Source organism: Stenotrophomonas sp. IS26 (assembly GCF_054188265.1).
Window position 1 is genome coordinate 1 of record NZ_JBSZJV010000004.1, and the last position, 113,708, is coordinate 113,708.

Genomic DNA, 113,708 nt, shown 5'->3' on the forward strand with positions numbered 1-113,708 from the left:
GGGCTCGGTGATCATCGCCATGCACCACGAGCAGGACATGCGCAAGATGGGCGGCCTGCGCAAGTACATGCCGATCACCTTCGTCACCATGTGGATCGGTACGCTGGCCCTGGTCGGTACCCCGTTCTTCTCCGGCTTCTACTCCAAGGACACCATCATCGAGGCCGCGCAGCACCACGCGCATGTGTCCTCGAGCTGGGTGGCAACCTACGGGTACTGGGCGGTGCTGGGTGGCGTGGTCGTGACCAGCTTCTACAGCTTCCGCCTGCTGTTCCTGACCTTCCATGGCAAGGAACGCTTCCGCGACGCGCACGACGATCACGGCCACGGCCATGACGATCACCACGCCGCCGACGCGCATGCAGCCGACGCCCACCACGGCGACGCGCATCATGACGATCATGGCCACGGCCATGGCGCGCATGAGCCGCACGAAACCCCGTGGGTGGTGACGCTGCCGCTGATCCTGCTGGCGATCCCCTCGATGGTCATCGGTTTCTTCAGCATCGGTCCGATGCTGTATGGCACCGACTGGGCCGGCGACCACGCCGACGCCGCCATCCCGGGCCAGGTGCATTCGTTCTTCACCGGCATCGTTGATTTCTACGACCCGGCGCGCAACACCATCGGTGCGCTGGCCGAAGAGTTCCACGGCCCGGTGGCCTTCGCGATCCACGGCATGATGGCCCCGGCCTTCATCCTGACGGTGGTCGGCTTCCTGCTGGCGGCGCTGTTCTACCTGTGGAAGCCGGAACTGGCCGGCAAGGCCCGCAAGACCTTCGCGCCGATCGTGTCGGTGCTGGAGAACAAGTACGGCTTCGACAAGCTCTGGATCGGCGGTTTCGCCGGCGGCGGTATCAAGCTCGGCAAGGTTTCGCGCGCGATCGACACGAATGTGGTCGATGGTGTGGTGGTCAACGGTTCGGCGCGCCTGATCGATCTGGCGGCCAACCTGCTGCGTCGCACCCAATCCGGTTTCCTCTATCACTACGCCTTCGCGATGATCATCGGCCTGATTGCCCTTCTGGGCGTCCTGATGCATTACCTGCGTTGATGACCTGTACGGAATAAGAAGACGTGTCGAACTGGCCCCTACTTAGTGTTCTCATCTGGCTGCCGATCATCGGCGGTGCCTTGATCCTTGCCATCCGTGATGCCCAAACCGCCCGGTGGGCGTCCCTGGGCGTCGCGGTGCTGACCTTCGTGGCCAGCCTGTCGCTGCTCAGCGGCTATGACACGGGAATCGACGCGCTGCAGTTCGTCGAGTCCCGCGCCTGGATTCCCGCCTACGACATCGGCTACAACCTCGGCGTCGACGGCATCGCGATCGCGCTGATCCTGCTGACCACGCTGGTCTCGGTGCTGGCCCTTATCGGTGCCTGGAGCGCGATCGACAAGCGCGTGAACCAGTACGTGGCCGCCTTCCTGATCCTGGAAGGTGTCACCGTCGGTATCTTCTCGGCGACGGACGCGATGCTGTTCTACGTGTTCTTCGAAGCGATGCTGATCCCGATGTTCCTGATCATCGGTGTCTGGGGCGGCCCGCGCCGCATCTATGCCGCGCTGAAGTTCTTCCTGTACACCTTCCTCGGCTCGGTGCTGATGCTGGTGGCCCTGATCTACCTGTACCTGAAGGGCGGCAGCTTCCAGCTGGCCGACCTGTACCAGCTGCAGCTGTCGGGCAAGGAACAGACCTGGATCTTCTTCGCCTTCCTGATCGCCTTCGCGGTCAAGGTGCCGATGTTCCCGGTCCACACCTGGCTGCCGGACGCCCACGTGGAAGCGCCGACCGCCGGCTCGGTGATCCTGGCCGCCATCGCCCTGAAGATCGGTGGCTACGGCTTCCTGCGCTTCAACCTGCCGATCGTGCCGGACGCCTCGCATGAATGGGCCTGGCTGGTGATCGCGCTGTCGCTCATTGCGGTGATCTACGTCGGCCTGGTCGCCCTGGTGCAGGACGACATGAAGAAGCTGATCGCCTATTCGTCGATCGCGCACATGGGCTTCGTCACCCTGGGCACCTTCATCGCCCTGTGGCTGGTGCGTGACGCCGGTAACCCGGACGCAGCCCGCCTGGGCCTGCAGGGCGCGATGGTGCAGATGGTCTCGCACGGTTTCGTGTCCGGCGCGATGTTCTCCTGCGTGGGTGTGCTGTACGACCGCATGCACAGCCGCCGCATCGCCGATTACGGCGGCGTGGTCAACGTGATGCCCTGGTTCGCCACCTTCGCCATGCTGTTCTTCATGGCCAATGCCGGCCTGCCGGGTACCAGCGGTTTCGTCGGTGAATTCATGATCATCATGGCCAGCTTCCAGCGCAATCCGTGGCTGGCACTCGGCGCGGCGAGCACCCTGGTGATCACCGCGGCGTATACGCTGTGGCTGTACAAGCGCGTGTTCTTCGGTGAAGTGGCCAACGCCCATGTCGCTGAACTGAAGGACATCAACGGTCGCGAGTGGCTGGTGTTGGGTGTATTCGCCGTGGGCACCCTTGCCCTGGGCCTGTACCCCAAGCCGCTGACCTACCTGATGGAGCCCTCGATCGCGAAGCTGGCGATGCAGATCGCATCCAGCAAGCTGCTGTAATCGGGCCGTCGAGAGTATTGATTCCAGGATTTGATGATGACCACCTCGCCGCTGTTGCCACTGACCGCCGCTGACCTCCCGCCGCTCGCTCCCGAGCTGGTGCTGGTTGGCAGTGCGTTCGCCCTGTTGATGCTTGATCTTTTCATCAGTGAGAAGAACAAGATCTGGACCCACCTGTTCTCGATCGCTGCGCTGGCGGTCGTGTTCTTCATGCTCGCCACCGGAGTGGGCGGGCAGGGCGAGGTCTTCCACGGCATGTTCGTCCGCGACAACGCGGCCGACGTGATGAAGACCGTGATCGTGCTGTGCAGCGGCCTGACCCTGATCTACGGTTGGAGCTACCTGCGCGAGCGCAAGCTCTACCAGGGCGAGATCCCGGTGCTGATCCTGTTCGCCACCGCGGGCATGATGATCCTGGTCTCGGCCGGCAGCCTGCTGATGGTCTATCTGGGCCTGGAACTGCTGGCGCTGTGCTCTTACGCCCTGGTCGCCAGCAACCGTGAAAACGGCCTGGCCTCGGAAGCGGCGATGAAGTACATCGTGCTCGGCTCGCTGGCGTCGGGCCTGCTGCTGTACGGCATGTCGCTGATCTACGGCGCCACCGGCTCGCTGCACCTGGATGCCATCAACGCGGCCATTCCGCATACCGAAGAGAAGATGCTGCTGCTGACCGGCGCGGTGTTCATGATCGCCGGCGTGGCCTTCAAGCTGGGTGCCGCCCCGTTCCACATGTGGCTGCCCGACGTCTACCAGGGTGCCCCGGCACCGGTCGCGCTGTTCATCAGCTCGGCCCCGAAGCTGGCGGCGTTCGGCATGGCCTACCGCCTGCTGGAAATGGGCGTGGGTCCGCTGGCCGACGAGTGGAAGTACCTGATCGGTGGTCTGGCCGCACTGTCGCTGGTGATCGGCAATCTGATGGCGATCGCGCAGACCAACCTCAAGCGCATGCTCGCGTTCTCGACCGTCTCGCACATCGGCTTCCTGCTGATGGGCATGGCCGGTGGTGGCGAGCGGGGTTACTCGGCGGCGCTGTTCTACGCCCTGAGCTACGCGATCATGTCCACTGCTGCGTTCGGCGCGATCATCGCCTTGTCGCGCAATGGCTTTGAAGCCGATAAGATCGAAGACTTCAAGGGTCTGAATGCCCGCAACCCGTGGATGGCCGGCCTGGTGCTGTGCATCATGGCGTCGCTGGCAGGCATCCCGCCGTTCCTGGGCTTCTGGACCAAACTGGCCGTGCTCGGTGCCGCGATCCAGGGCGACATGCTGTGGCTGGCCATGGTCGGCGTGATCTGCGCCGTGATCGGCTGCTTCTACTACCTGCGCGTGATCAAGGTCATGTACTTCGATGAGCCGGTGGGTGAGCCGCTGCCGGCCAACAACGACCGCGTGCTGGGCGTGGTGCTGGGCGTGAATGCCCTGGCGCTGCTGGCCCTGGGTGTGGCGTGGAACCCGATCATGGTGTGGTGCCAGCAGGCATTTGCACATATTTCGTAAAAAACGATACAAACGTGCGCAACTCGTGTAATATTCATCTCCTGAGTTGTTGATGCAGCGGTTTCGCCAGAACATCGTTGCTAGGAAGCCCCCGGGTCTTCCGCACTCATCCGCTTCTGCTGCGGGGTGGAGCAGTCTGGCAGCTCGTCGGGCTCATAACCCGAAGGTCGCAGGTTCAAATCCTGCCCCCGCTACCATATAGCTCCGGTGCAAACCGGAGGCAGTGGACGAATCAAGCGATACCGGAAACGGTGTCGCTTTTTTCGTTCCTGGGTCTGGCTCGCCTTTCACAGCCGATGTTTCAAAGGGGTTGCACGGGAACTCAAACTCCCTTACAATTCCGCTTCTGCTGCGGGGTGGAGCAGTCTGGCAGCTCGTCGGGCTCATAACCCGAAGGTCGCAGGTTCAAATCCTGCCCCCGCTACCACAGAAAATCTGCAGTGCAGATGCAGTAGACGAAAAGGCGATCTCGGCAACGAGGTCGCTTTTTTCGTTATGGCATCGGCATCGAAGCGCACCCAAGATCAATGACGAGTAGTGGTTGGCGGGACCATTGGGCGACATGGATGTCGCCCATGAGCCCCCATGGGTGAGGGCGCATTGCCTGCGAGGCACTGCCTCGCATGCGTTCGAACGCACAGCCGCCAGCGGCTGGGCCGGGCCGCGGAGCGGGGTTCACGGCGCGTCCCGCGGACCTGCCTGCACCGATGCCCTGGACGAAAGCCGAAACAGCCCGCTTTGGCTGTTCAGCTTTCCGAATAGAGACACCACAAACCACCCCAGCCATTGCACCAGCGCGGTGCAACGGCTATCATCAGTGGCTTAGCGGACTGTCTACTCATCTCCTGTCAACGGAAATGAACAGGCCCCGCAACCGGCTTCCAGGAACGGCAACCTGTACCCAGGCCGCCGTGACCCCCGGAACGCTGGGCTCGCAGGAACGCACCACGTGCGCATCTGCACCGGAATCCAGCATGACCGGAGTTGTACCGGACAGGGGCCCAACGGGCCCTTTGTTGTTTCCGGAAGGTGGTCCATGCAACGGACCAGACCCGTATTTCTTTTCAACGAATCAAGGCCGACTGTGAGCGACAAGGCAACCGAAATCGCGAATCTGCTCGCCCCCACCGTTCAGTCGCTGGGTCTCGAGCTGCTGGGCGTGGAATATCTGACCGCCCCGGGTGGTGCCACGCTGCGCCTGTACATCGACGTGCCGCTGGCCGAACAGCCCGAGCGCATCGTCAACATCGACGACTGCGAACGCGTCAGCCGCGAAGTGTCCGCCCAGCTGGACGTCGAGGACCCGATCACGGCGAACTACACGCTGGAAGTGTCTTCGCCGGGCGTGGACCGCCCGCTGTTCACCGGCGACCAGTTCGAGCGCGCCATCGGCGAATCCGCCAAGGTGACGCTGAGCCTGCCGCAGGACGGCCGCCGCCGTCTGCAGGGCGAGATCCTCGCCGTGGATATCGAACAAGGCACGGTCACCTTCAAGGTCGACAATGCCCCGTTTACCGCCGACATCGACAACATCGACAAGGCGCGCATCATGCCGGACTGGGCCGCCCTCGGCCTGGCTCCGACCAAACCGACTGGCCCGGCACCCAAACAGGGTGGCAAGGCGAACAAGAAACCATCCAACGAGCCGGCGGCCAAAAAGCCGCGCGCGGAGTGAGCCAATGAGCAAGGAACTTTTGCTGGTAGTGGATGCGGTCGCCAACGAAAAAGGCGTCCCGCGCGAAGTCATCTTCGATGCCATCGAGGCAGCGTTGGCTTCGGCTGCCAAAAAGCGTTACCCGGAAGAAGAAGTGCTGGCCCGTGTGTCGATCGACCACAAGGACGGCAACTACGAAACCTTCCGCCGCTGGGAAGTGGTGGCCGATGACGTGGTCATGGAGTCCCCGGACCGCCAGATCCGTCTGATGGACGCCATCGATGAAGCTGACGGCGTGGAAGTCGGCGACTACATCGAAGAGCAGATCGAAAACCCGGACTTCGGCCGTATCGCCGCACAGGCCGCCAAGCAGGTGATCGTCCAGCGCGTGCGCGAGGCCGAGCGTCAGCAGGTGGTCGATGCGTGGAAGGATCGCGTCGGCGAACTGGTCACCGGTGTGGTCAAGCGCGCCGAGCGCGGCAACATCTATGTGGACCTGGGCGGCAACGCCGAGGCCTTCATTCCGAAGGACAAGGGCATTCCGCGCGACGTACTGCGCGCTGGCGACCGCGTGCGCGGTTACCTGGCCGAAGTTCGCTCCGAACCGCGTGGCCCGCAGCTGTTCATCAGCCGCGCCGCCCCGGAATTCATGATCGAACTGTTCAAGCTCGAAGTGCCGGAAGTCGGCCAGGGCCTGGTCGAGATCAAGGCCTGTGCACGTGATCCGGGCGACCGCGCCAAGATCGCCGTGCTGGCCCACGATTCGCGTACCGATCCGATCGGTGCCTGCATCGGCATGCGCGGTTCGCGCGTGCAGGCCGTGTCCAACGAGCTCAATGGCGAGCGCGTGGACATCGTGCTGTGGAACGAGAACCCCGCCAACTTCGTCATCAACGCGATGGCGCCGGCGGAAGTGCAGTCGATCATCGTCGATGAAGAAAAGCACTCGATGGACCTGGCCGTGGCGGAAGAGCGCCTGGCCCAGGCGATCGGCAAGGGCGGCCAGAACGTCCGTCTTGCGAGCCGCCTGACCGGTTGGCAGCTCAATGTGATGACCCAGGACCAGGTGACCGCCAAGTCCGAGGCAGAGCAGGGTGTTGCCCGCCAGCTGTTCATGGACAAGCTGGAAGTGGATGAAGAAATCGCCGCCATCCTGGTGACCGAAGGCTTCAACACCGTGGAAGAAATCGCCTACGTCCCGGTCGGCGAACTGCTGGCCGTGGAAGGCTTCGACGAAGACATCGTCGAAGAGCTGCGTGCCCGTGCCCGCGATGCGCTGCTCAACGAAGCGCTCGCGGTGGAAGAAGGTCTGGAAGACGGCTCGCCGTCGGAAGACCTGCTCGCCCTGGAAGGCATGGACGAGGCAACTGCCTACGCCCTGGCCGGTCACGGCGTGCGTACCAGTGAGGACCTGTCGGACCTGGCCGCCGACGAGATCCTCGAGTTCGGCATCGAGGACATGGACCAGGAGCGCGCCGCCGCCCTGATCCTTGCCGCCCGAGCCGAGGAGATCGCCCGCCTGGAGCGCGGCGAATGAGCCAGCGATGAACAGTGCCCTGACCCGCTCAGGGCTTAGACTCCGCGCTGCCTTCGCACGTTTCGAGGGAGCGCCAACCAGATCATAGGATCCGAATGTCGCAGCAAACCACCATCCGCAAGCTTGCCGAACTGGTCAACACCCCGGTCGATAAACTGCTCGTACAACTTGCCGAAGCCGGCATGAAGTTCAGCGGTCCCGACCAGGTCGTGACCAGTACCGAAAAGGTGAAGCTCCTGGGCTTCCTTCGTCGCTCGCACGGCAAGACCGAGCAGCCCGTCGAGAGCACCGACGAAGCCGCCAAGAAGATCACCCTGAACCGTCGCAAGTTGCAGGAAGTGACCGTCAGTGCCGGCCGCAGCAAGACGACCGTCAACGTGGAAGTGCGCCAGAAGCGTACCTACATGAAGGACGCCAGCGGCAAGCCGATGACCGCGGATGAGGAGCGCGCCGACATCCTGCGCAAGCTGGAGGAATCCCGCCAGCGCAATCTGGACGAGCAGCGCGCACTGGCCGAGAAGGACCGTGCGCGCGACGAAGAAATCGCCCGCAAGCGTCAGGAAGAAATCGACGCCAAGGAACGTGCCGAAGCCGAGCGCAAGGCGGCCGAAGCCGCTGCTGAAGCGGCCAAGAACGCACCGCCGGCCCCGGCCCCGGCTGCGGCCAAGCCGGCTGCTGCCGATGCACCGGCCCGCAACGCGCGCCCGGCTGCACCGTCGGCTGCCCGTCCGGCACCGCGTTCGGACGATCGCAACTCGAACAACAACAACCGTCCGGGCGCCAAGCGCGACGACGATGGTGGCAACCGCTTCGCCGGTCAGCTGCATCTGTCGGCCGCCGATCGTGCCCGCCGCGGCAACAACAGCAACTCGCGCGGTCGTCCGACCGGGCGCGTGCAGCACGGCAGCCGCCGTGACAGCAACCAGTCGCGCAGCGGCGGTGGTGCCCATGGGTTCGAACGTCCGGTCGCGCCGATCGTGCGTGACGTCACCATCGGCGACACCATCACCGTCGCCGATCTGGCCCAGAAGCTGGCCGTCAAGGGCGGCGATGTGGTCAAGGCGCTGTTCAAGATGGGCGTCATGGCGACCATCACCCAGACCATCGACCATGACACCGCCGCGCTGGTGACCGAAGAACTCGGCCACAACGTGATCCGTGCCAACACCAACGACGCCGAAGACGCGCTGCTGGCGCTGGCTGGTGGCAACCAGGGCGAGCCGGTGGCACGTCCGCCGGTGGTCACCATCATGGGCCACGTCGACCACGGCAAGACCTCGCTGCTGGATTACATCCGCCGCACCAAGGTCGCCACGGGCGAAGCCGGTGGCATCACCCAGCACATCGGTGCGTACCACGTTGAAACGCCGAAGGGCGTGATCAGCTTCCTGGATACCCCGGGCCACGCGGCGTTTACGTCCATGCGTGCCCGCGGTGCCAAGCTGACCGACATCGTGGTGCTGGTGGTGGCGGCCGATGACGGCGTCATGCCGCAGACCAAGGAAGCCATCCAGCACGCCCGTTCGGCGGGTGTGCCGCTGATCGTGGCGATCAACAAGATCGACAAGTCCGGTGCCGATCCGATGCGCGTCAAGAACGAGCTGCTCACCGAGCAGGTCGTCTCCGAAGATTTCGGTGGTGACGTGCAGATGGTCGAGATCTCGGCCAAGGCCGGTCTGGGCATCGACGACCTGCTGGACGCGATCTCGATCCAGGCTGAACTGCTCGAACTGAAGGCCGTGGCCGACGGTCGCGCCACCGGCGTGGTCATCGAGTCCTCGCTGGACAAGGGCCGTGGCCCGATCGCCACCGTGCTTGTGCAGCAGGGTTCGCTGAAGAAGGGCGATTACCTGGTGTGCGGTATCCAGTACGGCCGTGTGCGCGCCCTGTTCGACGAAACCGGCGCACAGCCTGACCAGGCGGGCCCGTCGATTCCGGTGCAGGTGCTGGGTCTGTCCGGCGTGCCGGATGCCGGTGATGACTTCGTCGTGGTCGAAGACGAGCGTCTGGCCAAGGACGTTGCGCAGCAGCGCGAAACCAAGCGCCGTGAATCGCGCCTGGTGCAGTCCGCCGGCAGCCGCATGGAAGACATCATGGCGACCCTGGGCAAGGGCGATGGCCAGCAGGTGCTGAACCTGGTGATCAAGGCCGATGTGCAGGGTTCGGTGCAGGCGCTGAGCCAGGCACTGGTCGCGCTGTCCAACGACGACATCCGCATCAACGTGATCCACTCCGGCGTGGGCGGCATCACCGAATCGGACGCCAACTCGGCGGTTGCCTCCAAGGCCACCGTGATCGGCTTCAACGTGCGTGCCGACGCCTCCGCGCGTCGCATCATCGAGTCCAACGGTGTGGACCTGCGTTACTTCTCGATCATCTATGACGTGATCGATCAGGTGAAGCAGGTGGCTTCCGGTCTGCTCGGCGTGGAAATCCGCGAAGAGATCATCGGTATCGCCCAGGTCCGCGATGTGTTCCGCAGCTCGAAGTTCGGTGCGGTCGCAGGCTGCATGATCATCGAAGGCACGGTGAAGCGCAGCAAGCCGATCCGCGTCCTGCGCGACAGCGTCGTGGTCTTCGAAGGCGAGCTGGAATCGCTGCGTCGCTTCAAGGAGAACGTCGAAGAAGTCCGCAACGGTACCGAATGCGGTATCGGCGTGAAGGCTTACAACGACGTCAAGCCGGGTGATCAGATCGAGTGCTTCGAGCGTATCGAAGTGCCGCGCACCCTGTAATGTTCCAGGCCGGACCGCATCGCGCGGTCCGGCTTTTTCGCTTACGCATCACCCTTCAAGACGAGTCCGCCTACCGTGCCAAAGACCTTCCATCGAACCGACCGTGTTTCCGCCCAGATCCGCCGCGAACTGGGGACGCTCGTGCACAACGCCGTGCGTGTACACGGCCTGCCTTCGGTGAGCGTCTCCGACGTGGAAATCACCCGTGACATGGCGCATGCCAAGATCTTCGTCACCGCGCTGATGCCCGAACGTTCGGTGGAGGCCATGAAAGGCCTGAAGGAATTGGCCTGGGAGCTGCGGATGGAGCTGGCGCGGGCGATGAAGCTGCGCCATGTGCCCGAGCTGCACTTCCACTACGATGATTCGGTGGATCGCGGCGAGCGCATCGACAACATCCTGCGCGATCTGCCCGATACGTTGGCGGCAGAGAAGAGCCGGCAGGGTGATGATGGCGGCGAAGACGACGAAGGCGAAGACGCCGACGAAGGCGAAAAGAAAGCCTGATGGACCAACAGCCCGAAAGGGCTGTTGTCTTATGGGGCGGGGCCTGTCGCAGTGCGACCGCTCCGCCGGAGGCCGGATTGACCGGCAGCGCCACACGGCGCCGTTTTGAATTGAATGCATGGCACCCCGAATTTCATTCCGCCGCCTGGATGGCATCCTGCTGCTCGACAAGCCGACCGGCATGAGCTCCAACGCGGCCCTGCAGGTGGCCCGCCGCCTGTACCGCGCCGAGAAGGGCGGCCACACCGGCAGCCTGGATCCGCTGGCCACCGGTCTGCTGCCACTGTGCTTCGGCGAAGCGACCAAGATCGCGGGCCTGCTGCTCGGCTCGGCCAAGGCCTATGACGCCGAGGTGGTGCTGGGCCAGACCACCGATACCGACGATTCCGATGGCACCGTGCTGCGCGAGCGCCCGGTCCCGGCCATCAGTGCGGCCGAACTGGAGGCGGCGCTGGCACCGCTGCGCGGTCGCATCCGCCAGCGCGCCCCGATCTACTCCGCGCTCAAGCAGGGGGGCGAGCCGCTGTACCTGAAGGCCCGCCGTGGCGAGGCGATCGAAGCGCCGGAGCGCGATGTGGAGGTCCACGCCCTGGAGGTGCTGGCGCAGCAACCGACCCGGCTGTCGCTGCGGGTGACCTGCGGTTCAGGCACCTACATCCGCAGCCTGGCCCGCGATCTTGGCGAGACGCTGGGCTGCGGCGCCCATATCGCCGGCCTGCGCCGGCTCTGGGTGGATCCCTTCCGTGAGGCACCGATGGTCACCCTGGAGACCCTGCGCGCCTTAGCCGAGCAGGGCGATGAAGCCGGCATGGAGGCCCTGCTGCTGCCGCTGGACGCGGGTCTGGCCCATTACGCCCGGGTCACGCTGGACGACGAGCAGACCCGTCGCTTCCGCGTCGGGCAGCGGATCCGGGACGCCAGCTGGCCGCAGGGTGGGGTGGTGGTCTTCGGCCCGGCGGAGGCAATCCAGGGCCTGGGCCAGGTCGACGAGACCGGTCTGCTGGCCCCGCAGCGCCTGTTCAACCTCTGAGCGAGCCGCCCGGGCACCACCCCGGTCCTTGTTCCGGACGCCCGCGGACGTTACAATTCCGCGGCCTTTTCAGGCTTCCCGCGTTCTGCGGGTTCATCCTTTCGTTAACGGCGAGTCGCGCGGTACGTCAATGGGACGTTTCTGCGGGCCACGCATCCAAGAGAAAACAGATATGTCGATCGACACCCAGAAAGTCATTGAAGACAACAAGCGCAGCGCGGCTGACACCGGCTCCCCGGAAGTCCAGGTCGCTCTGCTGACCGCCCGCATCGAACTGCTGACCGGCCACTTCAAGACCCACAAGAAGGATCACCACAGCCGTCGTGGTCTGCTGCAGATGGTCAACCGCCGCCGCAGCCTGCTCGACTACCTGAAGAAGAAAGACGCTCCGCGTTACAAGGCCCTGATCGAAAAGCTCGGCCTGCGTCGCTAAGCACGAACCCCCACCGCGGCGCAGGAATGCGCCGCGGTTTTGTTTTGGCAGTACCGCATCAAACGTATGGGCCGGACAACCGGTCACCCGTCGGCGGCAAGGGTCGCCCGCGGTCCATTGAAGAAAGCATCATCCAAGGAAACCCCCGTGGCAAAAATCACCAAAACCTTCCAGTACGGCAAGCACACCGTCACGCTTGAAACCGGCGAAATCGCCCGTCAGGCCGGCGGTGCCGTCATCGTCAAGTTCGACGACACCGTGCTGCTGGTCTCCGCCGTTGCCGCCAAGAGCGCGCGTGAGGGCCAGGACTTCTTCCCCCTGACCTGCGACTATCAGGAGAAGTTCTACGCAGGTGGCCGTATCCCGGGCGGTTTCTTCAAGCGCGAAGGCCGCGCGACCGAAAAAGAGACGCTGATTTCGCGCCTGATCGATCGCCCGATCCGTCCGCTGTTCCCGGAAGACTACAAGAACGAAGTTCAGATCATCGCCACGGTGATGTCGCTGAACCCGGACATCGATGGCGACATCGCTGCCCTGATCGGCGCCTCGGCTGCGCTGTCGCTGGCCGGCACCCCGTTCAAGGGTCCGATCGCCGCCGCCAAGGTGGGTTACAAGAACGGTGAGTACATCCTCAACCCGACCGTGACCGAACTGAAGGATTCGGAGCTGGAGCTGGTTGTCGCCGGTACCGCCAACGCCGTGCTGATGGTGGAATCCGAAGCCGCGCTGCTGTCCGAAGACGTGATGCTGGGCGCTGTGACCTTCGGTCACCGCGAAATGCAGAAGGTCATCAACGCGATCAACGAGCTGACCGTGGAAGCCGGCACCAAGCCGTCGACCTGGGAAGCCCCGGCCAAGAACGACGTGCTGATCAGCGCCCTGCAGGAAGCCATCGGCCCGCGCCTGGGCGAAGCCTTCCAGGTGCGCGACAAGCTGCAGCGCCGTGACGCCATCTCGGCGATCAAGAAGGACGTGGTCGAGTCGCTGGCTGGCCGTGTGGCCGCCGAAGGCTGGAACCCGGCCGAGCTGTCGAAGGAATTCGGCGAGCTGGAATACAGCACCATGCGCAACTCGGTGCTCGACACCAAGGTCCGCATCGACGGCCGTGCGCTGGACACCGTCCGCCCGATCTCGGTCAAGACCGGCATCCTGCCGCGTACCCACGGCTCCTCGCTGTTCACCCGCGGTGAAACGCAGGCCATCGTGACCATCACCCTGGGCACCGCCCGTGATGGCCAGGTCATCGATGCCGTCGCCGGCGAGTACAAGGAAAACTTCCTCTTCCATTACAACTTCCCCCCCTACTCGGTGGGCGAGACCGGCCGCATGATGGGCCCGAAGCGTCGCGAAATCGGCCACGGCCGTCTCGCCAAGCGCGGCGTGCTGGCAGTGATGCCGTCGCTGGAAGCCTTCCCGTACACCATCCGCGTGGTCTCGGAAATCACCGAATCCAACGGCTCCTCGTCGATGGCCTCGGTCTGCGGTTCCTCGCTGGCCCTGATGGACGCCGGCGTGCCGGTGAAGTCGCCGGTGGCCGGTATCGCCATGGGTCTGGTCAAGGAAGGCGAGCGCTTCGTCGTCCTGTCCGACATCCTGGGTGATGAAGATCACCTGGGCGACATGGACTTCAAGGTCGCCGGTACCGCTGAGGGCATCTCCGCCCTGCAGATGGACATCAAGATCGAAGGCATCACCGAAGAGATCATGAAGCAGGCACTGCAGCAGGCCAAGGCTGGCCGTCTGCACATCCTGGGTGAAATGGCCCACGGCCTGACCGCCCCGCGCGAAGAGCTGTCGGACTACGCGCCGCGCCTGCTGACCATCAAGATCCACCCGGACAAGATCCGCGAAGTGATCGGCAAGGGTGGTTCCACCATCCAGGCCATCACCAAGGAAACCGGCACCCAGATCGACATCCAGGATGACGGCACCATCGTCATCGCATCGGTCAATGCCATCGCTGCGCAGGCTGCCAAGGCCCGCATCGAGCAGATCACCTCGGACGTCGAGCCGGGCCGCATCTACGAAGGCAAGGTCGCCAAGATCATGGACTTCGGTGCGTTCGTCACGATCCTGCCGGGCAAGGACGGTCTGGTCCACGTGTCGCAGATCTCCAGCGACCGCGTCGAGAAGGTCGGCGATGTGCTGAAGGAAGGCGATGTGGTCAAGGTCAAGGTGCTGGAAGTCGACAAGCAGGGCCGTATCCGCCTGTCGATGAAGGCCGTCGAAGAAGGCGAGGGCGCCCCGGCCGCCGAGTAATCGGCCCACGCCGATCTCGCGGTAGGTGAGGGCCGTCGGTCCTCACGCCTACGCAGACAAGAAAAAAGCGGGCTTCGGCCCGCTTTTTTTGTGCCCGCGTTCTGCGCAGCGGGGCGTGCGGGACAGGTTGCGTGTTCATGCGCCGCAGTCGACGCCCTCGGGTGACATGTCTGTGGCGCTTACCCGCTCGCGCTGCGCGGCCTGCAGACCGTCGCCAGGCCCGCGCGGGTCAGCCGTGCGTGTCCGCCGGACGGATTCGCAGGACATCACCGCGTAAAGCGCCCACACACCACATCGCGCTGCTAACGTGGCCTCGCCTTCGATCCGGGAGATCCCATGTTCCGTTCTACTGTCGCTGTCCTCGCCGTCCTGATCGCCAGCGTCATGCCGCAGGCCGCTTCCGCCGCCGAGCCGTTGCCCAAGGTGATCGGTGCGTATTACCCCGGCGGCTCCGCCGAGCGCTATCCGGTGGAGAACATTCCGGCCGATACGCTGACCCATCTGTTCTACGCGTTCGCCACCATCGATCAAGGGCAATGCGTGGTCGCGCCGGAGGCGGATGCGCACTTCAAGGCGCTGGCCACGCTCAAGCGCGCGCATCCCAAGCTGCACACGTTGATCTCGATCGGCGGCTGGAACGCCGGGGGCTTCTCCGATGCAGCACTGACCGCCCAAAGCCGCCAGCGCTTCGTGTCTTCCTGCGTGGCGATGTTCTTCGAGCGTCATCGCGGCAGCTTTGACGGCGTGGACATCGACTGGGAGTTCCCCGTGTATGGCGGCCCGGCCGAGATCACCGACCGCCCGGAGGATCGCCGCAACATGACCCTGCTGGTGCGCGAGTTCCGCCGCCAGCTGGATGCGCTGGACAAGGCCGACGGCCAGCACCGGCTGGTCACCGCCGCACTGCCGGCCGGCCGCGTGCAGACCGATGGGCCGTATGATCCGGCACGGAGCTATGAGCTCAAGGCGCTCGGCCGCACGCTCGATTTCATCAACCTGATGAGCTACGACATGGGCACCGGCTTTTCAGCGGTGTCCACCTTCAACGCGCCGCTGCACGAGGTGCCCGAAGATCCGCTGGCACCCGGGCTGAAGCGCTGGAACAGCGTGGCCGGCGCGGTGGCCTACTACGAGCAGCAGGGCGTGCCGAAGGAGAAGCTGGTGCTGGGGGTGCCGTTCTACGGCCGCGGCTTCAAGCTTGAAGGCGACGCCAATCATGGCCTCTACCAGCCCTACAGCGTGCCGCATCCGGCCGGCGACTGGCGGCAGATCCAGGCCAGCATGCTCGGCCAACCCGGCTGGCAGCGGCACTGGCACCGGGTTGCGCAGAGCCCGTGGTTGTACAACCCCACCGAGAAGGTCTTCGTCAGCTTCGAGGATCCCACCTCGATCGGCCTGCGCGCGAATTTCGCCAAGGACAGCGGCCTGCGCGGTGTCTTCATGTGGGAGCTGACCGGCGACGATGCGCAGGGCAGCCTGCTCAAGGCGATGGTGGCGCCGTTCCAGGGCCCTGCGAAGTAAGCCCCGCGGGAAGGGGCACCGCGACGCAGGCACGTGCCCTATGCTTGCCGGCATGGAGACCGTCCGCCTGCTGGATCTGCACATCGACCGCACCGCACAGCAAGTGCGGCGCGGGGATGAGGTGTTGCCGGTCAACGGGCTGAGTTGGCGGCTGTTGGAGTGTCTGCTGGCGCATGGCGACGCCGTCGTCGATTTCGACACGCTGGCCGAGCAGGTGTGGGCACCGGCGGTGGTCGGCGAGGATGCGATCAGCCAGCGGGTGAAGTTGCTCAGGCAGGCCTTGGGCGATGACAGCCGACGGCCACGGTATCTGCGCTCGGTGCGCGGCCGTGGCTACCAGCTGTGCACACCGCCGCAGCCGGCGATGCACGACACCGTTGCCACCGTCACCGCTGGGGGTGCCCGCGCGACACGCAGGCACGGACGTACACACTGGGTCTGGATGGCAGCGGGAATGACAGCGGCCGCAGCGGTTGCCGCGTTGATCGCGATCCGCTCCGGCACCGCGCCGGCGTCGCCTGCCGATCCGGTGCTGCAGCGTGCTGCGTATTACGCGGGCATCGGCCAGGCCAGCAACAACGAGCGCGCGATGGCGTTGTACCGCCAGGCGCTGCAGATCGACCCCGAATCGTTGGCGGCGCGGCGCGGGCTCGCGCGGGCGCTGGCTGCGGATGCCTGCCTGTTCAATGGCGCCCGCGAGCGCGCGCAGGAGGCATTGGTGCTGGCCGGCCAGGGGGTCCGCATGGCGCCGGACGATGCGGCCGGATGGGCGGCGCGGGGCTACGCCTACGATTGCCTCGGCGCGATGCCGCAGGCCATGGCCGACTACCAGCAGGCCCTGCACCGCGACCCGGATGACGAGCGCACCCGCGCCTCGCTGGCCTATCTGCATCAGGAACGCGGGTACCTTGCGCAGGCGCTGCAGGACAACCTGTCGCTGCGCGCGCCCGAGCGGGTTCGCTTCCGCGACGTGCAGGTCGCGCGCGAACTGGAGCTGCTCGGTTTCACCGATGCCGCCGCGCGCCGCCATGCACACAACTTCCAGCTCTATCCCGACAATGTGTTCGCCAACATCGCCTGGCCGCACAGCCTGCTGGCGATGGGCGAGCCGGGCAAGGCGCAGCAGGCGCTCGATCAGGCGCTGGCCCGCGGCACGCCGCATCCGCAACTGCTGCGCCTGCAAGGCGAACTGCTGCTGTTGAAGGGGGACCGGCAGGGCGCTGCAGAGGCCTTCGAGCGTAGCCGTGCCCTGCGTCCGCAGCAGTCGATGGGGCAGACCCTGGCCGGGCTGTATGGCGATGAGGCCGCCACGCCGGCGTGGGTCGCCACGCGCCTGCATGCGCTGGAGGGCCAGGCGGACGATGGTTGGTCGGATACCGCGCTGGAACGCGCGTTGTTGCTGCAGGCGCGGGGCGACGCCGCCGCAGCGCTGGCGGCCCTGCATCACGCGGTGAACGCCGGCTTCCGCGATGCGGCGTGGTTGCGCGCCACCCCCTTGTTTGCGCCGCTGCACGGTGCGGCCGGCTGGCAGGGACTGCTCGACACGATCGAGGCGGACGTATCTGCCCAGCGTGCCCAGGTGTTGGCCGCCCCGTGGCGGCCAACAGACCTCCAGGGCCTCAGCGCAGCGCGGGCAGCAGGAACTCGGTAAGGATGCGGCGCGACTGCGGGTGGGCGTAGCTGCGGTTGTAGGCCTGGCTGGTGATCACCGCCACCAGCTTTTTCTCCGGCATCACGAACACGTAGTTGCCACCGTTGCCGGACATCGTCCACACGGTGCTGCCGTGCCCATCGACCGGAAGCTTCAGCCCCCACCACTGATAGCCGTAGTCGCTGCCATCACCGGCGGTGGCCTGCGCGCTGAGCATCGCCCGCACATAGCCGGCGGGGATCAGCTGCTTGCCCTGCCAACGGCCCTCGGCCAGCACCAGTTCGCCCAACCGTGCCAGGTCCCGGCTGCGGTAACGCGTCCCACCGCCGCCCATGCCGATGCCCTCCGGTGAGCGGTTCCATCTGCTCGTGGTGATGCCCAGCGGGCGCTCCAGTACCTGCGCGGCGTAGTCGGCCAAGGGTCGCTTCGTGGCCTGTTCCAGTACCGCGCCGAGCACGAAGGAATTGACCGTGCAGTAGGCATGCGCGCGGCCGTGCGGGCTGTCTTCCGGTCGCGTCATCCACGGTGCGAAGCCTTTGACCGGCAGCGACAGCGCGAAGTCCAGCCAGTGCTCGGTCACGTACATGCGCTCTTCGTTGCCGGCCGAGAATGCATTCTCGTCATCGCACTCCCACAGCGTGCTCATGGTGAGCAGGTCTTCCACCGTCATCGCGCGCAGCCGGGGATCGACGGGATGGCCAGCGGTGAACGCGGGAAAGTAGTCGTAAACACGGGCCTGTACGCCGGGCAGGGACCCGTCGCCGATGGCCGCGCCGACCAGCATCGCGGTCACGCTCTTGCTGGCCGAGCGCACGTCATTGAGGGTCTCCGCCGTGCCGCCGTTGAAGTAGCCCTCGTACGCCACCTGGCCGTCCACCAGCAGCAGCACGCTGGTGACCTGTTTGATGTCCTGGCTGGCGATCGCCGATTCCAGTGCGGTGATCCGGGCGCTGTCCAGCGCCGCGGGTGCGGCGGGAGCGGTGAGTGGCAGGGCGGCCGCCAGGGCGAAGACCAGGGCGGCAAGTCGGTGTTGGTGGTGGTGCATGGGCAAGGCTCCTCGAGATGAGGGCCGACTACGCCATGACGCGGTCTGAAGTGCTGGAAAGGCGCCTGAAGAATTCTGAAAGCCCGCCGCAGCAGGCCTCCAGGCTAATCAGCGCGGTGCACTCCAGACGCTGTTCGGGTCGCCATGCCGCGCGCGGCGCAGGCTCGCACGGGCCAGCGTGGCAAACCCGAACGCCAGTGCGAGTGCCACGGCATCCACCCAGAACAGCGGCCAGTAGCCACGTGCCGCGCTCGCCCACGGCCAGTAGCCGGTCAGACCGCCGTGCGCCACCGCCACCAGTGCGGTGCTGATGGCGGCCGCCCACAGCAGCTCGCGGGCGGCCTGGTCGGGGCGACGCAGTGCCGCCCACAGCGCACACGCGGCCCAGGTGGCGAAACAGATCCAGCGGATGCCGTGATCCACTGCCTGCGGCGCGATCTGCTCCAGGATCTGCGCGCCCACGAAGCTCGCCGAGACTGCCACGCACAGCCCGATGCAGACCCCCACCGTGGCCCGGGCCATGTTGATCTGCGCGCGCCCCTGTTCCACCTGGCGCCGCTTGCGCCGCGATTCGATCCACAGCAGGTTGCCCGAGTAGAACAGGAAGGCGCCGCCCAGGCCGAGCAGGAAGTACAACCACACCACCACGCCATTGCCGAACTCGCCGAAGTGCAGCGCGTAGGCCGCACTGAGGGTGGCATGGTTGGCATCGCGCTGGCCGGGCAACTGGCTGCTCAGCAGGCGGCCTGTGGCCGCATCCAGGCCGACCGCGCCGAGCGGCCCCAGGGTGCCGCCGGATTCGCCGGTGATCTCGATCGTCGCGTTGGCATCGCCGGCATGGGCGAGCTTCAGGAAGGCTGGTTCGAAATCGGCCACGCCCTGCGCGCGCGCTACCTCGATGGCGCGTGCGTGCAGCATGCGCAGGTGGGTGTCATCGCCGGGCTGGCCGCTGGGCTCGCGTACCGGGGCGGTGTCCATCGCCGCCGGCACCGCCTGCAGCAGCTTGCCGTCGAAGATCAGCGGATTCAGCGCCGCCATCTGCAGGAAGATCAGGCAGAGCAGCGCGCCGGTGACCGCGAACAACAGGTGGAAGGGCAGGCTGAGCACGCCGATCACATTGTGCGCGTCCTGCCACATCTGCTTGAGGTTGCGGCCCGGGCGCAGCGCGAACAGATCGCCCAGCAGTCTGGGCAGGTGGATGACCAGGCCACTGAGCAGGGCCACGCCATACAGTAGGCTGACGATGCCCATCAGGTAGGTGCCCGCGACCGGCAGGCCCAGGCTGTAATGCAGCTCGTTGACCAGCTCGGCCAGCCCGGTCTGTGGCGGGTTCACGCTGCCGTCGTAATGGTCCAGCCAGGCGTACAGCCACGTGCCCTTGGCATCCTGCCAATACGCGATCGGCTGCGGATGATCCGCCCCCGGGAAGGTCATGCCCACGTGGGCGCGTGCGGCCGGGTGGCGCTCAAGTACGCCTTCGAGCAGGCGCTGCGCGTCGTCCAGGCTCGCGGCCGGGGTGTCCACCGCATGCGGGGTCTGCCACAGCGGCAGGTCGTGGTGGAACAGGGTCAGCGCACCGGCGTAGAACGCCACGAACAGCGCGAAACCGGCCACCAGGCCGACCCACGTATGCAGCGTGGTGAAGGTACGCAGGGTCTGGGAACTGAACTTCATCGTATCGCTCTCATTGCACCGCGCCGGTCAGGCGCAGCAGCCACAACAGGCCAAATCCGGCCAGGGCGGTCGCGCTCATCACGGCCCACGCCCGCATCCCGGTGCGGAAGCTGAAGGCCCAGATCGCCGCCAGCATCCACAGCGGAATGAAGGCGATCAGGCTGGGTACCAGTGCGCTCTGCCACGGCCCCGGCGGCAGCCAGGCGACCAGGCCGGTGGCCGCGGCCGCGACGAAGAACCCCGCCAGGAGGCCGGCGCCCGCGCGGGCCCACATCAGCGCATCACCTGTGCCGGGCGGTGCCAGGCAGCAAGCAGCGGCAGCAGAACCGCCACCAGCATCCAGCTGCACAGCATCACCACCACGCCGGTGGCGATGCCCAGATTGGCGATCCACAGCCACAGTGCCGCCACCGCAGCCACCAGACTGATCTGCCGGCCCAGCCGGCCGGCACGGCGCAGGCGCGGCCAGCGGCAGTGCGGTGAGGCGGCATACAGCGCCAGCGCCGAGAACGCCGAGCCGGCCAGCGCCAGGCTGCAGAAGCCAAGCGAGGTCAGGGCGACGGTGATCATCGGGCGGCCGCCGGCACGGGCGGCAGGGCGCGGCAGGCCGGGAAGGAAGCGGGGCAGGGCATGGGGGAATCCAATCGGCAAACCTGTCCTGGGCAGGACAGTAATCCGCGCATGGTAATCATTGCGGTTTGTGTGCGCCACACGGGCGCATTCAGGCGGTCCGGTCCCTCGGTCGCAGCGGCAGCGGCGCATTCATCGGCGGATTGGTTTAAGATCAGGGCATCTCTATCGAGGCAACAAGGTGGCCCGCGCCCTGCGCCGGTCTAGCGTGTGACATGAGCACTACCACCGCCCACCGCTGAACGCCCCCGACGGCCCCTGACGCAGGCGCCTTCGTGGCGCTTTTTTATTGCCTCGCCCCCGGATTCTCCAGGCCCCCTTGCGGGCCACCAGACCAAAGCACTCTCATGATCGCGATCACGCTCCCCGACGGCAGCCGCCGTGAATTCGAAAACCCCGTCAGTGTCATGGACGTCGCCCAGTCCATCGGCGCCGGCCTGGCCAAGGCCACCATCGCCGGCTCGGTCGATGGCGTGCTGGTCGATGCCAGTGACGTCATCGACCACGATGCCAGCCTGCGCATCATCACCGCCAAGGACGAGGAGGGCGTGGAGATCATCCGCCACTCCGCCGCCCATCTGGTCGGCCATGCGGTCAAGCAGCTGTACCCGGACGTCAAGATGGTGATCGGCCCGGTCATCGCCGAAGGCTTCTACTACGACATCTACTCCGAGCGCCCGTTCACGCCCGACGACATGGCCGCCATCGAAAAGCGCATGGCCGAGCTGATCGCGCAGGACTACGACGTCATCAAGAAGGTCACCCCGCGTGCGGAGGTCATCGAGATCTTCAAGGCGCGTGGCGAAGACTACAAGCTGCGCCTGATCGACGACATGTCGCCGGAGATCCAGGCCATGGGCATGTACTACCACCAGGAATACGTGGACATGTGCCGCGGCCCGCACGTGCCCAACACGCGCTTCCTGAAGGCCTTCAAGCTGACCCGCATTTCCGGTGCCTACTGGCGCGGCGATGCCAAGAACGAGCAGCTGCAGCGCATCTACGGCACCGCCTGGGCCGACAAGAAGCAGCTCGAGGCCTACATCAAGCGCATCGAAGAAGCCGAAATGCGCGACCACCGCCGCATCGGCAAGCAGCAGGAGCTGTTCCACCTGCAGGAAGAGGCGCCGGGCCTGGTGTTCTGGCACCCCAAGGGCTGGGCGCTGTGGCAGGTGGTCGAGCAGCACATGCGCCGTGTGTACCGCGACAGCGGCTACGGCGAAGTGCGCTGCCCGCAGATCCTGGATGTGTCGCTGTGGCAGAAGTCGGGCCACTGGGACAACTACCAGGAAAACATGTTCTTCACCGAATCGGAGAAGCGCACCTACGCGGTCAAGCCGATGAACTGCCCGGGCCACATCCAGGTGTTCAACCAGGGCCTGCACAGCTACCGCGATCTGCCGATCCGCTACGGTGAGTTCGGCTCGTGCCACCGCAACGAGCCCTCCGGTGCGCTGCACGGCATCCTGCGCGTGCGTGGTTTCACCCAGGACGACGGCCACGTGTTCTGCACCGAGTCGCAGATCGAAGCTGAAGTGACGGCGTTCCACCAGCAGGCGCTGGCGGTCTACACGACCTTCGGTTTCGACGAGATCCAGATCAAGATCGCGCTGCGCCCGGAAAAGCGCCTTGGCGATGACGCCACCTGGGACAAGGCCGAAGCCGCGCTGCGTTCGGCCCTGGGCAACTGTGGGGTCGAGTGGCAGGAGCTGCCGGGCGAGGGCGCCTTCTACGGCCCGAAGATCGAGTACCACCTCAAGGACGCCATCGGCCGTACCTGGCAGCTGGGCACGATGCAGGTCGATTTCATGATGCCCGGCCGCCTCGGCGCCGAGTACGTGGACGAAAACAGCCAGAAGAAGCACCCGGTCATGCTGCACCGGGCGATCGTCGGCTCGATGGAGCGGTTCATCGGCATCCTGATCGAGCACCACGCCGGTTCCTTCCCGTCCTGGCTGGCTCCGACCCAGGTGGTGGTGGCCAATATCACCGATGCGCAGGCTGAATACGTCAGCGAAGTGCGGAAAACCCTTGCAGATCAAGGCTTCCGCGTGAACGCCGATTTGCGCAACGAGAAGATCGGATATAAGATTCGCGAGCATACGCTGCAGCGGGTCCCGTACCTGCTGGTGGTTGGCGACCGTGAGAAGGAAAATGGCGCCGTGGCCGTGCGTACGCGCTCTGGCGAAGATCTGGGCAGCATGTCCGTCCAGGCCTTCATCGAGCGGTTGCAGGCAGAACAGTCCGTGTAAGAAAGTCCCGGCCCTGCGGATGCTCCGCGATGGGCCGGTTTGATTCCTCTGGGAGATTGCAATATCAGTACCCCTGACAACAAACAGAACCGCAAGAATCAGGAAATCCGGGTGCCGCGCGTCCGCGTGATCGGCAGCGACGGAGAGATGATTGGTGTGTTGACGCGTGACGAAGCGCTGTCGATGGCCGAAGACGAAGGTCTGGACCTGGTCGAGATTCAGCCGCAGGCTGATCCGCCGGTGTGCAAGATCATGGACTTCGGCAAGTTCAAGTTCGAAGCGCAGAAGAAGGCCAACGAGGCCAAGAAGAAGACCAAGCAGGTCGAGATCAAGGAAGTGAAGTTCCGCCCGGTCACCGATGAGGGTGATTACCAGATCAAGCTGCGCAAGATGCGCGGTTTCCTGGAAGAGGGCGACAAGATCAAGGTCAACATCCGCTTCCGTGGCCGTGAAATGAGCCATCAGGAACTGGGTCGCGAGATGGCCAGCCGGATCGAAGGTGATCTGGGCGAGGACATCGTGATCGAGTCCCGTCCGCGCCTTGAAGGCCGGCAGATGGTGATGATGATCGCGCCGAAGAAGAAGTAACCGGCCATCGGCCCCAGCCCGGACGGGCGGGGCGTAGCGCCGGGCCATGCCCGGCTGCCGGCGCCGCCGGCGTCGAGTGCTTCAGATTCGCGTTACAAGGCACGGGCGCCTTTTCAGGCGCCTGCTGCCGTTTGCCCTGGCCGCAGCCTCTGCGGCCCGTTCGGTGGGCGTTCCACGCCTGCCGGCACCGGTAAACACCCGCCCAATCAAGCGTTTGCAACTGCCTGGATTCACGGGCATAATGGGCGGCCCCGTTTTGCGGGGGTGCTGTTTTGAACGGTTTCCCGCCCCATAAAGGCACGCTGTTTCAACGGCAAACAGGACCGGCCTGGTTCCCATAGGGGATCCCGGGCTTACAAGCAGGCAAGGGCACGGACGGAAAGTGTGGCAATGCCACCGCCCTGGTCAGTGACAAAACATCATCAAGGACATAGCAATGCCCAAGATCAAGACCAACCGGGCGGCGGCCAAGCGCTTCCGCAAGACCGCGTCCGGCAAGTTCAAGGCTGGCCACGCCAACCGTAGCCACATCCTCACGAAGAAGTCGACCAAGCGGAAGCGCAATCTGCGTCAGACGAACCATGTTCGTGCAGAAGACGCAGGCCGTTTGAACCGTATGCTTCCCTACCTCTGAGGACTGACCCATGGCACGAGTAAAGCGTGGCGTACAGGCGCGTCGCCGCCACAAGAAAATTCTGACCCTGGCGAAGGGTTACTACAACGCTCGCCGCAAGGTCTTCCGCGTTGCCAAGCAGGCCGTGATCAAGGCACAGCAGTACGCCTACATCGGTCGTAAGCAGAAGAAGCGCAACTTCCGTTCGCTGTGGATCACCCGCATCAACGCGGCTGCCCGCATCAACGGCCTGAGCTACAGCCGTTTCATGAACGGCCTGCTCAAGTCCGGCATCACCCTGGACCGTAAGGTTCTGGCTGACATCGCCGTGCACGACGCAGCTGGTTTTGCTGCACTGGCCGAAAAGGCCAAGGGCGCACTGGCGGCATAAGTCCATTCCCCTGCCGTTGCCGTTCACGCGCAACGGCTGTGGGTAAGGCAAATGCATGGGGAAGGGCGCAAGTCCTTCCCCATTCTTTTTTGTGTTGGCGGTGGCCCTCCCGGTGCCATCGATCGACAGCGGTGGCGACGGGGGTCGGCCCGACGCGCATCGCGATGGCATACCGACGCGAGGCTCCGGCTATCCATGAGTGACATCCAATCCCTGACCACGCAGGCACTGGCCGACGTGGCCGCTGCCCAGAGCCCCGATGCGCTGGAAGCCCTGCGCGTGGCCCTGCTGGGCAAGAACGGCAGCATCACCGCCCAGCTCAAGCAGCTCGGTGGCCTGCCGGCCGATGAGCGCAAAGCCGCCGGCGAAGCCATCAACCGTGCCCGTGACGCGCTGACCAGCGCGCTGGGTGATCGCAAGACCGTGCTGGAAGACGCTGCGCTGGACGCGCGCCTGGCCGCCGAAGCGATCGATATCACCCTGCCGGGCCGTCGCGAAGAGCGCGGTGGCCTGCACCCGGTGACCCGTACCCTCGAGCGCATCACCGAGATCTTCGGCCGCCTCGGTTACGAGCTCTCCGAAGGCCCGGAAATCGAAGACGACTGGCACAACTTCGAAGCGCTGAACTTCCCGCCGCACCACCCGGCGCGCGCGATGCACGACACCTTCTATTTCGGCGATGGCCGCCTGCTGCGCACGCATACCTCCGGTGTGCAGGTGCGCTACATGGGCGAGCACGCACCGCCGCTGCGCATGATCGCGGCCGGCAAGGTGTATCGCAGCGACAGCGACCAGACCCATTCGCCGATGTTCCACCAGGTGGAAGGTCTGCTGGTCGATGAGCACTCCACGTTTGCCGATCTCAAGGGCACGCTGTCCGAGTTCGTGCGCGCGTTCTTCGAGCGCGATTTCGAGATGCGTTTCCGTCCCAGCTACTTCCCCTTCGTGGAACCCGGCGCGGAAGTGGACATTGCCTGGCAGCAGCCGGATGGCAGCACCCGCTGGCTGGAAGTGCTCGGCTGCGGCATGGTCCACCCCAACGTGCTGCGCAGCGTCGGCATCGATCCGGAGCGCTATACCGGCTTCGCCTTCGGCCTGGGCGTGGAGCGCTTTGCGATGCTGCGTTACGGCGTCAACGACCTGCGCGCGTTCTTCGAAAACGACGTGCGGTTCCTGAAGCAGTTTGCGTAACAGCGGAACCGCCGGGCCGACCCCGGCGCGACGTCGCACCACCATTCATCACGGCCCAGGCGCCTGCGCCGGCCCACCAGGGTGACACCATGAAATTCTCTGAAAACTGGCTGCGCAGCCACGTCCCGACCACCGTCTCGCGCGATGAACTCAGCGCGGTGCTGACCGCCATCGGTCTGGAAGTGGAAGCGGTCGATGCGCTGGGCGATGGCCTGCAGCATGTGGTCGTGGCGAAGATCATTTCCGCCGAACGCCACCCCGAAGCCGACCGCCTGCAGATCTGCCAGGTCGATGCGGGGCAGGGCGAGCACCTGCAGATCGTCTGTGGCGCGCCGAACGCGCGCCCGGGTCTGGTCGCGCCGCTGGCGATGGTCGGCGCGCAGATCGGCGATCTGAAGATCAAGCCGGCCAAGCTGCGTGGTGTGGACTCCAACGGCATGCTGTGCTCGGCCAAGGAACTGGGCCTGGACACCGATGCCTCCGGGCTGTTCGAACTGCCGGACGATGCGCCGGTCGGCCAGACGCTGGTGGAGTACCTCGGCCTGCCCGACGCCAGCATCGAGATCAAGCTGACCCCCAACCGCGCCGACTGCTTCAGCATCCGCGGCATCGCCTTCGACGTGGCCGCCGCGTGCGCCAGTGAAGTGGTGCCGTTCGATGCCGCGCCGGTCGCCGCCGTGGGCACGCGTGAGCTGACGATCCAGCTGGACGCCGGCGCCGAAGCCCCGCGGTACGTCGGCCGCGTGATCGAAGGCGTCAACGCCCGCGCCGCGACCCCGCTGTGGATGGCCGAGCGCCTGCGCCGCAGTGGCGTGCGCCCGGTCTCGCTGCTGGTGGACGTCACCCAGTACGTCATGCTGGAACTCGGCCAGCCGATGCATGCCTTCGATCTGGGCACCCTGCAGGGCAGCATCGGCGTGCGCCGTTCGCGCGCGGGTGAAACCCTGAAGCTGCTCGACGGCCGCGATGCCGCGCTGGACGACAGCTTCCTGCTGGTCACTGATGCCGACCGCCCGATCGCGCTGGCCGGCCTGATGGGCGGCTTCGATACGCGCGTCACCGACGACACCACCAACGTATTCCTGGAGGCCGCGCACTTCGCGCCCGCCGCGATCATGGGCCGTGGCCGCAAGCTGGGCCTGCACACCGATGCCGGCCACCGCTTCGAACGCGGCGTCGACCCGGTGCTGCCGCGCGCGGCGATCGAGTACGCCACCCGCCTGATTCTGGACCTGGCCGGCGGCACGCCCGCGCCGGTCACCGAGGCCGTGCGCGAAGCCGACCTGCCGGCGACCGCCACCATCGGTCTGCGCCGCGCCCGTATCGCGCGCGTGCTGGGCATCCAGATCGCCGATGCTGATGTGGAGCGCATCCTGCGCGCGCTGGGCATGGAGGTGGCCGCGACCGCCGATGGCTGGCAGGTCACCGCGCCGAGCCGTCGCTTCGATATCGCCATCGAAGAAGACCTGATTGAAGAGCTGGCCCGTATCCACGGCTACGAGCAGATCCCGACCACGCTCCCGGGCGGTGCCTCGCGCGTGGCGATGCCGACCGAGACCCGCCTGGACGACCTGAGCGTCCGGCGCCAGCTGGTCGCCCGCGATCTGCAGGAAACCATCAACTACGCCTTCGTCGATGCCGCGCTGCTTGCGCAGTGGCAGCTGGGCGAGGGCCTGGTCGCGCTGGCCAACCCGCTGTCGGCCGAACTGGCGGTGATGCGTCCGTCGCTGCTGCCGGGCCTGGTCGCCACCCTGGGCCGCAATGCCGCCCGCCAGCTGGGCCGCGTGCGCCTGTTCGAACTGGGCCGCGTATTCCATCAGCAGGCCGGCGAAGGCCAGCCCGCGCCGCTGGAAACCCCGCGCGTGGCCGCCGCGATCTGTGGCGATGCCGACACCCAGCAATGGGGTCTGCCGACCCGCAAGGTCGATTTCCACGACCTCAAGGGCGACCTGGAATCGCTGGCCGCCGCCAGTGGCGCCGAGCTGGCGTTCACGCCATCGCAGCGTCCGTATGGCCACCCGGCACGGTCGGCCGAGGTTTCCCGTGACGGCGTCAGCCTGGGCTGGATCGGCCAGATCCACCCGCGCCTGGCCAAGGCCATGGAGATCGACGTGGACGTGTTCGCCTTCGAGTTGGACCTGGCGCCGTTGGCCGCCCGCGCGCTGCCGCGCGCGACCGAGCTGTCGCGCTTCCCGTCGATGCGCCGCGATCTGGCCTTCCTGGTGCCCGAGGCCGCGGCCTGGGCCGACCTGGAAGCCACCCTGCGCCGCGCCGTCGGGCCGCTCCTGCGGGAGGTCACCCTGTTCGACCGGTACGTCGGCCAGGGGGTCGAGCCGGGGTTCAAGAGTCTCGCTATGGGCTTGATTTTGCAGGACAAGTCGCGCACTCTGACGGACCGCGACGTGGATGCGGTGGTGGCCGAGGCGGTCTCTGCCATGGAGCGTGAACATCACGCCCGGATCCGCGGTTGAGCGGGAAGCATGGGGGATAGCAGGCAATGGCATTGACCAAGGCGGAGATGGCCGAAAAGCTGTTCGACGAAGTCGGTCTGAACAAGCGCGAAGCCAAGGAATTTGTCGACGCGTTCTTCGATGTGCTGCGTGAAGCATTGGAACAGGGACGTCAGGTGAAGCTGTCCGGCTTCGGGAATTTCGACCTGCGGCGCAAGAACCAGCGCCCGGGTCGCAACCCCAAGACCGGTGAGGAAATTCCGATTTCCGCCCGTACGGTGGTCACCTTCCGTCCGGGCCAGAAGCTCAAGGAAAGGGTAGAGGCATATGCTGGATCCGGGCAGTAACCGAGAACTTCCGCCGATACCGGCCAAGCGCTACTTCACCATCGGTGAGGTCAGCGAACTGTGCGACGTCAAGCCGCACGTGCTGCGTTACTGGGAAACCGAGTTCCCCAGTCTCGAGCCGGCCAAGCGCCGCGGCAACCGCCGCTACTACCAGCGCCACGACGTGCTGATGGTGCGCCAGATCCGCGGCCTGCTCTATGAGCAGGGCTACACCATCGGCGGCGCGCGCCTGCGCCTGGAAGGTGCCGATGCGCGCGAGGAATCGGCGCTGAGCAACCAGATCATCAAGCAGACGCGGATGGAACTGGAAGAAGTGCTGCAATTGCTGCGCCGCTGAACCATTTTTCACGCAAACCCGTTATACTCGTCGGCCCGCTGAGAGGCGGGGACATTGCCAGCATCATCGGGGCGTAGCGCAGCCTGGTAGCGCATCTGCCTGGGGGGCAGAGGGTCGTCGGTTCAAATCCGGCCGTCCCGACCAATGTTGGTGATTCGATCAAAGGCTTGTGCAGCGATGCGCAGGCCTTTTTTCTGTTTGGGCTGCTGTCGGTTGCCGGTCATACCGCAGCCCGATCAACGTGGCGATCGCCTTGGCGTTGTCCGGTTGTGCGGGTGCCGTCGGTGCGTAGTACGCCGGTCGCACATTTCTTCCGGCGGGTCATTCGCCGTTGGATGCAGGCCGCGATTTGAGGGTATAACGCCGTTGCCTCAATGCCCGTGCAACGGCAGCGGCCGGTCGATCACCACGTCCTTCATCACCAGGGTGGAGGTGAGCCGTTGCACGCCGGGCAGGGCAGAGAGGTGTTCGTCGTACAGCTGACGGAACGCGGCCAGGTCGCGGGTGATGACGTGCAGCAGGTAGTCCGGATCGCCGAACAGACGCTGCGCCTGAAGGACCTGCGGCACCTCGGCCACCGCGTGTTCGAAGGCGTCCACCGCGCGGCGGTCGCCGTCGCGCAGGGTGATGAACACCAGGGCCGAGAACTTCAGGCCCAGGGTGGCGGGATCCAGCTCGGCGCGGTAGCCGCGGATCGCGCCGGACTGCTCCAAGGCACGTACCCGGCGGTGACAGGGCGAGACGCTCAGCCCGATGCGCTCGGCCAGTTCGGTCACGGTGAGGCGCCCGTCTTTCTGCAGCTCGGCAAGAATCCGCTGGTCGGTGATGTCCATGCGCAAGAGTTTCCTCCTGATGCGAGTTGCAGGGCAAGTATTTGGAAGCACATTCCAGAGTCGTGGGAATATTCTTCCGTCTGGCACGCAGATCGCGGCAAGACCGCCCTTTGGACCCCATGCAACCCAGCGTCATCGTCGCCTTCTGGGCGGTCTCGATCCTCTTCGTGCTCACCCCCGGTGCGGATTGGGCGCACGCGATCGCCGCCGGCCTGCGTGGTCGCGCGGTGGTGCCAGCGGTGGCCGGGCTGTTGTCTGGCCATCTGCTGGCGATCGCGCTGGTCGCTGCGGGCGTCGGCGCGATGTTCGCCCAGGCGCCGGTCGCGCTGCACGTACTGACCGTGCTTGGCGCGCTGTATCTGCTGTGGCTGGGCATCGGGCTGCTGCGCCATCCGCCGGTGGCCGCAGCGGACGATGCGGGAGCGGTGACGGGGTGGCGCCACTGGGCGGTCAAGGGCGTCTGTGTCAGCGGGCTCAATCCCAAGGTGCTGTTGTTGTTTCTGGCGCTGCTGCCCCAGTTCATTTCCGCCAGCGCGGCATGGGCGATGCCTGTGCAGATCATCGCGCTGGGCATGGTGCACCTGGTCAGCTGCGCGGCGGTGTATCTGGCCGTCGGGTATGGCGCCGGTGCCGTGCTGCGCACGCGCCCGCGTGCATCACGCGTGGTCGGCCGCGTCTCGGGCGCCGCGATGATCCTGATCGCTGTGCTGTTGCTGAGCGGAACCGGCACACTCTGACCCCCACGTTGTCCCCACGAGGATCCTGGCATGACCGAACAGCTCCATCCCTACGCGACGCCGGGCAGCGCCCCGGTCCCTGCACCGCGCGTGCGCATTCCGCATCTGCAGCAGATGAAGGAGCGCGGCGAAAAGTGGGCCATGCTCACCGCCTACGACATGTACACCGCGGCGATCTTCGAAGACGCCGGCATTCCGGTGCTGCTGATCGGCGATTCGGCCTCCAACAACGTGTTCGGCAACGACTCGCTGTTGCCGGTCACGGTTGATGAGCTGATGCCGCTGGTGCGCGCGGTGAGCCGCTGCACGCGGCGGCCGCTGGTGATCGCCGATCTGCCGTTCGGTTCCTATCAGGCCTCGCCGGAGCAGTGCTTCCACACGGCGGTGCGCTTCATGAAGGAAGGCGGGGCGCATGCGGTCAAGCTGGAAGGCGGCATCGAGATGGTGCCGCAGGTGCGCAAGCTGGTCAGCTGCGGCATCCCGGTGATGGCGCACATCGGCTTCACCCCGCAATCGGAGCATCAGCTGGGTGGCTTCCGCGTGCAGGGGCGGGGCGAGGATGGCGCACGGCTGATCGAGGAAGCGCGCGCGCTGGAGGCCGCAGGTGCCTTCGCGGTGCTGATGGAGATGGTGCCCGGCGCAGTCGCTGCACAGATCACCGCCGCGCTGAAAATTCCCACGGTGGGTATCGGGGCGGGCAGCGACTGCGATGCGCAGGTGCTGGTCTGGCAGGACATGGCGGGGCTGCGCACCGGCAAGCTGCCGCGCTTCGTGAAGCAGTACGCGGATATGCACGGCTTGCTGCAGAAGGCCGCGCGTGAGTTCGCGGAAGAGGTGGGGGCAGGCACGTTCCCCGGCCCGGAACACACGTTCTGATCGACGCACGTATCGCCTGAGGCGCGTGTCCACGGTATCGCCGCGCGGCGGTACCGTGTCGCCTGCGTCATCGAATCGTCATGTGGGCCACGTACCTTCGCCGCACCTGGGGGCGAGGTGGGATCGTGGCCGAACACGCAAAACGGCGTTTGGCGCGCATGTTTCAGGAACAGGGGCCGGTGCTGAGGGGATTCTTCACCCGCCGCGGTGCGCGTCAGGATGCCGAGGACATGGTGCAGGAAACCTATCTGCGCCTGCTGCGCGCACATGAGGATCAAGGCGAGGCGATCGCCAATCCGGAGGCCTACCTGTTCACCGTCGCGCAGAATCTCGCACGCGAGCAGGCCGCGCGCCGGCGCTGGTCGATGCTGCCCATCGATGATCTTGAGAACCTCACCACGCTGTTGACCGGCGAGGAAACCGTGGAGGACGCCGCCGAGCGTGAACAGCGCCGCACGCACCTGCAGACGCTGCTGGGCACCTTGCCCGAGCACACCCGCGCCGTGCTGGTGATGCAGTATCGCGATGGGCTCAGCTACAGGGAGATCGCCGAGCGGCTCGGCGTGTCCTCGCATATGGTCAAGAAGCATGTGGTGCGCGGGCTGTCCGTGTGTCGCCGTGCGTTGGCCGCGCATGCGGAGGCGTGGTGAGCGAGATGCCCGCGTCACGCCCGTCCCTCGCCAACGAGGCCGCGCACTGGCATGCGCTGCAGCGCCAGGGCGGGCTGACCGCCGAACAACAACGCCAGTTCATGAAATGGCTGGTGACCTCACCGGCGCACCTGCGCGAGTACATCACGGTCAGCCGCGTCGCCAGCGAACTCAGCGATGCGCTGCGGGGCATGGCAGTGGATCTGGATGCGCTGATCGCCGCCGGGCCGCCGCCCGCCGACGACAACGTGGTGGCCTTGCCGGTGCGGCGACGCCCTCCACCGCCCGCGGCCTCCCGTGCGCCGCGCCGGCACCTGCCGGGTATCGCCGCAGCGGCCGCGTTGCTGCTGGGTGTCGTGTTCGTGGGGCACATGGCGTGGCCACAGACCCGGCACTATGTGGCGGAACACGGCGCACCACAGCGATTTACGCTGCCGGACCACACCGTCGTGCATCTGAACGCGGAAAGTGAACTGTCGATCCGCTTCACCTTGTTGAGCCGCCGCGTGGAGCTCTCGCGCGGGCAGGCCAGCTTTGTGGTGGCCGAGGAGCGCCGTCCCTTCGCGGTGCACGCGGCCGGGCTGGAGGTGCGCGACATCGGCACCATCTTTGATGTATCGCTGCGCCGCGAGCAGGCGCGCATCGAGGTAGCCGAAGGCAGCGTGCAGGTGCGCGGCGACTCGGGCCAGGGCCGGCTGCTCGCCGATCTTCGCGCAGGCCAGAGTGCCCACATCGACTACCGCGATCAGACCGTCAGCCTCCGCCAGCAGCACACCGACACCATGACCGCCTGGTGGCGTCGCCGCGTGGTGTTCCAGGATGAGCCGCTGCGCGAGGTGGCCGAGCAGTTCAATCGCCTCAACCGCGTGCGCCTGCAGGTGGACGACGATGTCGCCGGGGCACTGCGACTGACCGGCAACCTGCGTGGCGACGATCTTGCATCACTTCGTACCTTCCTCGATCAGCAGCCATCGCTGCGCACGCGCGTGGTCGACAAACAGATCCACGTGAGCAGCCGAGCAGCGGCGGAAAACAGCGCGAAACAACAGTAATTGCGCTATCCGCGCGTCATCGCGGGGCACACGCCGAGCGGCTGTCAAAAAAAGTTCATCGAAATACCGGTGCCCGATCCTCGCCCTGCGCCCTCGTAGTCCAGGCAAGCGCGAACGATTCCGTCTCGCGACGCTCATACCACCCCACTGGACTTCTACGATGCGCCGCATTCTTTTCCTTTCGATCGCTCTTGCCCTGCAGAGCGCCGCCGTCACCGCCACCGCGCAGGAGACCCGCGTGGCCAGCGAGGCGATTCCCGCCCAACCGCTGGACCGTGCACTCAACGATCTCTCGCGCCAGACCGGCCTGCAGTTCGTCTACAACGCGCAGCAGGCGGGCAACCCGCGCACCCGCGCGATGCCGGCGGGGCTGGCCCCGCAGCAGGCACTGGAGCAGCTGCTGGACGGCACCGGCCTTCGCTATCGGTATCTCAACGACACCACGGTGACCATCGAAGCACGCAGTGATACCGCACCGTCGGGCACATCCGCCGTGCCCGTCGCCACATCGGCCCTGGCATTTGAAGCGGCCCCCGCAGCGGAAGGCGCCGGCCTGCAGCAGCTGGAGCGCATCGACGTGGTGGGCAGCTACAGCCGCAGCCTGGAGCAGGCGGTGGACATCAAACGCGCCACGATCGGCTTCTCCGACTCGATCGTGGCCACCGACGTGGCCGACTTTCCCGAGCAGAACCTGGCCGAAGCCCTGCAGCGCATGCCGGGCGTGACCATCGAGCGTGACAAGGGGCTGGGCAGCCGCGTCAACGTGCGTGGCCTGCCGTCGGAGTACACGCATGTCTCGATCAACAACCTGGCCACGGCATCCGGCAGCGGTGGTCGTGATATCGAGTTCGACATCTTCGCCTCGGAGATCATCCAGCAGGTCACGGTGCTGAAGTCGCCGACTGCGGCGGATGAGGAGGGCGGCATCGCCGGCTCCGTGCAGATCTCCACCGCACGCCCGTTCGACTACACCGGCCGCAAGCTGGTGGCGTCGGTGGAAGGGGCGCACAACTCGATTTCCGAAGAGGTGGACCCGAAATTCTCTTTCCTGGCCAGTGACACCTGGGGCGACTGGGGTGGCCTGGTGTCCTTCGCCACGGCCAAGCGCAGCAACCGCACGGACGCGACGTCGGGCATCAACTTCCGCCCCATGTCGCGCTTCCTTGGTGCCTCGGGCACGCGCGGCACGCAGGCCGCCGCGGTGCTGGCACGCGATGCCGGCGTGGTGGTCAAGAACCGCAACAACACCGATGAAAGCAACCTGATCGTGTTCCAGGACAAAGTGGGCGACCGCGTGTTCGTCAACGACCAGGACAAGTGGGGTGCCACCGCATCGCTGCAGTACAAGCCGAGCAGCCGCTTCAGCCTGACTTTCGATGCGATGCGCGGCGGCTACGACACCACCGAAGACGAGTACGACGCGGCGGCATATTCGGCGTCCAGCCGAAGCACGCTGGAGACCATCCATGATTACGACGCCAGCACGCTGTCGCAGTACGGCATCGTGGTGCTGCGCGATGTGTCCTACACCGCCACCCAGCACGAGATGCTGAGCAAGGAGCGGATCAACAAGACCGATTTCAGCCAGTACAGCGTGGCAATGGATTGGCAGGGCGACACCTGGGGCGTGGATGCGATGGTCGGTTACTCCGGCGCCGACAAGACGTTGGATGCCAGCAACCTCAAGCATGTGGCCTACGCGCCCTCGCGGACCCGCTGGACCGGCAAGAGCGGGGAGACGATTCCCAGCGCCAACCCGGCCAGCATCGACATGTACAACGCCTCGGACAAGTACCTGTTCGAAGCGTATGAGACGACGCTGGAGAAGGTCAGCGATGACAAGTATGCCGCCCAGGTGGATGTGACCAAGGCGCTGGAACTGGCCTTCCTGCCGGCGCTGCGCAGCGTGCAGTTCGGCGCGCGCTACACCGACAAGTCCAAGCAGCGCGAGTATGGCGAAGCCAAGATCTACGGGCCGGGGGCGGGTGACAACAGCTGGGTGAACAAGCGCACCCTGGCCGACAGTCCGCTGCAGTCGATCGGCGATATCGTGCCGGGCGGTGGCTATTCGGTGAAAGACCTGGACTGGAAGATGGTCTCCAACGACTACGCACGCAGTGCGTTCCGCTATCCGGGCTTCGCAACGCCGTTTGATCCGGGCCAGTACTACCGGGTCGACGAGAACGTGACCAGTCTGTACGCGATGACCGACATCGGCTTCGATGTGGGCCGCGTGCCGGTCTCGATCAACGCCGGCGTGCGCTATGTGGATACCTCGGTGCAGTCCTCCGGCTTCCACCCGATCCAGCGGGCAGATGGCACCACCGGCTATACCGACACGCCCGTCTCGCGCAAAGGCAGCTACAACGATCTGCTGCCGAGCCTGAATGCCACTGCCGAACTGGCCGAGGGCCTGGTGCTGCGGGGCGCCGCCTCCAAGACGTTCATCCGCCCGGCGTTGACCGACATCGCCTACAAGCGCACCGCCAGCTGGAGTTCGTTCCGCTTCACCGATGGCAACCCGGATCTGCAGCCCACCTATGCCAAGCAATGGGAGCTGGGTCTGGAGAAGTACCTGGACAACGGCGGGCTGCTGGCGGCCTCGTACTTCCACAAGAAGATCGACGGCGTGGTGATCAATGCGCTGACCGGCGTGGTGCCGGATGTGGCGGTCTACAACGCCAACGGCTCGCTCAACGGCACCTATGATTTCGACGTGTACCAGCCGATCAATGCCGACGGCACCTATGTGGTGAAAGGCGTCGAGCTGATCGCGCAGCTGCCGCTGAGCATGCTGCACCGTTCGCTGGAAGGCTTCGGCATCAATGCCAACTACACGATGCTGGACAGCTCGCTGGCCGGCGAATCCGATCTGGGCGTGAGCACGCCGATGCCGGGGCTCTCGGAGAAGTCATACAACATGACCGTCTACTATGAGAACGACCGCTTCGACGCGCGCGCGTCGTACAACCACAAGGGAGAGTACGTCGAATCGATCGGCTACAACATGTACCCGATCTGGCGCGATGACTACGGCCAGGTGGATGTGTCGATCGGCTACCGCCTGACCGACAGCATCAAGCTCAGCCTGAAGGGCATCAACCTGACCAACCAGGCGACCACCGGCTACACGATGGATCCCGCGTTCCCGACGATGTACGAGCGCTCCGGCCGCCGGATCAGCCTCGGCCTGCGCGCGGACTTCTGAGCCACCTTCGCGGTGCATCCGGAGGCACGTGCGCGTGCCCCGGATGCGGCTGCCCGTTTGTGAGGAACATACGATGCGACATGTTTTCTTCCTGCCGCTTGTGGCGGTGCTGGCGTGGCCGGCGGTCTCGCAGGCTGCCGATGACGATGCCGGCCGCAGCTGGCAGGCTGGCGACCACCATGTCCACAGCGAGTGGAGCGTGGATTGGGATCGCAGCACCACGCCGCCCACGCCGATCCGTGGTGGCGACTCGTCCTACACCCGCACCCATAACGCTCAGCAGGCGCTCGCCAATGGGCTGAGCTGGATGGTGCATACCGATCATGGCGGGCCGGGGCATTCGGCGGTCACCCGGGACCATGCGTGGCCGGCGCTGCTGGAGGCCCGGCGCGAGGTGCCCGGACTGATCCAGTTCAATGGCATGGAATTCGACGTGCCGGCCGGCGAGCACGCCTCGCTGATCATCGCCCCAGGCCCGGATGAGCGAGAGCAGCTGGTCGCGATCGAACGCGATTACGGCCGCAGCGAGCCGCTGCAGGGAAGCCGCGACGACGGGCAGACGATGCTCGATGCACTGGCCCACATGCGTTCGCTGCCGGCACCGCCGTTGATGTTCATCAATCACCCCGCGCGCACTGCCACCGCCATGGGACGGTGGGGCGACGTCGAGCCCGATGAGCTGCGTGCCTGGCATGCGGCTGCACCGCAGGTGCTGGTTGGTATGGAAGGCGCGCCGGGCCATCAGGCCACCCGTGTCCATCGCGGCCTGTATCGCAACGCGGATGCACCGACCCTGGGAGGATTCGACCAGATGACGGCAACCGTCGGCGGGATCTGGGACACGCTGTTGTCCCAGGGGCATCGCTTTTGGATCACGGCCAGCTCCGATTCGCACGTCAACCAGCGTGATGGCGGCAATGACTTCGATCCGGGCCAGTACAGCAAGACCCATGTCTGGGCGCGGCGGGACGCCGAGGACATCCTTGATGGCCTTCGTCACGGTCGGATGTTCGCGGTGACCGGCGATCTGATCGATGCACTGGAGCTGCGGGTGACTGCGAACGACGACGAGGCACGTAGCGTCACGATGGGCGGCACGCTGTCGATGTCGCCTGACGCCTCCATGCGCGTGGAACTGCGGGTGCGTGTGCCGGCGTCAGTCAATCACGCTGGCCAGCCCCCGGTGCTGGATCACGTCGAGCTGATAGTGGGCAGCCCTGGAAAAAGCGATGCTCCTGTTATGCAGACGCGTGTATTCCGCGCCAGTGACTGGCAAGTGGACGGCGCATGGCGAACGGTATCCTGGGTGTTGCCGGCGCCTGCACAGGGCGGATTCGTTCGTGTACGCGGCAGCAGCACCCCTGAAGTGGCGCCGTTGCCCGATGTGCCAGGCGAAGATCCCTGGCAGGACCTGTGGTTCTATTCCAATCCCGTGTTTGTCGAGGTCGCGCGCTGAGTTGGCGTCGATCCGGTGGTGAGTCGTGCGCGGCTGCAGATCATCGAGGTAGAGTGATCGCTTACCTCATGGACGCGGAAGGAAATGCATATGGCGGTACGAGCGTTGTTGGCAGCCGATCTCGAACAGGCCAGCCGTGTGTGCATGGCCGCCTTCATGGGGGCGGTGGCGGAATCACTGCCCCCCCTTGGGATCGAGACCTTTGCCCGTATCGCCTCGGTGGAGGGGTTCCGCGCGCGCATGGTGCAGGACAATGTGATGCTGGCCTACGCGCAGGAGGATCGGCTCATCGGTATCGCCGAGCTCAAGGAAGGCCGTCACGTGGCCATGCTGTTTGTCGACCCGGCGGCCCAGCAGCAGGGGGTCGGCAAGGCCCTGATGGCGGCCATGATCGAGCAGGCGCGTGTGGAGGTGCTGACCGTGAGCGCGTCGCTCTCGTCGGTACCCGCCTATGAGCGCTATGGCTTTACCTGCACAGGGGAGGCAGCGGAATCTTCCGGGCTGCGCTACCAGCCGATGGAAATGCGCGTGGCGCCGGGCGCCTGATTTCACGCCGTTCAGTCGGCGCGTTCACGAAGGTGAGACAGTCGGCTGGCTACCGTGGAGTCCTGTCATTCGACCCGATTCGGGGAAAGGATCATCATGATCAAGTGGGCCATCATTTTTGCTGTCATCGGCCTGATCGCCGGCGCTCTCGGTTTCGCGGGCATCGGTGGCGCCGCGATCGGCATCGCCAAGTTCCTGTTCTGGGCGGGCATCATCATCGCTGTGGTGCTGTTCGTGCTGGGCATGACCATCGCCAAGAAGGTGACCTGACCCGCCGCGCCAAGACGTTGCGGTTCCAGACAAAGGCCTGCGCGGTTTCGTGCAGGCCTTTTCGTTGGCGATGCAGCAGGGTGCCCCGCAAACCTCACTCGAAATACACCGACACCCCAAGGCCAGCCTGCGTGTCCGGGCTGTCGTCATCCAGCCCCACATCGAATGAGGCATCCAACTGGACCGTCGGGGTCACCATCCAGGTGATGCCTGCGCCGGCAATCCCGGTCGAGGGCTCGCCGTGGGTGTCGGTGAAGCCGGCCTCCAGATAGGTGCTGACGGTATCGGTGGCGGAGAAGCTCAGGCTCGGCGCCCAGGTGACGCTGTCCTCGCTGGCACCGCGGGTCACATTGGCGTACAGCGCGCCTGTCCAGCGATCATCGAAGCTGTACTCATAGCTCGCACCCAGCACGTACTGCGTGGCGCCCTCGCTGAAGTCGCGCGAGCCGGTGGCGAACGTGGTGCTGGCCAGCAGCGCCACGGCGTGCTTTTCCGAGGACAAGGGCAGGGCGAACTTCAGGCCGAGGCCCAGGTCTCCAGCACCGCGGCTGCGCTCGGCCGGTGCATCGCGCGGCGCCACCCGCAGGTGGTTCCAGGGCGAGGTGAAGGCCTGCAGTTCGAGATGCTCGACCAAGCCGATCCGGAGATTGATGTCGGCGCTGTACTGCGTGCTCAGCACGCCCGCGCCGTCGCGGTCGCGGCTGAAGCTGGGCAATCCCGCCTCCAGCGCGACGCCACCGCGGGGCAGTGTCGAGGCGGCGAAGCCGATGCCGGGGCGGTCGAAGGCGAGGTCCGGCGGCGCGTCCTGTTGGGCGTGCACGGCATCGCAGAACAGCAGGGACAGCAGCAGGGCCGAACACCGCATGGGCACGCTCCGGGCCGGCCGGTACCGGCATCAAGAAGCAGTCAGCCTGCCTCTTGGCCGGAATGTAGCACGGTGATTCCGGCGGTTATGTGCACGTGTCGGTGGCGTTTCGTCACTCAGTGCGTCGGCCGGGTCATGGCGATGAGGGCATCGCGCACGCGCTCGGTCGCGGCTTCCGGCGTGGCGTCACAGGCGAGCACGCAGGCGCGGAGCAGGAACCCATCGGCGGCGTGCCGTGCAGCGATCAGCTGCGCATCGCGACGGTCCAGCGGATGCTCGCGCAGCACCGTATCCAGCCACGACCGTCGCGCAGTGATCCATTCACTGTCGACCTGGTGCGGGCGACACGCGGGACTGATGGTGCGCCCGATGTCGAACAGCTCGGCGATGTAAGCCCGTGAGAACCGGCCGTGGGCCTGGCTGTCGCGGTCCATGCGGTGCAGGATCGCGCGGTGGAGATTGGCCACGATCGCGTGCGCGGCGAGGTCATCGTTGGCTGCTTGCAGCAGCGGGGTATCGGTTGCGTTGTGCATTCGCGCCTCCAGGACACCGGTAGGGGAAAAACGAGAAATCAGCCGCGCGGCAGGACCGGATCACCCTGCCGCAGCAGGGTGTCCAGCAGCGCGACGACGCGTTCACCCTGGCCCTCACAGGCCAGTTCGAACGTGGTCTGCCCGTCGAGCGCGGGCAGTGGGGAATGCAGAATCCATTCAATAACGGCGGCGCGGTCCGGTTCGATCTGCAAGGCCAGATCCGCGACACGACGTACGATTCCCTGACGCATGATCAGAATCCGTAACTGAGGGAGAGCGCGGCGGTATCCATGTGGTCGCCACGGGTCATCGGGCTGTCGCGCACGGCATCGGCCAGCGAGGTGCGGCGGATCGACGCGGTCGCGGTCCAGCGCGGCCCCAGCGGCATCACGGCGGCAATGTCCATGTAGGGCGACACACCGCTGCCGGACGAGTAGCGCGCCAAGCCGCTGCGTGCCGCTTCGCGCTCACTGACGCCGAAGTAGTAGTCGTTGAGATCGGCGCTGGTGTAGGTCACGCCCACCGCGGGCATGAAGGTCACGCGGCCGGCCGGGATCGGGTAGGCGTACCGGGCATCGGCCGAGAAGCCGCCGCCGTGTCCGGTGACTTCCGCCTGCGCATTGGCCTGCAGTACGCCCCATTCGGCCTGGTGCCGCCAGGAGACGCCCAGCATGCCGGACAGGCTGCGGTTGTCGAGCTGGCGCAGTTGCGGGTCGTGGCTGTCGCGGCGCTTGAAGCGCATCACGTACGGCGAGGCGGTCAGGGCAAGCTCGGACTGCGCGGTCTGGTGCAGGCGATAGCCCACGCTGCCACCGCGGAAGAAGAACGAACGGCCTTCCCAGCTGACGATCGGGGCGGCCAGACGATCGGTGTCATAGCCGGCGTAGGGGGCCTTGAGCGCCACGACGGCGATGCCGATGCTGCTTTTCCTGGCGCCCTCGGGCGCATCAGCCGCCTGCGCACTGGCGGCGGTGAATGCACTGGCCAGGGCCAGGCCAAACAGGGGAAGGGAAGGGCGCGGGGAACGAAAACGGACGTGCATGGACCTGCCGAGGGGGAACAACCGGAGTGTCATGGTGGGCGCCCTACATTGTCGGAACGTTACGTCCGGCTGCGCGGTACCATCGCCTCCTTCGTACCCCGCAAGGCACCGCCCCATGCGCCTTCTTCTCCTGGAAGATGATCCGGAAATGGCCAGCGCGATCCAGGTCAGCCTGGCGCGCCACGGCATGGTGATCGACGTGGTCGGCACGATGGCGCAGGCCGATGAAGCCCTCAAGGCCGGCGTCCACCAGATCCTGCTGCTGGACCGGCAGCTGCCCGACGGCGACGGTGCCAGCTTTGTCCGGATCGCGCGTGAGCGCGTGCCGAACCTGCCGGTGATCATGCTGACCGCGCGCGATTCGGTGGCCGATCGGGTCACCGGCCTGGACGTGGGCGCGGATGATTACCTGACCAAGCCGTTCGCGGTCGAAGAGCTGCTTGCGCGCATCCGCGCGATCTCGCGGCGGCCCTCGCAGATCACCCTGCCGGTGTTGTCGCTGGGCCGGCTGCAGTTCGATTTCGTGGCGCGCGAAGCCCGCGTGTCAGAGCTGCTGCTCGCGCTGCCGCGGCGGCAGCTGCTGGTGCTCGAAGCACTGGCACTGCGGCAAGGGCGCACGGTGGGCCGCGCCTCGTTGCTGGAAGCCGTGTACGGCTTTGACGATGCCATCCAATCCAATGCGCTGGATGCGCATGTCTCCAAGCTGCGCAAAGCGCTGCTGGAAGCCGACGCGGGCGTGGAGATCCACGTCATGCGCGGCATCGGGTATCTGCTCAAGGACACGCCGTGAGATTGCTCAAACCCGATTCGCTGGCGTTCAACCTGGTGTGGAAGGTCTGCCTGATCCAGGCGGCCACGATCGCCCTGGCGTTGAGCGCGATGGTGTTGACCTACGGCGACCGCCGTTCGGCCTATATCGACTGGAAGACCAGCGACCAGATCGCATCGGCCATCACCTTCGGTGCCCAGGGACTGGAGGCGGATCTGCCGAAGGTGGCGCTGGCCGTGCCACGGCCGCCGGCGATGTTCTGGTTCGCCGCGGCCGATGAGCGTGGCCGACGCCTGGTGCATGGCGATGTTCCCGTGCAGTACCGTCAGTTGGTGGCACGGCTGGATCAGATCGAGCAGACCGACATCCGTACCCGCATCAATGCCGATGCGCTTGCCGTGCGCGTGGTGGTCGTTGTTCGGCCGGAAGGGCGGTTGCACGTGGCGGTAGGCGGCATTCCCGAACGCAGCATCGTGCGGCAGCTGCTGTTGATCTTCCGCTACCTGGGCGGCTGGATCGCGTTGCCGGTGCTGGTGATCACGCTGGTGGTGGCGCCATGGGTGATCCATCGCGCGCTGCGCGGGGTCAACCGCGTGGCGGCGCAGGCCGCAGCGATCCAGGTCAACGAGCGCGGCAGCGGCCTGGATACGCGTGCCGTGCCGCTGGAGATCTATCCGCTGGTGGACGCCTTCAACGCGGCCGTGCGCCGCATCGGTGAAAGCTACGATGCGCAGGATCGCTTCCTCGCCGGTGCCGCGCATGAGCTGCGCATGCCGATCGCGATCCTCGCCACGCGCCTGGCCGATCTGCCGCCCGGCGATGCGCGTTCGCGCCTGCAGCTGGACCTGAGCCGGCTGAGCAACATCGCCGAGCAGCTGCTGGATCTGCAGCGGCTGGACCGGCATGGCAGCCAGTCCCAGCGTATCGACCTGTCCGCGTTGACCCGCGACGTGGCCGCCGATGTCGCACCACTGGTGGTGGATGCCGGCTACGGTTTTTCGGTGGATGCTCCGGATCAGCCGATCTGGGTCCGCGGGGATCCCCATGCGCTGCACCGGGTCATCGCCAGCCTGCTGCAGAACGCCATCGCCCACGGTGGCGGCCGCGGCATGATCGCCGTGGCGCTGCATGACGATGGGGGCCTGTCGGTCAGTGATGAAGGCCCCGGCGTGCCGGAGGCGGAGCGCTTGTCCGTGTTCGAGCCGTTCCACCGGTTGCGGCCCAGCGGCAGTGGCAGTGGGTTGGGCCTGCACCTGGCGCGCGAAATCGTGCTGCGTCACGCCGGCACCATCGCCGTGGACAGCGCCCCCGGTGGTGGCGCGCGGTTCCTGGTGGTCCTGCCAGTGGACGCGCGGCCGTTTCCGGGCGCGTCCCCGGCATGACGCCCTGTCCGGCCTGTCCTGTTGCGCCGCCTATGAGGAGATGAGCGTGCTATGACGAGATCAGCGTGGCGCCGGCGCGGCGCAGTAGGCGGTGATGGCCTCGGCGGTGTTCTCCAACCCGTTTGCATTGGCCAACTCCCACGGACGTTCGCACTGCTGTGTGCGTTCGCACCAACGGTAGCCTGCCGAGCCGATGCACCTATGCGCATCGCGGTCCGCACCGGGTACGCCTGCCGTGGGCGAGGAGGGTGACGGCGCAGGATGGGCGCAGGCGGTGAGGGCGGCGAGCAGGGGAAGCAGGGTGGCTCGAATGGGCATGCAGGCTCCGTAGGCGCTTGAGGTCGCGGGCAGTCTCGCGCCGGGTCCGTCGATGTCACGTGCAGGATGCAGGGTTCACTCCTCCATCACCGGGCGTGGGCTGATATGACGCTGGAGGATTCCGCCGATGCTGCGTTGTAGTCCGTGACGAGCACCGCGGAGCGCGATGATGCGTTGAAGCAGGATGCGTGCGACCCGCCTGTGTGGACATCGCCGGTATCAGGTTTGACGCCAGGTTGTCAGCGCCACTGCCAGGAGGCACGTCATGAAAACACTGTTTTCGATCCGTCACATCGCATTCGCTGCGGCGCTCACCTGCGTCTCCGCCCGGGCCGATGCCTGCACCCGCGTGGTGTATCTGGGCGACAACCAGGATGTGATCACGGCCCGCTCGATGGATTGGAAGAGCGATGTGGCCACCAACCTGTGGGTGCTGCCCAAAGGCATCGACCGCGATGGCCAGGCCGGCCCGCGCTCGATCCGCTGGACCTCACGCTACGGCAGCGTGGTCGCCACCGGGTATGACATCTCCACCACCGATGGACTCAACGAAGCGGGGTTGTCAGCCAATCTGTTGTGGCTGGCAGAATCGCAGTACCCGCAGCAACGTGGCAGCAAACCGGGATTGGCGATCTCGTTGTGGGCGCAATACGTGCTCGACAACTTCGCCACCGTTGCCGAGGCCGTCGCCGCGCTGGAGCGCGAGCCGTTTTCGATCGTGACGGACAAGGTGCCGGGCGAGTCCCGGCTGGCCACGCTGCACCTGTCATTGTCCGATGCCAGCGGTGACAGCGCCATCGTGGAATACATCAACGGCAAGCAGGTGATCCATCACGATCGCGCCTATCAGGTGATGACCAACTCGCCGGTGTTCGATCAGCAACTGGCGCTCAACGCGTACTGGCAGGAGATCGGTGGCACCGTGATGCTGCCCGGCACCAACCGCTCGGCCGATCGCTTCGCCCGCGCGAAGTTCTACATCAACGCCATTCCCAAAAGCGAGGATCCCGTGGTCGCATTGGCCAGTGTGTTCAGTGTGATCCGCAATGTGTCCGTGCCGTATGGCATCACCACGCCGGGTGAGCCGAACATCTCCTCCACCCGCTGGCGGACCGTGGCCGACCACAAGCGCAAGCTGTATTTCTTTGAATCGGCGATGACGCCCAATACCTTCTGGGTAGACCTCAACAAGGCCGATTTCTCGCGCGGTGCCCCGGTGTTGAAACTGGACCTGGGGCCGGACCAGCGCAACGTGTTCGCGGGCGACGCGCTGCCCCGGTTCCAGCCGGCCGAGCCGTTCCGGTTCCTGGGCACCGACGGCTGAGCAAAATCAGACTAATCCGATAACAACGGGCTTCAACCTGCTCTATCGTTCCTGCTGAGGGATGGATCCCTCACGTCGTGAGCTTTTCGCCCAGGCATGCCGCAAAGGAACGATCCGCATGGTGATCAAACTGCAACACATCGAACGCCGCTGGCACGTCGTGCACCCGGCCAAATCCGCACCGATTGCGTTCCGCAGCGGGGCCACCGCCTTCGATTTCGCCGATGCCCTGGCACGCGAGTACCATGCCGAGACCGGCGACAGCAGCGCCGTCCGGGTGCAGGTGCTGGAGACCTACGTGGACGCCGTCCGCTACGGCTGAGCCGGCCATCCAAGGCTGTTCGTGCGGATGTGACCGCCGGCCGCCCGCCCAGTCAGCCACGCGTCGGGTACCTAAATAGGGGATGAAATCAGCGACTTCTGGCCTATGTCGCGGCGCCGGACGATCACCGATCCTGTGCGCCTCCCCCAACACGCAACGAGGATCCCATGTCGAACACCAGCCCTTCCCAGGCCGCCAGACGATTGCGCTGGGCCGTGGTGCCGGCGCTGATGGCGCTGGCCGGCGCTGCCCAGGCGCAGAACTACGACCGCTATGACGACGGTTACAACGGCGGTCCGGTGCGCTGCGAATCGATCAAGAACCGCACGCAGCAGTGCGCCTTGCCAGGGCGTGCACGCCTGGTGCGGCAGATCTCCGGCTCGCCCTGCGTTGAAGGCCAGACCTGGGGCCAGGCACGCAACGGCGTGTGGGTGACGCAGGGCTGCCGGGCCGAGTTCATTGCCGAGGGCGGCCGCGGCGGCCGCTGGAATGGCGGTGGGGGCGGCTGGGGCCACAACGGCGGCGGCAACAACGGCCGGGGCCAGATCCTGACCTGCGATTCCAACGACCATCGCCGTCAGCGCTGCGTGGCCAATGTCCGCCGCGAGGCGCGGCTGATCCGCCAGACTTCGCGTAATGCCTGCATCGAAGGGCGGACCTGGGGCTGGGACCGCACCGGCGTCTGGGTGGATGGCGGCTGCCGCGCCCAGTTCCAGATCTACTGATGGCTGGTGCACAGCGCTTGAGCGCCCCCTGAGTGCTCAAACGAACGAGGCCGCGTCGATTGGACGCGGCCTCGCTGCTTTTTGCGGAGCACTCGCCCAAGGGCGGTGGGCAGCGTGTCAGCCTGCCGCGCTGAGCGTCTGGCCGCTCTTGACCAGCATCGGCCAACGCTTGAGCACGGCCTGGCGGATGCCATCGGCATCGATGCCGGCTTCGGCCAGCAGGTCTTCACGGCTGGCATGGTGCTGGAAGCTGTCCGGCAGGCCCAGGTGCAGGAACGGCTTGAGCACGTTCTCGGCATTGAGCAGCTCGGCCACGCCGGAGCCGGCACCGCCGGCGACCACGTTGTCTTCGATGGTGACGAACCCTTCGTGGCGCTGCGCAAGTTCCAGCAGCAGGGCCCGGTCCAGCGGCTTGATGAAACGCATGTTGACCACGGTCAGGCCCAGTTCGCGGCCGACCTGTTCGGCGGCCGTCACGGTGCTGCCGAACGCGAGCAGGGCGATCCGGCTGCCCTGCAGGCGCAGATCGGCCTTGCCGATCTCCAGCGTGGCCAGATCCGTGCCGGCGGCGATGCCGGTCCCGCTGCCACGCGGGTAGCGCACCGCGGCCGGGCCGGCATAGCGCAGCCCGGTGGTCAGCATCTGGCGGCACTCGGCCTCATCGGACGGCGCCATCACCACCATGTGCGGCACGCAGCGCAGGAAGCTCAAATCCAGGTTGCCGGCATGGGTCGCGCCATCCGGGCCGACCACGCCGGCGCGGTCGATCGCGAACAGCACGTCCAGCTCCTGAACGGCCACATCGTGCACCAGCTGGTCGTAGGCGCGCTGCAGGAAGGTCGAGTAGATCGCCACCACCGGCTTGGCGCCCTGGGTGGCCATGCCGGCCGCCAGGGTCACCGCGTGCTGCTCGGCGATGGCCACATCGAAGTAGCGCTCCGGATATTCCTTGCTGAAGCGCACCAGGCCCGAGCCTTCGCGCATCGCCGGGGTGATGCCCATCAGCTTCGGCTCGGCCGCGGCGGCATCGCACAGCCAGTCACTGAAGACGTCGGTATAGGTCGGCTTCTTGGCCCCGCCCTTGGAGACCAGGCCCTTGTCCGGATCGAACGGGCCGACCGCGTGGTAACCGATCTGATCACCTTCGGCGCGCTCGTAGCCCTTGCCCTTGGTGGTCATCACGTGCAGCAGCTTCAGGCCCTTCAGGCTCTTGAGCGTCTTCAGCGTGGCGACCAGCGCCGGCACGTCGTGGCCGTCGATCGGCCCGGTGTAATGGAAGCCCATTTCCTCGAAGAACGTGGACGGCACGAACATGCCCTTCCAGTGCTCTTCCCAGCGCTTGACGAAGCGCGCGGTCGGGTTGTGCTTCTTGTCGCCGAGGATCTTCTTGCCGCCTTCGCGCAGCGCATTGAGCGTGCGGCTGCCGGTGGCGCGGCCGAGCATCTTGGTCAGCCCGCCCACGGCTTCGGAGATCGACATGTTGTTGTCGTTGAGGATCACCAGCAGGTTCGGTTCCTGCTCCATGCCGCCGGCGTGGTTGAGCGCCTCGTAAGCCATGCCGGCGGTCATCGCGCCATCACCAATCACGGCCACGACCTTGCGGTCATCGCCTTCGGCCTGGCGTGCGATCGCCATGCCAAGCGCCGCCGAGATGGAGGTGGAGGAATGGCCGACGCCAAAGGTGTCGTACTCGCTTTCCTCGCGCTTGGGGAACGGCGCGACGCCGTCCTTCTGCTTGACCGTGTGGATCTCGTCGCGGCGGCCGGTCAGGATCTTGTGCGGGTAGGTCTGATGACCCACATCCCACACCAGCTGATCGACGGGCGTCTGATAGAGGTAGTGCAGTGCGACGGTCAGTTCGATCACGCCCAGGCCGGCGCCGAAATGGCCGCCGCTCTTGCCGACCGATTCAATCAGGTAGGCACGCAGTTCATCCGCGATCGCGGGCAGTTCGGATTCTTCGAACCTGCGCAGGTCATCCGGTGACTGGATGCGCGCAAGGCGGGGATAGCGGGCGGAATCGATCATGTTTATCGCGCTTCTTCTGAGCGCCTATTTTCCCCCCCAAATGAGGGTGGGGCAAGCAAACCGCCTTTTCAGTGAGTAAACGGTGACGGAGGCTGCGACAGAACGTCGCAGCGCGCTCAGGCGCAGAGCTTGGAACGCTTGGGCAACTGCGCCTTCAGGAAGGCCATCTGATCGGCCAGGATGTTGCGGTTGGACAGGATCATGTGTTCGATCCAGCTCGGCCGATAGGGCACGGCGAGCAGCGGCATGCTGGCCTGCTGCGGGGTCCGGTTGCTCTTGCGCGAGTTGCAGTGGAAGCAGGCGCTGACCACGTTCTCCCACACGTCCAGGCCCCCCTTGGACAGCGGCATGACGTGGTCGCGGGTCAGCTGCGGGCGGTTGAACTGTTGCCCGCAGTAAAGGCACAGGTGCGAATCGCGCGCGAACAGCGCGGGATTGGACAGATTCGGGGTGGGGTCGATCGCGCGGGAGCGCGCATGCCCGCGGGCGGCGATGATCGGGTGCAGGTCCAGGCCGCTCTGCAGGCCGGTGGTGCGGCAGATGCCGCCGTGGATGTGCAGGCAGGGGTCGCCCAGGGTCCAGGCTACCGCGCCACGCGCGTAGAGGCAGGAGGCGTCCTGCCAATTGATCCAGTCGAGTACGCGCCCGTGGGCGTCCAGGGCCAATAACCGCACCGATCCGGGCCGATGCAGCGTAACGATCGGCGACACCTCGGCGACCGGGGCGGACGAGGCTCCGGTATCGATCAGACCCAAGCGTGTAGTGTCTGTCTCCATCGGGAAAACAGCTTATACCCGAATCGTTACGAATTGGGTATAGGGGCTTGCGCCCCTACCCGATTCGTAACGATTCGGACAGGCATTCCACCTTGACCCCCCGCCTTCGGCGCGCCCCCTTGAACATCAAGGGGGCTTTTCTCCAGAAGGTGTATCCGGGGTGCCGACCAACGGTCGGCACCTGCCGACGATCAGGCATCGGTGTTCCGACTGCCGGTCGGCACCTGCGGGGCAATCAGATAGCCACCGACCGTTGGTCGGTGGTCTGGCGACCGATCAACCTTCGCCGAAGTGCGCGTCGGTCATGGCCATCAACGGTTCGGCGCCGGACTGGATCGCGGCGGCGTGGCTGAGCGTGCGCGGCAGCACGCGGGCGAAGTAGAAGCGGGCCGTCTCGCGCTTGGCCTGCTTGAACGCGTCGCTCTGCGCCGAAGCATCGGCGGCGGCGACGCTGCGGGCCCACCAGTAGGCCAGCACCACATAGCCCGAGTAGAACAGGTAATCGAAGCTGGCTGCGCCGAGTTCGTCCGGGTTGGTGGCCGCGCGCTGCAGGGTCGCCATGGTCAGCGTGGCCCATTCGTCGGCCTTGGCGCGCAGCGGGGCAATGAACTCGGCCAGCGCTTCGTTGCCTTCATTGGCCTTGGCGAAGGCCTCGATCTCGGCCAGCATCAGCTTCAGCCCCGCGCCCTGGCTGGAAGCGGTCTTGCGGCCGATCAGGTCCAGCGCCTGGATGCCGGTGGTGCCTTCGTACAGCGTGGTGATGCGCGCATCGCGGGCCAGCTGCTCCATGCCGTGCTCGCGGATGTAGCCATGGCCACCGAAGCACTGCAGCGCGTTGTAGGTGTTCTCGATGCCCCATTCGGTCTGGCAGGCCTTGGAGATCGGGGTCAGGAAGCTCACCAGCGTGTCCGCGCGTTCGCGCTCGCCGGCATCCTCGGCGTGGTGGGCGACGTCGATCAGGGTCGCCGCGTGCAGGGCCAGCAGGCGGCTGCCTTCGACCAGCGATTTGATGGTCAGCAGCATGCGCCGCACATCCGGGTGGACCAGAATCGGGTCGGCCGGCTTCTCCGGATTCTTCGCACCGCTCAACGAACGCGACTGCAGGCGGTCGCGGCTGTACTTCAGCGCGTTCTGGTAGGCCCGCTCGGAAAGGCCGATGCCCTGCAGGCCGACGCCCAGGCGCGCGGTGTTCATCATGGTGAACATTGCCTGCAGGCCCTTGTGCGGTTGCCCGACCAGATACCCTTCGGCACCGTCGAAGTTCATCACGCAGGTGACCGAGCCCTTGATGCCCATCTTGTGTTCGATCGAGCCGCAGCGCAGCGCATTGCGCTCGCCCACCTTGCCCTCGCGATCGACCTTGAACTTCGGGGTGACGAACAGCGAAATGCCCTTGGCCCCGGCCGGTGCATCCGGCAGCTTGGCCAGCACCAGGTGCACGATGTTCTCGGTGAGGTCGTGCTCGCCGGCGGTGATGAAGATCTTGGTGCCGGTGATCGCGTAGCTGCCATCCGCGTTCGGCTCGGCCTTGGTCTTGAGCAGGCCAAGATCAGTGCCGCAATGCGGTTCGGTCAGGCACATGGTGCCGGTCCAGCGGCCTTCGATCAGCGGCTTGAGGAAGGCGTCCTGCTGCCAGGCCTCGCCATGCTGCTTGAGCGCTTCGATCGCACCGTGCGAGAGCAGCGGGAAGTTGCCCCACGCCAGGTTGGCGGCGTTGATCATTTCGTTGAGCGGCACGCCCAGCGTATGCGGCAGGCCCTGGCCGCCCAGTTCCGGTGCCGCGGTCAGACCGGTCCAGCCGCCGTCCACGAACTGGGCGTAGGCCTGCTTGAAGCCCGGCGGGGTGGTGACCTCGCCGGTGGCCTGGTCGAGGACGCAGCCGATCTCATCGCCTACGCTGTTCAACGGCGCCAGCACGCTGGCGCTGAAACGGCCGGCTTCTTCCAGCACGGCATCCACCACATCGGCGGTGGCATCGGTCAGGCCAAGGCGCGCGAACAGCGGCTCGACCTTGAGCACGTCATGCAGGGCGAAACGGATATCGGAAAGCGGGGCGGTGTAGCTGCTCATCGGGGACAGTCTCGATCAGTGGCGAAGGGTGGCGGAAAGCCCGCCGGTCAGCGCAGGACGCCGGGCAGGCCGGGAGCCTGGTTGAGCGTGCTGCGGCTATCAATCTCGAACGTGCGTTGCTTCTTTTCCTGCGGGGTGGCGCTTACCGTGCCCTTGAGCGAATAGCCCAGGGTGCGGTTGCCGGCCAGTGCATCGGCCATCACCAGGCGGGCGCCCGAGCTCGGTTTGATGTCCACGTTGACCACATCGGCCGAGACCCCGCCAATGGACAGTGCGGGCTTCAGCTGCAGCTGCCCGGCATCCTCATCGCTCACCTTCAACTGCAGCGCGACGTTGTCGAAGGTCATGGGCATCGAACTGAAGTTCTGCAGGCGCAGCGCAACCGTCCAGCTGCCATCGGCACGCACCGTCAACTCCTGCACGCTGGCGGCCGGCTCGGAAACGCGTTTGACCGTCTTGTTGCAGGCGGTCAGGGCCAGCGAGGCGACGACGATGAGGGCAAGGGCGAGGCGGGGACGGAAGCGGTGGGACATGGCGCAATCCTCAGGCGGGTGTTGCATGGGTACGAGCATACTACGGCGTATGGTGTTCGCGCTGCCTGTGGCAGCGAGACGCAAGGGTAGGGCACCGGGATGACCGGGCCACGTGCTTTTAGTCGTGGGGAGGGCCGGGCCGGCCCGGGCGTGGCGTGAGGCCGGGCCGGGTCAGTCCAGCGGCGCCATCACCCGCAGCGGGGCGAGGTCATAGCCCATCGCCTCGGCGCGGGCCTTGAGCTGCTCGAACAGGGCGGTATCCATGCTCGGCGACCGCGACAGGATCCACAGGTACTTGCGGTCCGGTTCACCGACCACCGCCCATTGGTACTCCGGGTCCAGTGCGATCACCCAGTAGTCGGCCCAGACCAGCGGCACCCAGGACAGCCAGTCCGGCACGAAGCGCACCTGCAACCGGCCCGGTTGACCCTCGACCGGGCGTGCCACGCCATCGGCGGCGACGCGGTCGCCATCGGCTTCGCGGCAGGCGTTGTGCACGCTGATCCGTCCATCGGCACGCAGGCTGTAGGTGGCGGTGATGTCGCCCACGCATTTCTTCTGGAACGAGACCGGCAGGTGCGCGATCTCATGCCATTGGCCGGCATAGCGGTCCATGTCCAGCGTCTCCACCGAGGTCACCGGCGCGGCGGCCCAGGCCGACCCGGAGGCGGCGAGGGCGAGCAGGGCACTGATCAGATAGCGGCTGCGCATTGTCGACACTCCACACAAGACGCAGCGAGCTTAGGCACAGGCTGAGCGAAATTTGTGAATATTCCGTCATGCAGCGGCCGTCGCAAACCGCTGACGCGCGCGTGGCAGCGTCCGGCATCCGCGCTACTGGCGGTCAGCGGAGAGTTCCCGCGTCGCGTTGCCGTGCTCGTCCAGGAAGCGCACCTTGGCATCCCCCGCGGGCGTGACCACCAGTTCCAGTCGTGGCTTTCCCTGGCTATCGCGCAGGGTCAGCATGGCATCGCGTGCATCCGATTTGCCAAGGAACACGCGCTCGGTGATGGCAGGGATGCCGTCGCGATGAAGTGATTCGTCCCGCTCGGAGAAGAACGGACGGTCCAGGCCATCGGCAACATCATTGAAGGTCAGCCCGGCGTAGTGTGTGCCCGCGTCGTCCACGCCCAGCAGCTGCATCTGCTGGTCCTGCTGATAGCGATCGAAGGTCAGGCTCATGCCGCTGGAGGACTTGCCGTTCTTGTCGAGCGAACCGTTGTAGATCAGCCCGCCGTTTTCCGTGCCTTCATCGTTGAAGAACAGCATGCCTGCCATCGGGCGCGGATGAGGTTGTTCCTTGTTGTGAATGACCACGCCAGGAAACAGCGTGCGATTGGAGATCGCCAGCCGCAACGTTCCGTCAGGTTCCTTGATGTTGATGCGCTGCGCATCAATGACGTCAAAGCTGGCGCTGCGCTGTGACGTCGCACCCATCATCAATGCGGCCATGGTGAGCAGGCCGGCCGCTGCGCAGCCCAGCGTCAGTCGCCGTTGGTTTCGCTGCAGATGCGCGATCTGCGCCCGCAGCACTTCGATGCCTTCGGACATTCACCTCTCCCTGTGTGTGCGGCCATGGGGACGAACAAGCGCGGCCGCAGACGATCCTGTCCGCCGGGTGAGCATGCCAGCGCGTGGCGATGGACGGCAAGGCGCGCAACGGCCTGCCCGCGGAAATCATCCCTGAGCGGTGTGCCCGCTTTGCAGCGCGCGATGGATCTCCGCCTCGATCATCGCTTCATCGTCGCGTGCGGCCCAGCGGCTGATCGTGACGATCACCAGCACCGCGCCGGCCATGAAGTAGGCAGCAGGCACCACCGCCAGACTGGCCAACAGCGCAGGCGCGAGGTCGTGTGTGTGTTGCCAGTGCTTCACCACCGCCACCAACGGAACGATGAGCAGGCTGACGAACATGCCGATCATCAGGGTGCGGATGAAGGGATGCATCTGGAACGCACCTTCAAGCCGCGTGCCGCGTTCGGTGGGGATGCACTGACCGATGAAATACGGCTTGAAAGAATTGGACACGAACGGGCGCGTCCAGCACAGGCGGATCCGTTGAGCGGAGGCCGTCCCGCGCATTCCGGCGACAGAGAGACGCGGGCCATGCTGGATCGACTGCTTGAGGCGCAGCACGGTCACATCGATCGGGGATGTGCTGTGGAAGGTAACGGGACGTTTGCCGAACAGCGCGGCGAACAAAGCACGAACCATGTGCGGAACCTCCTTCCTTGAACGCTGCGCGATGTGGCGACGCCGCACAACAGACAAAAAAAATGACCTGCATTTCTGCAGGTCATCTGAAATTGTGGTGGCCGGGGACGGAATCGAACCGCCGACACGGGGATTTTCAATCCCCTGCTCTACCAACTGAGCTACCCGGCCACTTCATCGCTGCGTTGCCGCTGGCGAGGACGCGAATAATACGGAGGTATGAGGGGTTCGGCAAGCGTTTCGCGAAAAAAATTTCACATTTGTTTCCAAACCCGTGTCCGCCCACATCCAAGTGCTTGATCCAGCGGGCCCGAGCACATCACACAAGCGCATGAACGTCGGTTCAGGCGGATGCTTTCCGCCGGTGCAGTTGATCAGCCCGTGGTGGATCGTGGGTCGTCGGGAATGCACCACAACAGCACGAAGCCGATCACCATCATGATCGCCGCCAGCACCAATGCGCCCTGGTAGCTGCCGCTGTCGCGCGCCAGCGTGCCGGCGATCGCGGGGGCGATGATCTGGGCGACGCCATAACTCAGCGTCAGCGTCGCCATCGCCTTGGCAGGATTGTGCGGGTAGTGGCGACCGACCACGGTCAGGGTCAGGCTGACGATGCCGGCGAAGGTCAGGCCGAACAGCACGGCGCTGGCCGCGCCGGCCCACAGCCCGCCATCCAGCAAGGGCAATACGAAGGACGTAGCCTGCAACGCATAGGCGAGCATCAATGCACGGATCAGTCCAAGCCGGTTCGAGAGCCGATCCCAGGCAAACGTCGAGGGGATGGCGGTGAGGCCGACCAGGACCCACACCCAACTGCCGTGGCCGGCGAAGGCAGGGGTCTGCACCAGGATGGCGACGATGAAGGTCGCGCTGACCACGAAGCCGACCCCCGCGCAGAAGTACGAGGCGATCAGCGGCCAGCGCCAGCGCCGCCCGGGTGGCGGGGGAGCATTGGCCCCAGTGGCACTGGAGATCGCTGCCGGCGGCGGCATCCATGCCCAAGCCGGGATCAGGAACACCACCGCGAGGGTGCCCAGCGCGATCCACTGCCGGGAGGACGCCAGTTGATCGGCCATCGCCGCAGCCGCCAGGCCCGAGACCGCGATCCCCACCCCGAGGCCGGCGAAGTGCAGGCCGAGCTGTGGGCGGCGCTGATGGGCGAGCAGCCAGTTGAGCACCAGCCCGGAGGCGAGCAGCAGGCCGGCGGTGCTGGACAGGCCGGCCACGAAGCGCAGCACGCCCCAGGTGGCCATGTCCGTGGTGGTGCCCATCAGGCCGGTGGATACCACTGCCAGGACCAGTCCGATGCGGTAGAAGCGGAATTTCAGCTGCATGTCGCCGACCCGGGCGACCAGCACAGTGCCGGCCAGGTAGCCCAGATAGTTGAACGTTGCCAGCCAGCCGCCGCCGGCTGCCGTGAGCCCTGCGTCGAGTCGCATCACCGGCAGCAGCGGGGTGTAGGCAAAGCGCGCCAGGCCAACCGTGAGTACCAGCGCGCAGATGCCGGCCGTGATGACCTGCCAGGCGTGGCGGGGAGGCGGGATCAAGAGTGACATGGGTGGGGAGGGCAGCGGGGAGGGCCCATGGTCCGTGGACAGAGGTGACCGCGTCTTTCGATAGAATGACCCATCCTGTCGATGAGGCGTCACATGGCCACGGCGGAACCCACTGCTCCGGGTTGGCGCGAAGTCCTGGTGCCGCCGCTGCGGCGTCTGCCGTGGCCGGTGGTGGCGCGCAGCCAGCGGCTGGAGGCGGGCGAGCGCTTCCCGCCGCACGTGGACAGCTGGAACCAGCTGGTCCACGCCAGCACGGGTGTGCTGCAGGCCAGCGCGGGGCAGGCCCGTCACGTGATCACCCCGCATCAGGCGCTGTGGGTGCCGACGGGCACGCTGCATCACACCGGCGCGTTGAGCACTTCGGCATTCCGCAATCTGTACGTGGATGATGCCCCGGATCTGGGCATGCCCACGCGCTGCGTGGTCCTGGAAGTGTTACCGCTGCTGCGCGAACTGATCATCGAACTCGACCGCATCGTGCCCGATCACGACCGCACCTACTACACCACCTTGTGCACGCTGATCACCGCGCAGTTGCCGCGCCAGCCGCAACACACCCGGCACCTGCCATGGCCGCAGGACGCGCGCCTGCAGCGCTGGTGCCAGGCACTCTACGAGCAGCCGGCCGATACCCGCAGCGTGGAGGACTGGGCACCGTTGCTGGGGGCATCGGCACGGACTCTGGCACGCCATTTCGAACGCGAGACCGGCATGCGCCTGCGCGACTGGCGGTTGCGGGTGCGCCTGCTGCGCGCCATCGAGTGGCTGGCGCAGGGGCGTTCGCCCACGGTAATCGCGCACGAGCTGGGCTATGCCTCGGCATCGGCGTTCAACTACATGTTCCGGATCGAGATGGGCATGAGCCCGCTGCAATGGAAGCGCGCACGCACTACGGCGTGACCGGGCAGGCCAGGCTGACCAGCCGCTCATCCTCGAAGCGTGCACGGATCGTGCCGTTGTCGGCTTTGCCTGCGGGCCACTCCGCTTCGGCGCCCGCACCAGGCAGGGGATTGCCCAAGTGGAAGTACACGCGGCCACGGCTGTCCCCGACCTGCACTTTGTTGCATGCCACGATAGGTGAAGCCATCTCGCCGCAGTCGCCCTGCAGCAGGCACAGGCGCGTGTGGCACTTGCCTGCACCGGACGACCAATGGCCTTGCGCGGCCAGGCAACCGGGCTCGGTCGCCAGGATCGCCCAGCATGCCAAGCCGAACACCGTGGTGGCGGACATCAACACGGGCAGCAGGTAGCGGCGTCGGCTGGAAGAGGGAACGTTCATGACGCGATCATGCGCCTTGGCCTGCGGCGCGGGCAACGGATGATCGGTGCAGCGTATGGATGGAATGCTGTGACGCCATCCAGAGCGTCGGTCGCTGTCGCGCAAAGGCCAGGCCACCTCCGCATCGCGCCGCACCGATGGAACGCTGTTTTGCCCCCCATCTGGACGTGCCTGGACGGCGTACTGTCGGGATTCCTTTTTCGTCTCCCCCGGAGCGATCCGCTGATGAACGCACTCACCAACAAACGCATCGTGCTCGCTTCGCGCCCGAACGGCGCCCCGGTCGCGGCTAACTTCCGTGTCGAACAGGTGCCGGTTCCCGCGCTGGGCCCAGGCCAGGTGCTGCTGCGCAATCGATACCTGTCCCTGGATCCTTATATGCGCGGTCGCATGGAAGAAGGGCCGTCCTACGCCGCCCCGGTTGCGCTGGATGCAGTGATGGAGGGGCGCACCGTTGCCGAGGTGCTCGCCTCCAACCATCCGGATGTTGCGGCCGGCGAGCATGTCCTGGCACCGGGTAACTGGCAGACGCATGCCGTCATCGACGGCGATCAGCTCAGCCGCAAGCTGGAAGACAACGGCCTGCCGATCAGCACTGCACTGGGCGTGTACGGCATGCCCGGATTCACGGCGTACGTGGGCCTGCAGGAAATCGGCAAGCTGCAGCCGGGCGAAACGCTCGTGGTGGCTGCTGCCAGCGGCCCGGTGGGCGCAACGGTCGGGCAGATCGCCAAGCTGCAGGGTGCGCGCACGGTGGGCATTGCCGGTGGCGAGCAGAAGCGCGCGTATCTGGAAACGCTGGGCTTCGATGTGGCGCTGGATCACCGCGCCGACGATTTCGCTGCGCAGTTGCGTGCGGCGGTGCCCGACGGCATCGATGTCTACTTCGAGAACGTCGGCGGGCATGTGTTCGATGCGGTGGCGCCGCTGCTCAACGACTTCGCACGCATTCCGGTCTGCGGCACCATCGCTACCTACAACGCGCGCGGCGCGGTGCTGCCCGGGCCGGATCGGCTGCCCGGCTTCATGAGCCAGGTATTGCGCCAGCGCCTGACCGTGCGCGGCTTCATCCAGTCCGATCTGCACGCGTTCTTCCCGGCGTTCCTGCGCGACATGGGGCAGTGGTTGAAGGACGGCCGCGTGCAGTATCGCGAGGACATCGTGGCGGGATTGGAGAACGCGCCCGAGGCGTTCTTCGGCCTGCTCAAGGGGCGCAACTTCGGCAAGCTGGTGGTCAAGCTGGAGTGACCGACGCCTCACGCGTGAGCGCGCTGTGTGCGAGGCCGCGCCGATCGTGATTCGTGCATCACGATCGGCTGGTTAGTCTGCCCGGGAAGGCGCCGCCCCGGCGCCCGCACGAGTGAGTAGACCCATGGCTGACACCAAGCCCAGCGAACACGGCAAGCAGGAAGGCATCGAAGAAAGCCAGCAGGACCGCAAGCAGGACGAAACCGCCAAGCAGCGGCCGGGACAGACCGATCAGGCGATCCATGATGCAGGCACGCGCCGGCCGGAGCGCAAGGACAATCCCGAGGGCGCGTAAGCAACCGCGCGCGGCCTGCAGAAACAAGAACGCCCCGGGAATCTGATTTCCGGGGCGTTCTGTTGAATAGTGGTGGAGCCAAGGAGGATCGAACTCCTGACCTCGTCGATGCGAACGACGCGCTCTCCCAGCTGAGCTATGGCCCCACGGATGCTGCTGCTGCGTGGCGTCACCGGCCTCGGCCGTACCCCGCAATGGGCCTAGTCTAGCGCCGACCGGCGGCGCCTGCCAAGTGGGACCTGCGTTGGGTTCAGTGCCTGGCCCGCGCCGTGGCGGGCGCGCGTTCCACCTGCTGCAGCAGGGCTTTGTCCAGTTTGGCCGCCACCCCGACGCTGCGCCCGGCCAGGTTGGCCACCGCAAAACTGACCGAACTGCCCAGCACCTGCGCCGTCTCGGACAGGCTCAACCCGTAGTCCTGTTCCAGCCACTGCGCCATCCCGGCGGTGGCCGCGCGCAGGGCATCATCCAGCGAGCCGGCCTGGCCCAGGACCATCAACTGCGTCGCTGATTCCACCCGCGGCGCTGACTGCGCACGGGACTTGATCACCTCCACGCTGAACTCCACGTCCATCGAGGTCTCCAGCGCGTACTGCGAGGTTTCGCCATCGCCCTGCAGCGCGTGCGCATCGCCCAGGTAGAGCAGGGCGCCGGGCTGGGATACCGGCAGATACACGGTGGCGCCCTCGCGGATTTCGTTGAAGTCCATGTTGCCGCCGAAGCGGCCGGTGTCGCCGGTGGAGATCGGCGCGCTGCCAAACCCTGGCGCCACCGCCAGCCCGCCAAGCATCGGCCTGACCGGCACCCAGAAGTCCTTGAGCTTGCCGGTGGCCGCCTCTGGGCGGGCACGGCCGCGTTCGCGGTCCAGGGTCCAGCGCACCGGTTTGTCCAGTGCGGTGGCCTTTGCTGCCAGGGCCGGTGTCAGCGCGCGTCCCACGATGCTGTCCAGACTATCGGCGTAGTCGCGGTTCAAGCGCAGGCGTTTGATGTGGATCGCCAGCACATCGCCGGGCTCGGCCTCCATCACGTAGAACGGCCCCGTCTGCGGATTGCCGAACAGCGCCCGGGTCTGGCCGTTGGCATCCACGCCGCCGGAATCCAGCGTCGTGGTGCGCACGCTGTCGCCCGGCCAGACCGTCAGCACGGGCGCGCGGTGGGGCGAAAACTCATTCGAATAGGAGATGGGCACGAAGTCATGCTGGCGTGGGCCGCCGGCCGGCCGCTCGGGCAGGCGGCGCGCGCTGAAGGGATGCATCGCGCGTCGCTCGCTGGCGTTGGTGTCGGGATAATCGGCCGTACCGCGCAGGGTCGTGCCGGTCTGCTCGCCGCGGAAGCGGTAGGTCGCGCCATCGCTGCCGGTGACGACAAATGCCAGCGTGGTGCCCTGGCGGCTGCCCTGCAGACTATCCCCATCGAAACGCCCCTCCACCGGACCCTGCTGGTCGGGCAGGGTGAGCAGCTGGTAGGCCGGGCTTCCCCACAGGTCGGTGGTGACCAGCCACTGTGCAGGCGGTTCGGCGGCCTGGGCGGCCGAGGCGGACAACAACAGGAGCAGGCAGGCCAGCGGGCGAGAGGACATGCGGGGATCTCGTGGATGACCGGTTCAGTGTTCGCCGCCGCTGCCAGGGCGACAAGTGCCGGGCGACACGTGACCGATGGCCCGGAAAGCATCAAACGCGAACCCCGCCCTTCCGGCGCGCGCTTTGGCCGGGCATAATCCGCGCCAGAAAACGCGGCCGCATAGCCAGTGGACCAGGGGGGCCGGACAGCCGTCGCCCACAACGCCCTGACACCAATCTGCAACATCCAGCCAATACCGTGCCGCATCGCTGTCTCCACAGCGATGCCGATTTCCTATGGTGCCCGGCCATCTGCCGGATGCCCCGATCTGTACTACCCGAGACCTCTGCATGCCCGCTCTACGCCACGCCCCTGTGTCGACGCGTCTTCTCTCCCGTTCCCTCTCCGCTGCCGTGCTGCCGCGCCGCCGCGCGCTGGCGCTGGCCTGCGCCTCCGCTGCGCTGATGCTGTCCGCTGCCGCCTCGGCGCAGGACGCGCAGTCCGCCAGCGCGACCTCGCTGGACACCATCACCGTCACCGCCGACCACCGCGAGCGCAACCTGCAGGAAGTGCCGGTGTCGGTCGGCGTGGTGCAGGGCGAGAAGATCCGTGATTACACCGCTGGCGGCGATGACACCCTGCTGGCCCTGTCGGGCAAGGTGCCGAGCTTCTACGCCGAAACCACCACCGGCCGCATCTTCCCGCGCTTCTACATCCGTGGCCTGGGCAACATCGATTTCTACCTGGGTGCCTCGCAGCCGGTGTCGATCATCCAGGACGACGTGGTGCTTGAACACGTGGTGCTGAAGTCCAACCCGGTCTACGACGTGGACCAGATCGAGGTGCTGCGCGGCCCGCAGGGCACGCTGTTCGGCCGCAACACCACCGCCGGCATCGTCAAGTTCGACACGATCAAGCCGAGCCAGGATTACAGCGGCCGCGTGCAGGCCAGCTATGGCTCGTACGGCAGCGTGGCCATCGATGGCGGCTTCGGCGGCCCGATCAACGACATCGCCTCGTTCCGCGTGTCGGCGCTGTACCAGCACCGCGATGATTACGTCGACAACACCTACAGCGGCCCGAGCGCCGATGGCACGGTCTCGCCGAAGAAGAACGCCATGGGCGGCTTCGACGACCGCAACGTGCGCGCGCAGCTGCTGCTGCAGCCGAGCGACAACTTCTCGCTGCTGGCCTCGGCCCACGCACGCGATTACGACGGTACCTCGACCCTGTTCCTGCGCAACGCCGTGACCAAGGGCTCCAACACGACCGACGTGCCGCGCGACAAGGTCGCCTACGACGAAGCCGACAACAACCCGCAGGCCTACAAGACCTACGGCGGCTCGGTGAAGGCGATCTACGATTTCGGCAACGTCTCGCTGACCTCGATCACTGCCTACGAGACCACCTCCGGCTACAGCCGCGGTGACACCGACGGCGGCGCCGCCGTGAACTACCCGGTCAACGGCGTGCCGAACGGCTACGGCCAGTCGATGGGCCAGATCCGCGATCTGGACCAGTGGACCCAGGAATTCCGTCTGGCCAATGGCGATGACAACCGCCTGAAGTGGCAGGTCGGCGCGTTCTACTTCGACGGCCGCGACACCACCGATTTCTACCAGCGCGCCTGGTTCCTGCAGGGTAATGCCCGCAACCCGAACAACTGGGTGCGCCTGCGCAACGTCAATACCTCCTGGGCCGGATTCGGCCAGGTCAGCTATGACGTGACCGACAAGTTCACCCTGACCGCCGGCCTGCGCCAGACCAAGGATGAGAAGAAGACCCGTCTGCTCAAGACCGCCGATACCGCCGCCGGTGCCGTGACCTACAAGGGCCGCACTTACGTGGAGATGTCCGACACCACGCCGAGCTGGGACCTGAGCGCGATGTATGCGTTCAACCCGCAGCTGAGCGTGTATGCGCGCGTGGCCCGCGGCTTCCGCGGCCCGACCATCCAGGGCCGTTCGGCCGTGTTCAATGCCGATTTCACCACGGCGAACTCGGAAACCATCCTGTCCTGGGAAGCCGGCATCAAAAGCAGCCTGTGGGACAACCGCCTGCGCGTGAACGCCGCCGCGTTCACCTACGTGGTCAACGACATCCAGCTCAACGGCAACGATTCGGATGGCAACGGCGTGCTGTTCAACGCCGACAAGGCCAAGGCTTACGGTCTGGAAGCGGACATGGAGCTGCGCCCGATCCCGAACCTGGCCCTGAGCGCCGGTGTCAGCCTGCTGCACAGCAAGATCCAGGACGACCGCGTGTACGCGCAGGTCTGCGCGCTGAACGGCGCCGTGGTCTGCACCGTGAATGACCCGACCATCAAGGTCGGTGCCAACACGTTTGCACAGATCAACGGCAATCCGCTGCCGAACGCCCCGAAGTACAACATCAACCTGGCGGCGCGTTACGACATGCCGGTCAATGACAGCGATGTGTTCTTCGTCTCCACCGACTGGAACAAGCAGGGTTACACCAGCTTCGTGCTGTATGACTCGGCCGAGTTCAACTCCAAGGGCAGCTTCGAAGGTGGCCTGAAGCTGGGTTACTCCGCCAACTACGGTGCCTGGGAAGTGGCGCTGTTCGCGCGCAACATCACCAATGAGAAGAACCTCAAGGGTGTGATCGAGAACTACATGGCCGCGGTCTACAACGAACCGCGCACCGTGGGCGTTTCGCTCAACATGAACTGGTAAGACACGCGATCGCCGGTGCCGCAGGGCACCGGTGAGCATGATGCGTGTCTCGGCAACGCCCCGCATCTGCGGGGCGTTGTCGTTTCTGTTACTTGGCGGGCGCCCCGGCTGCAGCCGGCGCCAGCTCGGCGAACAGTCCGCCCAGCACGCCCATGGTGGCCTGGTCGGCGCCCATGTCTTCGGCAGCGTTGGCGATGGCGATCACGCCGTTGTTCTGGCCGGGGAACAGCACCACCCAGGCCAGCCAGTTACCGTCCGAACCGCCGTGCACCAGCACCGGGCCCTGACGGCCGGCAATCGAGGGCTGCACGCCCCAGTCCAGCCCGGATCCACTGCCCGGCTGCGCGGTCTGCATCAGCGCGTACGAGGCCGGTGTCAGCAGCGTGCCTTTGCCTTGGCTGCCCGCGAGCTGATCGATGGCGAACAGCGCCAGATCCTGCAGCGGCATATGCAGGTTGCCGGCGGCAGTGTAGAGCGGCGGCACCCCGTCATCGGCCTTCTGCGGCGCGGTGGTCACCGGCTTGCCGGCGCGATGGCCCCGCGGTTGCCCGGCCGGGGTCGGGCCGAACCCGGCACCGGTCATGCCCAGTGGCTGGAACACTTCGCGCTGCATCAGCGTTTCCACGTCCTTGCCAGTGGCACGTTCGGCGATCACCGCCGCGATCAGGAAGCCGCTGTTGCTGTAGGCGAATTCGGTGCCGGGCGGGTGCACCGGCGCTTCGGCCAAGGCGGCCTTGACGTAAGCCTCGCGCTGCACGGGCAGGGCCCGCGTATCAACGAAGAACGCATCCAGCGCGGCGGCGTCGGTGAGGTTTTCCGGCAGGCCGGCGCGGTGCGAGAGCAACTGCACCAGGGTGACGCTGCGGTAGGCCGGCTGCATCTGTGCGGTAAGGTCGGGCAACAAGGTCGACAGCGGTGCATCCCAGCGCAGCACACCCTGTTCAACGAGCCGCGCGATCATCGCCACCGTGATCGGCTTGCCGGTGGAGCCGATCATCCATTGATCGTCCGTGGTGACCGCTGTCGTCGCATCATTGCGACGGACGCCATGCACGGCATGTTCGGCGATCTTGCCATCGCGGATGACCAGCACGCCCATCGCAGGCGTGGCGGTGCCCTGCAGGGCCTGTGCGAGCCGTTCGTTCAGATCATCGGCAGCGCTGGCCGTAGTGGCCGCCAGCAGCAGGGTCGCGCCGAGCCAGCGGTGCAGGCGGCGCGTGGTGCGGCGAGGGGAGGGGGCGTTCCTTCGAGTCGCGATCAGATGCATGGGAGTCCTTTGCGCAGCCGCGTGGGCAGAACCTGCGCCGACGGCGCGGTCCTGCGGGATGCCGTGTCCGGACCGGGCCTGTTGCAGGCGCGGAGCGTTGCGTGCGATTCACTCTTGCATGCGGTTTGAACGTGCGTATGTGTCTGCGGTCATGCCGATGACGACATGTCAGGGACGGTGTGCGCTTCGTTCAGGATTCGACGGCAGTGGGCCGTCGTCAGTGCACTCGCAAGGTGATGCGAGCGGCGCATCGGTGCGGTCAGATCCGCACCGATGCGTGAGGCTCATGCAGTCGGCGGCAACAGCGCCGAGAGGATCGGTTCGAGCTGCGCCTGGCGCCAGCCGGCCAACGCCGTCGGCCACTGGCGGCTTTCCAGGTAGCTTTCCAGATGCTTGCGCGAGGCGAGCACGCCATCGGGCAGACCGAGTTCGGCGCTGCGCGCGCTGACGGCATCCTGCAGCCGCTTGAGGGCTTGTTTGTTGGCATCGTTGGCCGGCAGCGCCAGCGGTGCCTCGGCTTCGTCGGCGAGCGGGGTGATCAGCGCCTGCCACACCTGGGCGGCCAGTTTGCGGGGGGCCTTCGGGAAGCCCTCCATCAGCCTGGACAGCGCATCCACATCGGCCGGCGGGGTACGTGCGAGCACCGCAGCCAGTTCGTTGTCGAGCACCCAGCTGCGCGGCTTGTCGCTGGCGCGGGCCTGGACGTCGCGCCAGCGCAGCAACCGCAGCAGACGCAGTTGCGCGGGGGTATCCATGAACTGTGCCGAGCGCATCGCCACGTGCGGCCAACGCTCTTCATCGTGTTCGACACTGGCGAGCAGGCGCTCGGCATCGTCCTGCAGCCACTGGCGGCGGCCCAGTTCCTGCAGGCGCGCGTCGAGGGTGTCGTGGATCTGGAACAGATATTCCACGTCGTCGGCGGCGTATTCCAGCTGCGCCTCCGAGAGTGGGCGGCGCATCCAGTCCGAGCGGGTTTCGCCCTTGGCCAAGGTGACGCCGGTGACTGCCGTGACCAGTTTCTGGTAACCCATGCCGCCGCCGATGCCGGCCAGCGATGCACCGATCTGGGTATCGAACAGCGGGCGCGGCAGCACGCCGCAGGCGACCTTGAAGGTAACCAGGTCTTCGCTGGCGCTGTGCATGATCTTGAGGATGGAGGTGTCGGCCAGCCACGGGGCCAGGGCCTCGTTCATGCCGGGGATCAGCGGGTCGATCAGCAGGATTTCATCGCCGACGGCCATCTGCACCAGCGCCAGCTGCGGCCAGTAGGTGCGTTCGCGGATGAACTCGGTGTCCAGGCCGATGCGGGTGGGGCGCTGGCGGTAGCGCTCGTCCAGTTCCGCCGGGGTTTTGATCCAGTAAGCCACGTGGGATTCCATGTACTGCAAAGGGGTGCTCAGGTCGGGGAGGATAGCCTAACGCCACGCCACGCCACGGCCGGCATCCCGCCGTGCGGTGATGAACGCCCGGGCCGGGGACGGTCGCCCCCCGCGACGGTGGCGATTATGATGATCCCCTGCCTGCGCCTGCGGCATGCCCCCTGGATCGCCATCGCGCCCCGGGCGGCGGCTTGCGACGTGGCGTGGGCACCAGCAAGACGATGACACGCCCCAAGGACCCCCATTTGCGACCGTCAGGCCCATTGCCGCTGCTGTTCACTGCTCTGTTGGGCATGCTGGCCGCATGTTCTCCCGCGCCCGCGCCCGCGCCGGCACCGTCGGCAGCGCCGGCCGCCAAGCCGGCTGCCGCACCGGCCAAAGCGAGCGCGCCGGTGGCGCAGGTCACCATCGGAGGCGAGGACGCTGCCGAGACGGTGGAGCGCTGGCAGCCACCTGCCGTCACCCTCGTTGACGACGACGTTGTCCAGGCTCGCCGCGATGCCGCACGCGCCTTCGAGGAAGACCGGCTGTACCGCACCGCCGAGGACGCGATCCCGATCTGGCTTGCACTGCTGCAGCACGATCCCAAAGACCGCCTGGCCGAGGCCGGGCTGAAACGCGCGCGGCAACGCCTGCTGCAGGAGGCGTCCGCCTTGTTGGAGCGGCCGCTCAAGCAGCGCGAGGCCTTGGCCCAGGCCAGCGAGATGGCCTTGGTACTGCTGACCCTGGCGCCGGACGATCCCAAGGTGCGCGAGCTGCAGTCGCGGGTGGAAATTGCCCAGCGCGTGGTGGCCTACAACCGCGCCGGCGAAGACGATCTGCGCGCGGACCGCATCGGCGAAGACGGCGATGGCGCCATTCCCAATTTTCGTGAAGCACTCGCACTGGACGCGGACAACCCCCGCGCCCGGCAAGGGCTGGCAGCGGCCGAGAGCGCGCTGATCCGGCGTGCCGAGACGGCGGCGCTGGCGGCCGACTTCGCGACGGCCGGTACCTGGCTGGCCGAAGCGGCCAAGGTCCGGGACTCCTCCATCACCATTGCCGATGCCTTCGAACGTATCGAAAAGATCCGCTCCGACACCTTGGCGCGGCTGCGTAACGAGGGCCTGCGCGATCTGGCCACGCCGCAGGGACTCAAGCCGGCCCGGCAGAAGCTGGAAGATGCCCTGCGCATCGCGCTGCCCGGTGATCCTGTCGTGGGGCAGCTGCGCGAGCGCATCGAACTGGTCACCCATTACGGCAGCTTCCGGCCGCGGCAGGTGTTCAGCGATGCGCTGCGCGATGGCGGCCGCGGGCCGCAGATGATCGTGGTGCCGCACGGCGGCTTCCAGATGGGTGCGGCCGAGAACGAGCTCGGCGCGACCGATGCCGAGAAGCCCGCGCACTACGTGCGCTTCGAGCGCGGTTTCGCGATGTCGATCACCGAAGTGACGGTCGCCGATTTCCGCCGCTATGTGCAGGCTACCAAGGCCCGCCCCCGGGCCACGCGGCGCGGTCATTCAATCGTGTATGACGAGCGCAGCGGCAACTTCGTCCGGCGCAGCGGGGTGGACTGGCAGTCCGACTACAACGGGGCCGAGGCGATCGCCAACCTGCCGGTGATGCACGTCAGCGTACGCGATGCCGAGAATTACGCGACCTGGCTGTCCGAGCAGACCGGGCGCTCCTACCGGCTGCCCAGCGAGGCCGAATTCGAATACGCGCTGCGCGCGGGCAGCAGCGGCCGGTACCCGTGGGGCGATGCGGGCACACCGCCCGCGCGCGCCGGCAACTTCACCGGGGCCGAGGATGTCTCGCCCTCCGGGCGGCACTGGTACAACGCCTTCGTCGGCTACGGCGATGGGTATTGGGGGCCGGCGCCGGTGGCCAGCTTCGATCCCAACCCGTGGGGCCTGCACGACATTGCCGGCAACCTCAGCGAATGGGTGGCCGACTGCTGGCATGCCAGCTACCGGCGTGCGCCGTCCGATGGCGTGGCCTGGTTCAACCCGGGCTGCCGGCAGCGCGTGATCCGCGGTGGCAACTGGGCCAATGCGCCGGCACAGACCCGCGCGGCCTGGCGGCAATCGCAGGATTCGGACACCACCAGCGCACGGATCGGCTTCCGCCTGGTCCGAGGCATCTGAGGGATCTCCCCGTCGTGGGGTGACGGGATTTCACCCGGCCCCCCGGCGCGCGTTCTAGGATTGGCACAGTGTCGGGCAGGGTGCCGCGGCCATCTCAGGAACCACGCGCATGCGCAACGATCCATTCGGCGGTCAGCAGCAGGGCCGCGCCCGGCGGCCGGGCCTGTTCGGCAACATCCGCTGGTGGGTGCTGCTGGCCTTCGCCGGCTATGCCGCGTTCTATTGGTTCTCCAACCGTGCGGTGGATCCGTATACCGGCGAGAGCGTGCTGATCGACAGCTCGCTCGATGCGACCCAGGAAAAGGCGCTGGGCCTGCAGGCCTACCAGGAGATCCTGGCGCAGGAGCGGCCGCTGGATCCCAGTGCACCGCAGTCGCGCGAAATCCAGGCGATCGCCCAGCGCCTGATCGCCAAGGTGGACGTGGTGGAGACCGCCCTCGCCGAAGAACATGGCCTGAAGCCAGCCCATTTCGCGCGGGATTTCGAATGGGAAGTCAACGTGATCCCCTCCGATCAGGCCAACGCCTTCTGCCTGCCGGGCGGCAAGATGGCGGTCTACACCGGGTTGATTCCGGTCGCGCGTACGGTGGATGCGATGGCGGTGGTGATGGGGCATGAAATCGCACACGCCTTGCTGCGCCATGGCGCCCAGCGCATGGCCCAGCAGAAGATGACCCAGATCGGGCAGATGGCCGGTGCCGCCAGCGGCATGGACCCGCAACAGCAGCAGATGATGATGTCGGCGATGGGCTACGGCTACCTGCTGCCGTACGCGCGCAGTCATGAAACCCAGGCCGATGAAGTGGGCCTGATGCTGGCCGCGGCAGCGTGTTTCGATCCGCAGGAAGCGATTCCGCTGTGGGAGCGGATGGGACAGGCCAGTGGTGGGCAGTCGACGTCGGAATTCGCGTCCACGCATCCCAACCCGGGCACGCGCATCCAGAACCTGCAGGCGTTGATGCCCAAGGCGATGGAATACCGGCAGAAATTCTGCGAAAGCGCGGGACGTTGAAGGCGAACCGCGCAGCGGCTTGGGCGCGCCGGATCAGCGCGCCGGTTCGTTGACCGTTACATCGATCACGCCGTCCTGCACGCGCGCCTTGAGCGTGTCGCCCGGGCGCACCTGCAACGGCGAACGCACCAGACTGCCATCGTCCTCGCGGGTCAGGATCGCGTAGCCACGCGCGACGGTGGCCAGCGGGCTGACTGCCTCCATCGAACGGGCGAGCGCACGCAGGCGCAGGGCGTCGCGCTGCAGCTGGCGACCGATCGCGCTGTCCGCACGCGGCTGCAGGCGTTGCAGGCGCTCACGCAGGGCATCCAGCCGGCGCTGCGGATGACCGCTGCGCAGCACGGCCGCTGCGTGGCGCAGCTGGGCCAGACGGCCTTGATGCTGTGTGGACCACGCTGCGTGCAGACGGCGCGCGACATCCTGCTGACGGCGCTGCAACAGCTGCAGGCGTGATTGCGGGCTCTGTGCGTTGAGGCGGAGCAGGGCACGGTCCGCGCGCTGCATCGCCTGCCCCAGGCTGTGCCGTTGCAGCTGCGCCAGACGTGCATCGAGGCGACGCACACGCAGCAGCAGGTCACGCTGATCAGGCACCAGCAGTTCGGCCGCGACCGACGGCGTCGGCGCGCGCAGATCGGCGGCGAAGTCGGCCAGGCTGAAGTCGGTTTCGTGGCCCACGGCAGACACCACCGGGGTCTGGCTGGCCGCGATCGCGCGGGTCAGCTGCTCGTCGTTGAAGGCCCAGAGATCTTCCATCGAGCCGCCACCGCGGGTCAGCAGGATCACGTCATAGCGGCCGCTGGCATCGGCAGCACGCAGCAGCGAAGTGATCTGCGCGGCTGCGCTGTCGCCCTGCACCAGGCTGGGCAGCAGATCGACCTCGAGCATCGGGAAACGCCGTTCAAGGACGCTCAGCACGTCGCGCACCGCCGCGCCGGTCGGCGAGGTGATCACCGCCAGGCGACGCACATGCGCCGGCAGCGGGCGTTTACGCTCCGGCGCGAACAGGCCCTCGGCCTCCAGGCGTGCCTTGAGCTGCTCGAAGGCGCGGCGCAGGGCGCCTTCGCCGGCTTCCTCCATGTGGTCGAGCACCATCTGGTACTCGCCGCGGGCTTCGTACAGGGTCAGCCGGCCACGCGCGAGCACGCGCATGCCTTCGCGCGGCACGAACTTCAGCCACTGGCTCTTGGGCTTGAACAACGCGGCGCGGATCTGCGAGCGCGCGTCCTTCAGCGTGAAATATAGATGGCCCGAGGCAGGGCGCGTCACGCTGCCCAGTTCGGCCTCCACCCAGATCAGGGGAAACGCGCCTTCCAGCAGGTCGCGGGCCAGGATGTTGAGCTGGCTGGGCGTGAGAATCTGCGCGCTGCGGTCCATGGAGGAATCAGGCCAAACGGTACGAACGGGGGGCCATGGTCGCACGTCGGCGGCGATGCTTCATCCCGCGGAGGTGCGGTTGGCGTGCTGCTGCAGGGCCCAGGCCACATGTTCGCGCACGATCGCCGAAGGATGCTCGCGTCGTGCCTGCAGCGCGGCCAGTGTTTCGGCGTGGGTGGGGGCATTGCCCAGCGCCACGGCAATGTTGCGCAGCCAGCGTTCATGTCCGCTGCGGCGGATCGGGCTGCCCTCGGTGCGGCGCAGGAACTCGTCTTCTTCCCAAGCGAACAGCTGGGCGAGCGAGGCGGTGTCCAGATCGTTGCGCGCGCGGAAATCCGGCTCGTCGGTGCGCTTGGCGAACTTGTTCCAGGGGCAGACCAGCTGGCAGTCGTCGCAGCCGTAAATGCGGTTGCCCATCGCCGTGCGCATGTCCTCGGGAATCGCGCCGTCGTGTTCAATGGTGAGGTAGGAGATGCAGCGGCGTGCATCCAGGCGGTGCGGGGCGATGATCGCCTGGGTCGGGCAGACATCGATGCAGCGCGTGCAGGTGCCGCAGTGTGCGCTGGCCGGTGTATCCACCGGCAGCGGCAGGTCGACGTAGATTTCGCCGATGAAGAACCACGAGCCGCCCTGTTTGTCGATCAGGCAGGTGTGCTTGCCGATCCAGCCCAGCCCGGCATTGCGGGCGAGCGCACGCTCCAGCACCGGGGCCGAATCGACGAACACGCGATAGCCGAACGGCCCGATCTCCGCGGCGATGCTGTCGGCGAACTTCTGCAACCGGTTGCGCATCAGCTTGTGGTAATCGCGGCCCAGCGCATAGCGCGCCACGTAGGCGCGGTCGCCATCGTGCAGGGTGGCCCAGGCTTCGGCGTCGTCCTTGTGGCCGTAATCCATGCCGACCGAGATCACCCGCACCGTGCCCGGCAGCAGTTCATCCGGCCGCGCACGCAGCGTGCCGTGGCGCGCCATCCACTCCATCGTGCCGTACAGGCCCTTGCCCAGCCAATCGGCCAGGTGCGCCTCGTCTTCGCGCAGATCGATGCCGGACACGCCACAGCGCTGGAAGCCGTGCACGCCCGCGATCGCACGGATGCGTTCGGCGGCACGGGCCAGATGGACGGGGGCGGGCAGGGGAACGGCGGACATGGCCTGGGCGGAAACGGAGCCTGGGGAGGGCGCGGCAAGGCTGCGCCTGGGCGACAAGTATAGAATCCCGGCATGCCCCAGCTTGCTGAACTGTTCGATATCGCCGCTGCGCGCCGCCTGGATGCGCAGGCCAGTGCCTTGCTGGGCGATGGCGGTGCCTCGCTGATGGAACAGGCCGGCCAGGCCGCCTGGCACTGCCTGCTGGAGCGCTGGCCGCAGGCGCAGCGCATCGGTGTGGTGGTGGGGACCGGCAACAACGGCGGCGATGGCTACGTGCTGGCCCGTCTGGCCCGTGAAGCCGGCCGCCCGGTGACGGTGCTGCGGCTCGACACCGATGCGCCGGCTACCCCGTTGTCGCAGCGGGCCGAGCAGGCGTTCCTCGCCACCGGCGGTGCGGTGGCGCGCTTCGAGGGCGTCCTCCCGCCGATGGACCTGCTGGTGGACGCGCTGTTCGGCATCGGCCTGAACCGCGCGCCGGCCGGTGCCGCGGTGGATCTGATCACGGCCATCAACGGCGCTGGCGTGCCGGTGCTGTCGCTGGACGTGCCCAGCGGGGTGGATGCGCGCACCGGTCACGTGCCGGGCGTTGCCATCCGTGCCACGGTCACCCTGCAGTTCATCGTGCGCCACCAGGGGCTGTATACCGGCGCAGCGCTGGAGCATGTCGGCCGTCGCCGCCTGGCCGCGCTGGCGCTGCCTGCAGACGCTGGCGAAAGCGTGCAGCACAGCGCCGAGTGCTGGCAGCAACCGCGCCTGCGCGCGCAGCTGCCGGCGCGGCGCGCCAACACCCACAAGGGCGAATCCGGCCACGTGCTGTGCGTGGGCGGCAACCTCGGCAGCGGCGGCGCGGTGATGCTGGCCAGTGAATCGGCGTTGCGCGCCGGCGCAGGGCTGGTCAGTGTGGCGACCCAGGCACCGCATGTCGCAGCGCTGCTGGCGCGCCTGCCCGAAGCGATGGTGCATGCCGTGCAGGACGCGCAGGAGCTGCAGGCCCTGCTGCCCCGCGCGGGTGTGATTGCGATCGGGCCTGGCCTGGGCCAGGACGACTGGGCGCACGAACTCTGGCGCCAGGTGCTGGCCAGCGGCAAGCCGCTGGTGATCGATGCCGACGCCCTGAACCTGCTGGCCAAGGCGCCGCAGCCACTCCATGACGCGATCCTGACCCCGCACCCGGGCGAGGCCGCGCGCCTGCTTGGGCTGAGCACCGCGCAGGTGCAGGCCGACCGCTTCACGGCTGCCAAAGCGCTTGCCGAGCGTTTCCACGCGGTGGTGGTGCTCAAGGGCGCCGGCACCGTGGTCGCCGCGCCCGATGCGCTGCCGCGGGTGATGGCCGCCGGCAATCCCGGCATGGCCGTAGGTGGCATGGGCGACCTGCTCACCGGCATCATTGCCGCCCTGCGTGCGCAGGGGCTGGGCGCCTTCGATGCCGCCAGCACCGGCGCATTGCTGCACAGCCTGGCCGGCGATGCCGCCGCCAGTGACGGCCAGCGGGGCCTGCTTCCCACCGATCTGCTGGCGCCGCTGCGCCGGTTGGTCAATCCGGACGGTTGAACATGATCGAGTTTTTCCTCGCGCAGACCGAAGACACCGACCTGCTCGGGCAATGGCTGGCCGCGACCCGGCCGCCGCAGGCGGTGATGCAGCTGCAGGGCGACCTGGGCGCCGGTAAATCCACCCTGGCCCGCGCACTGCTGCGCGCGCTGGGCGTGCAGGGGGCGATCCGCAGCCCGACCTACACCCTGGTGGAGCGCTACCCGCTGGCCGACGGCCACGAGGCCTGGCACCTGGATCTGTACCGGATCGGCAACGCGCAGGAGCTGGATTTCCTCGGGCTGGACGAGGGCAGCGCCTCGCTGTGGCTGGTCGAGTGGCCCGAGCGCGGGGCCGGTGCATTGCCGCCGACGGACCTCGAAGTGGCCCTGGAGATCCAGGGACAGGGGCGTCGCGCCCGGCTCACCGCCACCAGTCCGGCCGGTCGTGAATGGCTCGCACGGCTGCCCCAAGGGGGTGACTTGCAGGCCCTTTCTGTCGGCTGACACTAGGAAACACCGGCAGGTTACGGATTATTAAGGGAAAAGGAGTTGCATTTCATTCAGCGCGGTGATTGAATCCAGACCCATGCCAATGGGGAAATCACTCGCCGCCCTCTGCACTGCCGTCGGACTCTGTCTGGCGAGCGCGCTGTCGTGGGCGGGCGAAGTCCGCCAGGTGGCGGTGGAGACCGGTGCGACCGGGACCCGTGCGGAGATTTCGCTGGCTGGCAGCGGGGGCTACAAGACCCTGTCCCTGGCCGGTCCGAACCGCCTGGTGGTGGATTTCCCGGATTCCAGCGCGATCCGCAACCTCACACTCCCTGCGCCCAAGGGCGTGGTTACCGCTGTCCGCACCGGGCAGCCGGTGCCAGGCACGTTCCGCGTGGTGTTCGATCTGGCCGAATCGGTCGCGCCGTTCCGCCCGCAGATGATCAAGCAGGGCAATGAGTCGCGCTTGGTGATCGAGTGGCCGGGCGATGCGCCGGCCGCGGCCACCGTTGCCAGCGCGCCCGCGCCCACCCCGGCCGCAGCACCTTCGCCCACGCCAGCGGCTTCGACGCCGGCCACCGCGCCGGCACCGACCGCCGCCCAGACTGCACAGGCACGCAGCGATGCCGCGCGCGCCACCGCGTTGCTGACCGCGTCGGTACGCCAGCAGGCCAGCGCCACGGTCGCCACCTCGGCGCCGGGCCCGGCTGCCGCGACGGCCACCACGGTCAACGTCGCTGCCGCAGGGACCGCCAACGCGGCCAGCAACAGTGCGTCGCCGGCCGCGATCCTGGCCGGCCAGTCGACCCCGGCGGTCGTGGCCAGTGCCCCGGTTCCGGCGCCCGCGCCGACCCCGGCGCTGCAGGACAACCCGCGTCCGGCCATGCCCAGCGACGCTTCGCGCGTGAAGATGCGCGCCGGCATGCGTCCACTGGTGATCGCGATCGATCCCGGCCATGGCGGCCAGGATCCCGGCGCCGTCGGCCCGACCGGCAAACGCGAAAAAGACATCACCCTGGCGGTGGCACGTGAACTGGCCCGCCAGGTCAACGCGACGCCCGGGCTGAAGGCCTACCTGACCCGCGATAGCGACGTGTTCATTCCGCTGCCGATGCGCGCGCAGAAAGCGCGTGCGGCCAAGGCCGACATGTTCATCTCGATCCACGCCGATGCCGCCGAGAACCGGGCCGCGACCGGCTCGTCGGTGTACGTGCTCTCCACCAAGGGCGCCTCCTCGCAGCGTGCGCGCTGGCTGGCCGACAAGGAAAACGCCGCCGATCTGGTGGGTGGCGTGCGCCTGCAGCAGACCGAAGGCACCCTGGCCAACGTGCTGCTGGATCTGGCCCAGAGCGGTTACATGAAGGCCTCCGAAGACGCGGCCGGGCATGTGCTGGGCGGCCTGAAGCGGATCGGCAAGAATCACAAGCCCAACATTGAACGTGCGAACTTCGCGGTGCTGCGCACCTCGGACATGCCGGCCATGCTGGTCGAAACCGCCTTCATCTCCAACCCGGATGAAGAGCGCCGCCTGATCGATCCGGCCTACCAGCGCCAGATCGCCGGTGCGGTGCTGGATGGTGTGCACACCTTCTTCAGCCGTCAGCCGCCGCCGGGCACCCTGTACGCCGCGCGCGCGCAGGCTGAAATCGATGCCGCCGGCACCGTGGCGGGCGGCAGCAAGTAACCCCGCCGGGCTGCACCGCCCGGCGCACGCTATCATCACGGGATGACGTCCGTTTCCCGAATTCCCACCGCTGCCATGCCTGCCACCTCCACTGCCTGGAGGTGCGCATGAGCATCCGCCAACTCCCTGAGATCCTGATCAACCAGATCGCCGCCGGCGAAGTGGTCGAACGCCCTGCGTCCGTGGTCAAGGAACTGGTCGAAAACGCGTTGGATGCCGGTGCGACCCGCGTGGATATCGACCTGGAAGAGGGCGGTGTGCGGCTGATCCGCATCCGCGACGACGGCGGTGGCATCGCTCCGGAAGAGCTGCCGTTGGCCGTGTCGCGGCATGCAACCAGCAAGATCGCCAGCCTGGATGATCTGGAATCGGTGGCGACGCTCGGCTTCCGCGGCGAAGCGCTGCCGTCGATCGCCTCGGTCAGCCGCTTCACCCTGAGCTCGCGCCGCGCCATCGACGAGCATGGTTCGGCCCTGCAGATCGAGGGGGGCCGGCTGGGCGAAGTCACGCCGCGTGCGCAGGCGCCCGGCACCACGGTGGAAGTGCGCGAGCTGTTCTACAACGTGCCGGCGCGCCGCAAGTTCCTGCGCGCCGAGCGCACCGAGCTGGGCCATATCGAAGAGTGGCTGCGCTCGCTCGCGCTGGCCCGCCCGGATGTCGAGCTGCGGGTGTCGCACAACGGCAAACCCTCGCGCCGCTACAAGCCCGGCGATCTGTACTCGGATGCGCGCCTGGGCGAAACACTGGGCGAAGACTTCGCCAACCAGGCGTTGCGGGTGGACCACAGCGGGGCCGGCCTGCGCCTGCACGGCTGGATCGCGCAGCCACACTATTCGCGGGCCAGCACCGATCAGCAGTACCTGTACGTCAACGGCCGTTCGGTACGCGATCGCAGTGTCGCCCATGCGGTGAAGATGGCCTACGGCGACGTGCTGTTCCATGGCCGTCAGCCGGCGTATGTGCTGTTCCTGGAACTCGACCCGACCCGCGTGGACGTCAACGTGCACCCGGCCAAGCACGAGGTTCGCTTCCGCGACTCGCGCCTGATCCACGATTTCGTCTACCGCACGCTCAAGGAAGCGCTGGCTGAAACCCGTGCCGGCATGACCGCGGCCGGTCCCCAGGTGCATGCCACCGAGAGTGTCGCCACCGCGGCGCCGGCCTACGGCCTGCCGTCCGCCGGCAGCACCGGCTATGCACTCGCCGGTAACGGTGCAGGCGGTGGCGGTGGCATGGGCGGCGACTGGCGCCCGCAGCAATCACCGTTGGGGCTGCGCGTGGCCGATGCGCCGTCCGCCTATGCAGCGCTGTATGGCGCGCCGGGCGGTACCGCAGCGACCAGCAGCCTGGCGCCGATGCCGAGCGAAAACGGCCTGCCGGTGACCGCAGCCGACAGTGGCGTACCGCCGCTGGGCTATGCGATCGCACAGCTGCATGGCATCTACATCCTCGCCGAGAACGCCGAAGGCCTGATCGTGGTGGACATGCACGCCGCGCACGAGCGCATCGGTTACGAGCGCCTGAAAACCGCGCACGATGGCATGGGCCTGCATGCGCAGCCGCTGCTGGTGCCGATCACCCTGGCGGTGGGCGAACGCGATGCCGACACCGCCGAGCGCGAGGCCGAGACCTTGACCTCGCTGGGCTTTGAAATCACCCGCGCTGGGCCGGGCTCACTGCATGTGCGCAGCATTCCGGCATTGCTGGCCAATGCCGAACCCGAAGCGCTGCTGCGCGACGTGCTGACCGACCTGCGCGAGCATGGCCAGAGCCGACGCATCGCCAGTGCCCGCGACGAACTGCTGTCCACCATGGCCTGCCATGGTGCCGTGCGCGCCAACCGGCGCCTGACCGTGCCGGAAATGAACGGCCTGCTGCGCGACATGGAAATCACCGAACGCTCGGGTCAGTGCAATCACGGCCGACCGACCTGGGCGCGTTTTTCGCTGGCGGAAATCGACCGCTGGTTCCTGCGCGGACGTTGAGAGGAAGGTCATGAAGCACTGGGGAGTGTGGGCCGCCGCGTTGCTGCTGGCAGTGAGCGTGTCAGGATGCGGCGAAAAGAACGAGGCGGCACCGGCGAAGGTGGCGATCGATCCGGCCTTCGCCGCCGAACAACAGCAGTGGCGCCAACAGCGCTACGAAGCACTGCACGCCGCCGATGGCTGGACCAGCCTGGTTGGCCTCCACTGGCTGGAATACAAGGCGCACTACATCGGGCGTGGGCCGGGCAGCGGCATCCGTCTGGCGGTCGGCCCGGACAAGCTGGGCATGGTCGCGCGTGACGGCAACACCGTCTGGTTCACGCCCGAACGCGGGGTTCCGATGCAGGTGGACGGCAAGCCGGTCACCGGCCGCATCCGCTTCTTCAGCGATCGCGATCCCACCCCGACAGTCATCGCCTTCGATGACGACAAGGGCCGGCTCAGCCTGATCCATCGCGGTGAGCGCTTCGCGCTGCGGGTCAAGCACGCCGATGCCCCCTCGCGGACGAACTTCACCGGCCTGACCTACTGGCCGGGTGGTCCGTCCTGGCGCATCACCGCGCGCTTCGTGCCACATCCGGCCGGCAAGACGCTGCCGATCGTGGACATCACCGGGCTGACCACGAACATGCCCAATGCCGGTACGCTGGAATTCGAACGCGACGGCCACACTTGGCGGCTGGAGGCGATTGGTGAGCCTGGGCGCGAGCTGTTCGTGATCTTCGGCGATCGCACCAGCGGCCACGGCAGCTATCCGGCCGGCCGCTATCTCGATCTGCCCGCGCCCGATGACCAGGGCCGGGTGGTGATCGATTTCAATCACGCCTACAACCCGCCGTGCGCGTTCACGCCGTTCGCGACGTGTCCACTGACACCCCCTGAAAACCGCCTGGACCTGCGTGTGGACGCAGGTGAGCAGGCGTACCACGCCCCTGAAGGAGAGGCTTGATGATCTCGATGTTGTCGCGTGTCGTATCCCCGTTGCTGATCGCTGCGAGCCTGTTGGTCGGTACGGGCAGCGCCGACGCGCGCCCGGTGGCGCCGAGCGCGCCGACAGCGGCGAAAGCCACCCCGCCGGTCCCGCTGCTGTGGAAGGTGACCGGCCCGGGCGACAGCCGCCTGTATCTGCTGGGTTCGTTCCATCTGCTGCAGCCGAGCGATTACCCGCTCTCTGCCGATGTCGACCAGGCGTTCACGGCCTCGCAGCGGGTGGTGTTCGAGCTGTCGCCGCAGGACATGGAATCGCCGCAGCTGGCGCAGAAAATGGTGCAGGCCGCGATGCGCACCGATGGTTCGGAGCTCAAACGCGACCTGGACGCCGCGACCTGGACCAGGCTGCAGGCCTATGCGCAGGAGAACAAGCTGCCGCTGGCCCAACTGCAGGGCATGAAGCCGTGGTTCGTCGGCCTGACCATCACCCTGAGCCAGTTCACCAAGATGGGACTGGACCCCGCGCTCGGCCTGGATCGCCATTTCATGACCCGCGCCGCGAGTGCCGGCAAGGCGACCGCCGGGCTGGAAGACATCGATACCCAGATCGCGGTGCTGTCGGGGATGACGGCCAAGGAACAGCAGCAGATGGTGGCCGAAGCGCTGGAACAGGCCGGCAAGGGCGACGAGATGGGGCGCAAGCTGCATGATGCCTGGCGCCGTGGCGACGACAAGCTGTTGTGGACCTCGATGGCCACCGAGATGCGCGGCCAGTACCCGCAGCTGTACAAGCGCATCAACACCGACCGCAACGATGCCTGGGTACCCAAGCTGCAGCAGCATCTGCAGGCCGGGCAGGGCGGCACGATGGTGGTGGTCGGCACGCTGCATCTGCTCGGCAACGACGGCGTGGTCGAGAAGCTGCGCGCCAAGGGCTACAAGGTCGAGCGGGTCTGCACTGGTTGTGCCAAGCCCAAGCGCTGATGGGCGCGGCTGGACGGCGATAGGGCTGGCCGGCGACGGTGACGTCGCCCGGCCCCGAAACGAGAAAAGGCGCGGCCCGAGGGCTGCGCCTTTTTCTTTGTTGCGCCGCGCTGGGGGCTCAGCGGCGGGTTTTGCCTGCACCCGGTGCCGGCGTTTCCGGCTTCTTGCCGGTACCCGTACCCGTACCCGTGCCGGTACCTGTCCCGGTGCCACCCGGGCGGCCGCCGAAGCCGGTGCCCATGTTGCGCTGGAAGTCCTGCCACATCTCCATGTTGCGCTCGGTCAGCTGGTTCATCATCGCCCAGGGAGTCTGGCCGAGGAGATTGCCCATCTGCTGGCGGAACTGCTGCTGCTGGTCCAGGAAGACCTGCATGCTGCGCTCCAGGTAATTGCCCATGAAGCCCTGCAGCGAGTCCCCATAGAAGCGGATCAGCTGGCTGAGCAGCTGGGTGGACAGCATCGGTTCGCCGTCCTGCTCCTGGTCGGCGATGATCTGCAGCAGCACCGAGCGGGTCAGGTCATCGCCGCTCTTGGCATCACGCACCTCGAAGTCCTCACCGTCCAGGATCAGCTGGCGCACATCCTCTATGGTGATGTAGCTGGAGATTTCCGTGTCGTAGAGCCGGCGGTTCGGGTACTTCTTGATAATGCGGGTCGCAGCCATGAAGCAGTCACTCATCACAGTAGGCGCGCAGCATGGCGCAGTGCAGCAGCCTATGCAACCGCCATAGGTAGCAAGGGGCCGCATTTATGTTGCGCAACATGGAGTGCAGCAATTTCGGCCGTTACCACCCCATATGGTGGCCGCCGTTGATGTCCAGGTTGGAGCCGGTGATCCAGGAGGCTTCGTCGTTGACCAGGAAGGCCACCGCGTAGGCGATCTCCTCCGGCTTGCCGAGGCGGCCGGTGGGGATGTCGGCGATGATCTTGGCGCGCACTTCGTCCGGCACGGCCATCACCATGTCGGTGGCCACGTAGCCCGGCGAAATCGTATTCACGGTGATGCCGAAGCCCGCATTCTCGCGCGCCAGCGAAATGGTGAAGCCGTGCATGCCGGCCTTGGCGGCGGCGTAGTTGGCCTGGCCGTACTGGCCCTTCAGGCCGTTGATCGAGCTGATCTGGATGACCCGGCCCCAGCCGCGGCGGCGCATGCCTTCGATGACCGGGCGGGTGACGTTGAACACCGAGTTGAGGTTGGTGTTGATGACGTCGTGCCACTGGTCCGCACGCATGCGGTGGAAGGTGGTGTCTCGGGTGATGCCGGCGTTGTTGATCAGGATCTCGACCGGGCCCAGCGCCGCTTCAACGGCCTGCACCATGCTCTCGGCGGTGCCCGGGTCGGACACATCGCCCGGGAAGATCGCCACATCGCAGCCGCGCGCCAACATCTTCTCGCGCCAGGCCTTGGCTTTGGCTTCGTCGCGGTAGTTGGTGGCGACCCGATGGCCCTGGTCGGCTAGGCGTTGGCAGATGGCAGTACCGATACCGCCGGTACCACCGGTGACCAGTGCGACGCGAGATGTCATGAGCAGCTACTCCGAAAGGCAGGGAGAACAAGGGGGAACAGGATTCTGCAACATCAGCGGGCAAAAGGGGCGGCCTCGCCAGCGGCGTGCGGCAGCGGAATGTCGCCCGGTGGCAATCGCGCCGGATCAAAGCCATCGGCCGCCTGCCGAAGCCACCCGCCCACCTCATCGGCCCCTGCACCGATCGCCGGATCCTGGCCCAGCTGCGCCCATGCCCGGCGCAGCGCTGGCAGCGGCTGGGCGGGGTCCACCGGCAGCGCCGCCTCGGACTTGGAGAGCTTGCGCCCCTCCGGGCCGAGCAGCAGCGGCAGATGCAGGTAGCGCGGTGTCGGCAGACCCAGGGCCTGCTGCAGCAGGATCTGGCGCGGCGTGGATTCGAGCAGATCGGCCCCGCGCACCACGTCGGTCACGCGCTGCGCGCCATCGTCGACCACCACTGCCAGCTGATAGGCCCAGAAGCCATCGGCCCGGCGCAGCACGAAATCGCCGACCTCGGCGTGCACGTCCTGCACGATGCGGCCCTGCAAGCCGTCGTCGAACCCCACCACGCTGCCCGGTGGCACCCGCAGCCGCACCGCCGGTTGCGCACGCGCGGCGCGGGCCACGCAGTGGTGATGGATGCCGCCCTGCGCGGCCAGCTCGCTGCGGCTGCAGTGGCAGGCAAACGCCTTGCCCTCGCGCAGCAGCCGGTCCAGCGCGCCCTGGTACAGCGCATCGCGCTGGCTCTGATGGACGATCGGCCCGTCACTGCACAGCCCGAAGGCGGCCAGTGCGGCCAGTTGGCCGCTCACCGCGCCAGGCACCGTTCGAGGAGGATCGACGTCCTCCACGCGCACCAGCCACTGGCCGCCGGCGTGGCGGGCGAGCAGCCAACTGCCGAGCGCCGCCAGCAGCGAGCCGGGGTGCAGGGGGCCGGTAGGCGAGGGCGCAAAGCGCCCGCAATAGGAGGTATCAGACATGGACTATGAATCGTCGGTCAGTTTGCGACTTGAATTCAAGCTGAAGTCACCGCAGATTTGCACTCATCAACCTCCCATGAGCGTCCTTTTCCCATGTTCAGTCGCATTGCTCTCTTCCTGCTGACCAACTTTGCGGTGCTGATCCTGGCCGGCATCGTGATGTCGGTACTGGGCGTCAATCCCAACCAGATGAGCGGCCTGCTGGTCTTCGCGGCCATCTTCGGTTTCGGCGGCTCGTTCATCTCGCTGCTGCTCTCCAAGTTCATGGCCAAGCGCTCCACCGGCGCCGTCGTGATCACCGAGCCGCGCAACCCGACCGAACGCTGGCTGTTGGCCACCGTTGAGCGCCAGGCCCGTGAAGCCGGCATCGGCATGCCCGAAGTGGCGGTGTACGAAGGCCCGGAAATCAACGCCTTCGCCACCGGCGCCAACCGCAACAAGGCCCTGGTCGCCGTCTCCACCGGCCTGCTGCACAACATGAGCGAAGACGAAGCCGAAGCCGTGCTCGGCCATGAAATCGCCCACGTCGCCAACGGTGACATGATCACCATGGCCCTGCTGCAGGGTGTGCTCAACACCTTCGTGATCGTCCTGGCCCGCATCGTCGGCGGCTTCATCGACAGCGCCCTGTCCGGCAACCGCGAAGGCGGCGGCCGCGGCTTTGCCTACTACATCATCGTGTTCGTCCTGGAAATGGTGTTCGGCCTGTTCGCCACCATGATCTCCATGTGGTTCTCCCGTCACCGCGAATTCCGCGCCGACGCCGGTGGCGCCCACCTGGCCGGCCGCCAGAAGATGATCGCCGCCCTGGAACGCCTCAAGGTCAACCATGGCCAGAGCACCCTGCCGACCCAGATCGCCGCCTTCGGCATCGCCGGCGGCGCTGCCAAGAAGCTGTTCATGAGCCACCCCCCGCTGGACGAGCGCATCGCCGCCCTGCGCGCCGCCAACAACACCGTGGTGTAACCCACACCGCAGTGCGCAGAACAGAACGCCCGGCTTGCGCCGGGCGTTTTTTGTTGGGCGGGCGCCCGCGATCAAAAAATGTCAGTGCCGTCCAGTAGATGTCAGGAGCGTTGAGCTCTCCCATCCGCCACATCAAGATCTGTCGGGAGGCCGGTGGGTAGCCTGGGCCAAGACCGTCAGGGCGCCATGGATGGCGCCCACGAGCCCCCAAGGATGGGTTTACGGCGCGTCTTGGCCCAGGCTACCCACCGGCCTCTCGCCCTCAGCAATGGAAGCGCTGCCGTTGCCGTTACCGTTGCCAGCATTCAACAGCAGCCGACCAGCGGTCGGCACTACCGAAGCACGACGAGCCAGGCTCGCTATGACGCGTCCAGCACGGCGCACGATGACAGCCCACAAACAACAACGGCGCCCGAAGGCGCCGTCATCCTGCAGATCAGATCCAGCCCGATCAGAACTTCGCGTCGAACTCCGCCGCGTAGCCCGTATTGACCAGCACCTTCTGCAGCGCATCGCTGATCTTCACGTTGCCCGCGACGATCTGCTGGGTTTCCGGACCACGGCTGTCCATGCGGGCCGGGGTCGCGCCCTTGAAATCGCACACACGGCCACCGGCCTCACGGACCAGCAGCACACCGGCGGCGATGTCCCAGGCCTTCACACCGGCCTCGAAGTACGCATCGGCACGGCCACAGGCCACATAGGCCAGATCCAGCGCCGCCGAACCCGTGCGGCGCACGTCTTCGGCCTGTACCAGCAGTGCGTCCACCGCCTTCAGCTGCGCGCTCGTGCGCTGGCGCTCACGCGGTGCAAAACCGGTATGGATCATCGCGCCGCCCAGATCCTTGCGCTCGGCAATCCGGATACGACGGTCATTGAACACCGCGCCCGCACCACGGCTGGCGGTGAACAGTTCATTGCGAAGCGGATCGAAGATCACCGCGTCGATCGGCTCACCGTTCTCGACCAGGGCGATGGACACGCAGTAATGCGGGAAGCCGCGCAGGTAGTTGCTGGTGCCGTCCAGCGGATCGATGACCCACATGTAACGGTTGACCGACTGCACGCCACCTTCCTCACCCATGATCCCGTATTCGGGATAGGCGCGCTTGAGTTCCTTGACGATGACCTTTTCCGCATCTGCATCGACTTCACTGGCATAGTCCATGCGGCCCTTCTGCACGACGTTCAACGCCTCGAGCTTGTTGATGTTGCGCAACAGGACGTTGCCGGCGAGGCGGGCGGCCTTGACCATGACGGTGACGGCGGGTTTCTGCATGGCGAAAAGCTCCCGTAAAGGCAGAGTAGGGGTTTGGCGGGGGAAAAGAGCGGTCCCGGCGCAGAGGCCGGCCGCACAGTTTACCATTTGTCGCTGTCCTGCTCGCATTTGGCCTGTTCATGTCCGTTCAAACCGCTCCCGCCCGCATCCGCTTTGTCCTGGTCGGCACCCAGCACCCCGGAAACATGGGGGCGGCCGCACGCGCCATGAAAACCATGGGCCTGGGCCGCCTGGTCCTGGTCGCCCCGGAAAAACCGCTGGATGAAGAGGCCTTCCGCCGCTCGGCCGGTGCCGAAGACGTCCTCGGCGACGCGCCGGTCGTGGCGACCCTGGCCGAGGCCGTGGCCGACTGCCGGTTCGTGCTGGGCTGTACCGCCCGCTCGCGCCGGGTCCAGCTGGAAGAGCTGCTGCCTGCCGTGGCTGCCCAGCGCGTGCTGGCCAAGGCGGCCGAGCCGGCCGAAGTGGCCTTCGTGTTCGGCCGTGAACGCACCGGCCTGACCAACGAAGAGCTGCAGCTCTGCCACGCCGCCGTCCATATTCCGTCCAACCCGGACTTCAGTTCATTGAATCTGGCCGCCGCCGTCCAGGTGCTGGCCTATGAAGTGCGCATGGCCATTCTCGGCGCGGCCGATGCCCCGGCCGCCGCCCCGGCCGACCCCGGCTTCGGCGAAGCGCCGGCCAGCCATGCCCAGGTGGAAGGCCTGTTCGGCCAGCTGGGTGACACCTTGGATGAGATCGATTTCCACAAGGGCCGTGCCCCTGAATCGGCGATGCGCAAGCTGCGCCGCCTGTTCCTGCGCACCGAATTGAGCGAACAGGAAGTGCGCCTGCTGCGCGGCATCCTCTCCGACGCACAGCGCATGGCGCGATTGGCGACCAATAAGCCCCTGTAAGCTGACGCAGTTCTCATTTTTTCGGGTAGTCTGTCTCGATTCCTTGGGGGGAGTGATGGGCTTGTCGGGACTGCGAAGGCTGCTGCAGAGCGTAGTGCTGTGTCTGGCCATCGTCGCGATGACCGGCCCGGTGTGGGCCGGGCCCGCTCAAGTGCTGGTGCTGGGCCGGATCAGCGACGACCCCAGGTCACACTATGCGCAACTGCAGCCCCTGCTCGATTACGTGATTCCGCGCATGCACGATGTTGGTATCACCGAAGGCCGCATCCTGATGGCGCGCGATACCCAGCAGATGGGCAGTTACCTGCGCCGCGGCCGTGTCGATTGGGTGACCGAGACCTCCGGTACCGCCGTCGCGCTGGGGTTGCGCAGCGGCGCCAGGCCGCTGCTGCTGACCGAGCGCAGCGGCGTTCGCGACTACTACACCGTGTTTTTCGTGCGCCGCGACAGCCCCATCCAGACGCTGGGAGACCTGCGTGGGCACACGTTGGCGTTGCAGAACGTGGCCTCCACCAGCGCGTATCTGGTGCCGGTGATGACCCTGCTGCAGCATGGCGAGACGCCGGAAATCCTGGCCTCGATCGGCGATGTCGCCGCGCCGGATACGGTGGGTTACGTGTTCGCCCGGTCGGAATCGAACATCGCCACGTTCGTCCATAAGGGGCTGGTCGATGCCGGTGCGGTGAGCAGCGTGGACTGGTCCGATGCCAAGCGCATTCCGGCCAATTTCCTGCGCGATTTCCGCATCATCCATCGCACCGAACCGTATCCGCGTGCGGTCGAAATGGTGCGTGACGACCTGGATCCGAAGGTGCGCGACCGGTTGCAGCAGGTGCTGCTGGATGCCGCATCGGATCCGCAGGCGCAGCCGGCATTGAAAACATTTTTTGGTACGTCCGGGTTCCACCGGGTGGATGCGCAGATGCAGCACCGGCTGGATGAATTGAAACAAGGCTTGACGCGCGTGCGGATGGAAGTGGAATGAGTCGCTTGGGTTCGGGAATGCAGGCCCGCTTCGTGCTGGCGATGGGCGGCGCGATGCTGGTCGTGGTGGCGATCGTGGCCGTGGTGCTGGGGCGCCAGGCGACGATGCAGGATGAGGTGCAGCACCTCAGCGGGACGGTCATCCATGACCTGTTCGACCGCAGTGTGCGCAGCCGTGGCGAAGCGCTGGCGCGGGAGCTGTCCGATGCGCTGGCCAATCCGCTCTATTACAACGACCTGGAGCAGGTCGGCGCGCTGGTACGCAATACCTCGCGGCAGCAGGTGGTGCGCTATGTGCTGGTATTCGATGACAACGGCAGGCTGATCCACGACGGCACGGTGGACGTGCTCGAGTTTGGCCAGCCGATGACCGATCCGCTCGCGGCGGGCGCGGCCGGCGCGCGCGCGCTGGTGGTGCAGCAGTCGCCCAAGGTGCTCGACAACGCGATGCCGATCATGATCGGCAACCAGCGGATCGGCGGCGTGCGCGTGGGCATGGCGCTGGACGATGTGCAGGCCATGGAGCAGCAGGCCAACCAGACCCTGGGCGATCGCCTGCAGCAGGTCGGCAAGCGGCACCTGGGCTGGCTGCTGCTGATGCTCGGCCTGCTGGTTGGAATCGGCGCGGTGGTGATCATCTACGTGCAGCGCACCCTGGTCACGCCGATCCGCTGGCTGGCCGGTGCCGCCCGCCAGATCGAGGCCGGCGATTACACCCTGCAGATGCCGGAGGTCCGGCGCCAGGATGAGGTCGGTGAGCTGATGCGCGCGTTCGGTCGCATGAGCCAGGCGATTGCCCGGCACGACCGTGAGGTGCGGCACATGGCCTATACCGATGCCCTGACCGGGCTGACCAACCGGCTGGCTTTCCGCGAGGCGCTGGATCACCGCTTGATGGCGGCGCGGGCCTCCGGGCATCGGCTGGGGCTGTTGTTCGCTGACATGGACGATTTCAAGCGCGTCAACGACACGCTGGGCCACGAGGCCGGTGACGAGGCATTGCTGCAGTTCGCACAGCGGATCAGCGCGGCGGTGGCCCAGGCCGGCGGCGATGAGGCGCTGCTGGCGCGCTTCGGTGGCGATGAGTTCGTGATCCTGATCGGTGACGGCGATGTTCCCGCCGGGGCCCGTGAGCTGGCCGAGATACTCGTGCGTGAACTGGGCAAGCCGCTGGTGGTGCAGGGCCGCGAGTTGTTCCTGGGCACCTCGATCGGCGTGACCCTGTTTCCGGACGATGCCGCCGATGCCACCACGCTGCTCAAGAACGGCGACATCGCGATGTACCAGGCCAAGATGGCCGGTAAAAACTGTTACCGCTACTACAGCCGGGCCATGGATCACGCGGTCGAGCGCCGCGTGCACATGGAGCAGGAGCTGCGCGGTGCCTGGGAGCGCGGCGAGCTGCGGCTGGCCTATCAGCCGATCTACCGGACCCGCGACCGCCGCATGGTCGGCGTGGAGGTGCTGCTGCGCTGGCAGCACCCCACCCTGGGCACGATTCCGCCCTCGGTGTTCATCGAAGTGGCCGAGCAGAGCGGCCTGATCGAGGTGATCGGCCCCAAGGTGCTGCGCGCGGCCTGCACCGAGGCGGTGCAGTGGCCACCCGGCGCCGATGGTGAAGGGCTGTTCGTTTCGGTGAATGTCTCGCCGCGGCAGTTGCGCGGTGGCGAACTGCCGACCCTGGTCGCTGACTGCCTGCGCGACACCGGCCTGCCGGCCTCGCGCCTGCACCTGGAACTGACCGAAACCGCCGTGATCGGCGATGAAATGCTGGCTGCCGCGCTGCTGGACAAGCTGCACCGGACCGGCGTCAAGGTCTGGCTGGACGATTTCGGAACCGGCTTCTCCGGCCTGAGTCATCTGCGCCAGGTGCCGGTGGACGGGGTCAAGATCGACAAGAGCTTCGTGGCCGACATGCAGCGTGACCCGGACGATCTGGCGTTGACCACGGCGATCATCGCCATGGCCCATGCGCTGGGGATCACCGTGGTGGCCGAAGGTATCGAGCAGGAAGTGCAGTTCGATCTGCTGGCCCAGCGCGGCTGCGACCTGGCCCAGGGCTACTGGCTGAGCCACCCGGTCAGCGCGACCGAGGTGGTGCAGCTGCTCGAATCGGGCAGCTGACGCTAGACCGGCCGCTTGCTGCTGTCGCCGGAGATCTCGCGGACCAGCTTCGGCACCAGGTAGCCGGACAGGCGCGCGGTCAGCTGCGCATGCAGGTCCTTGGCGGTGTCGTCGGCCACTTCGAAATGGGCCACGCCTTCGACCCGGTCCACCTGGTACAGGTAATAGGGCAGCACGCCCGCCGCGAAACTGCGCTCGCTCAGCGCCTGCAGCGCCTGGATCGAATCGTTGACGCCGCGCAGCAGTACCGCCTGGTTGAGCAGGGTGGCGCCGGCCGCGCGCAGGCGCGCCATCGCGGCGTCCACCGATGCGTCGAACTCATTGGCGTGGTTGGCATGGATCACGAACGCCACCGGCCACGGCAGCGAGGCGATCCACTGCACCAGCTCGTCGTCCACGCGTTCGGGCAGCACCACTGGCAGGCGGCTGTGGATGCGCAGGCGGCGCAGGTGCGGAATCTGCTTCAGGGCCTGGGTCAGCTCCACCAGCTTGTGGGTCGCCAGCGACAGCGGGTCGCCGCCGGACAGGATCACCTCGTCGATGTCCGGGTCCTGCGCGATCGCGTCGACCGCATCGCGCCAGCCCTCGCGGGCCGCGTTCTCGGCGCCGTAGTCGAAATGGCGGCGGAAGCAGTAGCGGCAGTTGATCGCGCAGCTGCCGGTGGTGACCAGCAGGGCACGGCCGCGGTATTTCTGGATGACCCCGGTGGCCTTCTTGGCCGCGCCGTCGCCCACCGCATCCAGGCTGAAGCCGGGCACGATCTTCAGTTCGTCGGTGATCGGCAGGACCTGGCGGAGCAGGGGGTCATGCCGGTCGCCATGGCGCATCCGGGCCGCAAAGCCCTGCGGCACGCGCACCGCGAACTGGCCGGCCGCCTCGTCAGAGACCCCCAGCGCCACCGGATCCAGCCCCAGCTGCCGCAGCAGCTCGCGCGGGTCGCGGATCGCCTCACGCCACCGTTGCTGCCAGCGGACGGGGGCGGCCAGGGGCATGGCGGAAAGCTGCATGGAATGGGGGCCTGCGGTTATCATGTGGGTCAGAAATATCGAGTCACCCCACCGGTGTCGGTGGGATTTCCCATTCTATCCGGCTCGCCGCGCCTGCGCGGCGTTTGCCCATTCAGGAGTTTCAGCATGGCCACTGTTGGCATGAACGACGTCAAGAACGGGATGAAGATCCTGGTCAACAATGAACCAGCGGTCATCACCGAGACCGAATACGTCAAGCCGGGCAAGGGCCAGGCCTTCACCCGCATGAAGTACCGCTTCATCAAGTCGGGCCGTGTGGTCGAAATGACCATGAAGGCCACCGACGACGTGGAGAAGGCCGATGTTGTCGATACCAACATGGACTTCATGTACAGCGACGGCGAGTTCTGGCACTTCATGGACCCGGAATCCTTCGAGCAGGTGCAGGCCACCAAGGCCGGCATGGGCGGCGCCGAGAAGTGGCTGAAGGGCGAAGAGTCCTGCATCGTCACCCTGTGGAACGGCGAGCCGATCTTCGTGCAGCCGCCGAACTTCGTGGAACTGAAGATCACCGAAACCGATCCGGGCGTCCGTGGCGACACCTCGGGCGGCGGCGGCAAGCCGGCCACCCTGGAAACCGGCGCGGTGGTCCGCGTGCCGCTGTTCGTCAACCAGGATGAAATCATCAAGGTCGACACCCGCTCGGGCGAATACTCCGCACGCGCAGGCAAGTAATCCGGGTATGCGGCAGCGCATCCGCGCTGGCGCTCCCACGATCCGCGCCGCGGATCGTGGGCCCCAACTCACCCGCATCCACACCCCGCCGCTTCGCGGCCGTCCCTGATTCAGGGGCCAGTCCTCCAGAAGCATCGCGGTAGCCGTCCAGCATGGGACCGGTCTTCTGAAGGTTCGAGGTAGGCCCTGCCGTAGGCTGACCTGTTTCTCCAGCAAAGTGAGCCCGCATGACCGACACCGCCCGCATTCCCGAAGCCTGTGACCTGTTGATCGAAGCCGGTTACGTGGTCCCGATCGAGCCGCATGCGGTGGTGCTGGAAGACCATGCCGTGGCCGTGCGTGGCAGTGAGATCATCGCGATCCTGCCGCGTGCCCAAGCGCGCGAGCGCTTTGCGCCCAAGCAGACCGTGTCCCGCCCGGACGCGGCGTTGATGCCGGGTCTGGTCAACGCGCACACCCACAATCCCATGACCCTGCTGCGGGGCGTCGCCGACGACCTGCCGCTGATGGTCTGGCTGCAGCAGCACATCTGGCCGGTGGAAGCGGCGGTGATCGGGCCGGAGTTCGTGGCCGACGGCACCACCCTGGCGATCGCCGAGATGCTGCGCGGCGGTACCACCTGCGCCAACGAAAACTACTTCTTCTCCGACGTCCAGGCCGCCGTCTACAAGCAGCACGGGTTCCGTGCGCTGGTCGGTGCGGTGATCATCGATTTCCCGACCGCCTGGGCCAAGACCGACGACGAGTACTTCGCCAAGGCCGGCGACCTGCACGACCAGTGGCGCAACGATCCGCTGATCGGCACCTCGTTCGCCCCGCACGCGCCGTACACCGTCAACGACGCGAACTTCGAACGCGTGCGCATGCTGTCCGACCAGCTGGACATGCAGGTGCACCTGCACACGCATGAAACCGCGCAGGAAATCAGCGACTCGCTCAAGCTGCACGGCCAGCGTCCGCTGGCGCGTCTGGATCGGCTCGGCCTGGTCAACGACCGCCTGATCGCGGTGCACATGACCCAGTTGACCGAGGCTGAGATCCACCTCTGCGCCGAGCGCGGCGTCAGCGTGGTGCATTGCCCCGAATCCAACCTCAAGCTGGCCTCCGGGTTCTGCCCGGCGTGCGCGCTGCAGCGCGCCGGTGTGAACCTGGCGATCGGCACCGATGGCTGCGCCAGCAACAATGACCTGGACATGTTCAGCGAGAACCGCACCGCGGCGATCCTGGCCAAGGCCGTGGCCAATGACGCCACCGCGCTGGACGCGGCCACCACGCTGCGTGCGGCCACCCTGGGCGGCGCACGCGCGCTGGGCTTCGGCGACCGCATCGGCTCGATCGAGGTCGGCAAGCAGGCCGATCTGGTCTGCGTGGATCTCTCCGCGCTGGAAACCCAACCGCTGCACCATGTGCTCTCGCAGCTTGTCTACGCCGCCGGCCGCCACCAGGTCAGCGATGTCTGGATCGCCGGCCAGCCCAAGCTGGTCCAGCGCGAACTGGTCGGCATGGACACCGCCGCGATCGTCGCCAACGCCCGCCAGTGGCGCGAGCGTATCCGACACATCCGTGCTTGATGCATCAAGGATCCCCATGAACACCCCCCATGCTTCCACCAATTTCGATCAGGCCGAACTGGACAAGTTCGCCGCGCTCGCCAACCGCTGGTGGGACGTCGATGGCCCGCAGAAGCCGCTGCACGCGTTGAACCCGGTGCGCCTGCAGTACGTCGCCCAGCGCGTCACCCTGCGCGGTGCCCGCGTGCTCGATATCGGCTGCGGTGGCGGGCTGCTCAGCGAGGCGCTGGGCAAGGAAGGCGCGGACGTCACCGCGATCGATCTGGCCCCGGAACTGGTCAAGGTCGCCCGCCTGCACGGGCTGGAGTCGGGCGTCACGGTCGACTACCGCGTGCAGGCCGCTGAAGACCTGGCCGCCGAACAGCCGGGCAGCTTCGATGTGGTCACCTGCATGGAAATGCTCGAGCATGTGCCGGACCCGGGCGCGATCATCGCCGCCTGCCATCGCCTGCTCAAGCCGGGCGGCCAGCTGTTCCTGTCCACCGTGAACCGCACCCCGGCCGCGTTCGCCGTGGCGATCGTCGGTGCCGAGTACGTGGCGCGGCTGCTGCCGAAGGGCACGCATCACTACCAGGATTTCATCAAGCCGGCCGAGCTGGGCAAGTGGCTGCGCGAGGCCGATTTCAACCTGCGCGATGTCAGCGGCATGGCGTATGAGCCGTGGCGCAACCGTGCCCGCCTGAGCACGCGCACCGACATCAATTACCTGGCCCACGCGGTCAAGCCGGACGACGCGGCTCGTGTCTGAGTCCGGTTTCCCGCCGGCGGTGCTGTTCGATCTGGACGGCACCCTGCTGGACAGCGCACCGGACATGCTGGCCACCGCCAACGCGATGCTGGCCGCGCGCGAGCGCGCGCCGATCACCCTGAGTGCGCTGCGCCCGGTGGTCTCCAAGGGCTCGCGTGCGATGGTCTCGGTGGCCTTTCCCGAGCTGGGGCAGGCCGAGCGTGATGCGCTGGTGCCGGAGTTCCTGGCGCGCTACGAAGGCCTGATCGGCCAGCATGCCGTGCTGTTTGATGGCATCGCCGGGATGCTCGACGCGCTCGATGTGGCCGGCTGCGCGTGGGGCATCGTCACCAACAAGCCCGAATACCTGGCCCGGCTGATCGTGCCGCAGCTGGGCTGGCAACAGCGCTGCAAGGTGCTGATCGGCGGCGATACCCTGGCCCAGCGCAAGCCGCATCCGCTGCCGCTGCTGGCTGCCGCCGAGCGCATGGGCATCGCCCCGGGCACGTGTATCTACGTGGGCGATGACGAGCGCGACATCGTCGCCGCCAACGCCGCCGGCATGGCCTCGGTCGCCGCGCTGTGGGGCTATCGGCTCGATGCCGACGACCCCATGGCCTGGGGCGCCGACACGCTGATCGCACGTCCCGAACACCTGCAACATGCCAAGGCGTGGCCGCTTCCGCGCACGCTCTAGCCTTTCAAGGAATACACCGTGAGTACTCCCAGCGCCCTGGGCAGTTTCCTGGACAAGTGGCGGACCCGCTGGCCCGAGTGGCAGGTGGCCGAACGCTTCGTGCCCGAGCACCAGCGCACCCTGGTGGTGGCGTGGTTCTCGCTGCTGCAGGAGTTCGACGACATCCTCAATACCGCCGGCGACCCGTTGCCGTCCGACGCGAAACTGGCGTGGTGGGGTGAAGAGCTGCGCAGCTGGTCCGCACAGCGCTCGCGCCATCCGCTGGGCCGCGTGCTCGAGCCGGTGCGCGCGCCGTGGGCGCAGCTGGCCGAGGCCCTGCCGGATCTGATCGACGCGCGTGCGGTGCCGGTCGATCCGGCGCAGGCGCTGCGCGCGTTGCAGGCGTATGCGGCCGCCGTGGCCGCGGTCGAAGCGGTGATGTTCGATACCCCGGCGCGTGGCGATGTCGCCACCCCGGTGCTGGTGCAGACCCTGGCCCAGCGGCTGCACGAGCGTGGCGTTGCCGCCATTCCGCGTTCGCTGCTGGCCGAGGATGACACCGCCGCACCGCGCAGGTGGGCGCAGCAACTGCTGGCGAAGTGGCCGGCGCGGGTTGCCGGCCCGCGGCCCCGCCGGCTGTATGCCGCGTTGGCCCGTGCCCGCCAGCAGACCTGGGCGCAGGACCGTCAGTACCAGGCCACGCCGATGCGTACGCTGTGGCTGACCTGGTGGGCTGCGCGAGGCTGAGCGTAGGTGCCGGCCAGCGGCCGGCCCTCCGTTACTTTCCGCGGTCCAGCACCAGCAGCGGGTCGATGCGGGTATCGAACCAGTTCATGCCCCAATGCAGGTGCGGGCCGGTCGCGCGACCGGTCGCACCGACAGCGGCGATCACCTGGCCCTGCTCGACGCGGTCGCCGACCTTCACGTCGATGCGCGACAGATGCAGGAAGTTCGAACTGATCCCGAAGCCGTGATCCAGCAGCAGCGTGCCGCCGGTCAGGTAGAGGTCCGGGCCGGCGAAGGTGACCACGCCGGCGGCCGGTGCCTTCACCGGGGTGCCGGTCGGCACCGCGATGTCCATGCCGGAGTGGCCCGAACCGGGTTGGCCGTTATAGACGCGCGCATTGCCGAAGCGGCCGCTGATGCGGCCCTGCACCGGCCAGATGAAGGCCTGTGCGAAGTCGGCGCGATTGTCATCGCGGGCACGCGCGGCGGTGACCTGCGCCTGCTCACGCTTGATCCGTTCGGCAATCGCCGGCGGCGGATTGACCGTCTTCGGCGGCACGCCATTGACGCGCTCGGTCGGCCAGTCACGCGGGGTGACCGCGATGCTGGCCGTTTCGCTGCCGCCGTCCGGGCGCGTCACCTGCACCTGCAGTGGACCTTTCTCATCGCGGCCGATGCCGAACACCACGCTGCCGTACCCGCTCACGCGCAGGGTGCGGCCGCCGTACTGCACGACGCTGCCGGCCGGCACCTTGCCGATCACCATCGCGCCCTGCGAGGCGCTGGCCGGAAACACCACGCGCGCATCGGCCTGGGCCACGGCGGGCGAGGGCAGCAGACTGCCCATCGCCGCGACGCCTGCGGCCGCCAGGGCCGCGCGCAACACCCGTGCCCGCATCAGCGGTCGAAGCTCATGCGCTGGCCGTTCGGCGAGCCCACCAGCTTCTCGCCATCCCACGCCAACTGCCCGTTGACCCAGGTCGAGGCGATGCGCGAACGGAAGGTGGTGCCTTCAAACGGCGACCAGCCGCACTTGGACAGCACGTCTTCGCGCTTGACGGTGAACGGCACGTCTTCGACCAGCACCAGATCGGCGAAGTAGCCTTCGCGCAGGTAGCCACGCTGGCTGACATCGAACAGCTGCGCCGGCGCGTGCGCGAACTTCTGCACGACCTGGGTGATCTCCAGTTTGCCTTCGTGTACCAGTTCCAGCGCGGCGACCAGCGCGTACTGCACCAGCGGCAGGCCGGACGGCGCCTGTGCATAGGGCTTCTGCTTTTCTTCCCAGGTGTGCGGCGCATGATCGGTGGCGAGCACGTCGATCACGTCATCGGCCACGGCGCGGGTCAGCGCCTCGCGGTCGCTGGCTTCCTTGATCGCCGGGTTGCACTTGATCAGGTTGCCCAGCCGTGCGTAATCGCTGCGGTCGAAACGCAGGAAGTGGATGCACGTTTCGGCGGTGATCTGCTTGCGGCTGCCATCGGCGCGGATCAGCGGGCCGCGTTCGAAGAGGGCCAGCTCATCAGCGGTGGAGATGTGCAGCACGTGCAGGCGGGTACCGTGCTTCCTGGCCAGCGACACGGCCAGCTCGGAGGACTTCAGGCAGGCCTCGCGCGAGCGGATGTCCGGGTGCTGCTCGGCACTCAGGGCATCGCCATACTTCTCGGCGTACTCCTTGGCCTTGGCATCGATCATCGGCGTGTCTTCGCAGTGCGTGATGATCGGCGTGGGCGCATCGCGGAAGATCGCATCGAGCGTTTCCGGGTTGTCGACCAGCATGTTGCCGGTGGAGGCGCCCATGAACACCTTGATGCCCGGCGCGGTCTTGGGATCCAGCGACTGGATGTGGGCCAGGTTGTCGTTGCTGGCGCCCATGTAGAAGCCGTAGTTGGCACGCGCACGGCCGGCGGCGGCATCGTACTTGGCCTGCAGGATCTCGGCGTTGAGCGTGGGCGGGTTGGTGTTGGGCATGTCCATGAAGCTGGTCAGGCCCCCGGCGACGGCAGCGGCCGATTCGGTCGCGATGTCGCCCTTGTGGGTCAGGCCGGGCTCACGGAAATGGACCTGGTCGTCGATCATGCCCGGCAGCAGCCAGCGGCCGGCGGCGTCGACCACGGTTTCGCCGGGACGGGCATCCAAACCGGGGCCGATCTGCGCGATGCGGCCATCTTCGATGCGCAGGTCGCCCTGGGTGATGGTGCCTTCGTTGACCAGGTGGGCGTTGACGATGAGCGTGGAGGACATTCAGTGTTTTCCTGTGCAGCGGCAGGTGGCGTCAGGCGCGGTGCGCGGGGGCACCTCGTCGATGCCACCGGGATGGAAGGGATGGCAGCGGCCCAGCCGGCGCGCGGCCAGCCAGCTGCCGCGCGCGGGGCCATGGGTGGCGATGGCTTGCATGGCGTATTCAGAACAGCTGGGCATGAAGCGGCAACGCGGCCCCAGCAACGGGCTGATGAAGCGCTTGTAGAAGCGCAGCAGGGCGATGAGCAGGCGTGAGATCACCCCCCAATCTTATTCCAGTTGGCATGAAGGGCGCATTTGTCGCAGGATGGGGCGTTGGACCCGTCCGCACCCACGCGCGCGACGGGCCACCCCGGCGGTGTCGCCGGGTCAGGTACCGAACTGCGCACGTTGGCCCGCCTGCCAGGTGGACCGGTCGCACGCCTTGCGACTCCGGGGCTGAACGGAGTAGGCGGTGTGGTTGCTGCTGCTGGTCGGGTAGGCTATAAAGGCCCGCTTTCCCGGGCCCCGGGGAATCCAAGGAAGAGCGTTTCGTGGCTGCTAAAAAAACTGCAAAGAAGGCCGTCAAGGCCGCCAAGAAAACCGCCAAGCCTGTTGTAAAGAAGTTGGCGGCCAAGTCCGTTGCCAGGAAGCCGGCCGCCAAGCCGGCTGGCAAGCCTGCATCCAAACAACCGGCGGCCAGGACGGCACCCGTTAAAAAGGCGGCCAGCACGTCGCCGGCCAGGACCGTCAAGAAGGCTGTCGCCAAGAAGCCTGCTGCCAAGACGGTGGTGGCCAAGAAGACCGTCGCCAAGAAGGTCGTTGCCAAGAAGTCGACGGTCGCCAAGCCGGTTGCCACGCCCGCCAAGCGCGCGGCAGGCAAGCCGGTGAGCAAGGCGCCCGTCAAGAAAGCCGCTGCCAGCAAGACGGCAGCCAAGAAGACCGTGACGCCTGCTGTCGCCAAACCGGCGGCCAAGCCGGCACCGGCGAAGAAGACCGCAGTCAAGCAGGCACCGGCTACGCCGGTGAAGGCCAGCAAGACCGCCAGCAAGCCCGTGGCACCCAAGCCGGCCACCAAGCCGGTTGCAGCACCCGTAGTGAAGTCCGCACCGAAGCCGGCATCGCCGGCGCCGGCCAAGTCTGTCCCGGCCAAGAGCCCGGCCAAGGCGGCACCTTCTCCGGCGTCCGCGCCGGCGCCGGTCGCCCCTGTCGCCGCCTCCAAGGCCCCGCAAAACAAGAATCCCGTGCCCGTTTCGAAATCGCCTGCAAAAACCCCCGCCAAGTCCGAGTCCGCCCCCAAGCCCGTGTCCCGTCCGGTCGGCAAGGTCGCCGTTGCCGTGGCAGCGCGTTCGGCCGCCCCGGCCCCTCGCACCAAGGTGAAGGTGGTGGAATACAAGACTGACGAAGCCACCGGTCGTCCGATCCTGCCCGACGGTTACAAGCCGAGCGCGGAAGAGGAATACATGAGCCCGCTGCAGCTGGAGTATTTCCGCCAGCGCCTGCAGCACTGGCGCAATGATCTGGTGGAGGAATCCAAGCAGACCATCGCGAATCTGCAGGAGGAAGTGCGTGATATCGGCGATGAGGCCGAGCGCGCCACCCGCGAGACCGAGAACTCGCTGGAACTGCGTACCCGCGATCGTTATCGCAAGCTGATCGGCAAGATCAACAGCACGCTGAAGCGTCTGGAAGATGGCGATTACGGTTTCTGTGTGGATACGGGCGAAGAAATTGGCCTGGACCGTCTGGAAGCCCGCCTGACCGCTGAGCGCACGATCGATGCGCAGGAGCGTTGGGAGCATCTGCAGAAGCAGCAGGGCGACTGATCGCGCTGTTGGTTGTGCTGTTCTACGAAAAAACCCGGCTTCGGCCGGGTTTTTTTTGGCCGTTCGCTTTTGGTTTGTGTTGGTTCGGGGTTGGACGCGAAGGGCGTTGGCGCCTTGCCACTTGGCGTTTGAGTGGGTCGGGTAGCCCGGTCCGGGACCCGCCGTAAACCCATCCATGGGGGCTCGTAGTGCGGCATCCATGCCGCACACGGTCCCGGACCGGGCTACCCGACCCACTCCCGATACGTTCACGGGTGGGCGGCTGGAAGAGCCTTGAGTCCCGCTTCCGACACGGTCTCGGCCAGCTGCCAGTGCAGGCTGGATCGTCGGGAAATGCCGGGTGCTGATGTCCGGATGCTTGTCCCGCGCTTTGCGCGGCATCCACGCATGGCGTGGATCTACATGCGTGGCGGGCACGCCAAAAATTGTGCGGTCCGCAGTCCGCAGTCCGCAGTCCATTTTCAGCCGGAGCCGCAAGCCAACGCCGGACGCCGGACGCCGGACGCCGTGGCAGTGCTGAAGTCATAAACGCCAAGCGGTATGCCGTCAGCCACCGGCCAGGAGCCAGCAGCCATCAACCGGCGCTGTACGCCGTGAGTGATAAGCAGTGAGACGCCCGCTATCTGCTGTTCGCCGTTCGCCTGTCGCCGTTTGCTCTTCGCTGTTAATCCCGCGCAAGCAACCCACTGTCCATGGGTGGACGGGTAGCGCAGTGCAGGACCGTGTGCGGCATGGATGCCGCACTACGAGCCCCCATGGATGGGTTCACGGCGGGTCCTGCACTGCGCTGCCCGGCCGCCCAATCCCAGGAACAAGCAGGCGCTCAACCAACGGCGTAGCAACCCAACCGCGCAGCGCCGGCCAACCAGCGCGGCCTCCAGCTAGGCAGCCAAGCCGCCAGTCAGTCGGCTGGCTGGCTGGCTGGCCAAATGCTCAATGCAGATCGCGCAGGTTCAACCGCCGCAGCGTCGGATTCTTCCACGCCGTAATGCCCGCCACGCTCAACACCGCAAAGCCACCCAGCACCACCGCCGGGACCAGCCCCAACAGCTTGGCCATCGTGCCCGCATAGAACGCACCCAGCTCATTGGACGAGCTGATGAAAATGCCATTGATCGACGACACCCGACCACGCATCTCCTCCGGCGTCGCCAACTGCAGAATCGTCGAACGCACCACCACCGACACACCGTCGAACGCACCGTAGAACAACAGAATCGCCGCCGACAGCCAGAAATTCGACGACAGCCCGAAGCCGATCACGCACAGGCCAAAGCCGGCCACCGCGAACAACAGCACACGCCCCGCATTGCGCTGCAGCGGCCGACGCGCCAGCCACAGCCCCACGCACACCGAGCCCAGCGCCGGCGCCGCACGCAGCACGCCCAGCCCCTCCGGCCCGTGATGCAGGATCTCGTGCAGGAACGCCGGCAGCATCGCCACCACGCCGCCGAGCAACACCGAAAACATGTCCAGCGCCATCGCCCCGACCATGATCTTGTTGCCCAGCACGAACCGGCCGCCCTCGGCGATGCTCTTGAAGATCGGCGCCGCCGGGCCCGTGTGCACCGGCTCGGAGACGCGCAGCGCCGCCAGGCAGCCCAGCGCGATCAGCGACACGCCTACCGCCACGCCATAGGCCACGCCCTTGCCGCCCCACGCCACCAGCGCACCGCCCAGGGCCGGCCCGAGCACCATGCCGGCCTGGAAGACGACCGCGCCAAGGCCGGCTCCGCGTGCGTACTGCGTGCGCTCCAGCACGCGGGCGAACAGAGCGTTGTAGATCGGCGAGAGGAACGCGCGGACCATGCCGGTCAGCGCGATCGCCGCATAGATCGGCCACACTCCGTGGAACGGCAGCCAGCCCTGGGCGACCGCGGTCAACACCAGTGCGGTCATCACCAGCCCGCTGCAGGCGACCATGCCCAGCCGGCGGCGGGGCAGGTGGTCGACCAGGTAGCCGGCAAACGGCGCCACGCAGAAGAACGGTAGCACCTCGGCCAGGCCGACCAGGCCCAGCGAGAACGGATTGCGGGTGACTTCGTAGATATGCCAGCCGACCGTCACCGCGACGATCTGGTAGGAGAGCATCGCGAAGATGCGGTACGCCAGCACCAGCGAAAAGCCCGGGCGGGCCAGCAGCTGCAGGGCGCTGTCCGGCTCCTGCGGATCGGCGGAGAGCGTCACGACTGCGCTTGGGCGGTGTCGCGGATGAAGGCCAGCATCGCCGCGACGCCGTTGCTGCGGGTCGGGGACAGGTGGCGCGACAGCCCGATGTCCTGGATGTAGCTCGGCTCGGTGGCCAGGATGTCGGCCGCCGAACGGCCCGAGTAGACGCGCAGGGCCAGGTAGATGAGCCCGGAGACGATCGCCGAATCACTGATGGCGTGGAAGCGCAGCGCCTCGGCATTGCCGTCCGGCACGATCCAGACCATGGACTGGCAGCCGAGCAGGCGATGTTCCTCGGTTTTCCACGCTTCCGGGAAGGTGGGCAGTTTGCGGCCGAGGTCGATCAGGTACTGATAACGCTCGGACCAGTCACCGAAGAAGGCGAATTCCTCGGCGATGGCTGCCTGGGCTTCAGCAGCGGTGGGTTCGAGCGGGAACGGGGAGGTGGGGGTCATGGGGGCTCCGGGTCGGTGTTCGCCGTCCGTGGGTGACCGTGCAGTTGCGGGGGGAGGCAGCCCGGCCGTCCGTGGCCGGGGCGATGTCATGGCAATGCCCAGTGGATCGGGCGGTGTCGGGTAGCGCCCGACGGTCAGCCGGGCGGTCGTTCAGCGCTTGCGCGACCAGCGCACGCCTTGGGCGGTGTCTTCCAGCACGATGCCCTCGGCGGCCAACTGGTCGCGGATCGCATCGGCGCGGGCGAAGTCGCGGGCCTGCTTGGCAGCGGCGCGTTCATCGATCAGGGCCTGGATCGCCGCATCGTCGTCGTTGCCGCCTGCGGTGCCAAACCAGGCCGCGGGATCCTGCTGCAGCAGGCCCAGCGCCAGGCCGGCACCGAGCAGCGCGGACTTCCAGTGCGCCTTGTCGGCGTCAGCAGCCTTGCGTGCCTCACCGGCGATACGGGCCAGCTCGGCCAGTGCCTGTGGGGTGTTGAGGTCGTCATCCAGCGCGGCCTCGATCTCGGCCGGAATCACCGCAGCGGCGTCCACCCCGACCAGATCGCGCAGGGTGCCGTACAGGCGGTCCAGGGTGCGCACCGACTGCTCGATCAGCGCATCGGACCAGTCCAGCGGCTGCCGGTAGTGGGCCGACAGCAGGGCATAGCGCAGCGCCTCGGGGGCATGCTGGCGGACCAGATCGTGCACGCGCTCGATGTTGCCGATCGACTTGCTCATCTTGGCGCCGCCGAAGTTGAGCATGCCGTTGTGCAGCCAGAACCGGGCGAAGGTCTGCCCGCCGTGCGCGCACTCGCTCTGGGCGATCTCGTTCTCGTGGTGCGGGAACTGCAGGTCCACGCCGCCGGCATGGATATCGATGGTCGGCCCCAGGTGCGCTGCGGCCATCGCCGAGCACTCGATGTGCCAGCCCGGGCGGCCACGGCCCCAGGGCGACTCCCAGCCGGGCAGGTCGTCGCTGGAGGGCTTCCAGAGCACGAAATCGCCCGGGTCGCGCTTGTACGGGGCGACATCCACGCGCGCACCGGCCAGCATCTCGTCAGGGTCACGGCGCGAGAGCTTGCCGTAGTCGGCGTAGGAGCTCACCGAGAACAGCACGTGGCCTTCGGCCGCATAGGCATGCCCGTTGGCGATCAGCTGCTCGATCATCGTCACGATCTGCGGAATGTGCGCGGTGGCTTCCGGCTCGATATCCGGCGGCACCACGCCCAGCGCGGCCATGTCCTCGCGGTAGGCGGCGGCGAAACGGTCGGTGATGGTGCTGATCGGGACGTGCTGCTCGCGCGCGGCCGTGTTGATCTTGTCATCCACGTCGGTGATGTTGCGGGCATAGCGCAGGCCGCCGAAGCGGCGGCGCAGCAGATCGGCCAGTACCCCGAACACCACCGGCCCACGGGCATTGCCGATGTGGACGTAGTTGTAGACCGTGGGGCCACACACATACAGGGTCGGACAGGTCGGATCGAGCGGGGTGAACGGTTCGAGCTGGCGTGTCAGGTTGTTGTGCAGGCGCAGGGTCATGAGGGTCGGGAGCGGGGGTAAGCGGTCGATTTTAGAACGTGTCGGGGGCTTTGGGGGGATGTGGGCAGGGCAGGCAGGCGGCCCCGGCCGCTGGCGGTGTGGCTGAAGGCTTCAGGCGTTCCGTCCCGTTGTGGCGGGCTTCCGGCCCTGCAGGTGGGGTCGGCCTATGGGCAGAAACGTCACGGAAGGGTAATGTTCAGCCCCTTGTGCTTGCCACTGCCTAAACTATCCCTCTTGTCCTTTTCCTTGTTGCCAATGAAATCCGCTTCGTTGTTGACGCTGGTCTGCCTGCTCGGAAGTGCCGCCTTCGGGGCGTGCGCCCAGGAGGGTGAGGTGCGCAACCGGGTGGTGATCGTGGAGAACGTCAAGTTCGACTACGCCCAGGTGCTCAACGTCGAGCCGGTCTTCCAGACCCTGCGCGCCACCCGCACTGAAGAGCACTGCGAGCCGGTCTCCACCCGCACGCTCGCGCCGGTCAACGTCACCGGCGAGGAGCCGCAGGAAGACAAGGGCCGCTTCGGCCGCTTCATGGATTCGGTGCGCTCGATCTTCCGCCGGGAGGACGGCAGCACCGACGAAAGTGGCTACTCAGAAACGGTGGTGGTCGAGGCCACGCCGGCCAACACCGGGCCGTTGTTGACCCGGGATTGCAAGATCATCCCGGTCGGCCGTGAGTTCCGCCGCCCGATCGCCTACGACGTGGACTACGTCTACAAGGGCACCAAGTACCGTTCCCGCCTGCCGGAAGACCCGGGCAACCGGCTCAAGATCCGCGTCTCGATCACCCCGTGGGTGGGCAACGAGCAGGCCGGTGGCGCCAACCCGTGACACCTCCCGTCGCCTCACGGGCGACGCCTTCAACCTGAATTTCCATTCAGGCCTTGCACCCGCCCCGGGTGCATGCAAAGATGGGCGGCCATGAAACTCACCGACTTCCAGCACGACACCAGCGCCGCCCGTATGGCTACGGGCATGACGTCGCGTGCCCGCCGACCGGAACCCCACATTTTCGCTGGGTAACCGGAGCTTCGTGCTGCCTGTTTGGAAAACCCAGCCCCCGCGCTGGGTTTTTTCGTTTCTACGATCTGAAAAGTTTCATCTGTATACGTTTTGTTGAGCCCTGAACGCGCCCCGGCGCCCCCAACCCCTGCCGGAAACGGTGGAAAACCAGCCGCAAAGGATCGATCGATGTCCCTGAAGCACTTCCTGAACACCCAGGATTGGAGCCGCACCGACCTGGATGCCCTGTTGACCCAGGCCGCGTTGTTCAAGCGCAACAAACTGGGCGACGAGCTCAAGGGCAAGTCGATTGCCCTGGTGTTCTTCAATCCCTCCATGCGCACCCGCACCAGCTTCGAGCTGGGCGCGTTCCAGCTGGGCGGCCACGCGATCGTGCTGCAGCCGGGCAAAGACGCCTGGCCGATCGAGTTCAACCTGGGCTCGGTGATGGACGGGGACACCGAGGAGCACATCGCCGAAGTGGCCAAAGTGCTGGGCCGCTATGTGGACCTGATCGGCGTGCGTGCCTTCCCGAAGTTCATCGACTGGACCAAGGACCGCGAGGACGAAGTGCTCAAGAGCTTCGCCAAGTACTCGCCGGTGCCGGTGATCAACATGGAAACCATCACCCACCCGTGCCAGGAACTGGCCCACGTGATGGCCCTGCAGGAACACTTCGGCACCCAGGACCTGCGCGGCAAGAAGTACGTGCTGACCTGGACCTATCACCCCAAGCCGCTGAACACCGCGGTGGCCAACTCGGCGCTGACCATCGCCACCCGCATGGGCATGGACGTGACCCTGCTGTGCCCGACCCCGGATTACATCCTGGATGAGCGCTACATGGGCTGGGCCGAGCAGAACGTCGCCGAGAGCGGCGGTTCGCTGCAGGTCAGCCATGACATCGCCAGTGCCTACGCCGGCGCGGACGTGGTGTACGCCAAGAGCTGGGGCGCGCTGCCGTTCTTCGGCAACTGGGAACCGGAAAAGCCGATCCGCGATCAGTACAAGCACTTCATCGTCGACGAAGCCAAGATGGCGCTCACCAACAACGGTGTCTTCAGCCACTGCCTGCCGCTGCGTCGCAACGTGAAAGCGACCGACGGCGTGATGGATTCGGCGCAGTGCATCGCGATCGACGAAGCCGAAAACCGCCTGCATGTGCAGAAGGCGATCATGTCGGCATTGATCGGCCGCTGATCGAACGCCTCCAATGGTGCAGCCACGCATGGCGTGGCTCTACCCGCACCAACCCAGATTCTTACCGCATTCCCCTATTGGACCTGACCCCCATGAGCAACAAAGACATCGTCCTGGCCTTCTCCGGCGGACTCGACACCAGCTTCTGCGTGCCTTACCTGCAGGAGCGCGGCTACAACGTGCACACCGTGTTCGCCGATACCGGCGGCGTGGATGACGAAGAGCGCGATTTCATCGAGCAGCGTGCCGCCGAGCTGGGCGTCACCAGCCACGTCACCGTCGATGGTGGCCCGGCGATCTGGAGTGGTTTCGTCAAGCCGTTCGTGTGGGCCGGCGAAGGCTACCAGGGCCAGTACCCGCTGCTGGTCTCCGATCGCTACCTGATCGTGGATGCCGCGCTCAAGCGCGCCGCCGAGCTGGGCACCAACATCATCGCCCACGGCTGCACCGGCATGGGCAACGACCAGGTCCGTTTCGATCTGGCCGTGAAGGCACTGGGCGATTACCAGATCGTCGCGCCGATCCGTGAGATCCAGAAGGAACACACCCAGACCCGCGCCTATGAGCAGAAGTACCTGGAAGAGCGTGGCTTCGGCGTGCGTGCCAAGCAGCAGGCCTACACCATCAACGAGAACCTGCTCGGCCTGACCATGTCCGGCGGCGAGATCGACCGTTGGGAAGCCCCGGGCGAGGGTGCCCGCGGCTGGTGCGCCCCGCGCAGCGAATGGCCGGTCGAGTCGCTCACCGTGACCCTGACGTTCGTCGAAGGCGAAGCGGTCGAGCTGGATGGCAAGGCGCTGCCGGGTGAGCAGATCCTGGCCAAGCTCAACAAGCTGTTCGCCCCGTACGGCGTCGGCCGTGGTGTCTACACCGGTGACACTGTGATCGGCCTGAAGGGCCGCATCGTGTTCGAAGCGCCGGGCCTGGTCTCGCTGCTGGCCGCGCACCGTGCGCTGGAAGATGCGGTGCTGACCAAGCAGCAGAACCGCTTCAAGCCGGACGTGGCACGCAAGTGGGTGGAGCTGGTGTACGAAGGCTTCTACCACGACCCGCTCAAGACCGACATCGAGGCCTTCCTGAAGTCCTCGCAGACCAAGGTCAACGGTGAAGTGGTGCTGGAGACCCGTGGTGGCCGTGTGGATGCCGTGGCCGTGAAGTCGCCGCACCTGCTCAACGCCAAAGGCGCCACCTATGCACAGTCGGCCGACTGGGGCGTGGAAGAGGCCGAAGGCTTCATCAAGCTGTTCGGCATGAGCTCGACGTTGTATGCGCAGGTGAATCGCTGATCGATTGATCGACGTGTCCGGCGGGTGCGCGCCACCCGCCGGGCGTTGAACTGGACCGAGACCATGAACCTGCACGTCTGCACCGATAAACAGCGGCTCGATGTCGCGCTGATTCACCGGTATCTGTCGACCCAAGCGTATTGGAGCGAAGGGATTCCACGGGAAACGGTGCAGCGGGCGATCGACGGCTCCTTGTGCATCGGCGGCTATCTGGACGATGGCAGTCAGGTGGCCTTTGCCCGGGTGATCACCGACGGTGCGACCTTCGGCTACCTGGCCGATGTGTTCGTGCTGCCCGACCACCGGGGGCGCGGCTACAGCACGGCGTTGATCGAGGCGTTGCTGGCGCAGCCGGCGCTGCAGGGCCTGCGCCGTTTCATGCTCGCCACCCGCGACGCGCATGGCCTGTACGCGCGTTTCGGATTCGATGCTCCGGCGCGCCCGGAGCTGCTGATGGAAATTGCGCGACCCACGATCTACCAGGATGCGGCCGTTGCCGCAGTGAAGGACTGACCCGCATGCTCGAAAACACCCTTACCCACCTGCAGGCCCTGGTGTCGTTCGACACGCGCAATCCGCCGCGTGCGATCACCACCGGCGGCATCTTCGATTACCTGCGTGCGAACCTGCCCGGGTTCAATGTGGAGGTGATCGACCATGGCGACGGTGCAGTCAGCCTGTATGCGGTGCGTGGCACCCCGAAGTACCTGTTCAACGTGCACCTGGATACCGTGCCGGATTCGCCGCATTGGACGGCCGATCCGCACGTGATGCGGCGCGCCGAGGACCGCGTGATCGGACTGGGCGTGTGCGACATCAAGGGCGCCGCGGCGGCGTTGGTGGCGGCTGCGAACGCCAGTGATGGCGACGCCGCGTTTCTGTTCTCCAGCGACGAGGAGGCCAACGACCCGCGTTGCATCGCCGCGTTCCTCGCCCGTGGCATTGCGTATGAAGCGGTGCTGGTGTCCGAGCCGACGATGAGCGAAGCGGTACTCGCGCACCGTGGCATCAGCTCGGTGCTGATGCAGTTCAAGGGCCGCGCCGGGCATGCCTCGGGCAAGCAGGATGCGGCCGCCAGCGCACTGCATCAGGCGATGCGCTGGGGCAACCGCGCGTTGGACCATGTCGAGTCGTTGTCGCATGCGCGCTTCGGCGGGCTCACCGGCCTGCGCTTCAACATCGGGCGCGTGGAAGGCGGCATCAAGGCCAACATGATCGCGCCCGCCGCCGAGGTGCGCTTCGGCTTCCGCCCGCTGCCGTCGATGGATATCGATGCGCTGCTGGCCACCTTTGCCGGTTTCGCCGAACCGGAGGCCGCGGTGTTCACCGAGACCTTCCGTGGGCCCAGCTTCCCGGCCGGCGATATTGCCGAAGCAGAAAACCGCCGGCTGGCCGCGCGTGACGTGGCCGATGCGCTGGATATCCCGATCGGCAACGCGGTGGATTTCTGGACCGAGGCTTCGCTGTTCTCGGCCGGGGGTTACACCACGCTGGTGTACGGCCCGGGCGACATCGCCCAGGCCCACACCGCCGATGAGTTCGTGACACTGGAGCAGCTGCAGCGTTACGCCGCGTCCGTGCACCGCATCATTGCGCACGGCGCCTGATCGAATGACGCCGTCGTGGTCCCCCACTGACGGAACTCCCATCGCGGCCCCGGCCGCCTGCGACGATATCGAAATGCCTTCTTCCCAGCCCCACCGCCAGACCCGTCAGACCATCGTGCGCCTGCTCTCGAGCATGGCCAGCGCGAAGGAAATCAGCCAGTACCTCAAGCGTTTCTCGCAGCTGGACGCCAAACGCTTCGCCGTGGTCAAAGTCGGCGGCGCGGTGCTGCGCGATGACCTGGAGGCGCTGACCTCCTCGCTGTCGTTCCTGCAGGAAGTCGGCCTGACCCCGATCGTGCTGCATGGCGCCGGCCCGCAGCTGGATGCCGAACTGTCGGCGGCCGGCATCGAGAAGCAGACCGTCAACGGCCTGCGCGTGACCTCGGCCGAAGGCCTGGCGATCGTGCGCCGGGTGTTCCAGGCCTCCAATCTGCAGCTGGTCGAAGCCCTGCAGCAGAACGGCGCACGCGCGACCTCGATCACCGGCGGCGTGTTCGAAGCCGAGTACCTGGATCAGGACACCTACGGCCTGGTCGGTGAGGTCAAGAAGGTCAACCTGGCCCCGATCGAAGCAAGCCTGCGTGCCGGCTCGATCCCGGTGATCACCAGCCTGGGCGAAACCCGCTGCGGGCAGATCCTCAACGTCAACGCCGATTTCGCCGCCAATGAGCTGGTGCAGGAACTGCAGCCCTACAAGATCATCTTCCTGACCGGCACCGGCGGCCTGCTTGATGAAGAGGGCAAGGTGATCGATTCGATCAACCTGTCCACCGAGTACGACCAGCTGATGCAGCAGCCGTGGATCCATGGCGGCATGCGGGTCAAGATCGAGCAGATCAAGGACCTGCTCGATCGCCTGCCGCTGGAATCGTCGGTGTCGATCACCCGCCCGGCGGACCTGGCCAAGGAGCTGTTCACCCACAAGGGCTCGGGCACGCTGGTGCGCAAGGGCGAGAAGGTGCTGCGCGCCACCGCGTGGGATGCGCTCGATCTGCCGCGCCTGAAGCAGCTGATCGAATCCAGCTTCGGCCGTACCCTGGTGCCGGACTACTTCCAGAAAACCAAGCTGCTGCGCGCCTACGTCAGTGAGAACTACCGCACCGCGGTGATCCTTACCGACGAGCCCGAAGGCGTCTACCTGGACAAGTTCGCGGTGCTCGATGACGCGCAGGGCGAAGGCCTTGGCCGCGCGGTCTGGAATGTCATGCTGGACGAAACCCCACAGCTGTTCTGGCGCTCGCGCAACGGCAACCCGATCAATCACTTCTATTACGCGCAATCCGATGGCTGCTACAAGCAGGGCCACTGGAAAGTGTTCTGGTTCGGCGCCGATGGCTTCGACCGCATCAAAGCGTACGTCGAGCATTGCGCCGCACGCACCCCCAGCCTGGAGGGCTGAACCTCATGAATCTCGCCGATTGGACCAAGGTCCCCACACTGGCCGGCACCCACGCCCGGCTGGAGCCGCTGCAGATGGCGCACATCGATGGCCTGCGCGGTGCACTGGGGGATGGCACCTTGTCCAAGCTCTGGTACACCCAGGTGCCGAGTGCGAAGACCATGACCGCCTATGTCCAGGCCGCGCTTCAGGCGCAGGCCGAGGGCAAGGTGCTGCCGTTCGCGGTCCTCAACGAGGCCGATGAAGTGGTCGGCACCACCCGCTACTACGATCTGGACGCCGAGGTGCCACGCCTGAGCATCGGCTACACCTGGTATGGCGAGGCCGCCCAGCGCACCGGCATCAACACCGAGACCAAGCTGATGCTGCTCACCCACGCCTTCGAGCGGCTGGAATGCCTGAGCGTGGTGTTCGAGACCAGCTGGTTCAACCTTACCTCGCGCACCGCGATCGCACGGTTGGGCGCCAAGCAGGACGGCGTGCTGCGCAACCACAAGCGCCACCCGGATGGCACCCCGCGCGATACCGTCATCTTCTCCATCATCGATGCGGAATGGCCGGGGGTGAAACGCCACCTGCAGCACCGCCTGGACGCACACGCATGAGCACCAAGATCTTCACTGTCGGCATCGTCGGCGCCCGCGGCCACACCGGCGCCGAGCTGATCAAACTGATCGCCGCCCACCCGCGCCTGCAGCTGGGCTTCGTGTCCTCGCGCGAACTGGCTGGCCAGCGCGTGAGCGACCACCACAGCGATTGGCACGGTGAACTGCAGTTCGAGAACCTGGATGCGGATGCTGTCGCCGCCAAGGGCATGGACGCCGTGATCCTGGCACTGCCCAATGGCCTGTCCGCGCCGTTCGTCACCGCGCTGGATGCGGCCAGGCCGGACACGGTGACCGTCGATCTGTCGGCCGATCACCGCTTCGAGCCGAGCTGGTATTACGGCCTGCCGGAGCTGACCCGGGGCGACTACCTGGGCCAGAAGCACATCAGCAACCCGGGCTGCTACGCCACCGCGATGCAGCTGGCGATCAGCCCGCTGCTGCAGCAGCTGGCCGGCCCGCCGCAGTGCTTTGGTGTTTCCGGCTACTCCGGCGCGGGCACCACGCCCTCGGACAAGAACAATCCCGAACTGCTGCGCGACAACCTGATGCCGTATGCGCTGACCAACCATGTGCACGAGCGCGAAGTCACCGCGCACCTGCGCGTGCCGGTGGAGTTCATGCCGCATGTGGCGCCGCACTTCCGCGGCATCACCATGACCGTGAACCTGTGGCTCAACACGGTCGTCAAGCGCGAGGACGTGATCGCGCTCTACCAGAAGTACTACGCCAACGAAGCGTTGGTCGACGTGATCGACGAAGCGCCCTGGGTAAGCCAGATTGCGGGCCGGCACGGCGTGCAGATCGGCGGCTTCGACGTCGCCCCGGGCGGCAAGCGCGTCGTGGTGGTGGCGACCCTGGACAACCTGCTCAAGGGCGCGGCCACCCAGGCGATGCAGAACCTCAACCTGGCACTGGGCCTGGACGAACTGGCCTCTATCCCGCACTGAATTCCCACGGCGCAGCGCGGCCCCCTGCGCGCGCCCTGACAACCCGGCGGAGCGATTCCGCCTACGGAGCAAGACATGGCAGACCTTCTGTGGCAGAAGCCCGGCGTGGCGGTAGACGCCAAGATCCAGACTTTCCTGGCCGGCGATGATGTGATCCTGGACCGCGCGTTCTTCCTGTACGACGTGGCGGCCAGCAAGGCGCATGCGCAGGGCCTGGAGAACATCGGCATCCTCGCCCACGACGAACGCGTCGGCCTGCAGCGCGAGTTGGACGTGCTGGCCGAGGATTTCCGCAGTGGCGCGTTCGTGCTGGATGAGCGCTTCGAGGATTGCCACTCGGCGATCGAAGCGCGCCTGACCGAGCGCCTCGGCGATGCCGGCCGCAAGATCCACACCGGGCGCAGCCGCAACGACCAGATCCTGGTGGCGACCCGGCTGTGGCTGAAGGACAAGCTGCTGCGCGTGGCCGAGCTGAGCCGCGAGATCGCCAAGGTCGCGCTGGATCGCGCCGAGGCCGAAAAAGACCTGCCGGTGCCGGGCTATACCCACATCCAGCGCGCCGTGGTGTCCTCGGCGGGCATGTGGTGGGCCGGCTGGGCCGAAGCCTTCATCGACAACGCGATCCGCGCGCACGACACCTTCACCCTGGTCGATGCCAATCCGCTCGGCACAGCCGCCGGTTATGGCGTGAACCTGCCGCTGGACCGCGCGCACACCACCGAGGCACTCGGCTTCGCGCGGATGCAGATCTCGCCGATCTACGCGCAGCTCTCGCGCGGCAAGTTCGAGCTGGCCGCACTAGAAGCGCTTGGCGGCGCCACCCTGGATCTGCGCCGCATCGCATGGGACCTGTCGCTGTTCACCAGCGGCGAGTTCGGCTTTGTCGCGCTGCCCGCGCAGTACACCACCGGCAGTTCGATCATGCCGAACAAGCGCAACCCGGACGTGATCGAACTGATGCGTGCCACCCACGCCAGCGTGGCCGCGGCCCGCACCGAGATCGAGCAGCTGCTGTCGCTGCCGTCGGGCTATCACCGCGATCTGCAGAGCAGCAAGGGCGCGATCTTCCATGGCTTCGGCCGCGGTCTGGCCGCGCTGGAACTGCTGCCGGCGCTGCTGGCCAACCTGGAATGGCGCGATGACAAGCTGCGTGCGGCGATCGACTCGGGCATGTACGCCACCGATGTCGCCGTGGAAGCGGCGGTGGCCGGTGTGCCGTTCCGCGAGGCCTACAAGGCCGCCGCCGCGGCGGCGGATACGGCCGGGCAGGGGCGGACCCCCGAAGGCAGCCTGGCCGCGCGCGTGTCGCCCGGCGCGGCCGCCGACCTGCGGCTGGATGAACTGCGCGCCCGCTGGGCCGCACTGGTGTAATCACGACGGCGGCCGCAAGGCCGCCGTTTTTGTAACGTCTTGCCGGGCGAGCCCGGGAAAAGGATCCACATGAAAACCTGTTACCTGGTGATGGTCACCCGCACGCCGGACTTCCGCGATGACGTGGGTGCCGAGCACGTGCGCTTTCTCGATGCGGTGCGGGCCCGCGGGCAGCTGCTGCTGACCGGGGGCTTCACCGACAAGAGCGGTGGCGCCTACGTGCTGCAGGACATCGCCGACCTGGCCGCCGCGCAGGCGCTGGTCGACACCGATCCGCTGCTGGTGCACGGCAGTGCCACCGCCCGTATCCACGAATGGAGCACGCGCTGAGCGCGCCGACCCTATGAACCAGCCCGTGCCTTCGCCGTTTACCGAACAAGCCGTTCCGCAGTGGAAACGTGCCGTCCTCAAAGTGGGCAGCAGCCTGCTGGCCGCTGACGGCGGCGGTCTCTCGCCCCGCCACGCACTGGGGCTGGCCCAGTTCGTCTCGGCCAATGTCCTGGCCGGGCGTGAAGTGGTGATCGTGTCCTCCGGCGCGGTCGCCGCTGGCCGGGCGATCGTGCCGCGCGCGCTGGAAGCCGGGGCGGCGATGGCGGCACGGCAGGCACTGGCCGCGCTGGGCCAGGCGCAGCTGATCGGGCTGTGGCAGCGCTTCTTCGAACGTCCGGTGGCGCAGGTGCTGCTGACCCATGACGACCTGCGCAACCGCCGCCGCTACCTCAATGCCCGGGCCACGCTCAACGAACTGCTGCGGCTGGGCGCGCTGCCGGTGGTCAACGAGAACGACACCGTCTCGGTGGATGAGCTCAAGCTCGGCGACAACGACAATCTCGCCGCGACCGTCGCTGCGCTGATCGACGCCGATGTGCTGTTCATCGCCACCGATATCGACGGCCTGTACAGCGCCGACCCGCGGCGTGATCCGCAGGCGCGGCCGATCCACGATGTGCCCGAGCTGACCGTCGAGGTGCTGGCGATGGCCGGGGGGGCCGGCAGCGGCGCGGGCACCGGCGGCATGCATACCAAGCTGGAGGCCGCAGCCAAGGCCGGCCGTGTCGGCATCGAGACCTGCCTGTTCAACGGGCGCAGCGCCGAGGTGGTGCGCGCGCTCAGCCAGGGCCGCCTCTTCGGCACCCGCATCCATGCCGCGCAGACCCGCGTGGCCGCGCGCAAATACTGGCTGCGGCACGCACCGCTGGAACCGGGCGCGATCCTGGTCGATACCGGTGCGGCCGATGCGCTGCGTGGCAAGGGCGCCTCGCTGCTGCCCGGCGGCGTGGTCGGTGCCGAGGGGGACTTCCGCCGCGGTGACATGGTCGAGATCCGGCAACGCACCGAGGCCGGCGAGGTCTGCCTGGCCCGTGGCGTCAGCCAGTACTCGGCCAGCGACATCCGCCGCGTCGCCGGGCGCCACTCGCGCGACATCGAAAGCGTGCTCGGCTACAACTACGGTGGCAACGTCATCCACCGTGACGATCTGGTGCTGTTGTGATTGCGTCCCCACCGTGTTTTTTCAAGGATATTGAGATGGTCGCCAGCTCCACTACCGACATCCGCGCCCAGGCGCTGGCCTGCCGCGAGGCTGCCCAGCAACTCGCTCAGCTGTCCTCCGCCGCCAAGGCCGAACTGCTGGAGGCCATGGCCACCGCGCTGGACGCCGATACCGATGCGATTCTCGCCGCCAACGCCCGCGATCTTGCTGCGGCCACGGAGAAGGGCGTGGGCACGGCGATGCTGGATCGCCTGGCCTTGAACCCGCCGCGTCTGGCCGGTATCGCCGCCGCCCTGCGCGAGGTCGCCGCATTGCCCGATCCGGTCGGCCAGGTAACCCGCGATGATGTGCGCCCCAATGGCATCCGCGTTCAGAAAGTGCGCGTACCGCTCGGCGTCATCGCGATGATCTACGAGGCGCGCCCCAACGTGACCGCCGATGCGGCAGCGCTGTGCATCAAGGCCGGCAACGGCGTGATCCTGCGCGGCGGCTCGGAGGCGATCCACTCCAACACCGCGATTGCCGCCTCGCTCAAGCGCGCGCTGCGCGAGGCAGGCATTGCCGATGCAGCACTGACGCTGGTCGAGGATCTGCGCCGCGAGACCATGCTGGCGCTGCTGCAGCTCAACGACCTGATCGACCTGGCGATTCCACGCGGTGGGGAAGGGTTGATCCGCTTCGTGGCCGAGCATGCCCGCGTACCGGTGATCAAGCATTACAAGGGCGTCTGCCATCTGTACGTGGACCGCGCCGCCGATCCTGCACTGGCGCTGCGCCTGCTGGTGGATGGCAAGTGCAGCCGGCCGTCGGCCTGCAACTCGCTGGAGACGCTGCTGGTCCATGCCGACCTCGCGCCGACCTTCCTGCCCTTGGCGGCGAAAGCGCTGGCCGAACGTGGTGTGCAGCTACGCGCCGATGCGGTGGCACGCCAGTGGCTGCCCGATGCAGAGGCAGCCAGCGAAGACGATTACGCCGCCGAGTATCTGGATCTGATCCTCGCCGTGCGCGTGGTGGACGACCTCGACCACGCCCTCGCGCATATCCAGCAGTACAGCTCGGACCACACCGAAGTGATCGCGACCGAGGATGCCGCGGCGGCGGAGCGCTTCGTGCACGCGTTGCGCTCAGCGGTGGTGATGGTCAACGCCTCCTCGCGCTTCTCCGATGGTGGCGAGCTCGGCCTGGGTGCGGAGATCGGCATCTCCACCACCCGCCTGCATGCCTACGGCCCGATGGGACTGGAAGCGCTCACCGTGGAGCGCTTCGTCGTCCGCGGCGAAGGCCAGACACGCACGTAATCGGTCGTGCCGGCCAGCGGCCGGCACGAGCCTCAACCGGCCAGCGCCTGCGCTGTCACCCGCACCGGCCGCGCGTGATCATCCATGTGCAGGGTCACCGCCTTGCCATCGGCCAGCAGGGATGCCACCGCAGCGCTCGCGCCCAGGTCGTGCGCCATCTCTTCACGGGTCACATCGTCATGCGGCAGCCGGCGCTCCTTGCCCGAAAACCGCATGCGGTTGTACTCGGCCCAGGCGATCAGCAGCGCTGCGCAGCACACCAGCATCACCGGCAGCGCGATGACCACGAACGGATCGACCGTCTGCTTCTGTTCGTACAGCTGCGCCCAGGCCATCCGCCCGCCGAGCAGCCAAGAGATCAGCGTCACCAACGGTGCCCACAGGTAGAAGTAGAACGCCCAGAAGGCGATGGTCACAAAGCCCCAGGCAGTACGCTGCAGGCGTGGCTGCTGGCGCGGTTTCTGGATCAGCCGCGAGTCGAAGCGGCGGGTGGATTTGACAGTGTTCATCGGATACCCCGGTCAGGACTGACCCAGACCGCGCGCTTGCCACGACGCTTGAAGATCGTCTTGGGGAACGCCACCAGGGTCGTGAACAGACTGATGAGCCAGTACGCCATCGGGTACCAGATCACCCAGAAGTAATTACGTCCAATATGCGTTTCGTAACGTCGGTCGATGATCAGGCTGCTGGCGAACTGCAGCAGGCAGACCAGCGCCAGGATCACGCCATGCCACTGCGGCAGCAGCGTGGCGATGTACAGCTCGGGCGGCAGCGTCATGAACTTGCCCAGTGCCCACAGCACGATGATGGCCAGCATCGTGTACGCCCACAGCACGCTGAGGATGTACTCCAGCAGCACGCCCCACATGCGGCGCTTGCGCCAGTGGAACAGCGAGCCGCCATGCCGCAGCAGCACTTCCACGCCGCCCTGGGCCCAGCGCAGGCGCTGCCGCCACAGCCCCTTCAGCGTTTCCGGCATCAGGATGAAGCACAGCGCATTGGGCTCGTAGCGGATGTCCCAATGATCCAGCTGCAGGCGCCAGCTGATGTCGATGTCCTCGGTGACCATGTCGTCGGACCAGTACCCGATCCGATGCAGGGCAGTACGGCGGAACGCGGCGATCACCCCGGAGATGGTGAAGATGCGCCCATACACCCGCTGCGCGCGCTTGATCAT

The 113,708-nt window shown here is 66.7% G+C and carries 104 protein-coding genes and 5 tRNA genes (1 of these 109 running past the window's edge); 70 read left to right on the plus strand and 39 right to left on the minus strand.

The genetic code is table 11. From position 1 onward, the window contains the following. The 14 genes from ACW6W5_RS05260 to ACW6W5_RS05325 form a co-directional block, all read left to right on the plus strand. The coding region (locus ACW6W5_RS05260) for a proton-conducting transporter transmembrane domain-containing protein (RefSeq protein ID WP_458233630.1) at nt 1-1,054 on the plus strand (1,054 nt) is incomplete at its 5' end. 23 nt (nt 1,055-1,077) lie between these two features. Continuing rightward, nucleotides 1,078-2,586: an NADH-quinone oxidoreductase subunit M gene (locus ACW6W5_RS05265; RefSeq protein WP_152153388.1), complete on the plus strand. Its 1,509-nt coding sequence runs from the start codon at nt 1,078-1,080 to the stop codon at nt 2,584-2,586. 36 nt (nt 2,587-2,622) lie between these two features. Continuing rightward, entirely contained in the window at nt 2,623-4,083 is a 1,461-nt protein-coding gene (gene nuoN, locus ACW6W5_RS05270) for an NADH-quinone oxidoreductase subunit NuoN (RefSeq protein ID WP_152153390.1), read from the plus strand. A 120-nt stretch (nt 4,084-4,203) separates the two neighbouring features. Continuing rightward, nucleotides 4,204-4,280: transfer RNA gene (locus tag ACW6W5_RS05275), tRNA-Met, on the plus strand. Between the two features lie 153 nt (nt 4,281-4,433). Beyond that, nucleotides 4,434-4,510: transfer RNA gene (locus tag ACW6W5_RS05280), tRNA-Met, on the plus strand. A 657-nt stretch (nt 4,511-5,167) separates the two neighbouring features. Continuing rightward, nucleotides 5,168-5,758, plus strand: coding sequence for a ribosome maturation factor RimP (rimP, locus tag ACW6W5_RS05285; RefSeq protein WP_121038397.1), 591 nt, complete (start codon nt 5,168-5,170; stop codon nt 5,756-5,758). Between the two features lie 4 nt (nt 5,759-5,762). Continuing rightward, nucleotides 5,763-7,274 carry a transcription termination factor NusA gene (gene nusA / locus ACW6W5_RS05290; RefSeq protein ID WP_121038394.1) on the plus strand — a complete coding sequence of 504 codons (1,512 nt, stop codon included), beginning with the start codon at nt 5,763-5,765 and terminating at the stop codon, nt 7,272-7,274. 95 nt (nt 7,275-7,369) lie between these two features. Then, nucleotides 7,370-10,009 (plus strand): translation initiation factor IF-2, encoded by a 2,640-nt coding sequence (gene infB / locus ACW6W5_RS05295; RefSeq protein ID WP_152153391.1) that lies wholly within the window; start codon nt 7,370-7,372, stop codon nt 10,007-10,009. A gap of 75 nt (nt 10,010-10,084) precedes the next feature. Further along, nucleotides 10,085-10,516, plus strand: a complete 432-nt coding sequence (gene rbfA, locus ACW6W5_RS05300; protein WP_121038388.1) for a 30S ribosome-binding factor RbfA — start codon at nt 10,085-10,087, stop codon at nt 10,514-10,516. A gap of 118 nt (nt 10,517-10,634) precedes the next feature. Beyond that, a complete protein-coding gene (gene truB / locus ACW6W5_RS05305) occupies nt 10,635-11,546 on the plus strand; it encodes a tRNA pseudouridine(55) synthase TruB (RefSeq protein WP_152153392.1) in 912 nt (303 codons plus the stop codon). 172 nt (nt 11,547-11,718) lie between these two features. Further along, nucleotides 11,719-11,979, plus strand: a complete 261-nt coding sequence (gene rpsO, locus ACW6W5_RS05310) for a 30S ribosomal protein S15 (protein ID WP_038687260.1) — start codon at nt 11,719-11,721, stop codon at nt 11,977-11,979. A 147-nt stretch (nt 11,980-12,126) separates the two neighbouring features. Further along, complete coding sequence (gene pnp, locus ACW6W5_RS05315) at nt 12,127-14,238, plus strand: polyribonucleotide nucleotidyltransferase (RefSeq protein ID WP_121038382.1); 2,112 nt, start codon at nt 12,127-12,129, stop codon at nt 14,236-14,238. Nucleotides 14,239-14,574: 336 nt separating this feature from the next. After that, complete coding sequence (locus ACW6W5_RS05320) at nt 14,575-15,759, plus strand: glycoside hydrolase family 18 protein (RefSeq protein WP_152153393.1); 1,185 nt, start codon at nt 14,575-14,577, stop codon at nt 15,757-15,759. 52 nt (nt 15,760-15,811) lie between these two features. Further along, nucleotides 15,812-17,410, plus strand: coding sequence for a winged helix-turn-helix domain-containing protein (locus ACW6W5_RS05325; protein WP_226956672.1), 1,599 nt, complete (start codon nt 15,812-15,814; stop codon nt 17,408-17,410). On the opposite strand, the gene ACW6W5_RS05330 is transcribed toward ACW6W5_RS05325, so the two are convergent. The 4 genes from ACW6W5_RS05330 to ACW6W5_RS05345 all read right to left on the minus strand — a co-directional run bounded on the left by ACW6W5_RS05330 (nt 17,379) and on the right by ACW6W5_RS05345 (nt 20,699). Continuing rightward, nucleotides 17,379-18,455 (minus strand): serine hydrolase domain-containing protein, encoded by a 1,077-nt coding sequence (locus ACW6W5_RS05330; protein WP_121038373.1) that lies wholly within the window; start codon nt 18,453-18,455, stop codon nt 17,379-17,381. The genes ACW6W5_RS05325 and ACW6W5_RS05330 overlap by 32 nt on opposite strands. 108 nt (nt 18,456-18,563) lie before the next feature. Then, nucleotides 18,564-20,129 (minus strand): PepSY-associated TM helix domain-containing protein, encoded by a 1,566-nt coding sequence (locus ACW6W5_RS05335; RefSeq protein ID WP_152153395.1) that lies wholly within the window; start codon nt 20,127-20,129, stop codon nt 18,564-18,566. Nucleotides 20,130-20,139: 10 nt separating this feature from the next. Beyond that, the gene (locus ACW6W5_RS05340) at nt 20,140-20,403 is read right to left on the minus strand and encodes a hypothetical protein (protein ID WP_121038367.1); all 264 of its coding nucleotides are present in this window, start codon (nt 20,401-20,403) and stop codon (nt 20,140-20,142) included. Continuing rightward, nucleotides 20,403-20,699 carry a hypothetical protein gene (locus tag ACW6W5_RS05345; RefSeq protein WP_121041160.1) on the minus strand — a complete coding sequence of 99 codons (297 nt, stop codon included), beginning with the start codon at nt 20,697-20,699 and terminating at the stop codon, nt 20,403-20,405. Before ACW6W5_RS05345 ends, ACW6W5_RS05340 begins: the two co-directional genes overlap by 1 nt. Nucleotides 20,700-21,106: 407 nt before the next feature. Between ACW6W5_RS05345 and thrS the strand changes: the two genes are divergently transcribed. The 9 genes from thrS to ACW6W5_RS05390 all read left to right on the plus strand — a co-directional run bounded on the left by thrS (nt 21,107) and on the right by ACW6W5_RS05390 (nt 29,072). Then, complete coding sequence (thrS, locus tag ACW6W5_RS05350; protein ID WP_121038364.1) at nt 21,107-23,011, plus strand: threonine--tRNA ligase; 1,905 nt, start codon at nt 21,107-21,109, stop codon at nt 23,009-23,011. 48 nt (nt 23,012-23,059) lie between these two features. Continuing rightward, nucleotides 23,060-23,599 carry a translation initiation factor IF-3 gene (gene infC, locus ACW6W5_RS05355; RefSeq protein WP_172838068.1) on the plus strand — a complete coding sequence of 180 codons (540 nt, stop codon included), beginning with the start codon at nt 23,060-23,062 and terminating at the stop codon, nt 23,597-23,599. 436 nt (nt 23,600-24,035) lie between these two features. Then, nucleotides 24,036-24,233, plus strand: a complete 198-nt coding sequence (gene rpmI / locus ACW6W5_RS05360) for a 50S ribosomal protein L35 (protein WP_017355265.1) — start codon at nt 24,036-24,038, stop codon at nt 24,231-24,233. 10 nt (nt 24,234-24,243) lie between these two features. After that, the gene (gene rplT / locus ACW6W5_RS05365) at nt 24,244-24,603 is read left to right on the plus strand and encodes a 50S ribosomal protein L20 (RefSeq protein ID WP_017355264.1); all 360 of its coding nucleotides are present in this window, start codon (nt 24,244-24,246) and stop codon (nt 24,601-24,603) included. Nucleotides 24,604-24,798: 195 nt separating this feature from the next. Next, nucleotides 24,799-25,794 carry a phenylalanine--tRNA ligase subunit alpha gene (locus ACW6W5_RS05370; protein ID WP_019182705.1) on the plus strand — a complete coding sequence of 332 codons (996 nt, stop codon included), beginning with the start codon at nt 24,799-24,801 and terminating at the stop codon, nt 25,792-25,794. An 89-nt stretch (nt 25,795-25,883) separates the two neighbouring features. After that, the gene (pheT, locus tag ACW6W5_RS05375; protein ID WP_152153396.1) at nt 25,884-28,265 is read left to right on the plus strand and encodes a phenylalanine--tRNA ligase subunit beta; all 2,382 of its coding nucleotides are present in this window, start codon (nt 25,884-25,886) and stop codon (nt 28,263-28,265) included. Between the two features lie 26 nt (nt 28,266-28,291). After that, on the plus strand, nt 28,292-28,591 hold the full coding sequence (locus tag ACW6W5_RS05380) for an integration host factor subunit alpha (RefSeq protein ID WP_005410432.1): 300 nt from the start codon (nt 28,292-28,294) through the stop codon (nt 28,589-28,591). Further along, nucleotides 28,572-28,928 (plus strand): MerR family transcriptional regulator, encoded by a 357-nt coding sequence (locus tag ACW6W5_RS05385; protein ID WP_019182707.1) that lies wholly within the window; start codon nt 28,572-28,574, stop codon nt 28,926-28,928. Before ACW6W5_RS05380 ends, ACW6W5_RS05385 begins: the two co-directional genes overlap by 20 nt. A gap of 67 nt (nt 28,929-28,995) precedes the next feature. Further along, nucleotides 28,996-29,072, plus strand: a tRNA-Pro gene (locus ACW6W5_RS05390). A 227-nt stretch (nt 29,073-29,299) separates the two neighbouring features. Here the strand turns inward: ACW6W5_RS05390 and ACW6W5_RS05395 are convergent. Next, entirely contained in the window at nt 29,300-29,761 is a 462-nt protein-coding gene (locus tag ACW6W5_RS05395; RefSeq protein ID WP_152153397.1) for an Lrp/AsnC family transcriptional regulator, read from the minus strand. A 119-nt stretch (nt 29,762-29,880) separates the two neighbouring features. Between ACW6W5_RS05395 and ACW6W5_RS05400 the strand changes: the two genes are divergently transcribed. From ACW6W5_RS05400 to ACW6W5_RS05435, 8 genes are all read left to right on the plus strand, one after another. Next, on the plus strand, nt 29,881-30,498 hold the full coding sequence (locus ACW6W5_RS05400; protein WP_152153398.1) for a LysE family translocator: 618 nt from the start codon (nt 29,881-29,883) through the stop codon (nt 30,496-30,498). A 30-nt stretch (nt 30,499-30,528) separates the two neighbouring features. Next, on the plus strand, nt 30,529-31,374 hold the full coding sequence (panB, locus tag ACW6W5_RS05405; protein ID WP_152153399.1) for a 3-methyl-2-oxobutanoate hydroxymethyltransferase: 846 nt from the start codon (nt 30,529-30,531) through the stop codon (nt 31,372-31,374). A 125-nt stretch (nt 31,375-31,499) separates the two neighbouring features. Beyond that, entirely contained in the window at nt 31,500-32,024 is a 525-nt protein-coding gene (locus tag ACW6W5_RS05410) for an RNA polymerase sigma factor (RefSeq protein ID WP_193222833.1), read from the plus strand. 5 nt (nt 32,025-32,029) lie between these two features. Then, nucleotides 32,030-33,076 carry a FecR family protein gene (locus tag ACW6W5_RS05415; RefSeq protein WP_152153474.1) on the plus strand — a complete coding sequence of 349 codons (1,047 nt, stop codon included), beginning with the start codon at nt 32,030-32,032 and terminating at the stop codon, nt 33,074-33,076. Between the two features lie 160 nt (nt 33,077-33,236). Further along, a complete protein-coding gene (locus ACW6W5_RS05420; protein ID WP_152153402.1) occupies nt 33,237-36,284 on the plus strand; it encodes a TonB-dependent receptor in 3,048 nt (1,015 codons plus the stop codon). Between the two features lie 73 nt (nt 36,285-36,357). Further along, on the plus strand, nt 36,358-37,740 hold the full coding sequence (locus ACW6W5_RS05425) for a CehA/McbA family metallohydrolase domain-containing protein (protein WP_193222834.1): 1,383 nt from the start codon (nt 36,358-36,360) through the stop codon (nt 37,738-37,740). A 90-nt stretch (nt 37,741-37,830) separates the two neighbouring features. Next, a complete protein-coding gene (locus ACW6W5_RS05430) occupies nt 37,831-38,286 on the plus strand; it encodes a GNAT family N-acetyltransferase (protein WP_121038344.1) in 456 nt (151 codons plus the stop codon). A gap of 96 nt (nt 38,287-38,382) precedes the next feature. Then, the gene (locus tag ACW6W5_RS05435) at nt 38,383-38,556 is read left to right on the plus strand and encodes a DUF1328 family protein (RefSeq protein ID WP_019182774.1); all 174 of its coding nucleotides are present in this window, start codon (nt 38,383-38,385) and stop codon (nt 38,554-38,556) included. A gap of 94 nt (nt 38,557-38,650) precedes the next feature. On the opposite strand, the gene ACW6W5_RS05440 is transcribed toward ACW6W5_RS05435, so the two are convergent. The 4 genes from ACW6W5_RS05440 to ACW6W5_RS05455 form a co-directional block, all read right to left on the minus strand. Beyond that, complete coding sequence (locus tag ACW6W5_RS05440) at nt 38,651-39,421, minus strand: transporter (RefSeq protein ID WP_152153404.1); 771 nt, start codon at nt 39,419-39,421, stop codon at nt 38,651-38,653. 116 nt (nt 39,422-39,537) lie between these two features. After that, the gene (locus ACW6W5_RS05445) at nt 39,538-39,954 is read right to left on the minus strand and encodes a hypothetical protein (RefSeq protein ID WP_152153405.1); all 417 of its coding nucleotides are present in this window, start codon (nt 39,952-39,954) and stop codon (nt 39,538-39,540) included. 38 nt (nt 39,955-39,992) lie between these two features. Beyond that, entirely contained in the window at nt 39,993-40,205 is a 213-nt protein-coding gene (locus ACW6W5_RS05450; RefSeq protein ID WP_152153407.1) for a hypothetical protein, read from the minus strand. Nucleotides 40,206-40,207: 2 nt separating this feature from the next. Next, nucleotides 40,208-40,996 (minus strand): MipA/OmpV family protein, encoded by a 789-nt coding sequence (locus tag ACW6W5_RS05455; protein WP_152153409.1) that lies wholly within the window; start codon nt 40,994-40,996, stop codon nt 40,208-40,210. Between the two features lie 115 nt (nt 40,997-41,111). Between ACW6W5_RS05455 and ACW6W5_RS05460 the strand changes: the two genes are divergently transcribed. Both ACW6W5_RS05460 and ACW6W5_RS05465 read left to right on the plus strand, forming a co-directional pair. Next, a complete protein-coding gene (locus ACW6W5_RS05460) occupies nt 41,112-41,786 on the plus strand; it encodes a response regulator transcription factor (RefSeq protein ID WP_121038329.1) in 675 nt (224 codons plus the stop codon). Continuing rightward, entirely contained in the window at nt 41,783-43,147 is a 1,365-nt protein-coding gene (locus ACW6W5_RS05465; protein ID WP_121038326.1) for a sensor histidine kinase, read from the plus strand. Before ACW6W5_RS05460 ends, ACW6W5_RS05465 begins: the two co-directional genes overlap by 4 nt. Nucleotides 43,148-43,207: 60 nt before the next feature. On the opposite strand, the gene ACW6W5_RS05470 is transcribed toward ACW6W5_RS05465, so the two are convergent. Further along, a complete protein-coding gene (locus ACW6W5_RS05470; protein ID WP_193222835.1) occupies nt 43,208-43,465 on the minus strand; it encodes a peptidase in 258 nt (85 codons plus the stop codon). A gap of 265 nt (nt 43,466-43,730) precedes the next feature. Between ACW6W5_RS05470 and ACW6W5_RS05475 the strand changes: the two genes are divergently transcribed. The 3 genes from ACW6W5_RS05475 (at nt 43,731) to ACW6W5_RS05485 (ending at nt 45,836) form a co-directional block, all read left to right on the plus strand. After that, nucleotides 43,731-44,789 carry a linear amide C-N hydrolase gene (locus tag ACW6W5_RS05475; RefSeq protein ID WP_152153411.1) on the plus strand — a complete coding sequence of 353 codons (1,059 nt, stop codon included), beginning with the start codon at nt 43,731-43,733 and terminating at the stop codon, nt 44,787-44,789. Between the two features lie 118 nt (nt 44,790-44,907). Further along, nucleotides 44,908-45,111 (plus strand): hypothetical protein, encoded by a 204-nt coding sequence (locus ACW6W5_RS05480; protein ID WP_121038317.1) that lies wholly within the window; start codon nt 44,908-44,910, stop codon nt 45,109-45,111. A gap of 167 nt (nt 45,112-45,278) precedes the next feature. Continuing rightward, complete coding sequence (locus ACW6W5_RS05485; RefSeq protein ID WP_121038314.1) at nt 45,279-45,836, plus strand: DUF3011 domain-containing protein; 558 nt, start codon at nt 45,279-45,281, stop codon at nt 45,834-45,836. 117 nt (nt 45,837-45,953) lie between these two features. Here ACW6W5_RS05485 and dxs read toward each other — a convergent pair whose 3' ends face one another. The 9 genes from dxs to ACW6W5_RS05530 all read right to left on the minus strand — a co-directional run bounded on the left by dxs (nt 45,954) and on the right by ACW6W5_RS05530 (nt 55,013). Beyond that, nucleotides 45,954-47,864 carry a 1-deoxy-D-xylulose-5-phosphate synthase gene (gene dxs, locus ACW6W5_RS05490; protein WP_152153412.1) on the minus strand — a complete coding sequence of 637 codons (1,911 nt, stop codon included), beginning with the start codon at nt 47,862-47,864 and terminating at the stop codon, nt 45,954-45,956. A 116-nt stretch (nt 47,865-47,980) separates the two neighbouring features. Next, on the minus strand, nt 47,981-48,640 hold the full coding sequence (locus tag ACW6W5_RS05495; protein WP_088432555.1) for an HNH endonuclease: 660 nt from the start codon (nt 48,638-48,640) through the stop codon (nt 47,981-47,983). Nucleotides 48,641-48,916: 276 nt separating this feature from the next. After that, a complete protein-coding gene (locus ACW6W5_RS05500) occupies nt 48,917-50,710 on the minus strand; it encodes an acyl-CoA dehydrogenase C-terminal domain-containing protein (protein ID WP_152153414.1) in 1,794 nt (597 codons plus the stop codon). A 47-nt stretch (nt 50,711-50,757) separates the two neighbouring features. Then, nucleotides 50,758-51,243, minus strand: a complete 486-nt coding sequence (locus ACW6W5_RS05505) for an LEA/WHy family protein (protein ID WP_152153416.1) — start codon at nt 51,241-51,243, stop codon at nt 50,758-50,760. Between the two features lie 171 nt (nt 51,244-51,414). Further along, nucleotides 51,415-51,954 carry a lipocalin family protein gene (locus tag ACW6W5_RS05510; protein WP_152153418.1) on the minus strand — a complete coding sequence of 180 codons (540 nt, stop codon included), beginning with the start codon at nt 51,952-51,954 and terminating at the stop codon, nt 51,415-51,417. A 123-nt stretch (nt 51,955-52,077) separates the two neighbouring features. Beyond that, nucleotides 52,078-52,776, minus strand: a complete 699-nt coding sequence (locus ACW6W5_RS05515; RefSeq protein WP_226956673.1) for a hypothetical protein — start codon at nt 52,774-52,776, stop codon at nt 52,078-52,080. 144 nt (nt 52,777-52,920) lie between these two features. Continuing rightward, entirely contained in the window at nt 52,921-53,445 is a 525-nt protein-coding gene (locus tag ACW6W5_RS05520; protein WP_152153419.1) for a hypothetical protein, read from the minus strand. A 107-nt stretch (nt 53,446-53,552) separates the two neighbouring features. Then, a tRNA-Phe gene (locus ACW6W5_RS05525) sits at nt 53,553-53,628 on the minus strand. Nucleotides 53,629-53,831: 203 nt separating this feature from the next. Beyond that, nucleotides 53,832-55,013 (minus strand): YbfB/YjiJ family MFS transporter, encoded by a 1,182-nt coding sequence (locus ACW6W5_RS05530; protein ID WP_152153421.1) that lies wholly within the window; start codon nt 55,011-55,013, stop codon nt 53,832-53,834. A 93-nt stretch (nt 55,014-55,106) separates the two neighbouring features. On the opposite strand from ACW6W5_RS05530, the gene ACW6W5_RS05535 reads away from it, so the two are divergent. After that, the gene (locus ACW6W5_RS05535) at nt 55,107-55,913 is read left to right on the plus strand and encodes an AraC family transcriptional regulator (RefSeq protein WP_152153423.1); all 807 of its coding nucleotides are present in this window, start codon (nt 55,107-55,109) and stop codon (nt 55,911-55,913) included. On the opposite strand, the gene ACW6W5_RS05540 is transcribed toward ACW6W5_RS05535, so the two are convergent. After that, nucleotides 55,903-56,292 carry a hypothetical protein gene (locus tag ACW6W5_RS05540; RefSeq protein ID WP_121038291.1) on the minus strand — a complete coding sequence of 130 codons (390 nt, stop codon included), beginning with the start codon at nt 56,290-56,292 and terminating at the stop codon, nt 55,903-55,905. The genes ACW6W5_RS05535 and ACW6W5_RS05540 overlap by 11 nt on opposite strands. Before the next feature lie 225 nt (nt 56,293-56,517). Between ACW6W5_RS05540 and ACW6W5_RS05545 the strand changes: the two genes are divergently transcribed. Both ACW6W5_RS05545 and ACW6W5_RS05550 read left to right on the plus strand, forming a co-directional pair. Then, on the plus strand, nt 56,518-57,540 hold the full coding sequence (locus ACW6W5_RS05545; RefSeq protein WP_193222836.1) for an NADP-dependent oxidoreductase: 1,023 nt from the start codon (nt 56,518-56,520) through the stop codon (nt 57,538-57,540). Between the two features lie 124 nt (nt 57,541-57,664). Next, nucleotides 57,665-57,835: a hypothetical protein gene (locus ACW6W5_RS05550; protein WP_183073677.1), complete on the plus strand. Its 171-nt coding sequence runs from the start codon at nt 57,665-57,667 to the stop codon at nt 57,833-57,835. Nucleotides 57,836-57,905: 70 nt separating this feature from the next. On the opposite strand, the gene ACW6W5_RS05555 is transcribed toward ACW6W5_RS05550, so the two are convergent. Both ACW6W5_RS05555 and ACW6W5_RS05560 read right to left on the minus strand, forming a co-directional pair. Beyond that, nucleotides 57,906-57,981: transfer RNA gene (locus tag ACW6W5_RS05555), tRNA-Ala, on the minus strand. Between the two features lie 104 nt (nt 57,982-58,085). Next, nucleotides 58,086-59,411, minus strand: coding sequence for an acetamidase/formamidase family protein (locus tag ACW6W5_RS05560; protein WP_152153425.1), 1,326 nt, complete (start codon nt 59,409-59,411; stop codon nt 58,086-58,088). A 331-nt stretch (nt 59,412-59,742) separates the two neighbouring features. Here ACW6W5_RS05560 and ACW6W5_RS05565 point away from each other — a divergent pair, with 331 nt between their 5' ends. Further along, nucleotides 59,743-62,088: a TonB-dependent receptor gene (locus ACW6W5_RS05565; RefSeq protein WP_152153426.1), complete on the plus strand. Its 2,346-nt coding sequence runs from the start codon at nt 59,743-59,745 to the stop codon at nt 62,086-62,088. 88 nt (nt 62,089-62,176) lie between these two features. Here ACW6W5_RS05565 and ACW6W5_RS05570 read toward each other — a convergent pair whose 3' ends face one another. Together ACW6W5_RS05570 and rnd are read right to left on the minus strand one after the other, a co-directional pair. Beyond that, entirely contained in the window at nt 62,177-63,355 is a 1,179-nt protein-coding gene (locus tag ACW6W5_RS05570; protein ID WP_152153428.1) for a serine hydrolase domain-containing protein, read from the minus strand. Between the two features lie 284 nt (nt 63,356-63,639). After that, nucleotides 63,640-64,722, minus strand: coding sequence for a ribonuclease D (gene rnd / locus ACW6W5_RS05575; RefSeq protein ID WP_152153430.1), 1,083 nt, complete (start codon nt 64,720-64,722; stop codon nt 63,640-63,642). A gap of 233 nt (nt 64,723-64,955) precedes the next feature. Between rnd and ACW6W5_RS05580 the strand changes: the two genes are divergently transcribed. Further along, nucleotides 64,956-66,860: a formylglycine-generating enzyme family protein gene (locus tag ACW6W5_RS05580; protein WP_152153432.1), complete on the plus strand. Its 1,905-nt coding sequence runs from the start codon at nt 64,956-64,958 to the stop codon at nt 66,858-66,860. Between the two features lie 109 nt (nt 66,861-66,969). Next, nucleotides 66,970-67,872, plus strand: a complete 903-nt coding sequence (locus ACW6W5_RS05585; RefSeq protein WP_121038276.1) for a M48 family metallopeptidase — start codon at nt 66,970-66,972, stop codon at nt 67,870-67,872. Between the two features lie 33 nt (nt 67,873-67,905). On the opposite strand, the gene xseA is transcribed toward ACW6W5_RS05585, so the two are convergent. Together xseA and queG are read right to left on the minus strand one after the other, a co-directional pair. Next, on the minus strand, nt 67,906-69,246 hold the full coding sequence (gene xseA, locus ACW6W5_RS05590) for an exodeoxyribonuclease VII large subunit (protein ID WP_152153434.1): 1,341 nt from the start codon (nt 69,244-69,246) through the stop codon (nt 67,906-67,908). A gap of 60 nt (nt 69,247-69,306) precedes the next feature. Beyond that, complete coding sequence (queG, locus tag ACW6W5_RS05595) at nt 69,307-70,395, minus strand: tRNA epoxyqueuosine(34) reductase QueG (RefSeq protein ID WP_152153436.1); 1,089 nt, start codon at nt 70,393-70,395, stop codon at nt 69,307-69,309. 72 nt (nt 70,396-70,467) lie between these two features. On the opposite strand from queG, the gene ACW6W5_RS05600 reads away from it, so the two are divergent. The 6 genes from ACW6W5_RS05600 (at nt 70,468) to ACW6W5_RS05625 (ending at nt 77,999) form a co-directional block, all read left to right on the plus strand. Beyond that, nucleotides 70,468-71,946, plus strand: a complete 1,479-nt coding sequence (locus ACW6W5_RS05600) for an NAD(P)H-hydrate dehydratase (protein ID WP_152153438.1) — start codon at nt 70,468-70,470, stop codon at nt 71,944-71,946. Nucleotides 71,947-71,948: 2 nt separating this feature from the next. Further along, on the plus strand, nt 71,949-72,431 hold the full coding sequence (tsaE, locus tag ACW6W5_RS05605) for a tRNA (adenosine(37)-N6)-threonylcarbamoyltransferase complex ATPase subunit type 1 TsaE (RefSeq protein WP_152153440.1): 483 nt from the start codon (nt 71,949-71,951) through the stop codon (nt 72,429-72,431). 88 nt (nt 72,432-72,519) lie between these two features. Continuing rightward, entirely contained in the window at nt 72,520-74,100 is a 1,581-nt protein-coding gene (locus tag ACW6W5_RS05610; protein ID WP_152153482.1) for an N-acetylmuramoyl-L-alanine amidase, read from the plus strand. Nucleotides 74,101-74,207: 107 nt separating this feature from the next. After that, the gene (gene mutL / locus ACW6W5_RS05615) at nt 74,208-76,085 is read left to right on the plus strand and encodes a DNA mismatch repair endonuclease MutL (protein WP_152153442.1); all 1,878 of its coding nucleotides are present in this window, start codon (nt 74,208-74,210) and stop codon (nt 76,083-76,085) included. Nucleotides 76,086-76,095: 10 nt separating this feature from the next. Continuing rightward, nucleotides 76,096-77,034: a DUF1684 domain-containing protein gene (locus ACW6W5_RS05620; protein ID WP_152153444.1), complete on the plus strand. Its 939-nt coding sequence runs from the start codon at nt 76,096-76,098 to the stop codon at nt 77,032-77,034. A gap of 2 nt (nt 77,035-77,036) precedes the next feature. Then, entirely contained in the window at nt 77,037-77,999 is a 963-nt protein-coding gene (locus ACW6W5_RS05625) for a TraB/GumN family protein (RefSeq protein WP_428999442.1), read from the plus strand. A gap of 118 nt (nt 78,000-78,117) precedes the next feature. Here ACW6W5_RS05625 and phaR read toward each other — a convergent pair whose 3' ends face one another. From phaR to gluQRS, 3 genes are all read right to left on the minus strand, one after another. Next, complete coding sequence (gene phaR, locus ACW6W5_RS05630) at nt 78,118-78,663, minus strand: polyhydroxyalkanoate synthesis repressor PhaR (RefSeq protein ID WP_152153446.1); 546 nt, start codon at nt 78,661-78,663, stop codon at nt 78,118-78,120. A gap of 121 nt (nt 78,664-78,784) precedes the next feature. Continuing rightward, nucleotides 78,785-79,525 carry an acetoacetyl-CoA reductase gene (phbB, locus tag ACW6W5_RS05635; protein ID WP_152153448.1) on the minus strand — a complete coding sequence of 247 codons (741 nt, stop codon included), beginning with the start codon at nt 79,523-79,525 and terminating at the stop codon, nt 78,785-78,787. 53 nt (nt 79,526-79,578) lie between these two features. Further along, a complete protein-coding gene (gene gluQRS, locus ACW6W5_RS05640; RefSeq protein WP_152153450.1) occupies nt 79,579-80,484 on the minus strand; it encodes a tRNA glutamyl-Q(34) synthetase GluQRS in 906 nt (301 codons plus the stop codon). A 93-nt stretch (nt 80,485-80,577) separates the two neighbouring features. Here gluQRS and htpX point away from each other — a divergent pair, with 93 nt between their 5' ends. Continuing rightward, nucleotides 80,578-81,450 (plus strand): protease HtpX, encoded by an 873-nt coding sequence (gene htpX / locus ACW6W5_RS05645; RefSeq protein WP_121038240.1) that lies wholly within the window; start codon nt 80,578-80,580, stop codon nt 81,448-81,450. A 451-nt stretch (nt 81,451-81,901) separates the two neighbouring features. Here the strand turns inward: htpX and ACW6W5_RS05650 are convergent, their stop codons facing one another. Next, entirely contained in the window at nt 81,902-82,729 is an 828-nt protein-coding gene (locus ACW6W5_RS05650) for an inositol monophosphatase family protein (protein ID WP_019182815.1), read from the minus strand. 119 nt (nt 82,730-82,848) lie between these two features. Here ACW6W5_RS05650 and ACW6W5_RS05655 point away from each other — a divergent pair, with 119 nt between their 5' ends. From ACW6W5_RS05655 to ACW6W5_RS05665, 3 genes are all read left to right on the plus strand, one after another. Further along, the gene (locus ACW6W5_RS05655) at nt 82,849-83,622 is read left to right on the plus strand and encodes an RNA methyltransferase (protein WP_152153452.1); all 774 of its coding nucleotides are present in this window, start codon (nt 82,849-82,851) and stop codon (nt 83,620-83,622) included. 61 nt (nt 83,623-83,683) lie between these two features. Next, nucleotides 83,684-84,607, plus strand: a complete 924-nt coding sequence (locus ACW6W5_RS05660) for a phosphate/phosphite/phosphonate ABC transporter substrate-binding protein (protein WP_428999401.1) — start codon at nt 83,684-83,686, stop codon at nt 84,605-84,607. Then, nucleotides 84,604-86,730 carry a putative bifunctional diguanylate cyclase/phosphodiesterase gene (locus tag ACW6W5_RS05665; protein WP_152153454.1) on the plus strand — a complete coding sequence of 709 codons (2,127 nt, stop codon included), beginning with the start codon at nt 84,604-84,606 and terminating at the stop codon, nt 86,728-86,730. Before ACW6W5_RS05660 ends, ACW6W5_RS05665 begins: the two co-directional genes overlap by 4 nt. A gap of 2 nt (nt 86,731-86,732) precedes the next feature. Here the strand turns inward: ACW6W5_RS05665 and epmB are convergent, their stop codons facing one another. After that, the gene (epmB, locus tag ACW6W5_RS05670; RefSeq protein ID WP_152153456.1) at nt 86,733-87,737 is read right to left on the minus strand and encodes an EF-P beta-lysylation protein EpmB; all 1,005 of its coding nucleotides are present in this window, start codon (nt 87,735-87,737) and stop codon (nt 86,733-86,735) included. Between the two features lie 126 nt (nt 87,738-87,863). Between epmB and efp the strand changes: the two genes are divergently transcribed. From efp to ACW6W5_RS05695, 5 genes are all read left to right on the plus strand, one after another. Continuing rightward, nucleotides 87,864-88,433, plus strand: coding sequence for an elongation factor P (efp, locus tag ACW6W5_RS05675; protein WP_019182820.1), 570 nt, complete (start codon nt 87,864-87,866; stop codon nt 88,431-88,433). A 227-nt stretch (nt 88,434-88,660) separates the two neighbouring features. Next, a complete protein-coding gene (locus tag ACW6W5_RS05680; RefSeq protein ID WP_152153458.1) occupies nt 88,661-90,004 on the plus strand; it encodes a TRZ/ATZ family hydrolase in 1,344 nt (447 codons plus the stop codon). A gap of 16 nt (nt 90,005-90,020) precedes the next feature. Continuing rightward, nucleotides 90,021-90,752 carry a bifunctional 2-polyprenyl-6-hydroxyphenol methylase/3-demethylubiquinol 3-O-methyltransferase UbiG gene (gene ubiG, locus ACW6W5_RS05685; protein WP_152153460.1) on the plus strand — a complete coding sequence of 244 codons (732 nt, stop codon included), beginning with the start codon at nt 90,021-90,023 and terminating at the stop codon, nt 90,750-90,752. Beyond that, nucleotides 90,745-91,428: a phosphoglycolate phosphatase gene (locus ACW6W5_RS05690; protein WP_152153462.1), complete on the plus strand. Its 684-nt coding sequence runs from the start codon at nt 90,745-90,747 to the stop codon at nt 91,426-91,428. Before ubiG ends, ACW6W5_RS05690 begins: the two co-directional genes overlap by 8 nt. 18 nt (nt 91,429-91,446) lie before the next feature. Further along, nucleotides 91,447-92,154, plus strand: a complete 708-nt coding sequence (locus ACW6W5_RS05695) for a squalene/phytoene synthase family protein (protein ID WP_152153464.1) — start codon at nt 91,447-91,449, stop codon at nt 92,152-92,154. A 31-nt stretch (nt 92,155-92,185) separates the two neighbouring features. Here the strand turns inward: ACW6W5_RS05695 and ACW6W5_RS05700 are convergent, their stop codons facing one another. Genes ACW6W5_RS05700 through yidD form a run of 3 tightly spaced genes read right to left on the minus strand, consistent with a single transcriptional unit; the run spans nt 92,186 to nt 94,635 of the window. After that, on the minus strand, nt 92,186-93,031 hold the full coding sequence (locus ACW6W5_RS05700) for a M23 family metallopeptidase (protein WP_193222837.1): 846 nt from the start codon (nt 93,029-93,031) through the stop codon (nt 92,186-92,188). Beyond that, complete coding sequence (locus ACW6W5_RS05705) at nt 93,031-94,377, minus strand: dihydroorotase (RefSeq protein WP_152153468.1); 1,347 nt, start codon at nt 94,375-94,377, stop codon at nt 93,031-93,033. Before ACW6W5_RS05705 ends, ACW6W5_RS05700 begins: the two co-directional genes overlap by 1 nt. Then, entirely contained in the window at nt 94,378-94,635 is a 258-nt protein-coding gene (gene yidD, locus ACW6W5_RS05710) for a membrane protein insertion efficiency factor YidD (protein ID WP_152153470.1), read from the minus strand. It abuts the gene before it with no gap. Nucleotides 94,636-94,907: 272 nt separating this feature from the next. On the opposite strand from yidD, the gene dksA reads away from it, so the two are divergent. Then, on the plus strand, nt 94,908-96,179 hold the full coding sequence (dksA, locus tag ACW6W5_RS05715) for an RNA polymerase-binding protein DksA (RefSeq protein WP_121038209.1): 1,272 nt from the start codon (nt 94,908-94,910) through the stop codon (nt 96,177-96,179). Between the two features lie 933 nt (nt 96,180-97,112). Here dksA and ACW6W5_RS05720 read toward each other — a convergent pair. The 3 genes from ACW6W5_RS05720 to cysS all read right to left on the minus strand — a co-directional run bounded on the left by ACW6W5_RS05720 (nt 97,113) and on the right by cysS (nt 100,321). Continuing rightward, complete coding sequence (locus ACW6W5_RS05720; protein ID WP_121038206.1) at nt 97,113-98,366, minus strand: MFS transporter; 1,254 nt, start codon at nt 98,364-98,366, stop codon at nt 97,113-97,115. Next, nucleotides 98,363-98,803 (minus strand): SufE family protein, encoded by a 441-nt coding sequence (locus tag ACW6W5_RS05725; protein ID WP_458233631.1) that lies wholly within the window; start codon nt 98,801-98,803, stop codon nt 98,363-98,365. Before ACW6W5_RS05725 ends, ACW6W5_RS05720 begins: the two co-directional genes overlap by 4 nt. A 150-nt stretch (nt 98,804-98,953) precedes the next feature. Continuing rightward, nucleotides 98,954-100,321, minus strand: a complete 1,368-nt coding sequence (cysS, locus tag ACW6W5_RS05730) for a cysteine--tRNA ligase (RefSeq protein WP_121038200.1) — start codon at nt 100,319-100,321, stop codon at nt 98,954-98,956. Nucleotides 100,322-100,576: 255 nt separating this feature from the next. Here cysS and ACW6W5_RS05735 point away from each other — a divergent pair, with 255 nt between their 5' ends. The 12 genes from ACW6W5_RS05735 to ACW6W5_RS05790 all read left to right on the plus strand — a co-directional run bounded on the left by ACW6W5_RS05735 (nt 100,577) and on the right by ACW6W5_RS05790 (nt 112,528). Continuing rightward, on the plus strand, nt 100,577-101,149 hold the full coding sequence (locus ACW6W5_RS05735; RefSeq protein WP_121038197.1) for a hypothetical protein: 573 nt from the start codon (nt 100,577-100,579) through the stop codon (nt 101,147-101,149). 360 nt (nt 101,150-101,509) lie between these two features. Continuing rightward, nucleotides 101,510-102,520, plus strand: coding sequence for an N-acetylornithine carbamoyltransferase (locus ACW6W5_RS05740; RefSeq protein ID WP_123730719.1), 1,011 nt, complete (start codon nt 101,510-101,512; stop codon nt 102,518-102,520). A 92-nt stretch (nt 102,521-102,612) separates the two neighbouring features. Next, a complete protein-coding gene (locus tag ACW6W5_RS05745; RefSeq protein ID WP_152152732.1) occupies nt 102,613-103,806 on the plus strand; it encodes an argininosuccinate synthase in 1,194 nt (397 codons plus the stop codon). A gap of 63 nt (nt 103,807-103,869) precedes the next feature. Then, nucleotides 103,870-104,319: a GNAT family N-acetyltransferase gene (locus ACW6W5_RS05750; RefSeq protein WP_121041150.1), complete on the plus strand. Its 450-nt coding sequence runs from the start codon at nt 103,870-103,872 to the stop codon at nt 104,317-104,319. Between the two features lie 5 nt (nt 104,320-104,324). After that, entirely contained in the window at nt 104,325-105,413 is a 1,089-nt protein-coding gene (locus ACW6W5_RS05755; RefSeq protein ID WP_428999834.1) for an acetylornithine deacetylase, read from the plus strand. 73 nt (nt 105,414-105,486) lie between these two features. Continuing rightward, nucleotides 105,487-106,812 carry an acetylglutamate kinase gene (locus ACW6W5_RS05760; RefSeq protein ID WP_183073675.1) on the plus strand — a complete coding sequence of 442 codons (1,326 nt, stop codon included), beginning with the start codon at nt 105,487-105,489 and terminating at the stop codon, nt 106,810-106,812. Between the two features lie 5 nt (nt 106,813-106,817). Next, complete coding sequence (locus ACW6W5_RS05765; protein WP_121038188.1) at nt 106,818-107,417, plus strand: GNAT family N-acetyltransferase; 600 nt, start codon at nt 106,818-106,820, stop codon at nt 107,415-107,417. Further along, a complete protein-coding gene (gene argC / locus ACW6W5_RS05770; RefSeq protein WP_152152730.1) occupies nt 107,414-108,367 on the plus strand; it encodes an N-acetyl-gamma-glutamyl-phosphate reductase in 954 nt (317 codons plus the stop codon). Before ACW6W5_RS05765 ends, argC begins: the two co-directional genes overlap by 4 nt. Before the next feature lie 75 nt (nt 108,368-108,442). Further along, nucleotides 108,443-109,738, plus strand: a complete 1,296-nt coding sequence (gene argH / locus ACW6W5_RS05775; protein ID WP_152152728.1) for an argininosuccinate lyase — start codon at nt 108,443-108,445, stop codon at nt 109,736-109,738. 69 nt (nt 109,739-109,807) lie between these two features. Next, nucleotides 109,808-110,068, plus strand: a complete 261-nt coding sequence (locus ACW6W5_RS05780; protein ID WP_121038179.1) for a YciI family protein — start codon at nt 109,808-109,810, stop codon at nt 110,066-110,068. Between the two features lie 13 nt (nt 110,069-110,081). Next, nucleotides 110,082-111,230 carry a glutamate 5-kinase gene (gene proB / locus ACW6W5_RS05785; RefSeq protein WP_152152726.1) on the plus strand — a complete coding sequence of 383 codons (1,149 nt, stop codon included), beginning with the start codon at nt 110,082-110,084 and terminating at the stop codon, nt 111,228-111,230. 35 nt (nt 111,231-111,265) lie between these two features. Beyond that, a complete protein-coding gene (locus tag ACW6W5_RS05790; protein ID WP_152152724.1) occupies nt 111,266-112,528 on the plus strand; it encodes a glutamate-5-semialdehyde dehydrogenase in 1,263 nt (420 codons plus the stop codon). A gap of 32 nt (nt 112,529-112,560) precedes the next feature. Here the strand turns inward: ACW6W5_RS05790 and pgaD are convergent, their stop codons facing one another. Then, a complete protein-coding gene (gene pgaD, locus ACW6W5_RS05795) occupies nt 112,561-113,037 on the minus strand; it encodes a poly-beta-1,6-N-acetyl-D-glucosamine biosynthesis protein PgaD (protein WP_121038169.1) in 477 nt (158 codons plus the stop codon). Beyond that, nucleotides 113,034-113,708, minus strand: the 3' portion of a protein-coding gene (pgaC, locus tag ACW6W5_RS05800; RefSeq protein WP_121038166.1) for a poly-beta-1,6-N-acetyl-D-glucosamine synthase. 573 nt of this gene lie beyond the right edge of the window; 675 of the gene's 1,248 nt are visible here — the last part of the coding sequence; the start codon falls outside the window, past its right edge; it ends in the stop codon at nt 113,034-113,036. Before pgaC ends, pgaD begins: the two co-directional genes overlap by 4 nt.

Excerpts from the sequence above, each read along its gene's own strand:
- ACW6W5_RS05755 (WP_428999834.1), top strand. The coding sequence starts at position 104,325 with ATGCTCGAAAACACCCTTACCCACCTGCAGGCCCTGGTGTCGTTCGAC.
- ACW6W5_RS05500 (WP_152153414.1), bottom strand. The coding sequence starts at position 50,710 with ATGAGCAGCTACACCGCCCCGCTTTCCGATATCCGTTTCGCCCTGCAT.
- ACW6W5_RS05505 (WP_152153416.1), bottom strand. The coding sequence starts at position 51,243 with ATGTCCCACCGCTTCCGTCCCCGCCTCGCCCTTGCCCTCATCGTCGTC.
- ACW6W5_RS05440 (WP_152153404.1), bottom strand. The coding sequence starts at position 39,421 with ATGCGGTGTTCGGCCCTGCTGCTGTCCCTGCTGTTCTGCGATGCCGTG.
- dxs (WP_152153412.1), bottom strand. The coding sequence starts at position 47,864 with ATGATCGATTCCGCCCGCTATCCCCGCCTTGCGCGCATCCAGTCACCG.
- rpmI (WP_017355265.1), top strand. The coding sequence starts at position 24,036 with ATGCCCAAGATCAAGACCAACCGGGCGGCGGCCAAGCGCTTCCGCAAG.
- ACW6W5_RS05435 (WP_019182774.1), top strand. The coding sequence starts at position 38,383 with ATGATCAAGTGGGCCATCATTTTTGCTGTCATCGGCCTGATCGCCGGC.
- ACW6W5_RS05320 (WP_152153393.1), top strand. The coding sequence starts at position 14,575 with ATGTTCCGTTCTACTGTCGCTGTCCTCGCCGTCCTGATCGCCAGCGTC.
- infB (WP_152153391.1), top strand. The coding sequence starts at position 7,370 with ATGTCGCAGCAAACCACCATCCGCAAGCTTGCCGAACTGGTCAACACC.
- ACW6W5_RS05600 (WP_152153438.1), top strand. The coding sequence starts at position 70,468 with ATGCCCCAGCTTGCTGAACTGTTCGATATCGCCGCTGCGCGCCGCCTG.
- ACW6W5_RS05680 (WP_152153458.1), top strand. The coding sequence starts at position 88,661 with ATGACCGACACCGCCCGCATTCCCGAAGCCTGTGACCTGTTGATCGAA.
- ACW6W5_RS05565 (WP_152153426.1), top strand. The coding sequence starts at position 59,743 with ATGCCCGCTCTACGCCACGCCCCTGTGTCGACGCGTCTTCTCTCCCGT.
- ACW6W5_RS05535 (WP_152153423.1), top strand. The coding sequence starts at position 55,107 with ATGGCCACGGCGGAACCCACTGCTCCGGGTTGGCGCGAAGTCCTGGTG.
- ACW6W5_RS05665 (WP_152153454.1), top strand. The coding sequence starts at position 84,604 with ATGAGTCGCTTGGGTTCGGGAATGCAGGCCCGCTTCGTGCTGGCGATG.
- ACW6W5_RS05415 (WP_152153474.1), top strand. The coding sequence starts at position 32,030 with ATGCCCGCGTCACGCCCGTCCCTCGCCAACGAGGCCGCGCACTGGCAT.
- truB (WP_152153392.1), top strand. The coding sequence starts at position 10,635 with ATGGCACCCCGAATTTCATTCCGCCGCCTGGATGGCATCCTGCTGCTC.
- nusA (WP_121038394.1), top strand. The coding sequence starts at position 5,763 with ATGAGCAAGGAACTTTTGCTGGTAGTGGATGCGGTCGCCAACGAAAAA.
- ACW6W5_RS05650 (WP_019182815.1), bottom strand. The coding sequence starts at position 82,729 with ATGCAGAAACCCGCCGTCACCGTCATGGTCAAGGCCGCCCGCCTCGCC.
- ACW6W5_RS05620 (WP_152153444.1), top strand. The coding sequence starts at position 76,096 with ATGAAGCACTGGGGAGTGTGGGCCGCCGCGTTGCTGCTGGCAGTGAGC.
- queG (WP_152153436.1), bottom strand. The coding sequence starts at position 70,395 with ATGTCCGCCGTTCCCCTGCCCGCCCCCGTCCATCTGGCCCGTGCCGCC.
- ACW6W5_RS05545 (WP_193222836.1), top strand. The coding sequence starts at position 56,518 with ATGAACGCACTCACCAACAAACGCATCGTGCTCGCTTCGCGCCCGAAC.
- ACW6W5_RS05550 (WP_183073677.1), top strand. The coding sequence starts at position 57,665 with ATGGCTGACACCAAGCCCAGCGAACACGGCAAGCAGGAAGGCATCGAA.
- cysS (WP_121038200.1), bottom strand. The coding sequence starts at position 100,321 with ATGACCCTGCGCCTGCACAACAACCTGACACGCCAGCTCGAACCGTTC.
- ACW6W5_RS05580 (WP_152153432.1), top strand. The coding sequence starts at position 64,956 with ATGACACGCCCCAAGGACCCCCATTTGCGACCGTCAGGCCCATTGCCG.
- ACW6W5_RS05395 (WP_152153397.1), bottom strand. The coding sequence starts at position 29,761 with ATGGACATCACCGACCAGCGGATTCTTGCCGAGCTGCAGAAAGACGGG.
- ACW6W5_RS05585 (WP_121038276.1), top strand. The coding sequence starts at position 66,970 with ATGCGCAACGATCCATTCGGCGGTCAGCAGCAGGGCCGCGCCCGGCGG.
- ACW6W5_RS05385 (WP_019182707.1), top strand. The coding sequence starts at position 28,572 with ATGCTGGATCCGGGCAGTAACCGAGAACTTCCGCCGATACCGGCCAAG.
- ACW6W5_RS05425 (WP_193222834.1), top strand. The coding sequence starts at position 36,358 with ATGCGACATGTTTTCTTCCTGCCGCTTGTGGCGGTGCTGGCGTGGCCG.
- ACW6W5_RS05765 (WP_121038188.1), top strand. The coding sequence starts at position 106,818 with ATGAATCTCGCCGATTGGACCAAGGTCCCCACACTGGCCGGCACCCAC.
- ACW6W5_RS05790 (WP_152152724.1), top strand. The coding sequence starts at position 111,266 with ATGGTCGCCAGCTCCACTACCGACATCCGCGCCCAGGCGCTGGCCTGC.
- proB (WP_152152726.1), top strand. The coding sequence starts at position 110,082 with ATGAACCAGCCCGTGCCTTCGCCGTTTACCGAACAAGCCGTTCCGCAG.
- argC (WP_152152730.1), top strand. The coding sequence starts at position 107,414 with ATGAGCACCAAGATCTTCACTGTCGGCATCGTCGGCGCCCGCGGCCAC.
- epmB (WP_152153456.1), bottom strand. The coding sequence starts at position 87,737 with ATGCAGCTTTCCGCCATGCCCCTGGCCGCCCCCGTCCGCTGGCAGCAA.
- ACW6W5_RS05570 (WP_152153428.1), bottom strand. The coding sequence starts at position 63,355 with ATGCATCTGATCGCGACTCGAAGGAACGCCCCCTCCCCTCGCCGCACC.
- ACW6W5_RS05750 (WP_121041150.1), top strand. The coding sequence starts at position 103,870 with ATGAACCTGCACGTCTGCACCGATAAACAGCGGCTCGATGTCGCGCTG.
- ACW6W5_RS05705 (WP_152153468.1), bottom strand. The coding sequence starts at position 94,377 with ATGTCCTCCACGCTCATCGTCAACGCCCACCTGGTCAACGAAGGCACC.
- ACW6W5_RS05485 (WP_121038314.1), top strand. The coding sequence starts at position 45,279 with ATGTCGAACACCAGCCCTTCCCAGGCCGCCAGACGATTGCGCTGGGCC.
- ACW6W5_RS05655 (WP_152153452.1), top strand. The coding sequence starts at position 82,849 with ATGTCCGTTCAAACCGCTCCCGCCCGCATCCGCTTTGTCCTGGTCGGC.
- ACW6W5_RS05400 (WP_152153398.1), top strand. The coding sequence starts at position 29,881 with ATGCAACCCAGCGTCATCGTCGCCTTCTGGGCGGTCTCGATCCTCTTC.
- ACW6W5_RS05725 (WP_458233631.1), bottom strand. The coding sequence starts at position 98,803 with ATGACCCCCACCTCCCCGTTCCCGCTCGAACCCACCGCTGCTGAAGCC.
- ACW6W5_RS05735 (WP_121038197.1), top strand. The coding sequence starts at position 100,577 with ATGAAATCCGCTTCGTTGTTGACGCTGGTCTGCCTGCTCGGAAGTGCC.
- rplT (WP_017355264.1), top strand. The coding sequence starts at position 24,244 with ATGGCACGAGTAAAGCGTGGCGTACAGGCGCGTCGCCGCCACAAGAAA.
- panB (WP_152153399.1), top strand. The coding sequence starts at position 30,529 with ATGACCGAACAGCTCCATCCCTACGCGACGCCGGGCAGCGCCCCGGTC.
- ACW6W5_RS05475 (WP_152153411.1), top strand. The coding sequence starts at position 43,731 with ATGAAAACACTGTTTTCGATCCGTCACATCGCATTCGCTGCGGCGCTC.
- ACW6W5_RS05740 (WP_123730719.1), top strand. The coding sequence starts at position 101,510 with ATGTCCCTGAAGCACTTCCTGAACACCCAGGATTGGAGCCGCACCGAC.
- ACW6W5_RS05540 (WP_121038291.1), bottom strand. The coding sequence starts at position 56,292 with ATGAACGTTCCCTCTTCCAGCCGACGCCGCTACCTGCTGCCCGTGTTG.
- ACW6W5_RS05335 (WP_152153395.1), bottom strand. The coding sequence starts at position 20,129 with ATGAAGTTCAGTTCCCAGACCCTGCGTACCTTCACCACGCTGCATACG.
- ACW6W5_RS05780 (WP_121038179.1), top strand. The coding sequence starts at position 109,808 with ATGAAAACCTGTTACCTGGTGATGGTCACCCGCACGCCGGACTTCCGC.
- ACW6W5_RS05745 (WP_152152732.1), top strand. The coding sequence starts at position 102,613 with ATGAGCAACAAAGACATCGTCCTGGCCTTCTCCGGCGGACTCGACACC.
- ACW6W5_RS05430 (WP_121038344.1), top strand. The coding sequence starts at position 37,831 with ATGGCGGTACGAGCGTTGTTGGCAGCCGATCTCGAACAGGCCAGCCGT.
- rpsO (WP_038687260.1), top strand. The coding sequence starts at position 11,719 with ATGTCGATCGACACCCAGAAAGTCATTGAAGACAACAAGCGCAGCGCG.
- ACW6W5_RS05370 (WP_019182705.1), top strand. The coding sequence starts at position 24,799 with ATGAGTGACATCCAATCCCTGACCACGCAGGCACTGGCCGACGTGGCC.
- nuoN (WP_152153390.1), top strand. The coding sequence starts at position 2,623 with ATGACCACCTCGCCGCTGTTGCCACTGACCGCCGCTGACCTCCCGCCG.
- phbB (WP_152153448.1), bottom strand. The coding sequence starts at position 79,525 with ATGACATCTCGCGTCGCACTGGTCACCGGTGGTACCGGCGGTATCGGT.
- ACW6W5_RS05460 (WP_121038329.1), top strand. The coding sequence starts at position 41,112 with ATGCGCCTTCTTCTCCTGGAAGATGATCCGGAAATGGCCAGCGCGATC.
- ACW6W5_RS05345 (WP_121041160.1), bottom strand. The coding sequence starts at position 20,699 with ATGATCACCGTCGCCCTGACCTCGCTTGGCTTCTGCAGCCTGGCGCTG.
- ACW6W5_RS05340 (WP_121038367.1), bottom strand. The coding sequence starts at position 20,403 with ATGTGGGCCCGCGCGGGCGCCGGCCTCCTGGCGGGGTTCTTCGTCGCG.
- ACW6W5_RS05380 (WP_005410432.1), top strand. The coding sequence starts at position 28,292 with ATGGCATTGACCAAGGCGGAGATGGCCGAAAAGCTGTTCGACGAAGTC.
- ACW6W5_RS05445 (WP_152153405.1), bottom strand. The coding sequence starts at position 39,954 with ATGCACAACGCAACCGATACCCCGCTGCTGCAAGCAGCCAACGATGAC.
- mutL (WP_152153442.1), top strand. The coding sequence starts at position 74,208 with ATGAGCATCCGCCAACTCCCTGAGATCCTGATCAACCAGATCGCCGCC.
- argH (WP_152152728.1), top strand. The coding sequence starts at position 108,443 with ATGGCAGACCTTCTGTGGCAGAAGCCCGGCGTGGCGGTAGACGCCAAG.
- ACW6W5_RS05700 (WP_193222837.1), bottom strand. The coding sequence starts at position 93,031 with ATGCGGGCACGGGTGTTGCGCGCGGCCCTGGCGGCCGCAGGCGTCGCG.
- thrS (WP_121038364.1), top strand. The coding sequence starts at position 21,107 with ATGATCGCGATCACGCTCCCCGACGGCAGCCGCCGTGAATTCGAAAAC.
- ACW6W5_RS05560 (WP_152153425.1), bottom strand. The coding sequence starts at position 59,411 with ATGTCCTCTCGCCCGCTGGCCTGCCTGCTCCTGTTGTTGTCCGCCTCG.
- ubiG (WP_152153460.1), top strand. The coding sequence starts at position 90,021 with ATGAACACCCCCCATGCTTCCACCAATTTCGATCAGGCCGAACTGGAC.
- ACW6W5_RS05760 (WP_183073675.1), top strand. The coding sequence starts at position 105,487 with ATGCCTTCTTCCCAGCCCCACCGCCAGACCCGTCAGACCATCGTGCGC.
- pheT (WP_152153396.1), top strand. The coding sequence starts at position 25,884 with ATGAAATTCTCTGAAAACTGGCTGCGCAGCCACGTCCCGACCACCGTC.
- phaR (WP_152153446.1), bottom strand. The coding sequence starts at position 78,663 with ATGGCTGCGACCCGCATTATCAAGAAGTACCCGAACCGCCGGCTCTAC.
- efp (WP_019182820.1), top strand. The coding sequence starts at position 87,864 with ATGGCCACTGTTGGCATGAACGACGTCAAGAACGGGATGAAGATCCTG.
- ACW6W5_RS05455 (WP_152153409.1), bottom strand. The coding sequence starts at position 40,996 with ATGCACGTCCGTTTTCGTTCCCCGCGCCCTTCCCTTCCCCTGTTTGGC.
- ACW6W5_RS05330 (WP_121038373.1), bottom strand. The coding sequence starts at position 18,455 with ATGCACCACCACCAACACCGACTTGCCGCCCTGGTCTTCGCCCTGGCG.
- ACW6W5_RS05610 (WP_152153482.1), top strand. The coding sequence starts at position 72,520 with ATGGGGAAATCACTCGCCGCCCTCTGCACTGCCGTCGGACTCTGTCTG.
- ACW6W5_RS05325 (WP_226956672.1), top strand. The coding sequence starts at position 15,812 with ATGGAGACCGTCCGCCTGCTGGATCTGCACATCGACCGCACCGCACAG.
- ACW6W5_RS05420 (WP_152153402.1), top strand. The coding sequence starts at position 33,237 with ATGCGCCGCATTCTTTTCCTTTCGATCGCTCTTGCCCTGCAGAGCGCC.
- ACW6W5_RS05530 (WP_152153421.1), bottom strand. The coding sequence starts at position 55,013 with ATGTCACTCTTGATCCCGCCTCCCCGCCACGCCTGGCAGGTCATCACG.
- ACW6W5_RS05480 (WP_121038317.1), top strand. The coding sequence starts at position 44,908 with ATGGTGATCAAACTGCAACACATCGAACGCCGCTGGCACGTCGTGCAC.
- tsaE (WP_152153440.1), top strand. The coding sequence starts at position 71,949 with ATGATCGAGTTTTTCCTCGCGCAGACCGAAGACACCGACCTGCTCGGG.
- gluQRS (WP_152153450.1), bottom strand. The coding sequence starts at position 80,484 with ATGTCTGATACCTCCTATTGCGGGCGCTTTGCGCCCTCGCCTACCGGC.
- ACW6W5_RS05470 (WP_193222835.1), bottom strand. The coding sequence starts at position 43,465 with ATGCCCATTCGAGCCACCCTGCTTCCCCTGCTCGCCGCCCTCACCGCC.
- htpX (WP_121038240.1), top strand. The coding sequence starts at position 80,578 with ATGTTCAGTCGCATTGCTCTCTTCCTGCTGACCAACTTTGCGGTGCTG.
- xseA (WP_152153434.1), bottom strand. The coding sequence starts at position 69,246 with ATGGACCGCAGCGCGCAGATTCTCACGCCCAGCCAGCTCAACATCCTG.
- ACW6W5_RS05510 (WP_152153418.1), bottom strand. The coding sequence starts at position 51,954 with ATGCGCAGCCGCTATCTGATCAGTGCCCTGCTCGCCCTCGCCGCCTCC.
- pgaD (WP_121038169.1), bottom strand. The coding sequence starts at position 113,037 with ATGAACACTGTCAAATCCACCCGCCGCTTCGACTCGCGGCTGATCCAG.
- ACW6W5_RS05450 (WP_152153407.1), bottom strand. The coding sequence starts at position 40,205 with ATGCGTCAGGGAATCGTACGTCGTGTCGCGGATCTGGCCTTGCAGATC.
- ACW6W5_RS05495 (WP_088432555.1), bottom strand. The coding sequence starts at position 48,640 with ATGGAGACAGACACTACACGCTTGGGTCTGATCGATACCGGAGCCTCG.